This window comes from Streptomyces sp. 549 (assembly GCF_030124175.1).
GTDB lineage: Bacteria > Actinomycetota > Actinomycetes > Streptomycetales > Streptomycetaceae > Streptomyces.
This window is the reverse complement of record NZ_JASKMT010000009.1, coordinates 1-113,408: the sequence shown is the minus strand read 5'-3', so window position 1 is coordinate 113,408 and position 113,408 is coordinate 1. Positions and strand designations below refer to the sequence as shown.

Here is a 113,408-nt window from a genome sequence, read left to right as displayed (position 1 = left end):
GAGTTCCGGGCGGAGGGGCGGGGCACGCCGGAGGACCGGTCCATGATCGGGCGCGACATCAGGGTGCACGGGAGTGACTGGCAGGACGCGGCGGTGTTCGCGCGCTACGTCGAGGAGACGCGGGCCGACGCGTGGGAGCACACGCCGCGGCCGGAGGGCTTTGTGCCCTGCACCACGCTCTGGTACGTCGACGGTGACCGCTTCCTCGGCCGGATCGCCGTCCGGCACCGGCTGAACCCGGTGCTGCTGGAGTGGGGCGGTCTGGTCGGTTACGACGTGCGGCCCACGGCCCGCCGGCGCGGGCACGCCACCGCCATGCTGCGGGCGGCCCTGCCGGTGGCCCGGGGCCTGGGCCTGGACGAGGTGCTGGTCACCTGCGACCACGACAACAGCGCGTCCCGCCGGGTCATCGAGTCCTGCGGCGGGGTTCTTGAGGACCGGCGCGAGGAGAAGCTGCGGTACTGGATCCGCACAGCGGACAGCGGCCCGGCGGGCGCCCCGGCCACCGCCGAGTAGGCTTGGGCCCGGCCGGTCCGGACCCGCCCCGTGCTCCGGGGCCGTCCCGCACCGGCCGGCCACGTCCGACCGAGGGTGGCGACGGCGTTCCGCGCCACCCCGTCAGCCAAGGAGAAGGACCCTGGGCAAGCGACAGCCCGAAGGCCCACCGCCCGCACCAGCGGTGCAGCGCATCCGACTGCGCTACACCAAGCGAGGCCGCCTCCGGTTCACCAGCCACCGCGACTTCCAGCGCGCCTTCGAGCGTGCGCTGCGCCGAGCCGCGGTCCCCATGGCGTACTCCGCCGGTTTCACCCCGCACCCGAAGGTCTCCTACGCCAACGCGGCGCCGACCGGCACCGCCAGCGAGGCCGAGTACCTGGAGATCGCGGTCACCGAGTACCGCGACCCCGCGGTGCTGCTCAAGCTGCTCGACGAGTCGATGCCCGACGGACTGGACATCGTCGACGCGGTGGAGGCCCGTACGTCCGGCTTCGCCGAACGGCTGGAGGCCTCCCACTGGGAGCTGCGCCTGGACGGTGTCGAGCCGCAGGAGGCCGAGCGCGCAGCCGCCGCCTTCCTGGCAGCCGACAGCGTCGAGGTGCAGCGGCAGACCAAGAAGGGCCTGCGCACCTTCGACGCCCGTGCGGCCGTCGCCCGCCTGGAAGCCGGCCCCGCCAGGCAGGGCGAATCGGCGGAACCGGCCCCGGCCCGTGTCGGGCACGATAGGCCCGGCCCGGGTCCCTGTGCGATACTGCGGCTGGTGGTACGGCACCTGACACCTGCCGTGCGACCCGACGACGTCCTGTCCGGTCTCCGCGCTACGGCCGACCTGGCGCCGCCGGTCCCCGTAGCGGTGACCAGGCTGGCGCAGGGGCCGCTCGATGAGGAGACCGGCACGGTGACCGACCCGCTGGCGCCCGACCGCGACGCAACCCCCGTCGCGACGGCGCCCGGGTCCACCGCGTAGGGCCGGCGTCGCAGCGCCGCCGACGAGCCACGCACCCAGGGAGCCACCCGGGTACCGCCGGACGGCAGGCGCACTGACCAGGAGACTTTCGCCGTAGCCGGGCCGGATGGCACGGAACCGGCGAGTGAGACAACAGCTCCCGTGCGGCGACAGCGCCCCCGGACTGCCGTTCCGCCACACACGTGGGACGTGCCGAACTGAGGACAGAGCGCCGCGCCTGGGAGCGTGACGGGAGAACCGCCCGCATGCCCGAGCAGACAGAATCCGCTTCCGCGGAGAACAACGACAACAACAGCAGCAGTCCCAGTGACAGCCTGCCGCCGCGCAGGCGCCGCCGGGTGGCGTCCCGCCCGGCCGGACCGCCGACCGTAGCGTCGGCGGGCACTGCTGGGGACGGCCCGGACCCGGTGAGCACCGGGGACGCAGCGGACACCACCGGCACTGCCGGCACGGCGGCCGCCGCCCCTGAGGCCGCCCCCGCCCCCGCCCCTGACGCCGCCCCTGACGCCGCCCCCGCCCCTGACGCCGCTGCCGAGCAGCCCCAGGCGGCGGCCGCCGAGCCCGTCGCGGCTGATGCCGCCGAGGCCGCACCGGCGAAGCCGGCGCGGACCCGCCGCCGGGCCACCCGCAAGGCGACCGCGGCAGCCCCCGAGGCCGCCCCCGCCGTACAGCCCGCGCCCACCGCCGAGCCCGAGGCCCCGGCCGTGGTGCCGCCCGCCGAGCCGGCCGCCGCGCAGGCGCCGGAACCGGCCGCCGAGCCCGCAGCCGAGGCGCCCGTCGAGGAGTCCGCCGCCGAGCCGTCGAAGCCGGTCAGGGCACGTCGCCGCGCCGGCCGCAGGAGCGGTTCCGCTGCGGACACCGCGCAGCCGGTGGTCCCTGCGGTCTTCCAGGCGCCGGTCTTCACCGAGCCGATGTTCCAGACGCCGGAGTCGGCCGCCGCCCGTGTCGCCGCCTCCGCGCAGGCCGGCAGCGCCGACGACGACCTCGACGACGCCGAGTACGACGAGGACGCGACGGAGCTCGAAGCCGACGAGTCGGGTTCCGCCGACGCGCGCACCGCCGAGGACGAGCAGGGCCAGGGCCGTCCGGCCCGTCGCCGTCGTCGTCGCCGGGCCGCCGAGGCGCCCGCGGCCGGCTTCGTCGCCGCGGAGCCCGAGGCCGGGTCCCGCGACGGCGGCTCCGAGGCCGACGCCGAGAGCGACGACACCGCGGACGCCGACGCCGGACCCGACGACCGGGACGACAGCGAGGACGGCGACGGCCGCCCGTCGCGCCGCCGCCGCCGGGGCGGTCGTCGCCGTCGCCGCGGTGACGCAGCGGAGGACGGCGAGGGCCAGGCGGACGACGGCTCAGCCGACGACTCCGACGGTCCCGACGACTCCTACGACTCCTACGCCTCCGACAAGGAGGCGTCCGGCACGGACCGCCGGACCGACGAGGCGGCGGACGACGAGTCGTCCCAGGACGGCGACCGGGACTCCGACGACCGCGGCCACTCCTCCAGCAGCTCGCGTCGCCGTCGCCGCCGTCGGCGCCGCAGTGGCGACAGCGACGCGCCGCCCGTCGAGCAGGGCGGGGACGACCCCGAGCGCACCGTGGTGAAGATCCGCGAACCGCGCCGGAAGAAGGACGAGCAGCCTTCCGACGAGGTGCAGTCCATCAAGGGCTCCACCCGCCTGGAGGCGAAGAAGCAGCGCCGCCGGGAAGGCCGCGAGCAGGGCCGCCGACGGGTGCCGATCATCACCGAGGCCGAGTTCCTGGCCCGGCGTGAGGCGGTCAAGCGGGAGATGATCGTTCGCCAGAGCGGCGAGCGGACCCAGATCGGTGTGCTGGAGGACGACGTCCTCGTTGAGCACTTCGTGAACAAGGAGCAGTCGACCAGCTACGTCGGCAACGTCTACCTGGGCAAGGTCCAGAACGTGCTGCCGTCGATGGAGGCCGCGTTCGTCGACATCGGCAAGGGCCGCAACGCGGTGCTGTACGCCGGCGAGGTCAACTTCGAGGCGCTCGGCCACTCCGGAGGCCCCCGCCGCATCGAGGCCGCGCTGAAGTCCGGGCAGTCGGTGCTGGTGCAGGTCACCAAGGACCCGATCGGCCACAAGGGCGCGCGCCTGACCAGCCAGGTGTCCCTGCCCGGCCGGTACCTGGTGTACGTGCCCGAGGGTTCGATGACCGGCATCAGCCGCAAGCTGCCCGACACCGAGCGGGCGCGGCTGAAGCAGATCCTGAAGAAGGTCGTGCCCGAGGACGCCGGTGTCATCGTGCGCACCGCGGCCGAGGGTGCCAGCGAGGACGAGCTGGCGCGTGACGTGCAGCGGCTGCAGGCGCAGTGGGAGGACATCAAGAAGAAGGCGCAGAAGGGCAACGCGCCGACGCTGCTCTACGGCGAGCCGGACATGACGGTCCGTGTGGTGCGCGACATCTTCAACGAGGACTTCACCAAGGTCGTCGTCAGCGGTGACGAGGCGTGGGAGACCATCCACAGCTACGTGTCGCACGTGGCGCCCGACCTCGCCGACCGGCTCACCAAGTGGACGTCCGACGTGGACGTCTTCGCCTCCTACCGGATCGACGAGCAGCTGCTGAAGGCGCTCGACCGCAAGGTCTGGCTGCCCAGCGGCGGTTCGCTGGTGATCGACCGGACCGAGGCGATGATCGTCGTCGACGTCAACACCGGCAAGTTCACCGGCCAGGGCGGCAACCTGGAGGAGACGGTCACCAGGAACAACCTGGAGGCGGCCGAGGAGATCGTGCGCCAGCTGCGGCTGCGCGACCTCGGCGGCATCATCGTGGTCGACTTCATCGACATGGTCCTGGAGTCCAACCGCGACCTGGTGCTGCGGCGTCTGCTGGAGTGCCTGGGCCGGGACCGGACCAAGCACCAGGTGGCCGAGGTCACCTCGCTGGGTCTGGTGCAGATGACCCGCAAGCGGGTCGGCCAGGGCCTGCTGGAGTCCTTCTCCGAGCCGTGTGTGCACTGCAACGGCCGCGGTCTGCTCGTCCACATGGAGCAGGCGCAGGTGTCCGGTGGCGGTGGCGGCGGCAAGCGCGCCAAGAAGAAGGGCAAGGGCGGCCAGGAGGCCGGGCACGCCGACGGCAACGGTGCCGCGGCTGCCTCCGTGAGCGAGGACCCGTCGGCCGACGAGTCGGCCGCCGAGGATGTCGAGGAGCTGGCGGCCGAGGTCGCCGCGCCGGTGGCGCTGCCCGAGCCTGAGTTCGTGCCGGACGAGGACCTGTACAGCAGCGTGCACGAGGCCGAGGAGGCCGCCCGTCGCGGTCGGGGCCGCCGCCGCAGCCGCAAGTCCGCCGCTGCTGCCGGTCCGCCGCGGTCCGCCGAGCAGCCGGCCCCGGCCGGGTCGGTGGCCGAGCCCGCCGCGCAGTCGGCCCCCGCGGCGCCGGAGCCCGCGCCTGTCGCGGCTGCTGAGCCGGCCGTTGCTGAGCCGGTGGCGGAGGCCGCTGAGCCTGTGGTGGAGGCCCCGCCGGTGCGTGGGCGTCGTCGGGCGAGCCGTAAGGCGTCTGCGCCTGCCGGTTCGCCGAAGGCGGCAGAGGAGGCAGCCGTCACCGTGGTGGCGCCCGCCGAGCCGGTGACGGCCGAGCCGGTGGCCGAGTCGCCGCAGGCGGCGGAGCCCGCGGAGACGGTCACCACCGCCTCCGACGCCGCCCCTGACGCCGCTCCGGCCCGTCCGCGTCGCCGCGCCACCCGCCGGGTCTCCGCACCCGCCGGTTCGGCCGGTGGCGACGAGGCCGCTGCGATCGTGCTGCCGGCCGCCGACACCCCCGCTGCGGCCCCGGCCGACGCGGTCGCCGAGGCGCCGGAGCAGGGCGCCGGCGAGTCGGAAGCCCCGGTCAGGAAGACCACCGCCCGCAAGGCGGCGGCGAAGAAGGCACCTGCCAAGAAGGCGGCGGCGAAGAAGACCGCCGCTGCCGACAAGAAGGCGCCGGCGAAGAAGACCGCAGCCAAGAAGGCGACGGTCAAGAAGACGACGGCGAAGAAGGCGGTCAAGCGGACCGCCGCGGCGGAGCAGGCCTCCGCCTCGGTCACCGCGCCCGCCGACGAGTGATGCGGGAGGGGGTCCCGGTGGCTGCGGCTGCCGGGACCCCCGACCCGGTTTGACCCCCCGGTCGAGGTTCCGTAATCTTGACCGTCGGCGTGTCACTGGACACGCCGCGCTCCTGAGCACATCCCTCCTGGACGTCTCCGCCCCCTCACGGGTTCGGCGGTCGCAACCGGGAGAGGCCGCTCGTCCCCTTCGGAACGTCACGCACGGTGTCCGCACCGGTTCGTGCCGGGCGGCTGGCATCGGGAGCTCCGGCTACGAGCGAGAGAGAGTTCCGCGTGTACGCAATCGTGCGCACCGGCGGGCGCCAGCAGAAGGTTGCTGTCGGCGACGTCATCGAGGTTGACCGTATTTCCACCAGCAAGGTCGGCGACACCGTCGAGCTCTCCACCGTGCTGGTCGTCGACGGCGAGGCCGTTACCAGCGACCCCTGGGTGCTGGCCGGTGTGAAGGTCCAGACCGAGGTCGTGGACCACCACAAGGGTGTCAAGATCGACATCCAGAAGTTCAAGAACAAGACCGGCTACAAGAAGCGGATCGGTCACCGTCAGCTGCACACCGCGCTGAAGGTCACCGACATCCCCGCCCCGGCGAAGTAAGGGACTGAGGAGAGATGGCACACAAGAAGGGCGCATCGTCCACTCGGAACGGTCGTGACTCCAACGCTCAGCGCCTCGGCGTCAAGCGCTTCGGTGGTCAGGTCGTGAACGCCGGCGAGATCATCGTCCGGCAGCGTGGCACCCACTTCCACCCGGGCACGGGCGTCGGCCGCGGCGGCGACGACACCCTGTTCGCGCTGGACGCCGGTGCCGTGCAGTTCGGCACCCACCGCGGCCGCAAGGTCGTGAACATCGTCCCGGTCGCTGTGTAACCAGCCTCTGGCACGATCCGGCAGCTTTCCGAGGGCGGACCGTCTCCCCAGCAGGGGGAAGCGGTACCGCCCTCGGTGTGTTACTACGAGAAACACCCACAGAACAGCCAGGAGGCATCCGTCATGACCACCTTCGTGGACCGCGTCGAGCTGCACATCGCCGCGGGTAGCGGTGGCCACGGCTGCGCCTCCGTGCACCGGGAGAAGTTCAAACCGCTCGGCGGCCCCGACGGCGGCAACGGCGGCCGGGGCGGTGACGTGATCCTGGTCGTCGACCAGGACGTCACGACGCTGCTGGACTACCACCACAGCCCGCACCGCAAGGCCACCAGCGGCAAGCCCGGCGAGGGCGGCAACCGCATGGGCGCCAGCGGCGAGGACCTCGTCCTGCCGGTGCCCGACGGCACCGTCGTGCTCGACCGGGACGGCAACGTGCTGGCCGACCTGGTCGGCCAGGGCACCACCTTCGTCGCAGGCCAGGGTGGTCGCGGCGGCCTGGGCAACGCGGCGCTGGCCTCCGCCCGCCGCAAGGCCCCCGGCTTCGCCCTGCTCGGTGAGCCCGGCGAGACGCGCGACGTGAGCCTGGAACTCAAGACGGTCGCCGACGTCGCCCTGGTCGGCTACCCCTCGGCAGGCAAGTCCTCGCTGATCTCGGTGCTGTCCGCGGCCAAGCCGAAGATCGCCGACTACCCCTTCACCACGCTCGTGCCGAACCTGGGCGTCGTCACCGCCGGCTCGACGGTCTACACCGTCGCCGACGTGCCCGGTCTCATCCCGGGCGCCAGTGAGGGCCGCGGCCTGGGCCTGGAGTTCCTGCGGCACGTCGAGCGCTGCTCGGTGCTGGTGCACGTGCTGGACTGCGCGACGCTGGAGTCCGACCGGGACCCGGTCTCCGACCTGGACGTCATCGAGGCCGAACTCGCCCAGTACGGCGGGCTCGGCGACCGGCCGCGAGTCGTCGCCCTGAACAAGGTGGACGTGCCCGACGGGCAGGACCTCGCCGACATGATCCGCCCCGACCTGGAGCGCCGCGGCTACCGCGTGTTCGAGGTGTCCGCGGTGTCCCGCCACGGGCTGAAGGAGCTGTCCTTCGCACTCGCCGGCATCGTGGACGAGGCGCGGGCGGCCAAGCCCAAGGACGAGTCGACCCGGGTGGTCATCCGTCCGAAGGCCGTCGACGACACCGGCTTCACCGTCTCCCGCGAGGACGACGGCCTGTTCCGGGTGCGCGGCGAGAAGCCCGAGCGCTGGGTGCGGCAGACCGACTTCCAGAACGACGAGGCCGTCGGCTACCTCGCCGACCGGCTCAACCGCCTCGGCGTGGAGGACGCGCTGGTCAAGGCCGGCGCCCGGGAGGGGGACGGCGTGGCCATCGGCAGCGACGACAACGCGGTCGTCTTCGACTGGGAGCCGACCATGTCCGCCGGCGCCGAGATGCTCGGCCGACGCGGCGAGGACCACCGCATGGAGGCCCCGCGGCCCGCGGCGCAGCGCCGCCGGGACCGTGACGCGGAGCTGACCGACAGCGAGCAGGAGTACCGGGACTTCGACCCCTTCGCGTGAGGGCGGCCGGTATCGGAAAGGCCGGTGGGCCCGGAGGCGACTCGCCTCCGGGCCCACCGGCCTTTGTGCAGGCGGGTCCTGTGCCGCCGTCGTGCCCAGACGCCCAGCCACCCAGAGCGTGCGGGCCTAGGCGATGATCGAGTCCTCGGACAGCTCGGTGCCGTCGCTGTCGTTCTCCGAGGCGGCGGCGAAGGTGTCCATGCCGTCCAGCTCGCGCTGCCCGGGGATCTCGGTGAGCCGCTCGGCGATCCGCCGGCGCCGCTCGTCCGCCTTGCCGCGCAGGTCGGCCACGGCCTGGTTGAAGCGCTCGATGGACGGCGGGTCGGCGGGCCCGAGCAGGTGCACCTTCAGCGCGGCCCGCTCGGCCGCGAAGGTGTCCTGCTCCGGGTCGCGGACCGCGGCCAGCAGCGCGGGGACGGCGTCCGCCGCGGGGCTGAGCACGGTCGCCGCGCGGACCGTCGGGAAACCGGCCCGGAACTCCTCCTCCGACAGGCCGCTGGTGTTGGCCACCGCGTAGGGCTTCTCGCTGCTCAGGTAGTCGGAGACGACGCTGGAGACGTCGCTGACCAGCAGGTCGGCCTGGTTGAAGCAGGCGTAGATGCCGGGCCGGACGTCGGTGATGACCTGGTGCTCCCACTCCGGCAGCGAGGCCCAGTACGCGGCCTCCCACTCGGCGGTCGCCTCGGTGACGGCCTTCGCCCGGTCGGCCCCGGGCGTGGCCTGGATCATCATGCGCTCCACGTCGTCGGCGCTCTCGCGGAACGTGGCCGTGGCGATCCGCTCCAGCTCCCGGGTGCTGCGGTCCAGCTCGGCGAGCGCCGCGGCGCCGGGGCGCGAGCGGCCGGGCTCAGCGGCGCGGCGCGCGTTGGCCTCGTGGATGAGGGCCTGGATGCGGGCGTTCGCCGCGCCCGCACGCGGGTCGACGGAACCGGTCATCGGGTGCGGCTTGTACAGCAGCCGGACGGCCGGGTCGGCGAGCAGCGCGCGCACGATGTTCTCGCCGGCCAGGATGACGGAGGTGTTGCCCGGGTCGTCCGTCCAGCCCTCCCACGTGGGGGCGTAGAGCACCGTGGTGAACGCGCCGGTGGGCGCGCCCGCGTACGGCTTGATCGGTGCCAGCTGCGGCCGTCCCACCTCGACCACGTCGTGGTCGTCCACCCCGATCTCGGCGAGCTGGTACCGGGCGCGGGCGGCGGGGCCGGCGACCCACACCTCGTCGTAGGCCTTGGCGTAGGGGTTGCAGCTGGAGAGCTTGTCGCTCTCGCCGTGGTTGATGAAGGCGTGCTTGATCGAGGGGATGCGCAGCACCTGCGAGGTCTTGCCGGAGTTCGCCGGGTGCAGCATCGTCTTCAGCGACGAGTGCTCCAGCGACATCAGGTTGGCCACCTTGGGGATGCACACGACGGGCACGTCCGTCGCCTCGATCTTCTGCATCATGAAGCGTTCACGCAGCACGATCAGCGGCTTGGCGTCCAGCTCGGCGAGCGTGGAGAGCCACATGTTCGCCTGGTAGGCCGACGTGGGTCCGCCGGAGAAGTACATGGCGACCGTCGGCTTGTACGACGCCAGCCACTTGTCCAGCCAGGCCAGCGCCTCCCGCTCGGTCGGGGTGCGCTTGCCGGGCAGCATCCAGGTGCCCAGCAGCACGGTACCGGCGACGAACAGCGTGAGGCTGGACGCGACGCCGACCGCGCCCCACAGCACCTCCTGGGTGGCCGCGGTGCCCAGCAGGCCGGCGGTGGCGGGGGCCATGAAGTGCAGCAGCCGCCGGCTGGGCTGCCTGGCGAGGATCCGCGGGGGAGCGGCCGACAGCCGCATGGCGGTGGTGTCGATGTTGCGGGTGAGGATCGGCAGCGTGCGGTTGCGCCGCACCAGCAGGGCCACCGCCTGGCAGGCGAAGTGGGCCGCGTAGGCGCCCATCAGCATCAGGACGAGCGGGGCCTCGGCCAGCGGGTCGATGCCCGGCGCCTGGACCAGTCCGATCACCAGCAGCATGTCGCGCAGCAACTGCCGGGTCGGCACGTCGAAGCGGACTCTGCCCAGCAGCGCCAGCAGGCCGGGCTGCCTGTGGTGGAGGTACAGGTCGAGGGTGAAGCCCGCCGCGGAGGCGGCGATGAACAGGGGGACGTTGGGCAGCAGGGCCCCGGCGAGCTGGGCGGAGAAGAACACCAGCATCGCGAGGAGGGCGGAGAGCTGTCCTACGCGGCGGGAAACGAGTCCGGCGAACGGCACGGGCTGGGCTCCTGGCAGGAGGCGATCGGATGGGGCGGTCGGACGTGGGGTCGACCGGAGTGACCCCCGACCGTATGCGGAAGCGCTGCGCGTGACAATTCCCGGTGATCAAGCACACGGTGTGACGAACGTGCGGAGCGAGCGACAACGGCCCTGATTCTACGGGAGGTCACCCCTCCTCCCTTGCGCCCGGCCTGCCCACTCCGGGCGCTGGGCGCGTCCGGCGGCTGGACCGGCCGCGCGTCGCCGGGCCGCCTCGCGTTACATTGCGCCCGACGACCAGAATCAGCCGACGGCCGGACGACGGCACGCACGGCGGCACGAACGACAACACGACACAGTGCAGGGGTACCGGTGGCAGCGGCGGGTGCGGAGCAGGCGGACGGGACGCGGGCCGAGGTGCTGGCGGCGCGCAGAGTCGTCGTGAAGGTGGGCTCGTCGTCGCTGACCACCGCGTCGGGCGGCCTCGACGCTGACCGGGTGGACGCTCTCGTGGACGTGCTCGCCGCCTACGGCGCCCGCGGGTCCGAGGAAGCGGAAGGGGCCGAGGGCGCCAAGGAGATCGTGCTGGTGTCCTCCGGGGCCATCGCCGCCGGCCTCTCCCCGCTGGGGCTCGACCGCCGCCCCCGCGACCTCGCTCGCCAGCAGGCCGCCGCCAGCGTCGGCCAGGGCCTGCTCGTGGCCCGGTACACGGCCTCCTTCGCCCGCTACGGCCGCCGGGTCGGGCAGGTGCTGCTCACCTCCGACGACACCAGCCGCCGCGGCCACTACCGCAACGCCTTCCGCACCCTTGAGCAGCTGCTGGTGATGGGGGCCGTGCCGGTCGTCAACGAGAACGACACGGTGGCCACGGACGAGATCCGGTTCGGCGACAACGACCGGCTGGCCGCCCTCGTCGCCCACCTGGTCCGCGCCGACCTGCTCGTCCTGCTCTCCGACGTGGACGGCCTCTACGACGGGGACCCCAGCACGCCGGGCACCAGCCGTCTCGCCGAGGTGCGCGGTCCCGCCGACCTGGCGGGGGTCTCGCTGGGCAGCGTGGGACAGGCCGGGGTCGGTACCGGCGGCATGGTGACCAAGGTGGACGCCGCCAGGATCGCCACCGGAGCAGGGGTGCCCGTGGTGCTCACCTCCGCCAGCCGTGCCGCCGACGCCCTGGCCGGCCGGCCCACCGGCACCTTCTTCCACCGCACCGGGCGCCGCTCGACGGACCGGCTGCTGTGGCTGGCCCACGCCTCCACCCCGCGCGGCGCGCTGGTCCTGGACGACGGCGCCGTGGCTGCCGTGGTGCAGCGCCGCACCTCGCTGCTGCCCGCTGGCGTGGAGCGGGTCGAGGGCGACTTCTCCGCCGGGGACCCGGTGGAGCTGCGCGACGGGCGCGGACTCGCCGTCGCCCGCGGCCTGGTCAACTTCGACGCCAGGGAGATCCCCCAGCTGCTCGGCCGCTCGACGCGCGACCTGGCCCGGGAACTCGGCCCCGCGTACGAACGGGAGATCGTCCACCGCGACGACCTGGTCGTGCTGTCGTCCTGACGTCCGACGCATCACCGTCACAGGTGTGCGGGTCCGGTAAAAGTGCAGCCTTTCCACGGACACCTTCCGGAAAACGGCCACAAAGCCGCCTCTGGACTGGTCAACTTTGTTCCGTCGGAAACGACGTGAGCACCCGACCCGCACCAGACCAGGAGGCCGCCGGTGAGACGACTGGCCAGCGTCGGCACGGGCCCCCACCGGGGGGCCGCGGTCCGGCCGACCCAGCCGGACGGGGAGCTGCTGGCGGACCCCCGCGAGGTGTCGCGGCTGTGGCACGTGACGCTCAGTGTGTCCGGTGCGGAGGCGCCGCTCGCCGAGGTGCGGCGCGCCCTGGAGCAGCTCGCCCACGACCACCCCTTCCTGCTGACCAGCCGCTACGCCAACGACCACGCCGAGATCCGCTACTGGGAGGAGGCGCGGGACCTGCACGACGCGGCGGCCGTCGCGCTGCGGCTGTGGGGTGAGCACCGGGCCTCGGCCAAGCTGCCGCCGTGGGAGATCGTCGGGCTGGAGGTCATCGACCGGCCCACGTACCACCAGCGGATCGCGGAGGGCTACGGCCCGCCGCCGGCCACCGCGCTCGGCGTGCACCCGTTCTGACGCGCACCTGTCCGGCCCGCACCCGTCCGGCCCGCACCCGTTACGGCCCGTCCGCGCTGCCGGCGCCCGCCGGCCGGGCGCCGCCCTCCCGTCTCGACCGGTGGACCCTGTTCTGGACGCGCCGGGCGGCTGGCTACGCTTCCGTCATGAGCAGCGCACCGCAGACCTCGCCCGTACTGGACACCGCCCGCCGCGCCCGGACGGCCGCCGCCGCCCTGGCCCCGCTGCCGCGCACCGCCCGGGACGCCGCGCTGCTGGCCGTCGCCGACGCCCTGGTCACCCGGACGGACGAGATCACCGAGGCGAACCGGCGCGACGTCGAGCGGGCCCGCGCGGCCGGCACCGCGGAGGGCATCGTCGACCGCCTCACCCTCACGCCCGAGCGGGTCGCCGCCATCGCCTCCGACGTGCGCGACGTGGTGGCGCTGCCCGACCCGGTCGGCGAGGTGGTTCGCGGCTCGACGCTGCCCAACGGGCTGGAGCTGCGCCAGGTCCGCGTCCCGCTCGGAGTGGTCGGCATCATCTACGAGGCGCGTCCCAACGTGACCGTGGACGCCGCGGCGCTCTGCCTGAAGTCCGGCAACGCGGTCCTGCTGCGCGGCTCCTCCTCGGCGTACGCGTCGAACACCGCCCTGGTGGAGGTGGTGCGGGACGCGGTCGCCGGAGCCGGGCTGCCGGCCGACGCGGTGCAGCTGGTGCCGGGCGAGTCCCGGGACAGCGTCACCGAGCTGATGACGGCCCGCGGCCTGGTGGACGTGCTCATCCCGCGCGGCGGTGCCTCGCTCATCAAGGCCGTCGTGGAGGGCTCCACCGTCCCGGTCATCGAGACGGGTGTCGGAAACTGCCACGTCTACGTCGACGAGCGTGCGGACCTGGACATGGCCGTCGACATCCTGGTCAACTCCAAGGCCCAGCGGCCCAGCGTGTGCAACGCCGCCGAGACCGTGCTGGTGCACCAGGGCATCGCCGACGCGTTCCTCCCCCGCGCGCTGGCGGCTCTCGCCGAGGCCGGCGTCACCGTGCACGGTGACGCGCACTGGCAGAAGGCCGGTGACGCGGTGGTCGCCGCCACCGAGGAGGACTGGGCCACCGAGTACCTGTCCCACGACATCGCCGCCGCCGTGGTGCCCGACCTGGACGCCGCGGTCGAGCACATCCGGCGCTGGACGTCCGGGCACACCGAGGCCATCGTCACCGGCGACACCGCCGCCGCCCGGCGCTTCGTCGCACTGGTCGACTCCACCGCCGTCATGGTCAACGCCTCCACCCGGTTCACCGACGGCAGCCAGTTCGGGTTCGGCGCCGAGATCGGCATCTCCACCCAGAAGCTGCACGCCCGCGGCCCGATGGGCCTGCCGGAGCTGACCTCCACCAAGTACGTCGTCACCGGCGACGGCCACACCCGCCACTGACCCGCCCCCCGGGGACGGGCCGCGCCCGTCCCCGGGCAGTGGGTGAATTCGGCTTCCCCCTGCCCTCACCGCCCGGACCGGTCTACGCTGGACAATATGCCGGACGAGGTGGGAGGCCAGCCGTTCCCGGACGGCGAGGAGCCCGATGACCGCGACGACAGGGCGGCGGACGACGCGTTCGCCTCCCTGGTGCTCGACGAGGAGTTCGTGCGGACCGCGTCGGTCCACGAGCCCAGCGCCGAGGAACGCATGCTGGCCGCCGCCCGGGCCCGGGCCGAGGCGGAGGCTCAGCAACTCTTCGAAGAGGGCCTGGCCCAGCGGCATCCGGACGAGTACGACCGAGGCCCGGTGGGCGGCTACGTCTACGGGGACCCGGACGACGCGCGCCGCTTCGCCCGCGAGGACCCCGAGTACGCGGAGTACGCGTGGGAGCGCGAGAACCGCGCCCCGTTCGCCCGCGAACCGATCCGCTGGCAGCGGCCGGTCGCCTGGGTGCTCGCCGTGGTGATGGGCGTCGGCATGGTCGCCATGGCGTTCGCCGCCGTCTACCGGGGTTCCGGCGGCGAGCCCGACGAGTCGGTGCCGCCGCCCGCCACCACGGAGGTCGACGTGACGGTGAACGCCCCGCCCGGCGCGCTGCCCTCGGTGTCCGCGGACACCGGCACACCCACCATCTCCTCCGCCGCCGCCGAACCCGACAACGGCTGAACGGCGGCTGACCGGGCGCGCCGCCGCCTGGCGCGAAGTCGCCCGGTCCTGGGGCGTTTACGATCCGCCGCAGGTGCCTACCCTGTTCGTATGACCGGGCGTGGAAACCCACCTGAGGGCTCGCCTTCCGGAGCAAGCGACGACGACGAACTGCGTGCCACCGTCTTCGACGAGACCTTCGTGCGGGATGCGCGCCTCCAGGAGTTCTCCGCAAGGGAACGGCTGGAGGACCACCGCGAGACCCCGGTGCGCCCGCTGCCCGAGTCGGCCGTGCGCAGGCTGCCCACCACCCGCAGGCCCACCGGTCAGGGCCTGCTGCTGATGCTGCTCATCGTGCTGGCCTTCGGCGCGGCGATCTGGATGGGAGTGAGCACGCCCTACCAGGAACCCGTCGTCCGCCCCGCGGAGCCGCTGCGTGCCGCCGTCGTCCCGCTCGCGCCGCGCGGCGCGGTACCGGGCTCCGATCCGGCGGACCTGTTCGAGAACAGTCCGGCGGCGCGCTTCGACATCGGCGCCGAGGGCATCGTGCTGCCGGCCGCGGAGCGGACCACCCGGTTCTCACCGGAGCAGGTGCTCGCAGCCCTCACCATGGCGAAGACCTACGTGGTGGAGTCCTCGCTGTCGCCGCAGGTGCTCACCGGCGGCGCGGAGGAGCCCGTGCGTGCCCTGCTCACCCCGGCGCAGCACCAGCAGTTCGACCGGAGCATGCGCAGCCCCGCGGCGGACGGCCGGCACCTGGCGACGGGCTGGCTGGTGCGGTTCGACGCGGCACGGGTCGAGCTGGCCGACCCGGGGGTACGGGTGCGCGGCACGCTGCACGTCGTCCAGTCCGGTGAGGACGCGCTGGAGGTCACCGCCGACCACGTGCTGGTCTACGCGCTCCGACCGGCGGACGCCCCGCCCGGCCAGGAGGCTTCGCTGTTCACCGTCCGCCGTGAGCTGCGCATGCACTTCGACCGGGCCGACCTGCGCGAACGCCGCCTGTCCGTCGAGCACAGCCTCACCCAGGCCGGACCGCTGCCGTGCGGGGGAGCGGTCCACGACCGGCTGCGTCCGCTGCTGGCCGGTGAGGACGCCGACCGGGCGAGCGAGACCGACCCCTACGCACAGGGCCGGGGCAGCGCCGCCCTGTGCGGCGTGCTGGCGCCGTCCGCCCAGCCCGTCCTGCCGGGCTGATCCGACCCCGCCCCGGCGGAGGGCCCCGCCCTGCGCGCCCCGCCTCCGCCCCGGCGGGCCGGGGCGGAGGCGGGGCGGAGGTCGCTCACGCAGGTGCGGGTCAGGCGCCGGGGGCGCTCCCGCCGCTCTCCGTGCTGCTGCCGCTGCCGCTGTCGGGGCGCCGGGCGCCGCCGGTGGCGAAGTCCCGGAGCTTGCCGCCGAACTCGCCGGCCCCGCCGGCCAGGTCGCGGACCAGGCCCATCAGCGGGTCCTTGCTGTTGCGTACCGACTCGGCGTAGTGGTTCGCCGAGTCGCGGATGGAGTCGCTGACGGACGCCTCCTGGTCCTCGCCGCGCCGCGGGTAGTGGCCGTCCATGAGCCGCTGGAAGTCCCGGCTCTCCGACCACTTCTTCAGCTCGGCGGCCCGGACGGTGGTGAACGGGTGGCTGCGCGGCAGGATGCTGAGGATCTTCAGCACCGAGTCGCGCATGTCGCCGCCGGCCTCGTACTCCTCCGCCTGGGCGAGGAACGCGTCGACGTTCATCTCGTGCAGGTGGTTGCCGCCGGCGAGCTTCATCAGGCCGCGCATCGACGCCTGGAGGTCCTGCCCGACGAGCAGCCCGGCCCGGTCCGCGGACAGCTCCGACTTGCGGAACCACTCCCGCAGGGCCGTCACCAGGGCCATGATCGCCACGTTGCCCAGCGGGATCCAGGCGACCTTCAGCGCGATCGTGGTGAGGAAGAGCAGGATCGTCCGGTAGACCGAGTGGCCGGACAGCGCGTGGCCCACCTCGTGACCGACGACGGCCCGCATCTCCTCCTCGTCGAGCAGTTCGACGAGGCCGGTGGTGACCACGATGATCGGCTTGTCCATGCCGATGCACATCGCGTTCGGCAGCGGGTCCTGCGTCACGTACATCGGCGGGACCGCCGGCAGGTCCAGGATCTCGCAGGCGTCCTTCAGCATCAGGTGCAGGTGGACGAACTGCTGGTCGCTGACGCGGACCGAGTCGGACAGGAACAGCAGCCGCAGGCTGCGCTCGGGCAGCAGCCCGCTGAGAGTCTTGAAGACGGTGTCGAAACCGGTCAGTTTCCGCAACGCCACCAGTGCGGAACGGTCCGCGGGATGCTCGTACGCCCTGGACGAGATGTCGGGGAAGCGCCTGCGCTCACGTCCCGGCAGATGCTCGGTGTTGCCCTTGCTGTCGCTCATGTGGCCCCCTTACGGGTCTTCATCGTGGCCCGTCCCCCTTGGCTGTGCGACCAGCCTACGGGGTGGGTGTGCCGAGCCGCACAAACCCGCTCCGCTTACGATGTGGGCAACTCACCGCCCGCTTATCTCCTGGACAGGTACGCAAACGATGACTTTCCCCAGCTCCGTGCACGCTCTCGGCCTGCTCGCCCAGGGCGGTGAGCACGGCGGTCAGCACGACAGCCTGAACCCCTACTTCATCGGCGGTTTCGGGCTGTTCATCCTGCTCCTCCTCCTGTGGATCACCACCCGCTTCAACCGGGACCGCTGAGGCAGGGGTCGGCGCCCGCCCGAGCGGTTAGGGTCTGCACGCATGGAAGAGCACATAGTGCCCCGGGCCGGCAAACGGCGGCTGGGCGTCATGGGTGGGACGTTCGACCCGATCCACCACGGCCACCTGGTCGCCGCCAGCGAGGTGGCCGTGCGGTTCCACCTGGACGAGGTCATCTTCGTCCCGACCGGGCAGCCGTGGCAGAAGAGCCACCAGAAGGTCTCGGCCGCCGAGGACCGCTACCTCATGACGGTGATCGCGACCGCGTCCAACCCGCAGTTCTCGGTCAGCCGGATCGACATCGACCGGGCCGGCCGGACGTACACCATCGACACGCTGCGGGACCTGCACGCGGAGCACCCGGACGCCGACCTGTTCTTCATCACCGGCGCCGACGCCCTCGCGCAGATCCTCACCTGGCGGAACGCGGAGGAGCTGTTCTCCCTCGCGCACTTCATCGGGGTCACCCGGCCGGGCCACCCCCTGGCCGACCCCGGGCTGCCGGACGGCGGGGTGTCCCTGGTGGAGGTGCCGGCTCTGGCGATCTCTTCCACGGACTGCCGTGCGCGGGTGGCGCAGGGCGATCCGGTCTGGTATCTCGTGCCGGACGGTGTGGTGCGCTACATCAACAAGCGCCGCCTGTACCGGGACGCTTCTGCACAGAGGGGCTAGAGGGGCGGCAGGCGTGAACGATCGACAGGATCCGTACGGGGAGCAGCAGTTCATCGGCTACGACGAGTACGGGCGGCCGATCTACCACGACCCGTACGCCCCGTACGACCCCTACGCCGCGCCCGCCCCGCCCGCCCCCGCGTCCGGCGGCCAGCCGGACGGGCGCGGCGGTGCCGGGGCACAGGGCTACGGCTACGACGGCTACCCCGCCCCCGGCGGGCCCGCCGCCTCCTACGGCACGCCCGATCCCTACGCCGTCCCCGGCCCGTCCGACGGCTACGGCTACGCGCCGGACGACGGGTACACCTCGCAGGCCGGGGCGTACCCGACGGCGGACCGAAGCGCGCCCTACGACCAGGGCGCGCCCTACGACCCGTACACGCCCCAGGACCCCTACCCGTCCCCGTCCCCGGACCCCTACTCGTCCCAGGACCCGTACCCGTCGCAGGACCCTTACGCCTCCGGCCGGCCGGCAGGCGGCTACGACCCCTACGCGCAGCCGGCGCAGGGCTACGGCGCCCAGCAGGCAGCCCAGCAGGCCGCTCCGCCGCAGCAGGCGCGCACCGGGACCGAGCAGCAGCAGTGGCTCCCCCAGCAGCCGCAGTACGACGACCGGCCCCGTCCGGCCGACCCGCCGCGTGACGCCGGCACGTCCGACGGCGACGCGCGCCGGGCAGCGACCGACGAGCCGGTGGTCCCCGCCCAGCGGCCGCCCGGCCGCGGCCGGGCGGCCGCGCCCGCGAAGACCGGCGGCGAGGAGTACCGGACGGAGGAGTTCTCCTTCATCGAGGAGGAGGACGAGGAGTCCGAGGACGTCATCGACTGGCTGAAGTTCTCCGAGAGCCGCACCGAGCGGCGCGAGGAGGCCAAGCGCAAGGGCCGCAACCGGGTCGTGGTGCTGGTGGTGGCGCTGGCGGTCGCGCTGGCCGGTGGCGTGGGCTACCTCTGGTACGCCGGCAAGCTGCCAGGACTGCCGCGCGGTGAGCAGGTCGCGTCCGGCAGCGGTGCCGCGGAGAAGCGCGACGTGATCGTGGTGCACCTCCGGGACATCGACTCCGGCGACATCAGCACCGCGCTGCTGGTCAACAACGAGGGCGCCGGGCGCGGCACCACGGTGCTGCTGCCGAACGCGCTCGCGCTCGCCACCGAGGACGGCACCACCACCACACTCGGCAAGTCCTTCAGCTCCGAGGGCGCCGGAGCCACCCGCAGTGCGCTGGACACCCTCTTCGGCTCGCAGATCAAGGGCACCTGGCGGCTGGACACGCCCTACCTGGAGAACCTGGTCGAGTCGGTCGGCGGCATCACCATGGACGCCGACGCCACCGTGCCGGGCCCCAAGAAGGGCGACAAGCCGCTGGTCCACGAGGGCTCCGCCCGCGACCTCGACGGCCGGACCGCGGTGGCGTACGCCACCCACCAGGCCGACGGTGAGCAGCAGACCGCGCAGCTGGCCCGCTTCGGGCAGGTGATGCAGGCGGTGCTCAAGAAGCTCTCCAGCGACAGCGAGGCGGCGACCAGCACCGTGGAGTCGCTGGGTCAGATCCCGGACCCTTCCTTGTCCGACGCCGAGTTGGGCACCGCACTGGCACTGCTCGCCGAGCACGCCAAGAACGGCGACTACGACACGGAGACGCTGCCGGTGGAGTCCAACGGCACGATCAGCGACGCCGCCGCGGAGGGTCTGGTCAAGAAGGTGCTCGGCGGCACGGTGACCAACTCCGACCCGGATGCCGCGCTGCGGGTGAGCCTGCGCAACGCCAGCGGCGACGCGGACGCCGGCACCGCCGCGCAGGCGGCCCTGGCCAACGGCGGCTACACGGTCGCCCAGTCCGGCGAGGCCGACACAGCGGTCGCGACCAGCAAGGTCACCTACACCGACGAGGCGGACCGGGCCCAGGCGGAGGAGGTCGCCAAGACGTTGGGGCTGCCCGCGAAGGCGGCCACCAAGGGCAAGGCGGCGGCGAACGCCGACGTCACGGTGGTGCTGGGCCAGGACTACGAAGGCTGACGGGAGGCGTGGCGGGGGCGTGAGATCCTGGGTGCGTACCCGCCCGCCGACCGAAAGCCTCTCCTGTGACCGTCACGGACCGCTCCAACGAGCTCATCAGGGCCGCCGCCCAGGCTGCCGCCGACAAGCTCGCGCACGACATCGTCGCCTATGACGTCAGCGACGTGCTCGCCATCACCGACGCCTTCCTGCTGGCCTCGGCACCCAACGACCGCCAGGTGAAGGCGATCGTCGACGGGGTCGAGGAGCACCTGCTGAAGGAACTGGGCGTCAAGCCGGTCCGCCGGGAGGGCGAGCGGGACGGCCGCTGGGTCCTGCTGGACTACATCGACATCGTGGTCCACGTCCAGCACAGCGAGGAGCGGGTCTTCTACGCGCTGGAGCGCCTGTGGAAGGACTGCCCGCGCCTGGACCTGCCCGAGGACGCCGAGGCCACCCGTGGCCGGTCCGCCACGGAGGCCGGTGACGGCGGGCTCCCCGAGGAGCAGGAGCGGTGAGCCGCGGGCGGAAGATCGTCCTGTGGCGCCACGGCCAGACCTCGTGGAACCTCGAGCGCCGCTTCCAGGGCTCCACGGACATCCCGCTGACCGCCGAGGGCCTGAACCAGGCGCGCCGGGCGGCTCGCCTCCTGGCCGGGCTGAAGCCGGATGCGATCGTCTCCTCCGACCTTGTGCGGACCCGGGCCACCGCAGCGGAGCTGTCGGCCGTCACCGGCCTGGAGGTGCGCCATGACGAGGCGCTGCGGGAGACCTACGCCGGTGACTGGCAGGGCCTGACGCACGAAGAGATCCTGGAGAGCCACGGCGAGCAGTACCGCGCCTGGAAGCGTGGTGAGCCGGTGCGGCGCGGCGGCGGGGAGCTGGAGACGGAGGTCGCCGATCGGGCCGCGCCCGTGGTGGAGCGGCATGCGGACAAGCTGCCGGACGGCGGCACCCTGGTCGTCGTCAGCCACGGCGGCACCATCCGCACCACCATCGGGCGGCTGCTGGGGCTGCAACCCAACGCCTGGGAGGCGCTGGGCGGCCTGTCCAACTGCTGCTGGTCGGTCCTGGGCGAGGGCGCCCGCGGCTGGCGGCTGCTGGAGCACAACGCGGGCAGCCTGCCGGAGCCGGTGCTCGGCGACGACGCCTGAGCCCGTGTCGACCGGGGCCGGGTGGATTTCTCATCCGGCCAGGTCACCGGGTAGAGTTCTACTCGTTCGCAGCGCCGGGCAGGAACCGGGGCAGCGCAACGCGGGGCTATAGCTCAGTTGGTAGAGCGCTTGCATGGCATGCAAGAGGTCAGGAGTTCAATTCTCCTTAGCTCCACTCCGCAAACGGCACGAAGATCCCGTCTCCTCATCGGAGGCGGGATTTTTTGCTTCCCGGCCGGGCTCCTGAACACTGCGGGATCGTGGCAGAATCGTCAGCACCGGAATGCCGGGAGGGGGGACAGGGCCGAAGGGGAGGGACGTTGCGGTGCCCAGGTGCATCCGCGGGAAGACCAACGGCCGGTTCCGTGCCGGTCGGACCTGTGTCCCGGACCCCATTCGATGCCTTGCCTCGGAAACTGCGTATGCCGTCCGCCGTGCGGGCGGCAGCGAAGAGGTGAGCCACGTGTGCACGGCCTACGGCCTTAGCTGGAGCTGATACGGACTGATGGGTGCACACAGCAGGAAGTGCGACTGGTGCGGCAGCGGCACCCCGATCGTCCGTGACATGGAACCGGTCAACTCGGGGTTCCAGTACTGGTGTGTGGAGTGCGCGCGGGCGCTGATCATAAAAGGCGACCCGATCGAGACGTACCGGGAGCTGGAGGGCGAGCCCATCTACGGCCGGCTGCTCGACGAGCACTGCACGCTGAAGCGCTTCTACTCCTTCGTCACGGCGTGATCGCAGGCGCCGCCGACCGGGCGCGATGGGCGCCGGAACCGATTTGGCAAAGCCGCCCGGAGCCGGTGTAGAGTGGGCGTCGCCGCCGCGGGGAAGCCCGCGGAGGACCAGACTCGGGGCTATAGCTCAGTTGGTAGAGCGCTTGCATGGCATGCAAGAGGTCAGGAGTTCAATTCTCCTTAGCTCCACAGCAGTTCGAAGGGCCATCCACTGCGGATGGCCCTTCGTCGTATGCACGCCACACCCGGCCGCCCCGCCCCCGCCGCCCCGCAACGTACCGGCGAGCGGCCCGGCCGTTGCGGTACCCTGACCGCATGCGTGCTGTACGCCTTCTGCTTAGCGGGCCGCGCTGATCAGTCCCGGTTCCCTCCGACGGAGCCGGCATCGGCGCGGCGTCCCCTCCTGTGCGAGGGGATTTTTCGTTTCCGCAGGCAGAGACGACTCGATGGAGCTTTGAGGACATGAGCGAAACCCCCACCGCAGCGGAGATCGCGGCCCCGCACCGCTACACGGCGGTGCTGGCCGCCGACATCGAGGCACGCTGGCAGGACTTCTGGGACAAGGAGGGCACCTACGAGGCGCCCAACCCCACCGGGGAGCTGAGCGGCGACCCGGCAGCGGTCGAGCGGCCGCACAAGTTCATCATGGACATGTTCCCCTACCCGTCGGGCGCCGGACTGCACGTCGGCCACCCGCTGGGGTACATCGCCACCGACGTCTCCGCCCGCTACCTGCGCATGACGGGCCACAACGTCCTGCACACCCTGGGCTTCGACGCGTTCGGCCTGCCCGCCGAGCAGTACGCCGTCCAGACCGGCACCCACCCGCGGGCCTCCACCGAGGCCAACATGGTCAACATGAAGGCGCAGCTGCGCCGGCTGGGCCTGGGCCACGACAAGCGCCGGTCCTTCGCGACCATCGACCCGGACTACTACCGGTGGACGCAGTGGATCTTCCTGCAGATCTTCAACTCCTGGTACGACACCGAGGCGCAGCGCGCCCGGCCGATCGACGAACTGGTCGCGCTCTTCGCCTCCGGTGAGCGGCCCACCCCCGCCGACCTGGGTCCCTGGGACGAACTGACCGCGGCCGAGCGTGCCGACCTGCTGGGCCGCCACCGCCTGGCGTACGCCTCGGACGCGCCCGTCAACTGGTGCCCCGGACTGGGCACGGTGCTGGCCAACGAGGAGGTCACCGCCGAGGGCCGATCCGAGCGCGGCAACTTCCCCGTCTTCAAGTCGAAGCTGCGCCAGTGGAACATGCGCATCACCGCCTACGCCGAGCGGCTGCTGGACGACCTGGACGGCCTGGACTGGCCGGAGGCGATCAAGCTGCAGCAGCGGAACTGGATCGGCCGCTCCGAGGGCGCGCGTATCGACTTCCCCGCGGGCGAGGAGCGCATCACCGTCTTCACCACCCGCCAGGACACCCTGTTCGGCGCCACCTACATGGTGCTGGCCCCGGAGCACCCGCTCGTCGACCGGCTGGTGCCGCAGGCCTGGCCGGCCGGGACCCGCGAGGCGTGGACGGGCGGCCACGCCACTCCGGCCGACGCGGTCGGGGCCTACCGGGCCCAGGCCGCCGCGAAGTCCGAGGTGGAGCGGCAGGCCGACGCCAAGGTCAAGACCGGCGTCTTCACCGGCGCGTACGCCGTCAACCCGGCCAGCGGCGACCAGGTCCCGGTCTTCGTCGCCGACTACGTGCTGATGGGCTACGGCACCGGCGCGATCATGGCGGTGCCCGCGCACGACAGCCGCGACTTCGCCTTCGCCCGTGCCTTCGAGCTGCCGATGCGCTGCGTGGTGGAGCCGTCCGACGACCGCGGCACCGACCCCGCCACCTGGGAGGAGTCCTTCGACTCCTACGACGCGCGCATCGTGCACTCCACCGGCGAGTCCCTGTCGCTGGACGGCCTGACGGTGACCGAGGCCAAGGCCGAGGCCGCCCGCTGGCTGGCGGACCGCGGCATCGGCGAGGGCACCGTCAACTACCGTCTGCGCGACTGGCTGTTCAGCCGCCAGCGGTACTGGGGCGAGCCGTTCCCGATCGTCTACGACGAGGACGGCATCGCGCACCCGCTGCCCGAGTCGATGCTGCCGCTGAAGCTGCCCGAGGTCGAGGACTACTCGCCGCGGACCTTCGACCCCGACGACGCCGACACCTCACCCGAGACGCCGCTCTCCCGCAACGAGGACTGGGTCAACGTCACCCTGGACCTGGGCGGCGACTCCGGCGGGCCAAGGCAGTACCGCCGCGAGACCAACACCATGCCCAACTGGGCCGGTTCGTGCTGGTACGAGCTGCGCTACCTGGACCCGCACAACAGCGAGCGCCTGGTCGACCCGGACATCGAGCGCTACTGGATGGGCCCTCGTGAGGGCGCCCCGCACGGCGGCGTCGACCTGTACGTCGGCGGTTCCGAGCACGCGGTGCTGCACCTGCTGTACGCCCGGTTCTGGACCAAGGTGCTGCACGACCTGGGCCACGTCTCCTCGGTCGAGCCGTTCCACAAGCTCTACAACCAGGGCATGATCCAGGCCTTCGTCTACCGGGACAGCCGCGGCTTCCCCGTGCCGGCCGCCGACGTCGAGGAGCGCGACGGCGCGTACTTCCACGGCGGCGAGCAGGTGACACGCGAGCTGGGCAAGATGGGCAAGTCCCTGAAGAACGCCGTCACCCCGGACGAGATCAGCGCCGAGTACGGCGCGGACACCCTGCGGCTGTACGAGATGGCGATGGGCCCGCTGGACGTCTCCCGCCCGTGGGACACCCGGGCGGTCGTCGGCCAGTACCGCCTGCTGCAGCGGTTGTGGCGCAACGTCGTCGACGAGACGACCGGGCGGCTGGCCGTCGTCGAGAACGCCCCCGACGAGGCCACCCTGCGCGCCCTGCACAAGGCCGTCGACGGGGTCCGGCAGGACATGGCGGGCCTGCGGTTCAACACCGCCATCGCCAAGATCACCGAACTGAACAACCACGTCACGAAGCTGTCCGAGGTGCCCCGGGCCGCAGCGGAGGGCCTGGTGCTGCTCATCGCGCCGCTGGCGCCGCACATCGCCGAGGAGCTGTGGCGCGTCCTGGGCCACACCGACTCGGTCGTGCACCACGACTTCCCCGTGGCCGACCCGGCGTACCTGGTGGACGAGACGGTCACCTGCGTCGTGCAGGTCAAGGGCAAGGTGCGCGCCCGGCTGGAGGTCCCCCCGACGGTCTCCGACGCGGACCTGGAGGCCCAGGCCCTGGCCGCTCCCGCCGTGGTGGCGGCGCTGGGCGGCGCCGGGGTCCGCAAGGTGATCGTGCGGGCACCCGGACTGGTGAACATCGTTCCGGCCTGATCCGACCCCTACGGGGTCGCTGAGGGGGCGGTCCGGGTCCGGGAGGGCTCGGACCGCCCCGCTTGCGTCTACGCTGGAACGACGGACCCCGACGGACGAAAGGCACGCGGCATGGAGATTGTGGGCGCGCTCATCGGCCTGATGTTCCTGTGCGCGGTCGTGGTCGGCGTGCTGGCGGTGGTGAAGGTGGTGCGAGCCGTCGGGCGCGGCGTGGATCGGGCCGGCACCGAGGTCCGCAGGGGCGTCGAGGAGACCGCGCTGCGGGTGAAGTCCGCGCAGCCCGGCCCGATCGGGCAGGCCGCCCGTGCCCGCCTGGAGCTGCGCTCCTCCATCGACGGAACCCGCCGTGCGCTGACCGCGGCGTCGGCGCACGACCCCTCGCTCAGCGAGGCCATGGGGCTGCTCGACCGCCTCCACGACCACGCCCGCATCCTGGACCGCGAGCTGGGCTCGCTGATGGAACAGGAACCGGACCGGTCCCGTCTGGCCGAACTGCTGCCCGACGCCCGCCGCCGGGTGGCCTCCATCAAGGAGTCCGCCGACTCCCTGCGCTTCGCCGCGCAGGACCGCGTGCGCCGGTACGACGCGGAGGGCCTTGACGCGGTGCGCTCCCAGATCGAGATCGAGTCCGGCGCGCTGCGCCACTGGGACGACCCGCCGCAGACGCCTGACAGCGCGCCTCGCTCGGAGGTGCCCGGTGACCGGCCTCGCCCGGAGGTGCCCGGAGACCGGCCCCAGGGCAGCCTGCCGCGCTTTCGCAAGGAGTCGTTCCGTCCGGAGCCGCACACCGAGCCGTCCCGCTCGGAGTCGTCCCGTACCGAGCCGTCCCGTGCTGAGTCGTCCCGCACGGAGTCCGTCCGCAGGGAGCAGCCGGGCAGCGCCGCCTCCTAGCGCGGTCTGCGGCCCGCCGGGCCCGCCGGACCGCGCCGCACGTCCTGGTCCGGCCTCAGGGCCCGGTGAGCACGGCAAGGTGACCCGTCGCCCGGGTCATCGCCACATACCGGTCGACCGCCCCCTCGACGCCCTGCCCGAACTGCTCCGGGGCGACGAGCACGACCAGGTCGAACTCGAGTCCCTTCGACAGCTCCGGGGTCAGCGAGCGGACGCGCGGCGTCTCCCGGAAGGAGGGAGCGCCGATCACGCAGGCGACGCCGTCGGCGTGCTCGGCGAGCCAGGCGTCGACCACCTTCTCCAGGTCGGCGACGCGTCCGTGCTCGACGGGAACGCCGCTGCTGCGGACCGAGACCGGGACGTTGGCGTCGGGCAGCGCGGCCCGGATGACCGGCTCGGCCTCCGCCATGACCTCCTCCGGCGTCCGGTAGTTGATGCTCAGGCGGGCCAACTCGACGCGGTCCAGCCCGATCCGGCGCAGCCGCTCCGTCCACGACTCGGTGAATCCGCGCCGTGCCTGGGCGCGGTCCCCGACGATGGTGAAACTCCTGGACGGGCAGCGCGTCAGCAGCATCTGCCACTCCGCGTCGGTCAGTTCCTGAGCCTCGTCCACGACCACGTGTGCGAACGGACCGGCCAGCAGGTCGGGGTCGGCGTCGGGCGGCGCCGCGCCCGCCGCCAGGCTGTCCTGCAGGTCCTGGCCGAGCAGCATGGTCACCGCGCCCTCACCGTCGGGATCGGCCTCGACCAGGCGGTCGATGACGTCGGCCATGCGGGCACGTTCCCCGGCGACGGCGGCGCTGTGCCTGCGCCCTCGCCGTGCCGCCTCCGGGTCGCCGAGCCGCTGTCGGGCCGCGTCCAGCAGCGGCAGGTCGGAGACCGTCCACGCCTGCGGATTCGCGCGCTGCAGCCTGCGCACCTCGTCGCGGCTGAGCCAGGGGGCGCACACCCGCAGGTAGGCCGGTACCGACCACAGGTCCCCGACAAGCTCCGCCGGGTCGAGCAGCGGCCACGCGCGGTGCAGTGCGGTGACCAGCTCCCGGTCCTCACGCAGTGACCTTGCCAGCAGGTCGGTCGGGACGTCGTCGCTCTTGTCCCGCAGGATCGCGACCAGTTCCGCCCAGATCTGCTCCCGCGCCTCGTTGTGCGGAGTCCCCGGATCCGGTGCTTCGAACGCCTCGGCCCAGTCCTCGGGACTCAGCCACAGGTCGTCCCAGTCGGTCGACACCGTCATGCCCTCGGCGGGCGGCTCCTCGTAGAGCCCCACGGCCTTCTCGATCGCCCGCACCAGGTCAGCGGAGGACTTCAGCGCGGCGACGTCAGGGTCGGCCTCCGGCACTGCGGCGGCTCCCTCCGCCACCAGGTCGCGCAGCAGGCAGGTCCGCACGCCGTCCTCCCCGAGGCTGGGCAGCACGTCGGCCACGTAGTCCAGGTAGGGCCGGTGCGGACCGACGAACAGCACGCCGCCCCGGCGGTGGCCGAGCCGCGGGTCGGAGTAGAGCAGGTGCGCGGAGCGGTGCAGGGCGACGACGGTCTTGCCCGTGCCCGGCCCGCCGTCCACGACCAGCGCGCCCCGGGAGCCGGCCCGGATGACGGCGTCCTGGTCGGCCTGGATGGTGCCGAGCACGTCCCGCATCCGAGGCGACCGGCTGCCGCCCAGGCTGGCGACGAAGGCGGACTGGTCGTCGAGCGCGGCATGCCCTTCGAACCCCTCCGCGGTGAACACCTCGTCCCAGTAGTCGGTGATCCGGCCGCCGGTCCAGCGGTACCTGCGGCGGCTCGCCAGCCCCTTCGGGTCGGCGTGGGTCGCGGCGAAGAACGGCTCGGCGGCGGGGGAGCGCCAGTCGATCAGCAGCCGTCGGCCCGTGCCGTCGGTGAGGCCCAGCCGGCCGACGTACACCGGCTCGGCGTCGTCCGCGGGAACCATGCGCCCCAGGCACAGGTCCAGCCCGAAGCGGCGCAGGGCTCGCAGGCGGGCCGTCAGCCGGTGGATCTCCACATCGCGGTCCATCGCCGCCCGTCCCGCGCCGCCCGGCGCCCTGCGCAGGCGTGCGAGGGCGTCGGACAGCTCGGCGACCGTCTGCTCCAGACTCTCCGCGACGGCTGCGAAATGCCGCTCGTCGGCGGCGATCAGCGCCGGGTCTGCCTTTGCGGACAGGCGGTCGGGCAGGGCGAACGCCCCGCACGTCAGCGGGTTCATACCGGCGGCTCCGTTCCGGGCACAATCCCGCGACGCGCGGCCCCTCCCACCGGTCCGGCGCCGGGGCGCGCCTCCTCGGCGGACATCAGTACACGCATGTGGTCGATCTCCTATTTCCGCAGGTCACAGGGGTGAGATGAGTGATTCTGCGGCATGAAGGGGGCCTTGCCGCAAGCCCCCGGGTGCGCTATACCTTGAGAGTGGCAAGGAGTGGGTGGCCCCCTTGCCCCTTGTTTTGCCCTTCGTCTCGCCCGCAGGTCCCAGGGCCTTCGTTCCGGTGGGCGGGGCCCTTCCGACGGGGTGATCCCCGTCGGTGCTGGCGGGGGTTCCGGCTTCGGGAGCATCGAGTTCGGGGGCAGACTGCCGAGCGGGCCCGGAACGCAGTAATGTCCGACACATGTCCCGTCACGTCGCGATCGTCACCGACTCCACGGCGTATCTGCCACCGGCGGCGCTGCGGGAGCATCGCATCACGGCGGTGCCGCTGACCGTGGTGCTCGACGGCCGGGCCTTCGCCGAAGGCACCGAGATCTCGGCGCGCTCCCTCGCCGACGCCCTGCGCAGGCACCGCCCGGTGACCACCTCCCGCCCCAGCCCGGAGACCTTCGCCGACGCGTACCGCGAGGTCGCCCGGGCCGGGGCCGACGGCATCGTCTCGCTGCACCTGTCCGCCGAGTTCTCCGGCACCTACGACGCGGCGGTGCTCGCCGCACGCGAGGCCCCGGTACCGGTGCGGGTGGTGGACACCGGCATGGTGGCGATGGCCCTCGGTTTCTGCGCCCTGTCGGCCGCCGAAACCGCCGCGGCGGGCGGGTCCGTCGACGAGGCCGTCGCAGCGGCGGAGAAGCGGGCGGAGAACACCTCGGCCTTCTTCTACGTGGACACGCTCGACCACCTCCGCCGAGGCGGCCGGATCGGTGCCGCACAGGCACTGCTCGGATCGGCGCTGGCCGTGAAGCCGCTGCTCGAACTGGCCGACGGGGCCATCGGCATGCTGGAGAAGGTGCGCACCGCGTCGCGGGCCATCGCCCGGCTGGAAGAGCTCGCCGTGAACCGCGCGGGCAGCGCGCCGGTGGACGTGGCGGTCCACCACCTGGCGGCCGCCGAACGGGCGGAGCAGCTGGCCGCCCGCTTGCGCGAGCGCGTTCCGGGGCTGGCCGAGCTGCACGTCAGCGAGGTGGGCGCGGTGATCGGCGCGCACACCGGCCCGGGCCTGCTCGGTGCTGTGGTCTCGCCGCGCTGATCACCTGCCGAATCACCCGTGAGGGTGGCCGAGTTGTCCACAAGCGGGCTGTTGTCCACAGAAAAGAACCAAGATCACCACGGATGCGGGGACCTTCCTAGAGTCCCGGCATGACCCCACGATCACGCAGGGACTCCGTCGGTCCAGCCTCCCGCACACCGCACCCGTCGCACCCGCCCGGCAGCCGCTCCTCCCGCACCTACCGCCTCCAACGCCCCCACCGACCGTCGCCCATTGCTCGCACGGCTGCGGACACGGTGCGCCCTGCCTCGTCCGACGTCGCCTTCTCCGACGCTGCTTTCTCCGACCCTGCTTTGTCCGACGCCGTCTCGATCACCGCCGATGCCGCAGCCGGTGCCGCCTTCACCGGGACGCCGCCAGATCCACTCCCTCCGGGCTGGATCGGCCACGGCGGTGGAGGGCACGCCGGAAAGGGCGCTGACGCAGCGGCAGGTGCTGGCGGCGGCACCCGCGCCAAGCCGCCGTACCCGCCGCGGTTCCCGACCTCCCCGGCAGACCGTGCCGCCGCACTGCTCCGCCCGCTGCCGCGGGGTCTGCCCCGGCAGACGCCCGAGGCCGGCACCCCCGGAGGCTCACTCACGGCCCCGGGCCGTAGGCGCCGCCCGCAGGCTGACGGCCAACTGGCCCTGGACTGGCCGGGCCTGAGCCCGTCGTCCACGCCACCCGCAGGCCCGGGCGGGCCCTCAGGGCCGCCCGACGGCGTGAGTCGAGGGGCGGCGTCCGCACCCACCGAAGGCAGGGTCGGCGCACCTGCGGGGATGCCCGATCCGGCACCTGTGGTGATGCCCGATCCGGCACCTGTGGTGATGCCCGACGCCGCACCTGCTGCGGTGCCCGACGCCGTACCTGCTGGCATGTCCGGTCCCGCACGCGCTGAGGCGCCGGTACCGGCGGAGGGCGAGGCGGTGTCGTCTCCGGCTGAGCAGCCAACACTGAGCCGCCGAGCGGCCATTGCCGCCACTCGCGCGGCAGTCCGCTCGGGCCGACGCACCTCACCGACCCGGCGGCCCCGCCCCGCGCGCCCCGCCGCGTCGCCCTCGCCCGCCGCTTCGGGTCCGGCGTTCCGGCCCCGGACCTCAGGCGCCCGCGCGTGCCGCGTGACCGACGCCGTTCCCGGCACCGTCGACACGGACACGGACACGGACACGGACACGGACACGGACACCGGCACCGGCACCGGCGCGACACCTTCTCCCGCCGAGGCGTCCACGGTCGTTTCCGGTACGGCGGCCCGGGTCTCTGCCCCGGCCGGGGGACGGCTTGCCCCCTCCGGCCCCGATGCCGGGCAGGCCTTGGTGGAACGGGCGTTGATCCGCCCCACGTCCCGTCCCGAAACGCCGAAGGCCGCTCCTCGGACTCTCCGAGAGGGATTCGCACCCGGACACGGGGGCGCCGAAGGGGGCGAGCCCCCGCCGCCACCGCCACGCGCCCCGACGGGGCTCGGGGGCGGCACCGCACCGGCCCACGAGCCGGAACCGCCCGCGCCGCCGGAGGGAGGCTTCGCCGGCGGGACGCTCGCCGGTTGGCGTCCGGCGGCCGCCGTCCGGGAACGGCTGCCGCTGTGGGTGCAGACACGCTGTGCGGTGGCACCGCGCACCCTGGCGGTCCTGGCCGTGGTGCTGCTGCTGGGCCTGGGGCTGGGCGTGCACCACCTGTGGCAGAGCCGCCCGCAACCGGTGGCGGCGCCCGACACCGTCGGCGTGCCGCAGCCTGCCCCCGGCCCGCTGCCGCCGGTCGCGGACCGGGACGTCCCGCCGGGCCCGGCTGCGGCTGGCGCAGGGCCCCAGCCGTCGTCCGGCCCGCCTCCGGTCACCGGCGATCCGGCCCGGCGGCTGGTGGTGGACGTCGCGGGCAAGGTGCGGAAACCGGGCGTGTTCCGCCTGCCGCCCGGGGCCCGGGTCGGTGACGCCCTCGACGCTGCGGGCGGGGCCGCTCCCGGCACGGACACCGACGGCCTGAACCGGGCCCGGCTCCTGGTCGACGGCGAGCAGATCGTCGTCGGCGCGCCGCAGGAAGCCGCGGCAGGACCGGGAGCAGCCGGAGCACCGCCGCCGGTTGCGCCGGTGCCGGGAGCCGCGGCGTCAGGTACCTCGCCCGGGGCCGCCGCGCCGATCGCGCTGAACTCCGCGTCGGTGGAGGAACTGCAGACGCTGCCGGGCATCGGGCCGGTACTCGCCCAGCAGATCGTCGACTTCCGCACCCGCAACGGCGGCTTCGCCTCCGTCGAGCAACTGCGGGAGGTCCGCGGCATCGGTGAGCGCCGTTTCGCCGACATCCAACCCCGCGTCGGCCTGTGAACCCGCACCGCCACGCAGCGCATCGCCGCCGCCCGCGCATCGCCGGGCCGCTCCCACTGGCCCCACCGCTCCCACCCGACGACACCTCCGCCGCCACGGCACGGGGCAGCGCAGTTCCGGCCGCCTCGGCACCGGAGGGCGCGGTCCGCGGCCGGACGTCGCGTGCGGCGGTGCACGCCGCGTCCGGGAAGCGGCTCGGCGTGTCCCACCCCCGCCAGGAAGCCCCGCCGGACCTGCGGTTGGTGCCGCCCGCCGTCGCCACCTGGGGTGCGGCGGCCGTCGCCCTCGGTACGAACCCCGGCACCGTCGCAGCAGTCGCCGTGCCGCTCGCCCTGCTCGCCGTCCTGCTGCTCGCCGTGGCCGTCAGCCGACGACCCGGCCCGCGTACCCGGCCCGGCGCGACGGCAGCACCTGCCGCCTTCGGCCTGGTCACGCTGTCGCTGGTGCTGCTCAGCGTCGCAGCCGGCGCTGGGGTGGCCGCACTGCACACCGCGTCCGTCCAGGCCGGGCCGCTCGCCGCGCTGGCCGACCGGCAGGCCCGGCTCACCGCCGACGTCACCCTCACCAAGGACCCCCGCCTCGCCGCGCCACGCGTCGGCGGCGGCCCCCGCCCCGTCATGCTCACCGGGCTCGCCACGCGGGTCGTCACCACCGCCGGGCAGGAGACCCGGGTGCGCAGTCCCGTGCTCGTCATCGTGCCCGCCCGCCGCGCCGACCCCTGGCTGGCCCTGCTGCCCTCCTCGACGGTCCGCGTCAAGGCGCGCGCGGTAGCGCCCATGGACGACAGCAGCGGCACCCTGACCGCCGTGCTGCGCGCGGACTCAGCCGCGCCGCCGCACCTGGTCGGCGGCCCCGACACCGCACAGCGCCTCGCCGGGCACCTGCGCGCCTCGCTGCGCGAGGCCACCGACGGACTGCCGGCCGATCCCCGGGCGATGCTCCCGGCTCTCGTCGTCGGCGACACCTCCCGCATCACCCCGGAGCTGCGCGCCGCCGTGCAGGCGGTGGACATGACGCACATGACGGTCGTCAGCGGCGCCCATCTGTCGATCGTGCTGATGGTGCTCATCGGCACCCCGCACACCGCCTCCCGGGCCGAACGCGGTGGTCTCGCCGCCCGCCTGGGGCTGCCGCTGCGCACCACCGCGGTCCTGGGAGCCGGGCTGGTCCTCGCCTTCGTGACCCTGTGCCGCCCGGGGCCGAGCGTGCTGCGGGCCGCCGTGTGCGGCGGCATCGCCCTGCTGGCCATCGCCACCGGCCGCCGCCGCTCCCTGCTGCCGACGCTTGCCGCCGCGGCGCTGCTCCTCATCCTGTTCGACCCGGCGCTCGCCCGTTCCTTCGGCTTCCTGCTGTCGGTGCTGGCCACCGGCGCGCTGCTCACCCTCGCTCCCCGCTGGAGCCGCGCCCTGCAACGCCGGCGGGTTCCGCTGCGCCTCGCCGAGGCACTGTCGGCCGCGGCAGCGGCCCAGGTGGTGTGCGCCCCCGTGGTGACCGTGTTCGCCGCCCGGGTCAGCCTGGTCGCGATTCCGGCGAACCTGCTCGCCCAGCTCGCCTTCGCCCCTGCCACGTTGCTCGGCTGGGCCGCCCTGGTCTGCGCACCGATCGCCATACCGGTTGCCGTGGCCCTGTCCTGGTTGGCCGGTTGGCCCGCCAGATGGATCGCCGGTATCGCCCGCGCGGGAGCCGCGCTGCCCGGCGCCGAACTGACCTGGCCCGGCGGCTGGGCGGGCGCGGCCCTGCTGGCGGGGGTCACCCTCGTCGGCGCACTGCTGCTGCGCCGGGCGGCACACCACCCGTGGCTGATCGCCTGCTGCGTACTGCTGTTGCTGGTGGCGGTGCTGCGCCCGGCCCCGCTCGGCCGGGTCCTCACCGGTTGGCCGCCGCCGGGATGGCGGGTGGTCGCGTGCGACGTGGGGCAGGGCGACGGCATGGTGCTGGCCGCAGGGCCTGACACGGCCCTGGTGGTCGATGCCGGGCCCGACCCGGCGGCCGTCGACGGCTGCCTGCGCCGGCTGGGTGTGCGCCGGATTCCGATGGTCGTGATCAGCCACTTCCACGCCGACCACGTCGCCGGGCTGCCCGGTGTGCTGAAGGGGCGCTCGGTGGGCGCCATCCAGACCTCACCGGTCAGGGAGACACCGGGCCAGGCCGAGTTCGTCGACCGGGTGGCCCGGGAGGCGGGTGTGCCCGTGGTCACCGCACGCGCGGGTGAGAGGCGCCACCTCGGCCCCGACCTGAGCTGGGAGGTGCTGTGGCCGCCGGAGAGGGCGACCGGATTCGGCTCCAACGACTCCAGCGTGACCCTGCTGCTGCGCACCGCGGGCCTCACCGTCTTCCTGCCCGGCGACCTCGAACCGCCCGCCCAGCAGCGGCTGCTGGCCGAGCATCCAGGGCTGCCGCAGGTCGACGTCCTGAAAGTCGCCCACCACGGCTCCGCCTATCAGCACCCCGCGCTGCTGGACCGGCTGCGCCCGCGCCTTGCGCTGGTGTCCAGCGGAGCCGGCAACTCCTACGGCCACCCGGCCCCCTCGACGCTGGAGGCGCTGCACCTCTCCGGTTCCGCGGTGCTGCGCACGGACACCGACGGTGATCTCGCCGTGGTCAGTTCCGAGGGCCGCGCCCGCGGAGTGCGTGCCGGGCGCCGACGCACGGCACGCGGCGGCACGGTGGGACGGTTCCCAGCAGTGGATCGCACGCGGGGGAGTCGACCGCACCCGGCGGCGGTATCTTCCCTGTATGTCCATACCGGGGGATCCACAGCACAATCCGTACGCCCAGCCGTCGGGCCAGCCCAATCCGTACGCGCAGCCCGTCGGCGGCTATGCGACACCCGGCCCGTCAGGCCCCGGCATGCCGCCGGGCCCGCTCGGGCCACCGCAACCGGCGCCGCGCAGGCCGGTGCCCGGCTGGCTCTGGGGGCTCAGCGGCGCGCTGCTGGCCTCGGCCGTGTGGGCCGCGGCCGTCATCGTGTCCGGTGGACTGCACAGCGAGCCCGAGGCCGACCTGGCCGGGTACCACTACCACGAGGACATGTGCGAGGCGCTGGACACCTCGGCCCTGCGCGACTACTACACCGAGGACACCAGGCGCGAGCCCACGGGGTACCACTCCCGGCACGAGGCGCTGGACGCCAGCCAGTGCGGTGTCCGGCTCAAGGCGCCCAACGCCCGCACCTACGACACGACCTACGTCAACTTCCAGGTGGCGTGGCACAAGAAGACCGACCCGGCGGGGGAGTTCGCCGCCCGGATGCAGGCGTACGAGAGCCGGTCCTCCGACCTCGCCTCCTACAGCGTCGAGGAGGTCGAGGGGCTCGGCGACGAGGCGTTCCTCATCACGGACCGCGGCAGGAGGGACGACCGGCTGCGGTGGGCCATGCTCGCGGTCCGGGACGGCTGGGTGGAGACCACGATGGACTGGAGTGAGATCAGCGTCGCCTCCTCCGCTGAGCGGATGACGAAGGAGAGGCTGGAGAAGATGCTCACCTCCGACACCCGGGCCACGCTGGAGGCGCTGAGGAAGCCCGGCGAGGAGGGCTCCGGGAACGACAGCCGCGGCGAGGGCGACATCTGAGGCGACGTCGGCGGCCGGGTGAAGGCGGGAGGCAGAGCGGCAAGCGGGGAGGGTGACGCCGGGGGCGGAAGGGGGCTCAGCGTGAGCGGGCAGCGCGTGAGATGGTCACGACGGCCTTCTCCAGCGCGTAGGCGGGGTCGTAGCCGCCGCCCTTGACGGCCGCGTCCGCGTCGGCCACGGCCTGCACCGCCACCGCCACCCCGTCCGCCGACCAGCCCCGCATCTGCTGGCGGACCCGGTCGATCTTCCACGGCGGCATGCCCAGCTCCCGGGCCAGATCACCGGGCCGCATGCCGCCGGGGGCCGAGGCCAGCTTGCCGATGGCCCGCACGCCCTGCGCCAGCGCGCTGGTCACCAGCACCGGGGCCACACCGGTGGCGAGCGCCCACCGCAGGGTCTCCAGCGCCTCCGCCGCCCGGCCCTCCACGGCCCGGTCGGCCACCGCGAAGCTGGACGCCTCCGCGCGGCCTGTGTAGTAGCGGGCGACCACCGCCTCGTCGATCGCTCCCTCGATGTCCGCGGTCAGCTGGGCGCACGCGGAGGCCAGCTCCCGCAGGTCACCGCCGATCGCGTCGACCAGCGCCTGTGTGGCCTCCGGTGTCGCGGACCGGCCGGCAGCCCGGAACTCGCCGCGCACGAACGCCAGCCGGTCGGCCGGCTTGGTCAGCTTCGCGCAGGCCACCTCGCGGGCCCCGGCCTTGCGTGCCGCGTCGAGCAGCCCCTTGCCCTTGGGGCCGCCCGCGTGCGCGAGGACCAGCGTGATCTCCTCCGCAGGCGAGGTGAGGTAGGCCTTGACGTCCTTGACGGTGTCCGCGCCGAGGTCCTGCGACTGGCGCACGATCACCACCTTGCGCTCGGCGAACAGCGACGGGCTCGTCAGCTCGGCGAGAGCGCCGGGCTGGAGCTCGCCGGGGGCGAGGTCACGCACGTCGGTGTCGGGGTCGGCGGCACGGGCGGCGTCCGTCACCTCGCGCACGGCACGGTCGATCAGCAGTTCCTCCTGGCCGACGGCGAGCGTCAGCGGGGCCAGGGGATCGTCCGAGCGCGGGTTCTTGGCTTTCTGGGGCATCGCAGCACAGCATGCCACGCGTCGCCGACACCCGGTCGCGGTCCGCCGACCGTTCACTGGGCCCCCGGCCCCGGACCCGGGTGTGCCAGGGAGGTTCCGGCACAATGGCGCGGTGAGCGACGCACGTCATGTACTCGTCCTGCCCGACCGGGACGCGGCGGAGCAGGTGGCCGAGGAACTGGCCGACACCTTCGCCCTCCCGCAGGAACCACAGCTCGTACGGGACGCCCTCGCAGGCGAGGACGACGCAGAGGACGCCCAGTGGCTGGTGGTGGTCGAGGACACCGAGGGCCTTCTCGACGAGACCCGGCTGGAGGCGCTGGCCACCGGCCACGAGGGCTGGCTCGAGAGGCCGTAGTGCTGCCCCGGCGTTCCCGCGGCACTGCCCCGGCCTCCCCGTCGCACTGCCGCGACCATCCCGTTTCGCTGCCCTGACATTCCCGGGAGACGGCTCCGGTGGCCGGCCGCCCCGTACGCCTGGGGGCGGAGTAGGGTCCCCGGATGAGCGATGGAGAAGCGCGCGGGGACCTGCGCCCACCGAGCCTGAACGCCGACGAGAAGACGACCCTGGTCGTGTTCCTCGACTACCTGCGGCAGTCGGTCGCGTCGAAGGCCGCCGGCGTGTCCGACGAGGAAGGCCACGCTCCCCGGGTGCCCTCCGGCACCAGCGTGCTCGGTCTGGTGAAGCATCTGACCGCCGTGGAACTCAACTGGTTCGTCTGGGCCTACACCGGTGCCGACGTGCCCCCTTGGGACGACGAGTCGGCCCCCGCCCCGGCTGAGACGGCGGAGAGCCTGCTCGCCGCCTACCGGGACGCCGTGGAGCGGTGCAACCGGATCGTGCGGGACTGCGCCGACCTGGACGTGCCGGGGGCGCGGTCGATGAGGGAGACGCCGCCCCCGTCCATGCGCTGGATCCTCGTCCACATGATCGAGGAGACCGCACGGCACGCGGGCCATGCCGACATCCTCCGCGAGCAGATCGACGGCTCGACCGGCCGCTAGGACCAGCCGCTCCACAGCCGGGCCCCCGCAGCGATACGCCCGCAGCGATGCCCCCACGGCCGTGCCCCCGCAGCTCAGTGCCCACAGCCGGGCGGCACGGCCGGGCTGGGGGCCTCGGTCCGCAGGCGCAGTACTTTCGGACCTACGGCCTGCGACGAAGGTCCGATGCGGCCGCCCCCCGGAGGCGGCTAGCGTTCCGGCATGACCGACAGCAGGACGGACAGTGAGACCGCGCCCCCGCGCAGCGCCCAGCAGCGCGAGGCCGACGTGCGGCACCGGCTGGAGACCGATCTGGACGTGTGGGTGGCGACGGCCTCCCCGGACGGGCAGCCCTGCATGGTGCCGCTGTCCTTCGTGTACGTAGGCGGGAACCTGCTCATGTGCACGCGCGGCAGCAATCCCACCGCCCGCAACGTGGCTGCGGGCAGCCGGGCGGTGCTGGGCGTCGGCCTGACCCGGGACGTCGTCCTGATCGAGGCGGACGCCGAGCAGGTGGGCCCGCAGGGGCCGACCGAGGAGGAGGGGGCGGTCTTCGTGGCGAAGACCGCCTGGGACCCGCGCGGTCGGCCGGACTGGGTCTTCCTGCGCTTCCGTCCGGTGACGCTGCGGGCTTGGCGAGAGGAGAACGAGCTGGCGGGCAGACTGCTGATGCGCGACGGGGCTTGGCGTACCCGGCCCGGCGGTAGGGCCGTGACGGATGTGGAGGCCGCCGTGGACCGATGAGTTCCGTGCCGCTGCCCGGTCGGTACCTGTGGCGCCGGCCTCGGCGCCCCCGGGGGCGCGCCGCTTTCGGGGCACCTCCGAACGGTAGGAGGAACGCACGTGATCATCGTTTCCGGCAGCCTGCACGTCGAGCCTGCGGCCCGGGACGCCTATGTGGACGGCTGCCGCGGCATCGTGGAACAGGCCAGGGCAGCGCCGGGCTGTCTGGACTTCGTACTGGCCGCCGACCCGCTCGATCCGGGCCGCGTCAACGTCTACGAGAAGTGGGAGTCGGACGAGGCCCTCGCCCGGTTCCGCAGCAGTGACCCCGAAGGCGGGGACCGCGAGGGCGGGGACCCCGACGGCTCCGAACCCGAGGGCAGCGATCCCGAGGGCAGCGATCCCGAGCCGGACCGGGCCGCGGCAGTGCTCGACGCGCAGGTGTGGAAGCACCGAGTCTCGGCTGTCGAGCCCCCGTGACGCATTTGTGCGCCGGTCGTCCAGCACCGGGTGCACCCGGACTAGCCGCCTGCGCCGCCGCCCGTGCGCCGCGCACATGCCGAGGGGCGGGCCCGGAGGGGATTCCTCCGGGCCCGCCCCTCGGTCGGGCGGTTGTCAGCGGCTGTCAGTGGCCGTTGCGCGGTGGCAGCGGCGTCACTGCTCGCGTGAGCCGGCGTACATCTCGTCCAGCAGGTGGCCGAACTCGCGCTCCACCACGGGCCGCTTGAGCTTCAGGCTCGGTGTCAGCTCGCCGTGCTCGATGTCCAGGTCCCGCGGCAGGACCCGGAACTGCTTGATGGTCTGCCAGCGCTGGAGCCCCCCGTTGAGGCGCTCCACGAAACCGCCGATCAGCTCGTGGACCTCCGAGGAGGCGACCACCTCCGTATAGCTCTTGCCCGCCAACCCGTGCTCCGCGGCCCAGCCCATGATGGCGGCCTCGTCCAGCGCGATCAGCGCGGTGCAGAAGTTCCGGTCCGCGCCGTGCACCAGGATGCTGGAGACGTACGGGCAGACGGCCTTGAACCGGCCCTCGACCTCCGCCGGGGCGACGTACTTGCCACCGGAGGTCTTGAAGATGTCCTTCTTGCGGTCGGTGATGCGCAGGTAGCCGTCGTCCGACAGCTCGCCGATGTCGCCGGTGTGCAGCCAGCCGTCCGATTCCAGCACCTCGGCGGTCTTCTCCGGCAGGTTGTGGTAGCCCTGCATGATGCCGGGACCGCGCAGCAGCACCTCGCCGTCGTCGGCGATGCGCACCTCGCAGCCGGGCACGGGCTTGCCGACCGTGCCCGTCCGGTACGCCTCGCCGGGGTTCACGAAGCTGGCGGCGCTGGACTCGGTGAGTCCGTAACCCTCCAGGATGTGGATGCCGGCGCCGGCGAAGAAGAAGCCGATGTCCGGGGCGAGCGCGGCCGACCCGGACACGCAGGCGCGCAGGCGCCCGCCGAAGGCGGCGCGCAGCTTGCTGTAGACCAGCTTGTCGGCGACCGCGTGCTTGGCCTTCAGCCCGGCGGGCGCGGAGGCGGTACCGGTCCGGCGGAAGTTGTCCTGCGTGACCCGTGCGTACTCCCGCGCGACCCCGGCGGCCCAGCGGAAGATCTTGTACTTGGCCCCGCCCGCGGCCCTGGCCTTGGCGGCGACGCCGTTGTAGACCTTCTCGAAGATGCGCGGCACCGCGGCCATGTAGGTCGGCTGCACCACCGGCAGGTTCTCGATGATCTTGTCGATGCGGCCGTCGACGGCCGTCACGTGGCCGACCTCGATCTGACCCGCGGTGAGCACCTTGCCGAACACGTGCGCCAGCGGCAGCCACAGGTACTGCACGTCGTCGCTGTGGACCAGCCCCGTGGTGGCGATGGCCTTGGCCATGTACGACCAGCAGTCGTGCGGCAGGCGCACGCCCTTGGGCTTGCCGGTGGTGCCCGAGGTGTAGATGAGCGTCGCCAGCTGGTCCGCGCGCAGTGCCGCGACGGTCTCCTTGACGGCTTCCGGGTGCTTCTCCAGGTACGTCTTGCCGCGCTGGATCAGCTCGTCGAGGGTCAGCACCCAGCCGTCCGGGTCGGACGCGTCGCCGGCGCCCTCGCCGGACGGGTCGAACAGCACGACGTGCCGGAGCTGGGGAAGCTCCGCGCGGCGCTCCCGGACCTTCGCCAGCTGACCGGTGTCCTCGGCGAAGAGCACCCGGCTGTCGGAGTCGGCCAGGATGTAGGCCGTCTCCTCCGCGTTGGTGCTGGGGTAGACGGTGGTGGTGGCCCCGCCGGCGCAGAGAATGCCGAGGTCGGCCAGGATCCAGTCGACCCGGGTGTTGGAGGCGACGGCGACGCGCTGCTCCGACTCGATTCCCAGATCGATCAGTCCGGCGGCGATGGCGAAGACACGTTCGGCGGCCTCCGCCCAGCTGTATGATTTCCATTCGTCGGGACCGGCGCCACTTGCCGCCGGGACCGGGTACCGATACGCCTCACCCTCCGGGGTGGCTGCGATGCGCTCAAGGAAGAGCGTCGCCACCGAGGGCGGGCGGTTATCGATCTGGGACAGTGTGTCGCTCACGACATCCTCCGGGGCCCGCTGCGTTGCTGGGGGGTGACTCACGAGTAACTCTCAAGCGGTGATCAGAGTAAAGGCCACAGCCTCGGTATGTAAGGGTCCGCGAGCCCGTCATTTCCCGGCGCCCTCCGTATGGCCCATGGTCACCGCGTCGTGACTCACCCCAGTGGCAGACCGCCCAGGACCGGCACCTCACCGGCCGTGCGGCCCTGTCCGGTGAACGGTTCGACGGTCCCCGCCGTTCCGCAGACCTCGCGCAGCGCGCCCCCCACACCGATGTCGTATGCGGGCTGGTCCTCCCCCAGGTTGACGTGGGCCGCGTCGGTCGGCGCCTTCACCGAGCCCAGCGCCCCGCACACCGGTCCGTCGTGCGTCACAGCCTCGCCCAGGCCCAGCCCGCCGTCCCCGGCGGCTGCGGAGGACGCGCCCGCGGCCACGGCGAACAACGATCCGGCAACAGCCGCAACGACTTGTCCGTACCTCATCAGATCTGTCCCCTTTCGTGGTGACGTCCTGTCCGCCTAACGGCACGGGACGGCCGGGGAAACGCCGCCCCGGCGATTTCCACCCACCGGGGGAACTTCGGGACGCGCCGGAACGCCGGGCGGCTCCGGAGACGACGGCACCCGCGACCGGACGCGGGTCCGGTGCGGGTGCGGCCACCCGGCGGGGCGGCAGACGCGGGGCGGCAGGTGCGGAGGGCGGGCCGCACCCGTGCGGCCCGTGCATCCGTCGGGGCGGCGGGCGGTTACTTCTTGCCCTTCGGCTCCGCGTTGTCGTCGCTGGAGAGCGCGGCGATGAACGCCTCCTGCGGGACCTCGACCCGTCCCACGACCTTCATGCGCTTCTTGCCCTCCTTCTGCTTCTCCAGCAGCTTGCGCTTCCGCGAGATGTCGCCGCCGTAGCACTTGGCGAGCACGTCCTTGCGGATGGCGCGGACCGTCTCACGGGCGATGACGCGGGCACCGACGGCCGCCTGGATGGGCACCTCGAACTGCTGCCGGGGGATCAGCTCGCGCAGCTTGCCGGCCATCCGCACGCCGTAGGCGTACGCCTTGTCCTTGTGCACGATGGCGGAGAAGGCGTCCACCTTGTCGCCGTGCAGCAGGATGTCCACCTTGACCAGGTCGCTGATCTGCTCGCCGGTGGGCTCGTAGTCCAGCGACGCGTAGCCGCGGGTCTTGGACTTCAGCGCGTCGAAGAAGTCGAAGATGATCTCGGCCATCGGCAGCGTGTAGCGCAGTTCAACCCGGTCCTCGGACAGGTAGTCCATGCCCTGCAGCGTGCCGCGCCTGGCCTGGCACAGCTCCATGATGGCGCCGACGAACTCGCTGGGCGCGAGCAGCGTCGAACGCACCATCGGCTCGTGCACCTCGGCGATCTTGCCGGTCGGGAACTCGCTGGGGTTGGTGACGACGTGCTCGCCGCCGTCCTCCATGATCACGCGGTAGACGACGTTGGGCGCGGTCGCGATGAGGTCGAGGCCGAACTCGCGCTCCAGCCGCTCGCGCACCACCTCCAGGTGCAGCAGGCCCAGGAAGCCCACCCGGAAGCCGAAACCGAGCGCGACCGACGTCTCCGGCTCGTAGACCAGCGCCGCGTCGTTGAGCTGGAGCTTGTCCAGCGCGTCACGCAGCTCCGGATAGTCCGAGCCGTCCAGCGGGTAGAGCCCGGAGAACACCATCGGCTTGGGGTCCTTGTAGCCGGCCAGCGCCTCGGTGGCCCCGTGGTGCAGAAGCGTGATGGTGTCGCCGACCTTGGACTGCCGGACGTCCTTCACGCCGGTGATCAGGTAGCCGACCTCACCCACGGACAGGCCGTCGGCGGCGGTCATCTCCGGCGAGTTGGTGCCGATCTCCAGCAGCTCGTGCGTGGCGCCCGTGGACATCATGCGGATGCGCTCGCGCTTGCCGAGCTTGCCGTCGACGACCTTCACATAGGTGACCACGCCGCGGTAGGAGTCGTACACCGAGTCGAAGATCATCGCGCGGGCCGGGGCGTCCCTGGTGCCCACGGGGGGCGGGACGAGCTTGACGACCTCGTCCAGCAGCGCCCCGACGCCCTCGCCCGTCTTCGCGGAGACCTTCAGGACCTCCTCCGGCTCGCACCCGATGAGGTGCGCCAGCTCCGCGGCGAACTTCTCCGGCTGCGCGGCGGGCAGGTCGATCTTGTTGAGGACCGGGATGATGGTGAGCTCGTTCTCCATCGCCAGGTACAGGTTGGCGAGGGTCTGGGCCTCGATGCCCTGCGCCGCGTCCACCAGCAGGATGCAGCCCTCGCAGGCGGCCAGCGAGCGGGACACCTCGTAGGTGAAGTCCACGTGCCCCGGGGTGTCGATCATGTTGAGGATGTGCGGCGTGCCGGTGTCCGCCCCCACCTCGGGGGACCACGGCATGCGGACGGCCTGGGACTTGATCGTGATACCGCGCTCACGTTCGATGTCCATGCGGTCGAGGTACTGGGCACGCATCTGTCGCTGCTCCACGACTCCCGTGAGCTGGAGCATCCGGTCGGCGAGTGTCGACTTGCCGTGGTCGATGTGCGCGATGATGCAGAAGTTGCGAATCAGTGCCGGGTCCGTGTGACTCGGCTGCGGCACGTTCGAGGGGGTCGCGGGCACGCGGGGTCCTGTCGGGGTCATGGCTGCGGAACATGGGTAGCCTCCATCGTCCCATGGCGGGCGGTCCGCTCCCGATTGGGAGGCTCGCGGCCCTGCTGGTACCCTGAGCGACTGTGCCTGGCCCGCCTCTTTTGCGGCGGTGCGGCGCGGAACACCATCTCCGAACCTGAAAAGGCTCCTTCGTGGCGAACATCAAGTCCCAGCTCAAGCGGATCAAGACCAACGAGAAGGCCCGCCAGCGCAACAAGGCGGTCAAGTCCGAGCTCAAGACCGCGGTCCGCCGCGTCCGTGAGGCCGTCGCCGCCGGTGACGCCGAGAAGGCCACCGTCGCTGCCGGTGTCGCCTCCCGCAAGCTCGACAAGGCCGTCAGCAAGGGCGTGCTGCACAAGAACAACGCCGCCAACAAGAAGTCGGCGCTTGCGAAGTCGGTCACCGCTCTCCAGAAGTGATCCTGCGGGGACGTCCGCGTCCCCGCAACCGGTACGGCCCGCGGCTCCCTCTCACCAGCCGCCCCGACCGGACGAGACACCCCAGCGCCGCACGCGGCCTGCGTTCGCCACGCGGGTGCGGCGCACCGCAGGACACACCGGGAGCCCCTCTCTCCTTTCCCCGGGAGAGCGGGGCTCCCGTCGTTCTCCCCGAACGCCTGAACCACCGGCGGCGAAACCACCGGCGGCGAAACCCGGGTAGCGCGGCCCGGTCAGTCCACCAGGTCGCGGACGACGGCGTCGGCCAGCAGACGGCCGCGCAGTGTGAGTGCGGCGCGGCCCTGCTCGTAGGCGTCAGGCCGCAGCAGGCCGTCGGCGACGGCCTGCAGGGCGGCCTTGGCCCCGGCGGGCGCCAGTAGGTCCAGCGGGCAGCCCTCGGCGAGGCGCAGCTCCAGCAGCACCCGCTCGACCCGGCGGTCCTCGGTGGCCAGCACCTCACGTCCCGCGCCGGGCGACCGGCCCTCGGCGAGGGCCTGAGCGTAGGCGCCGGGGTGCTTCACGTTCCACCAGCGCACGCCGCCCACGTGGCTGTGCGCGCCGGGGCCCGCGCCCCACCAGTCCGCGCCGGTCCAGTACAGCTCGTTGTGACGGCAGCGGCCGGGTGCGGAGGTGGCCCAGTTGGACACCTCGTACCAGTCGAAGCCGGCGGCCGACAGCGTCTCCTCGGTCATCAGGTAGCGGTCGGCGTGCACGTCGTCGTCCGTCATCGGGACCTCGCCACGGCGGATTCGCCGGGCCAGCTGCGTGCCTTCCTCGACGATCAGCGCGTACGCCGACAGGTGGTCGGGCCCGGCGCCCACGGCGGCGTCGAGCGTCGCCTGCCAGTCCTCGTCGCTCTCCCCGGGGGTGCCGTAGATCAGGTCCAGATTGACGTGCTCGAAGCCCGCAGCCCGCGCCTCGGCCACGCACGCCTCGGGCCGGCCAGGGGTGTGGGTGCGGTCCAGCACCCGAAGCACGTGCTGCCGGGCGCTCTGCATGCCGAACGACACCCGGTTGAAACCCGCCTCCCGCAGCTCCGCCAGGTAGCGCGCGTCGACGGACTCGGGGTTGGCCTCGGTGGTGACCTCCGCGCCGTCCGCCAGGCCGAACTCGTCACGGATCGCGGCCAGCATCCGGCCCAGGTCCGCGGCGGGCAGCAGGGTCGGCGTGCCGCCACCGACGAAGACGGTCTCCACCGGCCGCCGGTCGTCCGCCATGACCGAACGGGCGAGGCGGATCTCACCGCGGACCGTCTCCGCGTAGTTGTCGCGGGAGGCGAGCGCGCCGCCGGTGCCGCGCAGCTCGGACGCCGTGTAGGTGTTGAAGTCGCAGTAGCCGCAGCGGGTCGCGCAGTACGGGACGTGCAGGTAGAAGCCGAGCGGGCGTGCGGCGGCACCGGTCAGGGCGGAGACGGGCAGGGAGCCGTCCCGGGGCACGGGCTCGCCGTCGGGCGGTGCGGAGGGCATGCCGTCCATTGTCCGCCATCACGACCGGCCCGCCGCCACCCGGCAGCCCGTCACCCCCGGCAGCCCGTCACCCCCGGCCGCGCGGGCCGGGCCGGGGGCTCAGCCGACCGGCCCGCCGACCGTCACGTGGTCGATCAGCTGCTCGACCGGCCCCAGCAGGTCCGGCTGCAGGTCGCGGTAGGAGTGCACGGACCGCAGGATGCGCTGCCAGGCCGCGCCGGTGTTCTCCGGCCAGCCCAGGCGCCGGCACACGCCGGTCTTCCAGTCCTCGCCGCGCGGCACCCGCGGCCAGGCGGGAATGCCGACCGAGGCGGGCTTCACCGCCTCCCAGACGTCGATGTACGGGTGGCCGACGATCAGGACGTGCGGGTCGCCGACCGAGGCGGCGACCCGGGACTCCTTGGAACCGGGCACCAGGTGGTCGACGAGCACGCCCAACCGGGCGTCCGCGGTGGGCCCGAACTCCTCGACGACGGCGGGCAGGTCGTCGATGCCCGCCAGGTACTCCACGACGACGCCCTCGATCCGCAGGTCGTCGCCCCACACCTTCTCGACCAGCTCGGCGTCGTGCCGCCCCTCCACGTAGATCCGGCCGGCGCGCGCCACCCGGGCGCGGGCGCCGGGCACCGCCACCGATCCGGAGGCGGTCAGCCGCGGCCCGCCCGCCCGGGAGGCGGCGGCGGACGGACGGACCAGGGTGACGGTGCGGCCCTCCAGCAGGAACCCGCGCGGCGCCATCGGGAAGACGCGCAGCTTGCCGTGGCGGTCCTCCAGCGTCACCGTCGGCCCCTCGGCCGTCTTCTCGCACCGCGTCACCGCCCCGCAGAAGCCGGTGGTGACCTCCTCCACGACCGTGCCGGGGTCGGCCGGCACCTCGGGGGCGGGCTTGCTCTTCTTCCACGGCGGTGTCAGATCCGGGCCGTAACTCCTGCTGCGCATGACGCCATTGTGCTACCCCTCACCGAAGCGACGGGCGAGCGCCGCGCGTTGGGTGTGCACGAACGCGGCGTCGACCACCGCGCCGTGCCCTGGCACGTACACCGCGTCCGGGCCGCCCAGTGCCACCAGCCGGTCCAGCGCCTCCGGCCAGCGCGCGGGCTGCGCGTCCGGCCCGGCCTGCGGCTCACCCGACTCCTCCACCAGGTCGCCGCAGAACACCACGTCCGGGCTGCCCGGTACCAGCACGGCCAGGTCGTGCCCGGTGTGCCCGGGTCCGATGTTGGCCAGCAGCACCCGGCGGTCGCCGAGCGACAGCGACATCTCCCCTGACACCTCGTGGTGCGGGGAGACCAGCACGTCCGCCGCCTCGGCCGCGGTGTCCGCGGGCACGCCGTGGCGGACCGCGTCCAGGCGCAGCGCGTCGGCCGAGCGGCGCAGCAGTTCCGCCGTGCCGACCGCGCCGTACACCTCGACGCCCGCGAAGGCGGCGGTGCCCAGTACGTGGTCGAAGTGCGGATGGGTCAGCACCACGTGGGTCACCGGCTGCCCGAACCGCTCACACACCTCCCGGCGCACCGCCGCCCCGTCGCGAAGCGTCGCGCCGGTGTCGACGACCAGCACGCCGCGGCTGCCCGCGACCGCCCCCACCGTCTCGTCCCAGCCCGGCATCCGGCGTCGCACGACACCCGGCGCCAGCTCCTCCCACACGCTGTCCATGCGGCCGACGCTAGCCGCCCGCCGGGCCGCGCGCCCACCGTGCCGCGGCGGCGCGCGGTACGGTTCGGTCCGGCCGTGCTTGCCGACCCCGTTGCGGCCGGTCGTACACTGGCACGGGGACGCTGGCACTCCCCGCCTCGGAGTGCCAGGGCGGCGGACCGCCCGACCCCCGGGGGCGGCCGGTCGATCTGGATCAGCGCGGCCACCGAGGACCCATGCAGGTACATCCGGACGGAGGTGCGCGAGATGCTCAGTGAACGCAGGCTCGAGGTGCTGCGCGCCATCGTGCAGGACTACGTGGGCACGGAGGAGCCGGTCGGTTCCAAGGCGCTCACCGAGCGGCACAACCTCAAGGTGTCGCCGGCGACGGTCCGCAACGACATGGCCGCGCTGGAGGAGGAGGGCTTCATCGCCCAGCCCCACACCAGCGCGGGCCGCATCCCCACGGACAAGGGCTACCGGCTGTTCGTCGACAGGCTCGCCGGCGTCAAGCCGCTGTCCTCGCCGGAGCGCCGGGCGATCCAGAACTTCCTCGACGGCGCCGTCGACCTCGACGACGTCGTGGGGCGCACGGTGCGGCTGCTGGCGCAGCTCACCCGGCAGGTCGCCGTGGTGCAGTACCCCTCGCTCACCCGGTCCACGGTGCGCCACGTCGAGCTGCTGGCGCTGGCGCCGGCCCGGCTCATGCTGGTGCTGATCACCGACACCGGCCGGGTCGAGCAGCGGCTGGTGGACTGCCCGCAGCCGCTGGGCGAGCCCTCCGTCGCCGACTTGCGGGCCCGGCTCAACAGCCGGGTCGTGGGGCAGCGCTTCACGGAGGTCCCGCGGCTGGTGCAGGACCTGCCGGAGTCGTTCGACGCGGAGGACCGCGGCACGGTCTCGGTGGTGCTGTCCACGCTGCTGGAGACGCTGGTGGAGGAGACCGAGGAGCGGTTGATGATCGGCGGCACCGCCAACATCACCCGCTTCGGACCGGACTTCCCGCTGACCATCCGGCCGGTGCTGGAGGCCCTGGAGGAGCAGGTCGTCCTGCTGAAGCTGCTGGGCGAGGCGAAGGACTCGGGCATGACCGTGCGCATCGGTCACGAGAACGCCCATGAAGGACTGAATTCCACTTCGGTGGTCTCCGTCGGCTACGGTTCCGGCGGCGAGGCGGTCGCCAAGCTCGGCGTGGTCGGACCGACCCGCATGGACTACCCCGGAACGATGGGAGCGGTACGCGCAGTGGCACGTTACGTCGGACAGATCCTCGCGGAGTCATAGTGGCGACGGACTACTACGCGATCCTCGGCGTGCAGCGGGACGCCTCGCAGGACGAGATCAAGAAGGCCTTCCGCCGACTCGCCCGCGAACTGCACCCGGACGTCAATCCGGACCCGAAGACGCAGGAGCGCTTCAAGGAGATCAACAGCGCCTACGAGGTGCTGTCGGACCCGCAGAAGAAGCAGGTCTACGACCTCGGCGGCGATCCCGGTGGCGCGGGCGGAGCGGGCTTCGGGGCGGGTGGCTTCGGCAACTTCTCCGACATCATGGACGCCTTCTTCGGCACCGCGTCGCAGCGCGGCCCGCGGTCGCGGACCCGCCGCGGCCAGGACGCCATGATCCGGCTGGACATCGACCTGGAGGAGGCCGCGTTCGGCACCACCAAGGAGATCCAGGTGGACACCGCGACGGTCTGCTCCGGGTGCAGCGGCGAAGGCGCCGCGCCGGGGACGTCCGCGCAGACCTGCGACATGTGCCGCGGTCGCGGCGAGGTCTCGCAGGTCACCCGGTCCTTCCTGGGCCAGGTCATGACCTCGCGGCCCTGCCCGCAGTGCCAGGGCTTCGGCACGGTCGTGCCCACGCCCTGCCCGGAGTGCGCCGGTGACGGCCGGGTCCGGTCGCGGCGCAGCCTGACGGTGAAGATCCCCGCCGGTGTCGACAACGGCACCCGCATCCAGTTGGCCGGGGAGGGTGAGGTCGGCCCCGGCGGCGGCCCGCCCGGCGACCTGTACGTGGAGATCCACGAGAACCCGCACGGCGTCTTCCAGCGCCGCGGCGACGACCTGCACTGCACGGTCACCATCCCGATGACGGCCGCGGCCCTGGGCACCCAGTGCCCGCTGGAGACCCTGGACGGCGTCGAGGAGATCGACATCCGGCCCGGCACCCAGTCCGGGCAGTCGATCCCGCTGCACGGCCGGGGCGTCACCCACCTGCGCGGCGGCGGTCGCGGCGACCTCATCGTGCACGTCGAGGTGATGACGCCGTCGAAGCTGGAGCCCGAGCAGGAGGAGCTGCTGCGGCGGCTGGCCAAGCTGCGCGGCGAGGAGCGGCCCCTGGGCCAGTTCCAGCCCGGGCAGCAGGGCCTGTTCTCCCGCCTCAAGGACGCCTTCAACGGCCGCTGACGCGGCCGTGCCCCGGCGTCACGCACCCGCTTCGGCGGCCCCCGGGCGGTCCGCGGCTCCGCGCTGCGGACCGCCCGGGGCGGGCCCGGGGGTGCGTGGCAGGATGAGTGCATGTCCTCCGCCCTGACCACGCTCTCCGCTCTGTCCGAGCATCCCGTCGTGCAGGCGCCCATGGCGGGCGGTGCCTCCTGCCCGGAACTGGCCGCAGCCGTGTCCGAGGCGGGCGGCCTGGGATTCCTCGCCGCCGGCTACAAGACGCCGGAGGCGATGTACGAGGAGATGAAACAGCTGCGGAGCCTCACCTCGCGGCCGTTCGGGGTGAACCTCTTCATGCCGCAGCCGTCGACGGGCCCCGGCAGCGACACCACGGCGGCCGTGGAGGTCTACCGCGACCAGCTCGCCGGCGAAGCCACCTGGTACGACACCTCGCTGGGCGACACCGAGCAGGGCAGCGACGACGCCTACGAGGGCAAGCTCGCCATCCTCTACGACGACCCGGTGCCGGTTGTCTCGTTCACCTTCGGCTGCCCGTCCCGCCGGGTGCTGGAGAACTTCGCGAAGGCCGGCACGTTCACCGTGGTGACGGTGACCTCCGTGGCCGAGGCGCAGGCCGCCGAGTGGTCGGGCGCCGACGCCGTGTGCGTGCAGGGCGTCGAGGCGGGCGGCCACCAGGGCACGCACCGCGACGACGCGCAGAGCGACGGGCTCGGCTCGGCCCTCGGCCTGCTGTCGCTGGTGACGCAGGTCGGCGAGGCGGTACGGCTGCCGATGATCGCCGCGGGCGGGCTGATGCGCGGCGGGCAGATCGCCGCGGTGCTCGCCGCCGGGGCCTCCGCCGCCCAGCTGGGCACCGCCTTCCTGGTCTGCCCCGAGTCCGGCGCCCACCCCCTGCACAAGCAGGCGATGACCAGCCCGCTGTTCACCCGCACCGAACTCACCCGCGCGTTCTCCGGCCGCCCGGCGCGCGGCCTGGTCAACCGCTTCATGCGCGAGCACGGCCCGTACGCGCCCGCCGCCTACCCGCAGGTCCACCACCTCACCGCGCCGCTGCGCAAGGCCGCCGCGAAGACCGGCGACCCGCAGGGCATGGCGCTGTGGGCGGGCCAGGGCCACCGCCTGGTGCGGGACCTGCCCGCCGGCCGGCTGGTGTCGGCGCTCGTCGCCGAACTGACCGTGGCCCGGGACGACCTGGCCGGGCAGGACACCCCGTGACGGCGGCCGTCTTCGTGGTGCCGCCGGAGAGGCTGCCGGCCGGTAAAGCTGGCACGGTCGGCACGGTCGGCACGGTCGTCGTGGACGGCCCCGAGGGCCGGCACGCGGTGTCGGTGCGCAGGCTGCGAGTGGGCGAACCGGTGGTGCTCACCGACGGGTCGGGCACCGGCGGGTACGGCACGGTGAGCGCCGTAGAGGGCAAGGACCGGATGGAGGTCGCCGTCACCGAGGTCCGCACCGAGCCGGCGCCGCGCCCGCGGATCACCGTGGTGCAGGCGCTGCCCAAGGGCGACCGCGGCGAACTCGCCGTGGAGATGATGACGGAGACCGGTGTGGACGCCGTCGTGCCGTGGGCCGCCTCGCGCTGCGTCACCCAGTGGCGGGGCGAGCGCGGCCTGAAGTCGCTGGCCAAGTGGCGCAGTACCGCCCGCGAGGCCGGCAAGCAGTCCCGCCGGCTGCGCTTCCCCGAGGTCGGCGAGCTGGCGGACACCCGTGCGGTGGCCGCGCTGCTGGCCGCCGCGGACTTCGCCGCGGTGCTGCACGAGGAGGGCAGTCGACCGCTGGCCGCCGCCGAACTGCCCGCGTCGGGTGAGGTGGTGCTCGTGGTGGGTCCGGAGGGCGGCGTGTCCCAGGAGGAGCTGGCGGCCTTCGCGACGGCGGGCGCGCACCCGTACCGGCTCGGCCCGAGCGTGCTGCGCACCTCCACCGCGGGCACCGCGGCCGCGGCACTGCTGCTGGGCCGCACCGGCCGTTGGGGTTGAGAGCCGCCCATGGCGACGGCTTCCGGCGCCTTGGGCGCGCACGGGCTCCGGGCCTGGTGACGGCGAAGCCCTGTTCGTCCCTGACCACCCGCCCGTCGAACGCGGGTTCGCGGACCGGCCGCCCGGCGGTCGGGCCGGTCCCGGGGGTTCGGGGCCGGCGCCCGCGGAACGGCGGTTCTGGTCAGCTGAGGTTCAGTGGCCGGGCGCCGGTCAGGCGCGCTTGCGGTGGCGGGCGAGGAACAGGATGCCGCCGCCGAGCGCGAGCACGGGCACGCTCGGGGCCCGTGCGAGCCCGGCCGTGGACCCGCACCTGGCGGGCCGGACGGGCGGACCCTAGTACCATCCGCGGCATGGCTGGAGAACCCCAGGCGGACTGCCTGTTCTGCAAGATCGTCGCCGGTGACGTCCCCGCGACGCTGGTGCACGAGACGGCCACCACCGTGGCCTTCCGGGACATCAACCCGCAGGCGCCCACACATGTGCTCGTCATCCCCCGGGCCCACCACCGCGACGCCGCCTCGCTGGCCGCCGCCGATCCGCAGGCCGCCGCCGACGTGCTGCGCGCCGCGGGTGAGGTCGCCGCCGCGGAGGGCGCCGAGGCGTACCGGCTGGTGTTCAACACCGGGGCCGGGGCCGGCCAGACCGTCTTCCACGCCCACGTCCACGTGCTGGCGGGCCGCGGCCTGGAGTGGCCGCCCGGCTGACCGCCGACTCGCCACCCGCCCGGGGCCGACCCCCGGGACCCGGGCCTGGGACCCCGGACCGCAGCCCGTCACGCGCACTCCTGTGCCCTGCACACCACCCTCAGCCCGTATCCAGAGCGGAGACGCAACGCCGCCATGTCCGCCCGTGAACTCGTCGTGCTCGGCACCGCCGGCCAGGTCCCCACCCGGCACCGCAACCACAACGGCTACTTCCTGCGCTGGGACGGCGAGGGGCTGCTGCTGGACCCGGGCGAGGGCACCCAGCGGCAGATGCTGCACGCGGGGGTGGCCGCGCACGACCTGACGCGGCTGTGCGTCACCCACTTCCACGGGGACCACTCGCTGGGCCTGGCCGGGGTGATCCAGCGCATCAACCTGGACCGGGTGCCGCACCCGGTCACCGCCCACTTCCCCGCGAGCGGCCGGCACTTCTTCGACAGGCTGCGGTACTCGACCGCGTACCGCGAGACGGTGCAGCTGGTGGTGGAGCCGGTGCACGAGGACGGGGTGCTGGCCCGGACGCCCGCCTTCACGCTGTCCGCCCGTCGGCTGTCGCACCCCGTCGAGTCGTTCGGCTACCGGCTGGAGGAACCGGACGGCCGCCGCATGCTCCCGGAGCTGCTGGCCGAGCACGGCATCCGGGGCCCGGACGTCGGACTGCTCCAGCGCGACGGCGAACTGCGCGGGGTGCGGCTGGAGGATGTCAGCGAGCACCGGCCAGGCCAGCGGTTCGCCTTCGTCATGGACACCCGGCTGTGCGACGCCGTGCATCAGCTCGCCGCGGACTGCGACCTGCTGGTGATCGAGTCGACGTTCACCGACGAGGACGCGCAGCTCGCCGCCGACCACGGTCACCTCACCGCCGGCCAGGCCGGCCGCGTCGCCGCGGAGGCGGGCGTGCGGCACCTGGTGCTCACGCACTTCTCGCAGCGCTACGGCGACCCGGCCGTCTTCGCCGAGCAGGCCCGCCGGGCCGGCTTCACCGGCGAGCTGACCGTCGCCCACGACCTGGCGCGCGTCCCCGTTCCGCCCCGGACCGGCAGCCGCTGATCGGGTGCCGGTGCCGGAGACGCTCCCGCGAAGGCCCGGTTCCGGCCGGTCAGAAGCCGGCGCGGGTGAGGACGCGGTCGGCGACCGCGGGGGAGTCGACCAGCGGGTGCAGGGCCAGCGCCCGCAGCGCCGCCCGGCGGCACCCGGTGAGCGCCGCCTCGATCGTGGCCCGCTCCACCGCCTTCACCTGGAGCACCAGGCCCAGCTCGGCAGCGTCCAGACCGGCGCTCGGCAGCGGGCGGGCGCCCCTGGCGTCGACCTCGCAGACCGTCTCGATCACCGCCTCGTCGTCCAGCGCGGGCAGCGTGCCGCGGTTGCGCACGTTCAGGATCAGCCTGGCCGGCTCGTCGCGCGCGAGGGAGCGCATCAGCGCCAGCGCCACACCCTCGTAGCCGCCGCCCTCCAGGTCGCAGGTGTCGCGCTGCCAGCCGCCGCTCGCCGCCCGCGCCTCGGCCATGTACGTCTCCTCCCGCTCCAGGCGGGCGCGGCGCCACAGCTCCAGCGCCCGGTCCGGCTGCTCGGCGGCGCGGGCGAAGAACGCGGACTGCTGCCGGTCGAGGAACTCGCCGCGGGTCTCCTCCGCGTCCCGCACCGCCGCCAGCGTCTCCCGGCGGAAGTAGTAGTAGTGCAGGTACTCGTTGGGCAGCGCGCCGAGCGCGGACAGCCAGCGGGCGCCGAACAGGCGGCCCTCCTCGAAGCCCGCCAGCGCCTCCTCGTCCGCGAGCAGGCCGGGCAGCAGGTCCCGTCCCGGCCCGCCGGCCCCGCCGGGGGCGGTCAGCGTGCGCAGCCAGCCCAGGTGGTTCAGGCCCGTGTAGTCGTAGCCGACGGCGTCCGGGTCGGCGCCCGCCGCCCGCGCCGCCCGGCGGACCAGCCCCACGGGCGAGTCGCAGATGCCGATGACCCGCCCGCCCAGCACGGCGGACATGGCCTCGGTGACCATGCCGGCCGGGTTGGTGAAGTTGATGACCCACGCGTCCGGCGCGACCGCCCGCACCCGTTCGGCCACCCGCACGGCGACCGGCACGCTGCGGAGGGCGTAGAGCACGCCGCCGGCGCCCACCGTCTCCTGGCCGAGCACGCCCTCCGCCAGCGGCGTCCGCTCGTCGCCGACCCGTCCCGCGGTACCGCCGACGCGGACCGCGGAGAACACGAAGTCGGTGCCGCGCAGTGCGTCGTCCAGGCCGTCGGCGACGCGGACCCGCGGACCGCCGGGCAGCTGCCGCAGCACCGAGCGGACGACGTCCACGCGGACCGGGTCGGTGTCGTACAGGGCCACCTCGCTGACCAGCCCGGGATCACCGGCCAGCGCGGCATGGACCAGGGGGGTGCGGAATCCGCCGCCGCCGAGAAAGGTAAGTCGCATGCCCCGGACGGTACTGCGCTTCCGGCAGACTGAGAGGCATGCTCGACCCGCTCGCCGCCGTGCGCACCCCGCAGGACCCGCCCTGGGACGTGTACCTGACCGGGACCGTGTTCCTGGACATCATCTTCACCGGGCTCGACTCCGCACCCGTGCGGGGCACCGAGTCCTGGGCGCGCGGCATGGGCTCCAGTCCCGGCGGCGTCGCCAACATGGCGACCGCGCTGGCCCGGCTCGGGCTGCGCACCTCGCTGGCCGCCGCCTTCGGCGACGACATGTACGGCTCCTACTGCTGGGACGCACTCGCCGAGGGGGAGGGCATCGACCTGACGCTGTCCCGGACGGTGCCCGGCTGGCACTCGCCGGTCACGGTGTCCATGGCGTACGAGGGCGAGCGGACCATGGTCTCCCACGGCCATGAGGCACCGCCACCTGAGGAGCCGGTGGTGGACGACCCGCCGCCGTCGCGGGCGGCGGTGGCCTCGCTGGTACCGGGGGAGCCGCAGGAGTGGATCGCCACGGCCGCCGGCCGGGGCTGCCGCGTCTTCGCGGACGTGGGCTGGGACGACACCGGCCGCTGGGACCTGGCCGCGCTCACCGACCTGCGGCACTGCGAGGCGTTCCTGCCCAACGCGGACGAGGCGATGCGGTACACCCGCACCGGCGATCCGCGGGCCGCGGCGCGAGCGCTGGCCGAGCACGTGCCGCTGGCCGTGGTGACCATGGGCCGGGAGGGAGTCTGCGCCGCCGACGGGCGCACCGGGGAGTTCGTGGAGGTGCCCGCCGTGGTGGTGGAGGCGCTGGACCCCACCGGCGCCGGCGACGTCTTCACGGCTGGCTTCCTCACCGGCTCGCTCGCGGGCTGGCCGCTCGCCGACCGCCTCGCGTTCGCCGGGGTGGCCGCCGGGCTGTCGGTGCGGGAGTTCGGCGGCTCGCTGTCGGCGCCCGACTGGTCGGAGATCGCCGCCTGGTGCCACCGGGTCCACAACTGCCCGGCGCAGGACCCGGCCACCCTGTGCCGCTTCGGCTTCCTGCGGGCCCTGCTCACCGACAGCGACCGGACCTGGCCGCGGCGCCGGGCAGTGCCGACCATCGGCTTCCGCACCGGCTGACGCGGCGGGTCGGCCCGGATGGCGTCGTTCGTCCTCACAGGTGCCGCAGCCACTCGGTTCACCAGGTGCGGAAACCGGGACTCGCCGGAACGAAACCGCCCCACTCCGGATCGAGCTGCCAGACTTCGCCCGCTCGCGGTGCCCGCCCGTCCGCTCGGCCCTGGTGTGCCCGAACCGGGCCGCAATTGCCTCAGGACGGACGGAAACATAGGTTGGGCGCCTGTTCGACCACGGTGGAGGGGTCGGCGTGGCGAGTAGGCGAAAGGTGCTGTCCGGTGGGACGTCGCGAGAAGCCGGTTGATCCGGACGCCGGTCCTGTACAGCGTCTCGCGCACGAGTTGCGTCTGCTGCGCGAGGAGGCCGGCAAACCGCCGTACCGCGAGATGGCCAAGCGGGCCGGATACTCGACGACCGCGCTGTCCCAGGCGGCGGCCGGTGAGCAACTGCCCACCCGGGCCGTGGTGCGCGCCTACGCCGAGGCGCTGGACGCCGACCCCGGCGAGTGGGAGGAGCGCTGGCGGCAGGCGGACGACGCGGTCCGGTCATCCGCGGCGGACGAGCGGGCGCCGTACCGGGGGCTGGCCCGGTTCGAGCCGGACGACAGCGAAATCTTCTTCGGCCGGGAGGCGCTGGTCGGCGAGTCGCTGGACATGGTGCGCGAGCACCGGTTCGCCGCGGTCTTCGGACCGTCCGGCAGTGGCAAGTCCTCGCTGCTCAGGGCCGGGCTGATCCCGGCCTTGCGCCGGGCGCCGGGCGCCGGCGCCCCGGCCGTGATCCGGGTGCTCACCCCGGGCGAGCGGCCCGCCCGCACCCACGAGAAGGCTCTCCGCGCGCTGGACGGCGAACGGGACACCTGGGTGGTCGTCGACCAGTTCGAGGAGCTGTTCACGCTCTGCCACGACCGTTCGGAACGCGACCGGTTCCTGGACGGGCTGCTCGCGGCCCGGCGCCCGGACAGCCGGCTGCGGGTGGTGGTCGCCGTACGCGGTGACTTCTACGGTCACTGCGCCGAGCACCGGGAGCTCGCCGAGGCGGTCAGCAAGGCGAACCTGCTGGTCGGACCGATGGGCCGGGCGGAGCTGCGGGAGGTGGTCACCGGCCCCGCCACCGCGGTGGGACTGAACGTGGAGCGGGCCCTGACCGCTCGGATCATCGACGAGGCCACCGGGAGGCCGGGCGCGCTGCCGATGCTCTCGCACGCTCTGCTGGAGACGTGGCGCCGCCGCCGCGGACGCACCCTGACGCTGGCCGCGTACGAGGAGGCCGGCGGCGTACGCGGGGCGGTCGCCGCCACCGCCGAGCAGGTCTACGGCGACCTGGACGAGCACCAGAGCCGCTCGGCCCGTCGCATCCTGCTGCGGCTGATCGCCCCGGGGGACCGCACGGCCGACACCCGCCGCCCGGCGTCCAGGTCCGAGCTGGTGCCTGCCGCGTCGGAGGTCCTGGAACGCCTGGTCGCGGCCCGTCTGGTGACCCTGAACGGCGACACGGTCGAACTCGCCCACGAGGCGCTGATCACCGGCTGGCCGCGTCTGGCCCGCTGGATCGGGGAGAGCCGGGACCGGTTGCGCGCCCAGCGGGCACTGGGGGAGGCCGCCCTTGCCTGGGACGAGCTGGACCGTGATCCCGGCGCGCTCTACCGGGGGACCCGCCTCGACCGCGCCGAGGAGCTGTTCGGCAGGCAGCCGGAAAGGCCGGACAAGCCGGAGGTGGAAGCGAACGACGACCTCACCCCGTCGGAGCGGGACTTCCTGACCGCTTCGGCCGCGGCCCGTGACGGCGAGCGGAAGGCCGGGACGCGCGCCGCCCGCCGCACGCGTGCCCTCACCGTCGGTCTCTCGGTCGTCCTCGTACTCGCGCTGGTGGCGGGACTTGCCGCCTGGCAGCGCAACCGGGTGAGCGAGGAGGAGGCCGCCAAGGCCGCGGCCCGCCGCCTGGCCTCCGTCGCCGACAGCCTTCGCTCCACCGACCCCCGCACCGCATCGCTGCTCGGTGCCGCCGCCTGGAGGATAGCCCCGCTCACCGAGTCCCGCTCGGCCCTGCTGGGCGCGCTCGCGCAGCCGGAACGGGACGCCTTCACCGCCCAGCAGACCGGAAGGGACACCAGGCGCTTCCTCACCGACTCCGGCCGCACCCTGCTCAGCGTGGACGGCAGCCGGGTCACCGCGTGGAACGTGGCCGAGCACCGCCGCACCGGCGCGTACCGTCTGCCGGACGACGCGGAGGCGTTCGAGGCCGGCCCCGACGCGCGGTCCCTCGTCCTGACTGCGGCGGGCAGCGACACCCTGTGGAACCTTGCCGAGGGGAAATCCGCCGCCGATCTGGGGGATGCGGCGCTCGGAGCGACCGCACCCGACGGGCAGGCGTATCTCACCAGGCCACTCAACGGCCCGGGTCAGGTTCGGGTCCGGCGGACGAACGACGGCAAGGTCCTCCTCACCACCGGCGTCTCCCGGGACGTCACCACCGCGGCTCTCAGCGACGGCGGGCGCGTGGCCGCGCTCTGCCCGGCCGGCGGCTCTCCCCAGGTGTGGGACACCGCCCACGGCAGACGCCTGACCGGCGCCTGGGACAGAGCAGGCCGGGCGGTCTGCGGCACCGGCTCGGGAGCGGACGGCGGGGACCGCCTGCTGGACTTCAGCGCCGACGGCAGGCAGCTGGCCGCGGCCCACGGGAATGCCGCCACCGTGTGGGACGTCCGCAGCGGGCGTGTCGCCGCCGACTTCGCCAGCGGCGGCACCACCGGCTTCACCCGGGCCGGTCTCTCGCCCGACGGGAGGTTCCTCGCCACGGTCGACGACCAGGAGATCACCGTGTGGCGCCTCGCGGCAGGCGGTGTTCGGGTCTTTCACCGGCCCCTGGCGGGCGCGGAGGTCCGCGCCCTGACGTGGACGCAGGACGACGGCCGCCGGGTCCTGCGCTACCTGGACCGCGCCACCGTCCGCACCCTGGACCTGACCGACCGCCTCGCGCCGCGCTGGCGGAGCACCCCGGCCGACACCACGGTTCTCAGCCCGGACGGCACCGCCCTCGCCACCGCCACGCGTTCCGGGGACGGGTACCGATTCGAGTTGCGCTCCACCGGCACCGGCACGGTCCTCGCCCGCACCATGCTCGGCCGCCTGCCGGGCGACGCCGACGACGAGGCGCCGCGGCTGGCCTTCGGTCCGGACAGCCGCACGCTCGCCGTCGCGGACACGGCCTCCCCGGGCGGTTCCCCGCAGCTGCGCTTCACCGTCTGGGACGTGCCTGCCCGCAAGGTCCGGACGTCGTTCACCACGTCCGGACCGGCCGACCGGCCGGTGTCCGCGATCGCGCTGGGCTCCGGCGGGCGCACTCTGTCGGTCGTGCGCTCCTGGGGCGACGGCGAGGTGGCGGAGGTCTGGGACACCCGCACCCGCCGCCGCTCGCGAACCATGCCCGGCTTCTTCGGGCAGGTCGTGGCCGTGCGGCCGGACGGACGGCTGCTGGTGGGCTCCGCCGACCAGCACGCCGACATCCCCGCGGACAAGGTCACCGGCTGGGCGCTCGCCGACGGTCGCCAGGTCACAGCCCTGGCCTTCAGCCCCGACGGCAGCCGGCTCGCCGTCGGCGACGACACCGGGCACGTGACCCTCTGGGACGGTGGCCTGCGTCACGCCGCGGGTGTGTTGACCGGCACCGCCGACACCAACTCGCAGGGCCAGTCCGAGGCCGTGGACGCACTCGCCTTCTCCTCCGACGGCCGCACCCTCGCCGTGGGAGGAACCGGCGGCACCCTCCGCCTGTGGGACACCGACGGACAGCAGATTCTCGGCGGTGACCTGCCCACGCTCGGAGTCGAGATCCGCTCCCTCGCCTTCGGCCGGGCCGACGGCACGCTCTATGCCACCGGTCCGAACGTCGTGCTGCAGCGCTTTCCGATCGCCTCCGACACGGCCGTCCGCGCCATCTGCGACCGGGCGGGCGGCGGGCTGACCCGGGCGCAGTGGGAGACGCACGTCCCCGACGCCCCGTACCGGCAGGTCTGCCCGGCAGCCTCCGGACACACGCGCGAAGGCGGGCAGAAGGTCATCGAAGACGGCCGCTGAATTTGTTCACAGTGAGCCCGGGGCTCGCTGAAAAACGCTCCTGAGCAGAAGGATCTGCATCAGAACGGCCGCCGCGTCCTTGTGCACGGCGGCCGGCCGGCGTCCGTTCCGCGACGTCCGGAAGGTCCACTCACTCCTCAGGTTCTGGTCCCATGCACTCTCGCCCCCTGATCTCCTCTCTCCTGCTGCTCGGCACACTCTCCTTCGCGGCAGCCTGTTCGCCCGGGCCGTCCGAGCCCCCGGGTTCGGTGGGCGCCGACGCGCGGCCCGGCTCGCCCTCCACGGTGCGGGCAGTCGACCCATCGACGATCAAAGGCCTGAAGATCGTCAATGACAACAGCGAGCACGCCTCCTGCCGCTTCGCGACCAGTTACCCGGTCGTGCCCGGTGCGGAGGCGATGACGGCCGCAATGAAGAAGGACGTCGAACAGCGCCTGTCCAGCTTCCGTACCGGGGCCTGCAATGACGGCCCGGGCGACGCGGAAGTCCCCGACTTCAACATCAGCCACCAGTTCCTGACCGCCTCCGGCGATGTCCTCGGCGTCCGGCTCAGCACGCGGGACCCCCATGCGGCGGGGTCCGGGCTGTCGAGCAGGACGTACTGGTACGACGGCAGGGCCGCCGCGTACCGCACGGCTCTAGGACTTGTCGCCGACGGTTCCACGGACAGCTTCCTCGCCGCTGTGAAGGACCAGCTCCAGGGGCGCAAGGGCGTGGACACCGCCGTCCTGGACGACGCCTTCGCCTCGCCGAACCGCACCGCCGTCCTGGACGACATGGCCTTCACCGCCGACGGCGGACTGCGGGTGGAGTTCGACCGCGGCGACGTGGCCGTCCCCGCCGCCGGTTCCCCCACGGTGACCCTCTCCAAGGAGACGACCACCCCGTGGCTGTCCGACTTCGGGAAGCGTGCCCAGCGGGAGACCGTCAGCCCCGGCGGTTCGCTCGACCTGGGCGCGGGCCACATCCCCGCCCAGGCCCTCCCCACCGCCACCGCCTCCGGTGACGACAGCACCGACTGCAAGAAGGTCAAGTGCGTCGCGCTGACCTTCGACGACGGGCCGGCGATGCCGGAGACCGCGACCCTGTTGAACAGCCTCGCCCAGTACGAGGCACGCGCCACCTTCTTCGTCGTCGGCCAGAACGTCGCCGCCCACCCCGAACTCCTCCGCGCCGAGGCGAAAGCCGGCCACGAGATCGGCAACCACACCTGGGACCACCCCGCCCTCACCCGGCTCACCCCGCAGCAGATCGCCTCCCAGCTCGACCGCACCAGCGCAGCCGTCAAGGCCACCACCGGCAAGGCCCCCACGACGCTCCGTCCGCCCTACGGCGCCATCAACCAGACCGTCAGGGACGCCACCAGTCTCTCGCCGGTGCTGTGGGACGTGGACCCCGAGGACTGGAAGTACCGTGATTCCGCCAAGGTCGCGCAGACCGTCATCAGCAGGACCCGGCGCAACGACGTCGTCCTGATGCACGACATCCACGCCACCTCGGTCGCCGCCGTCCCGCAGATCCTGCGCACCCTCACCGCCCGCGGTTACCACTTCGTCACCGTCAGCCACCTGCGCGCCTCGCTCTGACCCTCCTACGCCATGGCGTCGCGGACGAGGGCGGTGTCGACGAACTGCTCGAAGCGGACGATCAGGCCGCCGCGGACCACGAAGTGGTGGGCGACGCGCACGTCGAGCGGCTTGCCGGTGGCCTTGTTGGCCGCGGTGTAGCGGGCGAGGACGACGACGTTCTCACCCTCGGCGGCGTAGGTGTCGTCGTGGGCGGTCCAGTCGTCCCACTCCTCGCCCAGCTGCCGCATCACGTTCGAGGTGACGCCGTCGGGGGTGCGGTAGGTGTCGGCCAGGGGGAAGCCGGCCATCTCGGTCCACTCCACGTCGGGGGCGAGGGTGGCGCGCAGGGCCTCCAGGTCGCCGGCAGCGGAGGCCAGGTACTGGCGGCGGACCACGTCGGCCGGGGCCGTGGAGGTCGCGAAGGTCGCGAAGTCGGTGTGCTCGCAGGTCATGGCACTCAGCCCCACTTCATCTCACCCATGGCGACCTTCGCCCCGATCTGGGCGGCGATCAGCATGCCGTTGTCCGGGTAGCGCCTGACGAGTGCCTCGGTCAGCGCGGCGCCGTCGGCCGCCTTGCCGAGCTCCTCCTCGAAGGCGACGAGGTAGTCGCGGGTGGCGGTGACGGCCGAGGCGTCGGCCGCTGTGCCGGGCAGGCGGTGGCCGGGCACGACCAGCTCCGGTTGGAGGGCGGCCATCTCGTCCAGCAGCTCGATCCAGGTGGAACGGTGCTCGGAGGTGGGGGTGTCGGCGACCCAGACGTGCTCCTGCTGGAAGAGCAGGACGCCTCCGAGGAGGGCGCGGTGCTCGGCCTGCCACAGGTAGTGGCGGTCGGGCAGGCCGGCCGGGCCGCCCTTGAGCTCGAAGCGGTGGCCTTCGAGGGTGAGGTCGCCGGTCAGCGGAGTGAGGTCGACCAGGCGGGTGGGCAGGTTCGGGCCGGCGGCCTCCCACGCCTTGAGCTTGCCCTCGTAGGAGTGCTGGATGTGCTCGATGACGATCGGGGTGGCGACAAAAGCGGCGTCGGGGAAGGCGTCGGCGAGGACCTCGGCTCCGAAGTAGAAGTCGGGGTCGCCGTGGCTGACGAAGACGGTGGTCAGCTTCTTGCCCGAGTCGAGGAGTTCGGCGGCGAGGCGGTGGCCGTCGGCGCGGGTGAAGCCGGCGTCGACCAGCAGCGCCTCCTGCTCACCGGTGACGATTGTGGCGGTCTTGTTCTTGCTGCCGATGGGGAAGTCGAGGTCGAGGATCTTGAAGGAGAGGGTGCTCATGCGGGGCCTCCTGAGGGGCGGACTTCAGTGGGTGGGGGAGGTGGCGGTCAGGGCGGCCAGCCGCCGGTCGACCTCGTCGGCGGTGGCGTGGCCGCGGGCCAGGGTGGCGACTTGCTCGCCGTCGACGGCGAGCAGCGTGGGGAAGCCGGTGACACCCAGTTCGGCGGAGCGGTGGAAGTCGGCTGCCGCCGCGGTGTGCGCTTCGGGCGCGTGGATGTCGGCGACGACGGTTTCGGCGTCCATTCCTGCCTCTTCGGCGACCTTGCGGTAGGTCGCGGGGGCGGAGAGGCTGAGGCCGTCGAGGTAGAAGGCCCGCTGGAGGGCGGCGACCAGTTCCGCCGCGAGGTCGGGGGCCGCTCGGCGCAGGGCGGCGACGCCGCGGGCGGCGGCCTCGGAGTCCATCACGAACGACCCGTCGGCGATCAGCCGCTCGTAGCCCTCGCCGAACTCGGCGCCGGTCAGCTCGGCGATCCGGGCGTTGGCGCCCTGGACGTGGCCGAACTCGCGGACCGGCACCCGGCGCGGCCCGGTGAACAGACCGCCGGAGACCACCTCGACCGGCAACTCGGGATGACGGGAGGCAACCTCGCGCAGAGTTCCGGAGAACCCGTGCGACCAGCCGCAGTAGGCGTCGAAGACGTAGACGAGCCTCATTCAAGGTTTCAACGAAGGTGCGGCGCTTGCTGAACGCGAGCGATTACCTGAGAGAACAGTAACTGACTCCTCAGGTATTCCGTCGTTCGTGTGGCGCCCGCCACGCTGCGCTTCTTCGGCTCTGGGCTCTGCGGCTCCGCGGCTCTTCGGTTCAGGGCACTGCCGGCGCATGGGTGAGGCGGCACGTGCCAACCCGGCGGAGGCTGTTCAGGGCAGGCGGGGCAGCTCGTCCCGTGCGGAGTGGCTCAGAATCCGCAGGTCCTCGGCGAACCGCTCCCGATCCTCGGGCGGCAGGGGCGCCAGGAAGTAACGCCGGACGTTCGCCACGTGCACCCGGGACGCCCGCACGGTGGTCTCCTCCCCCAACCGGGTCAGCCGTACCAGGCGCCCGCGCCGGTCACCGGGGTCCTCGGCGCGCTCCACCAGGCCGGCCGCCTCCATCCGGTCCACCAGGCGCGTCGCCCCGCCCGTGGTGAGCACCTGCTCCTGGGCGATGGCCCGCATCGACAGCCCCGGGTCGCCCGCCCGCCCGAGAATGAGCAGCACCTCGAACATCAGATGGCTGATGCCGCACTCCAGCTCCAGCGACCTCCCGAGGATGTACTCCAGCCGGTTCGCCGCCCCCTGCAACCGCCCGAACGCCAGCACCAGCGCATTGTCCGCGGCCTCCTTCGGCGACGCGATCTCCGTCGGTTCCTCCACGTTCCCCCCACCTGCCTGATCCTCCACGCCATGCATCCACCGATCATGCCTCGTGCGGCCTTGGGAGCTCACCTTGCGGGAGCACGCAGTCCCCGCCCCCGGGGCCTGTTGCTGATGCGTCCTGCGGGGTCTGTGAGGTCGAGGTGGTAAATCGCTCGGGCCTGCCCGTGGCCCGGCGTACTCTGAGAGGCACGCATCCGACGCAGTCAGAGAGAGGGTTGAGCAGGCCACAGAGCCGGCCCATGACGAACACATCGACAGAACAGGCACATGCGCGTTTCGCTGTACCGGCCAAGCATCCGATGGTCACGGTGCTCGGCTCCGGCGACGCCCTGCTGCGTGTGATCGAGCAGGCGTTCCCGGCCACGGACATCCACGTCCGGGGCAACGAGATCACCGCCTCCGGAGACGCCGCCGAGGTGGCCCTCGTCCAGCGCCTCTTCGAGGAGATGATGCTGGTGCTGCGTACCGGCCAGCCGATGACGGAGGACGCCGTCGAGCGGTCGATCGCGATGCTCCGCAGCGCGGGCAACGGCGCCGACAGCGAGACCCCGGCCGAGGTCCTCACCCAGAACATCCTGTCCAACCGGGGCCGCACCATCCGCCCCAAGACGCTCAACCAGAAGCGCTACGTGGACGCCATCGACCAGCACACCGTGGTCTTCGGCATCGGTCCCGCCGGCACCGGCAAGACGTACCTGGCGATGGCCAAGGCCGTGCAGGCGCTCCAGGCCAAGCAGGTCAACCGCATCATCCTGACCCGCCCCGCGGTGGAGGCCGGCGAGCGGCTGGGCTTCCTGCCCGGCACGCTGTACGAGAAGATCGACCCGTACCTGCGGCCGCTCTACGACGCGCTGCACGACATGCTCGACCCTGACTCCATCCCGCGCCTGATGGCCGCGGGCACCATCGAGGTCGCCCCGCTGGCCTACATGCGGGGCCGCACACTCAACGACGCCTTCATCATCCTCGACGAGGCCCAGAACACCAGCCCCGAGCAGATGAAGATGTTCCTGACCCGCCTGGGGTTCGAGTCGAAGATCGTCATCACCGGCGACGTCACCCAGGTCGACCTGCCCAACGGCTCCAAGAGCGGCCTGCGGCAGGTGCAGGAGATCCTGGAGGACGTCGACGACGTGCACTTCGCCCGGTTGACCAGCACCGACGTCGTCCGGCACCGGCTGGTGGGGCGTATCGTCGACGCCTACGAACGCTACGACGACCGCAACGGAAAGTAGCCGACCCGCACCATGTCGATCGACGTCAACAACGAGTCCGGCCAGGAGGTGGACGAGCAGGCGATCCTCGACGTCGCCCGCTACGCCCTGGCCCGGATGCGCATTCACCCCCTGTCCGAACTGTCGGTCATCGTCGTGGACGCCGAGGCGATGGAGCAGCTCCACCGCCAGTGGATGGACCTCCCCGGCCCGACCGACGTGATGTCCTTCCCGATGGACGAGCTGCGTCCGCCGGCCAAGGACGACGAGGAGCCGCCGCAGGGGCTGCTCGGGGACATCGTGCTGTGCCCGGAGGTCGCGCGGAAGCAGGGCGAGGAGGCCCCCACCGGGCACTCCATGGACGAGGAGCTGCAACTGCTCACCGTGCACGGTGTGCTGCACCTCCTCGGTTACGACCACGAGGAGCCCGCCGAGAAGGCCGAGATGTTCGGCCTGCAGAAGGCCATCGTCGACGGCTGGCGCGAGGAGCGGGGCCTTACCGGCCCGTCTCCCGCGCCGACCACCACATGAGCGCTCAGCTGCTCGCCGCCGCGGTACTGCTCACGGTGCTGGCCTGGCTGTCGGCGTGCGCCGAGGCCGGGCTCGCCCGCACCACCGGGTTCCGGGCCGAGGAGGCGGTGCGCGCCGGCCGGCGCGGCAGCGCGAAGCTCGCCGCGGTGGCGGCCGACCCGGTCCGCTACCTCAACCTGGCGCTGCTGATCCGGATCGCCAGCGAGACCGCCGCGGCCGTCCTGGTCACCTTCGGCTGCCTGCGTGCCTTCGACCAGACGTGGCAGGCGCTGGCCGCGGCCGTGGCCGTCATGGTGCTGGTGTCGTTCGTCGCGGTCGGGGTCTCCCCGCGGACCATCGGCATCCAGCACTCACTGAACACCGCGACCGCGGCGGCCTACGTGCTGCTGCCGCTGGCCCGCGTCATGGGGCCGGTGCCGCAGCTGCTGATCCTGCTCGGCAACGCACTGACCCCCGGCAAGGGCTTCCGCAAGGGCCCCTTCGCCTCCGAGGCGGAGCTGCGGGCGATGGTCGACTTCGCCGGCGCCGAGTCCCTCATCGAGGACGACGAGCGCCGCATGGTCCACTCCGTCTTCGAACTGGGCGACACCCTCGTCCGCGAGGTGATGGTGCCGCGCACGGACCTGGTGACCGTGGAGCGGTACAAGACCATCCACCAGGTGCTCACGCTCGCCCTGCGGTCCGGCTTCTCGCGCATCCCCGTCACCGGTGAGAACGAGGACGACGTGGTGGGTGTCGCCTACCTCAAGGACCTCGCCCGCACCGTCCACATCAACCGGGACCGCGAGTCCGAGCGGGTCTCCACCGTGATGCGCCCGGCGGTCTTCGTGCCGGACACCAAGAACGCGGGCGACCTGCTGAAGGAGATGCAGCGCGACCGCAACCACGTCGCGGTGGTGATCGACGAGTACGGCAGCACCGCGGGCATCGTCACCATCGAGGACATCCTGGAGGAGATCGTCGGGGAGATCGCCGACGAGTACGACCGTGAGCTGCCGCCCGTGGAGGAGCTGGGCGAGGGCCGCTTCCGGGTGACGGCCCGCCTCGACATCGGGGACCTGGGCGAGCTGTACGGTCTCGACGACTTCGACGACGAGGACGTGGAGACCGTCGGCGGTCTGCTCGCCAAGCTGCTCGGCCGGGTGCCGCTGGCCGGCGCCTCCGCCGTCGTGGACCTCTCCGAGGACCGGGCGGACCCGGACCTGGCCGGGCTGCGGCTCACCGCCGAGTCCACCGCCGGCCGCCGCAACCGCGTGGAGCGGGTGCTGGTCGAGCGGGTGCAGATCTCCGAGGACACCGCCGCGTCCGACTGACGCCCGCCGCGTCCGACTGACGCCCGCCGCGTCCGACTGACGCCCGCCGCGTCCGACTGACGCCCACAGCCCACCGGTGGCGCTGGAGGTGGCGGTGGAGGTGGCGGTGGAGGTGGCGGTGGGGACATCGATCCCAACGCCTGCACAGAGCTGTTTCACGTCACCCGAACGGGTGTACGGCGGTGGCCGCGGGGACGGCCCGGTGGCCCCATGGAGGGATGGACGCGCACCTCCGCACCACCCTCGCCGCCGCCGGTGCCGCGCTCGCCCTGCTGTCGGGCGGGTGCGCCGGCGGACAGCAGCACGACGGCCCCGGCACTGCCGCGGCCACCGGCCCCCACCCGGCCGACCTGGACGAGGACCGGCTCCGGCTGGCCCTGCTCGACCTCGGTGACCTGCCGCCGGGCTGGGTGCCCGACACCGAGGGCGCCGCCGAGGACCGCGGCATAGGAGTCCCGCAGCCCGACGACGGCCCCTGCCGCACGCTGTTCCAGGACCCGGCCGAGACCGCGGCCGACACCCGCTTCGCCCGCTCCCCGGTCGGGCCGTTCGTCACCACCCGCACCGGCGCGCACGGCAGCGCCGACGGGGCCGAGGAGGCGCTGAGCGCCTTCGAGCGGGCTGCCGAGCAGTGCTCGCGCTTCCAGGTCACCGAGGGCACCGGCGTGGACAGCGGCACCGTCGCCTACGAGGCGCGCCGCCTCCGCCTTCCGGAGCTGGGCGACGACAGCGCCGCCCTGCGGTTCGTGCGCAGGGGCCCCGGTGACGACCGGCTGACGGTCGTCGCCGACGTCGTCTACGCCCGGGTCGGGGCCGGCACCGTGCACCTGGCGCAGGCGGGGCCCGAGGAGGTGGACGGCGAGGGCGTCGAGCCCCTGGCGCGGCGGGCCGTGGAGAAGCTGGGCGAGGTCACCGCTGAGCAGGAGCCGGACCACGAGCAGGTCGAGCCCGACGGCGTCCCGGACGTCACCCAGTTGAGGGCCGCCGCGTATGCTCGCCCACATGAGTGACGCGCCCGACGTGGACCCCGAGGACCGCAAGATCATCACGCTGGCGCGCAGCGCCCGTGCCCGCAACGGGGTGCCCGAGGGCGCCGCCGTCCGCGACGAGACGGGACGCACCTACGTCGCCGGCACTGTCGCACTCGCCTCGCTGCGGCTGAGCGCCCTGCAGACCGCCGTCGCGATGGCGGTCGCCTCCGGCGCCACCTCGCTGGAGGCCGCCGCCGTCGTCTCCGGCAGCGCCGAACTCCCCGCGGACGACCTGGCGGCCGTGCGCGACCTGGGCGGCCCCGGCACACCGGTGCTGCTCGCCGCACCCGACGGCTCCCTGCGCACGGCGGACGTGGTCTGACCTGTGCCGGACTTCCTGACGGACCGCCGGCAGGCGTGGGTCATCACCGTCATCGGCACCGCGCTGCTGGCCGGCGTCGTCATCGAGCTGGTCATCGGCGAGTGCCTCGACGTCCTGCTGCTGGCCCTCGGCCTGCTCCTGCTGCCGCAGGGGCTCAGCCAGCTGGCCCGCTCCCACCAACGGCCCGACCTGCTCCGCAAAGCGCGGATACTGAGCGCGGTCGGGGCGGTCGCCGCCGGGCTCACGGTGTGGACCTGGCTGGTGCTCGGCTGGGTCAACGGCGACGGCACCGACTGGTGGGTGTTCGCCGCGGCGCTGCTGCTGCTGGCAGCCGGTGTGCTCGCCCTCGCCGGTGTGGTCGCCTCCCGGCGGTCGGAGGGCCCGGGAGGATCAGGGAGAATGGGCGCATGAGCGAATCCTCCCCCGCGTCCCCGCACCGCGCCGGCTTCGCGTGCTTCGTCGGCCGCCCCAACGCGGGCAAGTCGACGCTGACCAACGCGCTCGTCGGCACGAAGGTCGCGATCACCTCGAACCGGCCGCAGACCACCCGGCACACGGTGCGCGGCATCGTGCACCGCCCCGAGGCGCAGCTCGTCCTGGTGGACACGCCCGGGCTGCACAAGCCCCGCACGCTGCTGGGGGAGCGCCTCAACGACGTGGTGCGGACCACCTGGGCCGAGGTCGACGTCATCGGCCTGTGCATCCCCGCCGACCAGAAGCTCGGCCCCGGTGACCGGTTCATCGCGGCGGAGCTGGCGGGGCTGAAGAAGACACCCAAGGTCGCCGTCATCACCAAGACCGACCTCGTCGACTCGCAGAAGCTCGCCGAGCAGCTGATCGCGGTGGACCGCCTCGGCCGTGAACTCGGCCTGGAGTGGGCGGAGATCGTGCCGGTCTCGGCGGTCGGCTCCAGCCAGGTCGGTCTGCTCGCCGACCTGCTCGTCCCGATGCTGCCGGAGAGCCCGCCGCTGTACCCGGACGGCGACCTCACCGACGAGCCGGAGCAGGTCATGGTCGCCGAGCTGATCCGCGAGGCGGCGCTGGAGGGCGTGCGGGACGAACTGCCGCACTCCATCGCGGTCGTGGTGGAGGAGATGATCCCGCGCGAGGACCGGCCCGCGGACCGCCCGCTGCTGGACGTGCACGCCAACGTCTACATCGAGCGCCCGAGCCAGAAGGGCATCATCATCGGCCCCAAGGGCAGTCGGCTCAAGGACGTCGGCACCAAGTCCCGCAAGCACATCGAGGCGCTGCTCGGCACGCCCGTCTACCTGGACCTGCACGTGAAGGTCGCCAAGGACTGGCAGCGCGACCCCAAGCAGCTGCGCAAGCTCGGCTTCTGACCCGATCGCCCCGCTAGCGGCTCGGCCGCCCCGCTCCCGACCCGGCGGCTCCGCCGGTTCGGGAGCCGTCGGCGTGCGGTGTGCGGCTCAGCGGCGCTCGGGGGCGCCGGCGAGCAGCCGCTCGACCTCTGCGGCCCGCAGCCGCAGCGCGGTGCCCAGCGAGGCCAGCGCGGCCTGCTCGGCCACCTGGTAGGGCCCGTCGGCGAGCGCGATGCGGGCGCCGAGCAGCAGCAGGCTCTCCCGCCCGGCGGGGGCCAGGTGGGGCACAAGCGGGGTGAGCACCTCGTGCAGCGCCACCTCCACGCTCACACTGTCCGCGCCCAACGCGGCCAGTAAGGCGAGCAGTTGCTCCTCCCGGGCGTCCGGGTAGCCGGCCTCCCGCAGGGCGCCGACAGCCGTGTCCCGGGCCGCCCGCGAGTCGGTGCCGCCGGCTGCCAGCATGCTGAGCGCGACGCTGTGCACCGCGTCGCGAAGCATCGCCGACAGGCGGGTGGTGGTGGGCTGGTCGGCAGCCGTGGCGGGGAAGGCGGTGCGGCAGGACATGCAGGCCACCACCGGTTCGGCGGAGCCGCGAGCCAGGACGGGCAGGCCGAGCACCACAAGCCGGCGACGGCCGGTGCGCCGCTCGTAGTTGCGGTCACCGCCGCAGCCGGGGCAGAAGAACTCGCCGTCACCCACCGTGGTCCACGCCGTACGCATGCTCGCCAAGCGCAGTCCGCCCACGCCGCACCTCCGTAACACCTCGGCTCCGTTGCCGCGTCGAGTGATGTTAGCCACAGGAGGCCGGTGCCGTCAGCATCCGAACCGGACAAGCTTGCGGGCCCGGTCCGGAACCTGACGTTCCGACCGGGCCCGCACGGCCCCCGGCCGCTCGGCGCGGCCGGGGGGAAGGCGTGCGCGGGGAGTGGTCAGCGGGTCGCGCGGTTGACGGCCGAGACGACCGCCTTGATGGACGCGCGGGTGGTGTTGGCGTCGATGCCGACACCCCACAGCACCTTGCCCTCGATGGCGCACTCGATGTAGGAGGCGGCCTGGGCGGTGGCGCCCTCGCTCATGGTGTGCTCGACGTAGTCCAGCAGGCGCACGTCGATGCCCGCGGTGGCCAGGGCGTCGAAGAAGGCCGAGATCGGGCCGTTGCCGGTACCGGTCAGCGTGGTGTCGGTGCCGTCGACGACCGCGTCCACGGTCAGCGTGTCGGTGCCGTCACCGGCCGTCTCGGTCTGCGCGGCGGTGCGCAGCGCGACCCGGCCCCAGGGTGCGTCCGGGGTGGGCAGGTACTCGTGCCGGAAGACGTCCCAGATCTGTGCGGGGGTGATCTCGCCGCCGGTGGTGTCGGTGCGGTCCTGGATGATCCGCGAGAACTCGATCTGCATGCGCCGCGGCAGGTCCAGCTTGTGGTCGTTCTTCAGCACGTAGGCGATGCCGCCCTTGCCGGACTGCGAGTTGACCCGGATGACGGCCTCGTAGGAGCGGCCCACGTCCTTGGGGTCGATAGGCAGGTACGGCACCTCCCACGGCAGTTCGCCGACGTCGGCGCCGCTCTCGGCCGCGGCGGCGTCCATCGCCTCGAAGCCCTTCTTGATGGCGTCCTGGTGGGAGCCGGAGAAGGAGGTGTACACCAGGTCACCCGCGTAGGGGTGCCGGGAGTGGACCTCCATCTGGTTGCAGTACTCGGCGGTGCGGCGGATGTCGTCGATGCGGGAGAAGTCGATCTGCGGGTCCACGCCCTGGGAGAACAGGTTCATGCCCAGCGTCACCAGGTCGACGTTGCCGGTCCGCTCGCCCTGGCCGAACAGGCAGCCCTCGATGCGGTCGGCGCCGGCCATCAGCGCCAGCTCGGCGGCGGCCACCGCGGTGCCGCGGTCGTTGTGCGGGTGCACCGACAGGCAGACGTGCTCGCGGCGGGACAGGTTGCGCGACATCCACTCGAAGCGGTCGGCGTGTGTGGAGGGCGTGGAGCGCTCGACCGTGGCGGGCAGGTTCAGGATGATCTCGCGGCCCTCCTCGGGCTGCCAGACGTCCATCACCGCCTCGCAGACCTCCAGGGCGAAGTCCAGCTCGGTGTCGGTGAAGATCTCCGGGCTGTACTGGTAGCCGAAGACCGTGCGGTCGTCGAGCAGCTTCTCCGCGTAGTCCATGACCAGCCGGGTGCCGTCGACCGCGATCTGCTTGACCTGGTCGCGGGTGCCGCGGAAGACGACCCGGCGGAACACCGGCGCGGTCGCGTTGTACAGGTGCACCGTGGCCCGCCTGGCACCCACCAGGGACTCCACGGTGCGGCCGATCAGCTCCTCGCGGGCCTGGGTCAGGACGGAGATCGTCACGTCCTCGGGGATGGCGTCCTCTTCGATGATGGACCGTACGAAGTCGAAGTCGGTCTGCCCCGACGAGGGGAAGCCGACCTCGATCTCCTTGTAGCCCATGGACACCAGCAGGTTGAACATCTCCCGCTTGCGGGCCGGCGACATCGGGTCGATCAGCGCCTGGTTGCCGTCCCGCAGGTCGGTCGACAGCCAGCGGGGCGCCTGGGTGATCCGCTTCTCGGGCCATGTCCGGCCGGGCAGCTCGACGGCCTCGTAGGGCGCGTACCTGCCGATCGGCATGCCGGAGGGGCGCTGGGAGACGGTGGCCGCGGTCACCGGGGTCTGCCGGCCGATCGGCTTGCGGGAGGATGCGGAGGACATGGGCGGGGCTCCTGTCGCGGAGGGGGCTTCGAGGGCCGACGGTGGCAGCACCGAACTCCGCGGGGAGGGGGTCGGCCTTGTCTACAGGCCCTCGCCGCGGCAGCTAAGGAGAAGCAGCCCGTATCGCATGATGCCGAGCAGCCTATCCGAGCGGTCCGACCGCGGCGGGTCCGTCCCATTATGCGAGATCCGCGCCCGCCACGCGGTCCGCCCCGCGGCGTGCGTGCGGGGGGCGGACCGTGGGGACGCCCGGGCTCACAGGCGCAGGGCGCGGATCTCGCGTCCGCCGCGGCAGGTGGGGCGAGCGCTTGTTGCCGTGCGCCGGCGTTCTCCTGCGGTGCCGGACCGGGAGGAGCCGCGGCGGGTGCGGTGAAGGACGGCCGAAAGCCGACGGCCGGGCGTAGCCTGTGCGGCTGGTGAGTCACGCGGAGCCCAGCACGGGGCCCTCCCCGCGCAGGGGCCGCAGACGCCCCGGGGTCAGCCGGGGGACCAGAGGGAGATCGCCCTGCTCGACGCGGCCGAGGGCATCCTCAGAAGCCGCTCGCCCGCCCTTCGGCCGGTGGACGTCCGTCCGCCGGCCCCGCCGACGAGAGGACAGCAGATGCACGTCGTCGTGTCCCGTACCGGAGGTCTCGCCGGCCTGACCCGCCGGGCCGAGCTGACCACCGACGACCCCGATGTCGAGCGGCTGGCCGCGCGGGCGGTCGCGGACGGGTCCGCAGACCCGCCGTCCGGGGTGCCGGACGGCTTCCACTACACGATCACCGCCGACGGCCGTACCGCCCGCTGCGCCGACCCGCACCTCACCGACGCCCAGCGCGCCCTGGTCTCCCTCGTGCTCGGAGAGGGAGCCTGACGGCGGCCACCGCCCGGCGGACGCGGGGGAGGGGAACCGCCGGGGGCGGGCGGTGGGCGAGAATGAGGGCATGAGCCTGTTCCGCGACGACGGCATCGTGCTGCGCACCCAGAAGCTGGGTGAGGCGGACCGCATCATCACCCTGCTCACCCGCGGCCACGGCAGGGTGCGCGCGGTCGCCCGCGGCGTGCGCCGCACCAAGTCGAAGTTCGGGGCCCGGCTCGAACCGTTCTCCCACGTCGACGTGCAGTTCTTCGCCCGCGGCAGCGAACTGGTCGGCCGCGGCCTGCCGCTGTGCACCCAGACCGAGACGATCGCGCCCTACGGCAGCGGCGTGGTCAGCGACTACGGGCGCTACACGGCCGGCACCGCGATGCTGGAGACGGCGGAACGGTTCACCGACCACGAGGGTGAGCCCAACGTGCAGCAGTACCTGCTGCTGGTCGGCGGGCTGCGCTCGCTGGCCGGCGGCGAGCACGCGCCGGGCCTGATCCTGGACGCCTACCTGCTGCGCTCGCTCGCCGTCGGCGGCTACGCGCCCAGCTTCGACGCCTGCGCCAAGTGCGGCCTGCCCGGGCCCAACCGGTTCTTCTCCGTCGGCGCGGGCGGCTCGGTGTGCGGCGACTGCCGGGTGCCCGGCAGCGTGCTGCCGTCGCCGGAGGCGCTGCGGCTGCTCGGTGCGCTGCTGACGGGCGACTGGGAGACCGCCGAGGCGACGGAGCCGCGACACACCCGTGAGGGCAGCGGGCTGGTCTCCGCCTACCTGCACTGGCACCTGGAACGCGGGCTGCGGTCCCTGCGGTATGTCGACAAGTCCTGACCCGTTAGTCTCGGCTGTCGTCCGCCGCACCCCGGGCGGGAGCGCCCCGCAGCACACCCTGGAGATGAACCACATGGCAGGTCGCGGAATGCTGTCCCGGCAGCGTCGCGGGTCCGGCAGTTACCAGGCACCCGAGCCGCACCCCTCCGGTGCCCGCCCGCCCCGGCTCCAGCCCGAACTGGTCCCCAGGCACGTGGCCGTGGTGATGGACGGCAACGGCCGCTGGGCGAAGGAACGCGGCCTGCCGCGCACCGAGGGCCACAAGATGGGCGAGGCCGTCGTCCTTGACGTGCTGAGGGGCTGCCTGGAACTGGGCGTCAAGAACCTCTCGCTGTACGCGTTCTCCACCGAGAACTGGAAGCGCTCGCCGGAGGAGGTGCGCTTCCTGATGAACTTCAACCGGGACGTCATCCGCCGCCGCCGCGACGAGATGGACGCCATGGGCATCCGCATCCGCTGGGTGGGCCGGATGCCGAAGCTCTGGAAGTCGGTGGTGCAGGAACTGCAGATCGCGCAGGAGCAGACCAAGGACAACACCGCCATGACGCTGTACTTCTGCGTCAACTACGGCGGCCGGGCCGAGATCGCGGACGCCGCCGCGGCCATCGCCGCCGACGTCCGCGCCGGGCGGCTCGACCCGGCGAAGGTCAACGAGAAGACGTTCGCCAGGTACCTCTACCACCCGGACATGCCGGACGTGGACCTGTTCGTGCGCCCCTCCGGTGAGCAGCGCACCTCCAACTACCTGATCTGGCAGAGCGCCTACGCCGAGATGGTGTTCCAGGACGTGCTGTGGCCGGACTTCGACCGCCGCGACCTGTGGCGGGCGTGCGTGGAGTACGCCTCCCGCGACCGCCGGTTCGGCGGCGCGATCCCCAACGAGGCCGCCGGACAGGCGGGGGACAGCGGGAACGCCGGGCAGGCGGGGCAGGCTGGGAGCGCAGCCGGTGCGCCCGCCGAGGGCGCCTGACGGCACCCGCCCGGGTTGTCACGAGGCCCCCTGCCGCCAGCAGCGGCAGGGGGCCTCGTCACGTGGCGCGGGGGCGTCAGCAGCCGATCAGGCGGCCACCGAGGTAGGACTCGATCTGGTCGAGCGAGACCCGCTCCTGCTTCATGGTGTCGCGCTCACGCACGGTCACGGCGTTGTCGTCCAGGGTGTCGAAGTCGACCGTGACGCAGAACGGGGTGCCGATCTCGTCCTGGCGGCGGTAGCGGCGGCCGATGGCGCCGGCGTCGTCGAACTCGATGTTCCAGTGCCTGCGCAGCGCCTCGGCGAGGCCGCGGGCCTTCGGTGACAGCTTCTCGTTGCGCGACAGCGGCAGCACCGCGACCTTGACCGGGGCCAGCCGCGGGTCGAGGCGCATCACGGTGCGCTTCTCCAGCTTGCCCTTGGCGTTGGGCGCCTCGTCCTCGACGTAGGCGTCCAGCATGAATGCGAGCATCGCCCGGCCGACACCGGCCGCCGGCTCGATGACGTACGGGGTCCAGCGCTCGCCCGCCTCCTGGTCGAAGTAGGAGAGGTCGTGGCCGGACGCCTTGGAGTGCGAGCTGAGGTCGTAGTCGGTGCGGTTGGCTACGCCCTCCAGCTCACCCCACTCGCTGCCGCCGAAGCTGAAGCGGTACTCGATGTCCGCGGTGCGCTTGGAGTAGTGGGACAGCTTCTCCTTCGGGTGGTCGTACCAGCGGATGTTGGACTCCTGGATGCCGAGGTCCCGGTACCAGTTCCAGCGCTGCTCCATCCAGTACTCGTGCCACTGCTCGTCCTCGCCGGGCTTGACGAAGAACTCCATCTCCATCTGCTCGAACTCGCGGGTGCGGAAGATGAAGTTGCCCGGCGTGATCTCGTTGCGGAAGGACTTGCCCATCTGGGCGATGCCGAACGGCGGCTTCTTGCGCGAGGTCTGCTGGACGGAGCTGAAGTTGGTGAAGATGCCCTGGGCGGTCTCCGGGCGCAGGTACGCGACGGCGCCGGAGTCCTGGGTGGGGCCCAGGTGGGTCGAGAGCAGCCCGGAGAACTGCTTGGGCTCGGTGAACGCGCCCTTGTTGCCGCAGTGCGGGCAGTTGATGTCGGCCATGCCGTTCTCCGGCAGACGGCCGTGCTTGGCCTCGTACGCCTCTTCCAGGTGGTCCGCCCGGAACCGCTTGTGGCAGGAGGTGCACTCGGTCAGCGGGTCCGTGAACGTGGCGACGTGCCCGGACGCCTGCCAGACCTCGGACGCCAGGATCACGGAGGAGTCGATGCCGACCACGTCCTCGCGCGAGGTGACCATCGCGCGCCACCACTGGCGCTTGATGTTCTCCTTCAGCTCCACGCCCAGCGGCCCGTAGTCCCACGCGGCCCGCTGGCCGCCGTAGATCTCGCTGCAGGGATAGACGAAGCCACGGCGCTTGCTGAGGCTGACGATGGTCTCGATCTTGTCGGCGGCCACGGTGCTCTCTTCATTACGACGACGGAATACCTCAGATTACCGGCGAGTGAGGGGGCGGGATCAAATCGGTTGGCCCCGGAGCCACTTCAGCCCGTGAGTTGACAATCGTTTCCATTTGGCCTGAAAATGACTGTCATGAACGCTCGACGCCGTCCTCTCATAGCCAGCACCGCCCTCGCCGGGGCCACCGCCCTCGGCATGCTCACGCTTTCCGCGTGCGGTGAGGGCGGTTCGAGCGCCGCCGACGACGGCCGGCTGGACGTCGTCGCCTCCTTCTACCCCATGGAGTTCCTCGCCGAGGAGATAGGTGGCGAGCGCGTCTCGGTCACCACGCTCACCGAGCCCGGCGTGGAGCCGCACGACCTGGAGCTGAGCCCCAAGCAGTCGGCCCGGCTCGGCCAGGCCGACATGATCGTCTACCTCAAGGGCCTCCAGCCCGCGGTGGACGAGGCGATCGAGCAGACGGACGTCGAGCACGTCGCCGAGGCGGGCTCCTACACCGAGCTGTCCCACGACGGCACCGAGACGCAGACCCTGCGCGACCACCCCGACGACGAGCACGCGGACGACCACGGCGACGAGCACGGCCACGAGGACGAGCACGGCCACGGCGACGAGCACACCGACGAGCACACCGACGGGCCCGCCGAGGAGGAGCCCGCGGAGGACGGCCACGACCACGGCGACGGGCACGACCACGGCGCCGAGGACCCGCACGTCTGGCTGGACCCGGTGAAGTACGCGGAGATCGCCAAGGGCGTCGGCAAGGCCCTGGAGAAGGCCGACCCCGACAACGCCGCCGACTACCGCAAGAACACCGACGACCTCGTCGACCGGCTCGGCACGCTCGACAAGGAGTTCTCCGACGGGCTGAAGAAGACGGACACCCGCACCTTCATCACCACCCACGCGGCCTTCGGCCACCTCGCGGAGCGGTACGACCTCGACCAGGAGGGCATCGCCGGCCTCGACCCGGAGTCGGAGCCCAGCGCGGCCCGCATGAAGCAGTTGCACACCGTCGCCGAGAAGGAGAAGGTGAACACGGTCTTCTTCGAGACGATCGCGAGTGACAAGACGGCCAAGACCCTCGCCGGCGACCTCAACCTGAAGACGGACGTGCTCGACCCCCTGGAGGGCGTCACCGACAAGTCCCGGGGCGAGGACTACTTCGAGGTCATGCGCGCCAACCTCACGGCGCTGAAGAAGGCACTCGGATCCGCGTGACGCGGCCCGCGCGGCCCGTGCCGCCCCCGATCCCGCCGCAGAGGCGCCGGCCCGGCGCCAGTGGAGGAGGCCCCATGAGCACTCCGGAGCCCGTCATAGCCCTGCGGGGCGCCACCGCCGAACTCGGCTCCCGGTCCGTGCTGCGCGGCATCGACCTCACCGTGGGACACGGTGAGGTGGTCGCGCTGCTGGGCTCCAACGGCTCGGGCAAGTCCACGGCCGTGCGTGCCGTGATCGGGCAGGTGCCGCTCAGCGGCGGTGAGCTGGAACTCTTCGGCGCACCGCTGCGCCGCTTCCGCGACTGGCGGCGGGTCGGCTACGTGCCGCAGCGCTCCACCGCCGCCGCCGGGGTGCCCGCCACCGTGCGGGAGGTCGTCTCCACCGGCCGCCTGGCCCGCACCCGGCTGCGGCTGCCCGGCCGCGGCGACCGGGCAGCCGTCCACCGCGCGCTGGAGCTGGTCGGCATGGCGGACCGCGCGAAGGACTCGGTCAACGCGCTCTCCGGCGGGCAGCACCAGCGGGTGCTCATCGCCAGGGCGCTGGCCGGCGAACCCGAGCTGCTGATCATGGACGAGCCGCTGGCCGGGGTCGACCTCGCCAGCCAGCAGGTGCTCGCCGACGCGCTGCGCGAGCAGGTGGCGCGCGGGGTCACCGTGCTGCTCGTCCTGCACGAGCTGGGCCCGCTCGCCCCGCTCATCGACCGCACCGTGCAACTCCGCGACGGGCGGGTCGAACGCGTCGAGCACCCCGAGCAGCTGCACGACCTCGCCTGCCACCCGCAGCACGCCGACACCGAACCGCCCTCGGCCACGCCCGAGGCGCCGAAGATCGAGACCGGGCTCCTGTCATGACCGAGATGCTGCAGTTCGCCGTCATGCAGCGGGCCCTGCTCGCCGCCCTGCTGGTGGGCATCGCCGCCCCCGCGGTGGGCATCTACCTGGTGCAGCGGCGGCAGGCCATCATGGGCGACGGCATCGGGCACGTCGCACTGACCGGTGTCGCACTGGGCTTCCTGCTCAGCACCAACCCGGTCTGGACGGCCGTGCTCGTCTCCTCGCTGGGCGCCATCGGCATGGAACTCGTGCGCTGGTACGGCAAGGCCCGCGGCGACATCGCGCTGGCGCTGCTCTTCTACGGCGGCATGGCCGGCGGCGTCATGATCATCAACCTGGCGCCGGGCGGCTCGACGGCCAAGCTGACCACGTTCCTCTTCGGCTCGATCACCACCGTCTCCACGGAGGACGTCACCGCGATCGTGCTGCTGTCGGCGTTCGTGCTCGCCGTCTGCCTGGGGCTGCGCCGCCAGCTGTTCGCCGTCTGCCAGGACGAGGAGTTCGCCCGCGTCACCGGTCTGCCGGTTCGCCTGCTCAACCTGCTGCTCGCGGTGACCGCCGCGGTCACCGTCACGGTCGCGATGCGTGTCGTCGGCCTGCTGCTGGTGAGCGCGCTCATGGTCATCCCGGTGGCCGCCGCGCAGCAGGTGACGCGCAGCTTCGCCGTCACACTGGCCTTCGCGGTGGCGGTCGGCGTGCTCGTCTCGCTGTCCGGAACCGTGCTGTCGTACTACGCCGACGTACCGCCCGGGGCGAGCATCGTGCTGCTGGCCATCGCCCTGTTCGCCCTGGTCACGCTGCTCGCCGCGCCACTGACCCGCAGACGCGGGCGCGCCGCGGCCCGGGCCGCGGCGCTGGAGGAATCCGGGCAGGCCGTACCGGCCGCGGGCTGACCCCGAGGCGGTGCGGGCGAGCGGCACCGGCAGCCGCGCCCGCGACACCTGGCACAATGGGGGCGACCGAGGCGAGCCGAGCACCTGCCGGTGCCGGTGTAAGGAGGAAAAGGTGGCGACTGCAGGTCCCCCCGTCCGTGGCCGGTCGACACGGCAGCGCGCCGCGGTCGCGGCGGCGCTCAGTGAGGTCGACGAGTTCCGCAGTGCCCAGGACCTGCACGACATGCTCAAGCACCGGGGCGACTCGGTCGGCCTGACCACCGTCTACCGCACCCTCCAGTCGCTCGCCGACGCCGGCGAGGTCGACGTGCTGCGCACCGACGAGGGCGAGTCCGTCTACCGCCGGTGCAGCACCGACGACCACCACCACCACCTGGTCTGCCGGCACTGCGGCAAGGCCGTCGAGGTGGAGGGCCCGGCCGTGGAGAAGTGGGCCGACGCCATCGCCACCGAGCACGGCTTCGTCGACGTCGCGCACACCATCGAGATCTTCGGCACCTGCGGGGAATGCGCCGCCAAGCGGTGACGCAGCCCCGCGGCGACCGCAGCCCCCTTCCCAGGACCCGCCCATGACCCCGTCGCAGCTCAGCATCGGCCCGCACACCGTCCAGCCCCCCGTGGTGCTGGCGCCGATGGCGGGCATCACCAACGCGCCGTTCCGGTCGTTGTGCCGGGGCTTCAGTGGCGGGCGCGGGCTCTTCGTCAGCGAGATGATCACCAGCCGGGCCCTGGTGGAGCGCAACGAGAAGACCATGCAGCTGGTCCACTTCGACGCGGACGAGACGCCGCGCTCACTCCAGCTGTACGGCGTCGACCCGGCCACCGTCGGCAAGGCGGTCCGCATGATCGCCGACGAGGGCCTCGCCGACCACATCGACCTCAACTTCGGCTGCCCGGTCCCGAAGGTGACCCGCCGGGGCGGCGGCTCTGCGCTGCCGTACAAGCGCAACCTGCTGCGCGACATCCTGCGGGAGGCCGTCGGCGGCGCCGGGGACCTGCCGGTGACGATGAAGATGCGCAAGGGCATCGACGACGACCACCTCACCTACCTCGACGCCGGGCGGATCGCCGCCGAGGAGGGCGTCGCGGCGATCGCGCTGCACGGCCGCACCGCTGCCCAGCACTACGGCGGCACCGCCGACTGGTCGGCCATCGCGCGCCTCAAGGAGGCCGTGCCCGAGGTGCCGGTGCTCGGCAACGGCGACATCTGGTCGGCCGACGACGCGGTGCGCATGATGCGCGAGACCGGCTGCGACGGCGTGGTCGTCGGACGCGGCTGCCTGGGCCGCCCCTGGCTGTTCGGCGACCTGGTGGCGGCCTTCGACGGCCGCGGCCCGGCGGCCTACGCCCGGCCCACGCTGCGTGAGGTCGGCGACGTCATGGTGCGCCACGCGCGGCTGCTGGGGGAGTGGCTGGGCGACGAGGCGCGCGGCGTCATCGACTTCCGCAAGCACGTCGCCTGGTACACGAAGGGCTTCTCGGTCGGCTCCGACATGCGGCGGCAGCTTGCCGTCGCGTCCTCGCTGGAGCGCCTGCGGGAGCTGCTCGACGAGCTGGACCTCGACCAGCCCTGGCCGGCCGGCGCGGACGGGCCGCGCGGCCGGACCTCGGGCCGCAACCGGGTCGTGCTGCCTGACGGCTGGCTGGACGACCCCTACGCCTGCACGGCCGTCGGCGCCGACGCCGAGCTGGACACCTCCGGCGGCTGACCGGGCACCTCCGGCGCCCGCGCGCCGCCCCTGCCCGCCGGCGGCCCGCTCCCGTCCACCGGCCTGGGGTCCACCTGCCCGGCGTCCACCTGCCCGGCGCCGACCGCGGTGAGCAGTGCCAGCGGGGCGGCGGCGGCCCAGGACTGCGGGGAGCAGGCGTGTGGGTACGGCACGGGTGCGGGATGGTCCGCGCGGCCGTAGCCGGCGATCACCTCCGGTAGCCGGTGCCCGTTGCGGCCGGCCATCGCCACCAGGCCCCGGGCGACCTCCGCGGCCTCCTCGTGCAGTCCGTAGCGGGCCAGCCCCAGCGCGGTCAGGGCGGTGTCGTGCGGCCACACCCCGCCCCGGTGGTACGACAGCGGATGGTAGGCGTCCTGCCCGGCGGCCAGGGTGCGGATGCCCCAGCCGGAGTGGAAGTCCGGGCGCAGCAGCCTGCGGCCCACCTGCTCGCCCAGCTCCTGGCCGAGCAGGCCCGACCACAGCAGGTGCCCCGCGTCGGAGGCGAGCGCGGTGACCCGCCGGCCGTCGCCGTCCAGCGCCAGCGCCGGAAAGCCGTGCTCGGGCATGAGGAAGTCCTCAATGAAGCGGGCCCGCAGGTCGTCGGCTGCCGCGGTCAGCCGGGCCGCGGTGGCCTCGTCGCCCCAGAGCGTCGCGGCCAGCCGGGCGGTGTGCCGCAGCGCGTCCCAGGCGTAGCCCTGGGGAGCGGCGGCGGCGATGACGCCGTCGGCCCGCCGGCCGTCCGCGAAGCACATCGCGCCGGGCGAGTCCTTCCAGCTCTGGTGGGCGAGGCCGCCCCGGTCCGGGCGGTAGAGCAGGTAGCCGCGCTCGTCGAGGCCGCCGTCCCGGAACATCCACTCCACGGCGGCGCGGGCGTGCCGCTCCAGCCGCCGGGCGGGCCCGGTGTCGCCGGTGTGCTCGGTGTACTCGCCGAGCAGGACCAGGAACAGCGGGGTGCTGTCCACCGAGCCGTAGTACCGCCCGTAGGGAACCTGCCGGAAGTGGGCAAGCTCGCCGTGCCGGACCTCGTGCACGATCTTCCCCGGCTCCGCGATCCGGGACGGGTCGGCCTCGGTGGCCTGGGTCGCCGCGAGCGCGGGCAGGGTGGCGGCGGCCAGGGACGGGCGGTAGGGCAGTGCGAACAGCGAGGTGAGCAGGGCGTGCCGCCCGATCAGCGCCAGGAACCAGGGCACGCCGGCGGCGGGCACCCGCAGCTCCTCGCCGTCGGGCCCCGTCGCGGGTACGAGCAGCCCGGCCAGGTCGGACAGGCCCTGCTCGGCGGCGCGCACCAACTCCGGCCAGCGCCCGCCGGCCGCCGCCGGGCCGAGCGGGGCGGCAGCGTGCCCGACGGGCTCGGTGTGCTGTGCGGCGACGGGGTCGGCGGGATCGGCGGGCGGGGCGGCGGTGCGTTCCGGCAGGCCGTGCGGGTGCGCGGTGACGGTGAGCGTCAGCTCGGCCGTGCCGTGCGGCGGCAGCTCCACCTCCCACACCAGACGCCGGGCCCCGCTGCCGGTCTCCTCCACCGCGTCCGGAACGGGGTCGGCGGTGACCGTCGTGCGCGAGTGCCACTCGGCGCGCCGGTAGCCGAACTCCAGGCCGTCCGGGTGGACCTGGCGGGTGCGGACGGCGTGCGGCTTGTCGTACCAGCGGTGGTCCGAGCGCAGCTCGAACTGGTCGGCGAAGTCCACGTCCACGGTCAGCGCGACCCTGGCGGTCTCGGGTGCGGACCGGTTGCTGGTCAGCCGGATGCGGTCGGTGAACGTGCCGTCGGTGACCGACTGCTCGCGGAAGACGGTGTGCGCGGGCGGTTCGGCGCGGCTGCCGCGCGGGGTGAGCACGCTCGCCGCGACCGGTCCCTCGGAGGCGGGGACGAGGACGGTCGGCACGGTGCCGTCCACCGTCAGCTGCCAGCGGCTAAGGTGGCGGGCGTCGCGCTGGAACAAGCCGTCGGGGCTCGGACCGCGTGCGCCGGTGATGTCGCCGGAAGGGCCCACCGCGGCGAACGTGCCGCGGTGGAACAGGAGCAGGTGCTCCGCGCTGGTCATCGGATGCCTCCTTGAGGATCGGAGAGCAGGTCGAGGGTGAGCGCAGCCGTCCAGCTGAAGTCACCGCTCCCGCGGGCCTGCCCGGTGTCGGGGTCGATGTACTCGGCGAAGCCTGTGGCGGACGCGGCGGCGGGCAGCGCGCGGCGCAGCACGTCGGCGTCCGCGTTCCGGCCGTACTGCCGGAACCCGCGTTCCAGCAGCCAGTTGACGTTGAACCAGGCGGGGCCGCGCCAGTACCGGTGGCGGTCGAAGGCGGCCCCGAGCCGGTCGTAGCCGGGCACCAGGCGGTCGGGGCCGAAGCCGAAGCGGCTGCCGCGGGCGGTGCGCAGCAGTGCGGTGACCACGTCGTCGGGCAGACCGGGCGCGACCACCGGCAGCAGGCCCGCGGCGCTGCGTTCCGGCAGCAGCGCGTCGGCGCGGATGTCGCGGCACAGGAACTGCCCGGCGTCGGCCTGCCACAGGCGTCGGACCAGGGACTCGGTGACGTGGCGCGCACTGTCCCGGTGGGTGTCCGCGTCCGCGCCGAGGGTGTGCGCGATGCGGGCCAGGGCGTGTTCGGACGCGGCCAGCAGCGCGTTGACGCCCGGGTCCTCGACGGCGAAGGCGTGCGCGGTGCCGCGGTCGGTGTAGCCGTGGTCGCGGTAGGCGCGGGCGAGCGCGACGTAGCGGCCGTAGTCCAGGTCGGTGGGCCGGTCGTCGGCGGCGCCGTGCGCCAGGTCGGCACGGCGGAACGAGCCGGCCGGAGCGGGGGCGACCCTGGCCAGCGGCCGGTCCCAGCACGGGCTGTTGTCCATGCCCGTCTCCCACGGGTGCACGACCGCCACCAGCCCCGCCCCGGCCAGGTCGCGTTGGCCGAGCAGGTAGCGGTGCCAGGCGACCAGCCGCGGGTGCACACGCCGCAGGAATCCGCGTCTGCGGGACGCGGCCGGGTCGGCGCGGTGCACCAGCCAGGCGGCGAGTGCGTGCACCGGGGGCTGCACGATGCCGGAGGTCTGCACGTCGGCGGGCGCGCCCGCGCCGCGGCCTGCCCGGGAGGAGCGCCAGAAGTCCGGGCCGGGGAAGTACGCGGCGGGCGGCACCCGCGGGTTGAAGACGATGTGCGGCACGCGCCCGTCACCCCACTGGGCGTCCAGCAGGGTCTCCAGTTCCCGTTGCGCGCGCTCGGGCGAGACGTGGCGCAGGCCGATGGCGACGAACGCCGAGTCCCAGCTCCACTGGTGCGGGTAGAGGCTGCGGGACGGCACGGTGGAGCCGCCGGTCCAGTTCTCCGCCAGGACCCGGCGGGCCCGGTGCGCGAGTGACGGGTCGGCGACCTCCTCCGCGCAGGGAGCGGCGGAACGGGTTCCGGTGGGCTGTACCGCACGTTTCAAGGCTGCTCCGAGAGGTCGGCGGGTGCGGCGGTCCGGACCGCCGCACCCGCAGCGGCGCGTTGACGCAGGCGCTGACGGGGCGCTGACGTGGGTGTGGGCGGGCTGGGAGACGGGCTGCGGCGGGCTCACCCGGCGGACACCGGGGAGTTACGTCGCATCAACAAGCAAAACTAGCGCTGTGTTGTGCCCGAGACAAGCAGAACCCCGCCATAGTGGCGGTAAGTTGGCAGGGACACTGAAGGCAGCGTGCGCAGCTTCCGGTGATGCGGCGTTACCCGACGCGCCCCGCGCACCATCCACCCATCAGCACAACCTCCACCCCCAGCGCCACCCCCCACCAGCACCCCCACCAGCACCGCCCCCGAGGTGGTCGAGACACGAGAGGCGGGAAGCCCGGTATGCCACCCACCCGGACGAACCAGGCGAGCGCCGGCCACCTGCTGCAGCTGATCCGCAGCGGCGGGGCGACCACCCGCGGCGAACTCCAGCGGGTCACCGGCCTGTCCCGCTCCACCGTCGGCCACCGCCTCGACCGGCTGTTCGAAGCCGGCTGGGTCAGGGAGGGCGTCGCCGCACCGGCCGGCACCCCGCACGGCGGACGCCCCTCGACGCGGCTGGAGTTCGACGACCGGCACGCCGCGGTGCTCGCCGCCGACCTCGACACCCGGCACGCCCGTGCCGCCGTGCTGGACCTCGGCGGCCGGGTCCTGGCCGAGCACGTCGGCCCGCTGCTGGTGGAGGACGGCCCGGAGAAGGTCCTCGACCGGCTGGGGCAGTGGTTCGCGCCGCTGCTGCGCACCGCCGGGGTGGACGCGGAGCGGCTGTGCGGCGTGGGCCTGGCGGTGCCCGGCCCGGTCGACTGGTCGACCGGTCGCGTGGTGCAGCCGCCGATCATGCCGGGCTGGGACGGGCACCCGGTGCCGGACGGCCTGCGCCGGGCGCTCGCCGAGCACGTCGGCCGGACCCCCGAGCCGCTGCCGGTGCTCGTCGACAACGACGCCAACCTGATGGCCTACGCAGAGCAGCGCGCCGCGCACCCCGGTTGCGCGGCGTTCCTCCTGGTGAAGGCGTCCACCGGAATCGGCGCCGGCATGGTGGTGGACGGCGGTGTCTACCGCGGCATCGACGGGGGAGCGGGCGACATCGGCCACATCCGGCTGAGTGACGGGGCGGCGGCGCTGTGCCGGTGCGGCTCGCAGGGCTGCCTGGCGGCGGTGGCCAGCGGCCGGGCGCTCGCCCGGCAGCTCACCGCCTCGGGAGTGCCCGCGGCGTCGGGCTCGGACGTGCGTCGGCTGCTGGCGGAGGGGCGGCCGGAGGCGGTCCGCCTCGCCACGCAGGCCGGGAGGCGGGTGGGCGAGGTGCTCGGCACGGTCGTCACCCTGCTCAACCCGGGCGTGCTGATGCTCGCCGGCGACCTTGCCGGCCCGGCGTTCCTCGGCGGAGTGCGCGAGGCGCTGTACCAGCGGGCCATGCCGCGCACCACGGCCCGCCTGGAGGTGGTGACGTCCACACTCGGCGAGCGGGCGGGGCTGCTGGGCGCGGCGGCCATGGTCGTGGAGCACCTCTACGGGCCGGACCTGGCCGACGCCCGGCTCGACGACCGGCTCGCGGAGCCGGTCCGGCCGGGCGCTGGATGCACGGGCGGTGAACGGGCGTCAAAAAGGGAGCAACGGCGTCCGGATGCTGGAACGCGGGCCGTCCGCAGTGCGTGATTCTCGCCACGCCTGATAGGGGTGGCGCTCACATGAGCGCTCGGTCGAGTTCTGCACCTCTCCAACGAGCGGCACTGAGTGCCACCCTCCGCGACTTCACGGCATCAACCCATCATGTACGCAGAGTCAGCGGATCTCGCTCCATCTTGACGCTGCGTGATTGAAGTGTTCGGGGTTCAAAAACTCTGGGCGCCCTCTCTTGGTCGAGCCTTTACTTTCGATCTCCTGGCGGATGGGTGGTAGCAGCCGTGTGACGTGCTGCTACCCGTGCCCTGGCGCCTTCGATCTGGGTACGCTCCCCGCCGTCAGGGCAGCCGTCCGCGAGGAGTCGTCCCGTGTCGGAAAACAAAGAGCCACACGTATCCACGAACGCACCGAAGTTCGTGTACGCCTTCAGCGAGGGCAACAAGGAACTCAAGGACCTCCTCGGTGGGAAGGGGGCCAACCTGGCCGAGATGACCAATCTCGGCCTGCCCGTGCCGCCCGGATTCACCATCACCACCGAGGCGTGCAAGGTCTACCTGGAGTCCAAGGCCGAACCGCCCGCGCTCCGCGACGAGGTCAGTGCGCACCTCGACGCGCTGGAGCAGCAGATGGGTAAGCGGCTCGGCCAGTCCGACGACCCGCTGCTGGTGTCGGTGCGCTCCGGCGCGAAGTTCTCCATGCCCGGCATGATGGACACCGTGCTCAACATCGGGCTCTCCGACGAGTCCGTCGAGGGCCTGGCCGCGCAGGCCGGCGACGAGCGGTTCGCCTGGGACTCCTACCGCCGCCTGATCCAGATGTTCGGCAAGACCGTGCTCGGTGTCGACGGCGAGCTGTTCGAGGAGGCGCTGGAGCAGGCCAAGCACCGCCGCGGCGCCGCCTCCGACGTGGACCTGGACGCCGGCGGCCTGCGTGAACTCGTCGCCGAGTTCAAGGACATCGTCGTCAAGCAGACCGGCCGGGACTTCCCGCAGGAGCCCCGCGAGCAGATGGACCTCGCCATCCGCGCGGTCTTCGACTCGTGGAACACCGACCGGGCCAAGCTGTACCGCCGTCAGGAGCGCATCCCCGGCGACCTGGGCACGGCCGTCAACGTCTGCTCGATGGTCTTCGGCAACCTCGGCCCGGACTCCGGCACCGGCGTCGCCTTCACCCGCGACCCGGCCAGCGGCCAGCAGGGCGTCTACGGCGACTACCTGCAGAACGCGCAGGGTGAGGACGTGGTCGCCGGCATCCGCAACACGGTCGCGCTCGCCGAGCTGGAGTCCCTGGACAAGGCCTCCTACGACCAGCTCATGCAGATCATGGAGACCCTGGAGACGCACTACCGGGACCTGTGCGACATCGAGTTCACCATCGAGCGCGGCAAGCTGTGGATGCTCCAGACCCGCGTGGGCAAGCGCACCGCGGCGGCGGCGTTCCGCATCGCCACCCAGCTCGTCGACCAGGGCCTCATCGACGAGGCGGAGGCGCTCCAGCGGGTCAACGGCGCCCAGCTCGCGCAGCTGATGTTCCCCCGCTTCGAGGAGTCCGCCGCGGGCAAGGACGGGCCCCGGCGCATCGGCCGCGGCATCGCCGCCTCACCGGGCGCGGCCGTCGGCAAGGCGGTCTTCGACTCCTACACCGCCATCAAGTGGTCCCGCTCGGGTGAGAGGGTCATCCTGATCCGCCGGGAGACCAACCCCGACGACCTCGACGGCATGATCGCCGCCGAGGGCATCCTCACCTCGCGCGGCGGCAAGACCTCGCACGCGGCGGTCGTGGCCCGCGGCATGGGCAAGACCTGCGTCTGCGGCGCGGAGGAGCTGGAGGTCGACACCAAGCGCCGCCGCCTGACCGCGCCGCACCCCGACGGCAAGGGCACCCTGGTCATCGAGGAGGGCGACACGGTCTCCATCGACGGCTCCACCGGCAAGGTCTACCTGGGCGAGGTGCCCGTGGTGCCGTCCCCGGTCGTGGAGTACTTCGAGGGCCGCACGCACGCCGGCGCGGACGACGCCGGCGAGCTGGTGCAGGCCGTGCACCGGATGATGGCCTACGCCGACCGGATGCGCCGGCTGCGGGTCCGCGCCAACGCCGACAACGCCGAGGACGCGGCCCGCGCCCGCCGCTTCGGCGCACAGGGCATCGGGCTGTGCCGCACCGAGCACATGTTCCTCGGAGAGCGGCGCCAACTCGTCGAGCACCTGATCCTCGCCGACACCGACACCGAGCGGGACAACGCCCTCGCCGAGCTGCTGCCGCTCCAGAAGGGCGACTTCAAGGAGCTCTTCGAGGCGATGGACGGCCTGCCCGTCACCGTGCGGCTGCTCGACCCGCCGCTGCACGAGTTCCTGCCCGACATCACCGAGCTGTCGGTGCGGGTGGCACTCGCGGAGTCCCGGCGCGACGCCAACGAGAACGACCTGCGCCTGCTCCAGGCCGTGCACCGGCTGCACGAGCAGAACCCGATGCTGGGCCTGCGCGGCGTGCGCCTGGGCCTGGTCATCCCCGGCCTGTTCACCATGCAGGTGCGGGCCATCGCGGAGGCCGCCGCCGAGCGCAAGGCCGCCAAGGGCGACCCGCGGCCGGAGATCATGATCCCGCTGGTCGGCACGGTCCAGGAGCTGGAGATCGTCCGCGAGGACGCCGAACGGGTCATCGCGGAGGTGGAGCAGGCCTACGACGTGGACCTGCGCCTGACGCTGGGCACCATGATCGAGCTGCCGCGGGCGGCCCTGACCGCCGGTCAGATCGCGGAGTCGGCCGACTTCTTCTCGTTCGGCACCAACGACCTCACACAGACCGTGTGGGGCTTCAGCCGGGACGACGTGGAGGCCAGCTTCTTCACCGCCTACCTGGAGAAGGGCATCTTCGGCGTCTCCCCGTTCGAGACGATCGACAAGGACGGCGTCGGCAAGCTCGTGCGGGACGCCGTCGCCGACGGCCGGGCCACCCGCCCCGACCTCAAGCTCGGGGTGTGCGGCGAGCACGGCGGCGACCCCGAGTCGGTGCACTTCTTCCACGAGGTCGGCCTCGACTACGTCTCCTGCTCGCCGTTCCGCATCCCGGTGGCGCGCCTGGAGGCGGGCCGCGCCGCCGCGCAGAGCACGGGCAGCGACAGCCGCTGACCGCGCCGCAGCGCTTCCGGGACCGCCGCCGCACCGCGACCCTCACCGCGGCGGCGGTCCCGGGCCCCGGAGGGGGACGGCCGGCACCTGTGCGGAGGTGCCACGGCCGTCCCCCTCCTCCTTGCGCCGGGAGGCGCAGGAGGCGCCCCCGGGCTCTCACGGGCCCAGCCGGGCCGGTCAGGTGCGGAACGGGCCGGTGACCTCGTAGGTGATGCCGCCCGAGGAACTGCCGGTGGTGCCGCGCTGGCTGGAGAAGTACAGGCGCCGCCCGTCCGGGGAGAACGCCGGGCCGCAGATCTCCGACGAGGACTGGCCCTGAACGCGCAGGAACGGCGACACCACCTCCTGCGGCGTGATCACGCAGATCTCCATGTTGCCGCCGTCCTCCGCGACGTAGAGGTCGCCGGAGGAGGTGCCGGTGATGTTGTCCACGCCGGTCAGCGGCGCTGACCCGCCGGTCACCAGGTTGTCGTCGTAGGTGAGTTCGTAGGTGTTGCTCACCACGTCGAGCCGCCACACCCGGTTGTCGCCCTTGGTGGTGAACCAGACCTTGCCGCCCGCGTAGTGGCAGCCCTCACCGCCGTTGAACCGCTTGGCGCCGGAGACCTGGTCGCGGGTGGGCGTCGCGCCGGTCGGGTCCGGCACGTCCGCCCAGGTGAACGAGCCCGAGGTGGCGGTGCCCGCCCGCAGTACCTGGAGCCGGCCCGAGGACAGGTTGCCCCAGGTGGCCGGCACGAAGCGGTAGAGGCAGCCGTTGGAGACGTCCTCGGTCAGGTAGAACACCCGGCGCACCGGGTCGGCCGCCGCCGCCTCGTGCTTGAACCGGCCCATCGCGTCGCGCCGCACCGCCGCGCTGCCGCCGAAGGGGTCCGTCTCGTAGACGTAGCCGCGGTCCACCTCCTCGCAGGACAGCCAGGTGTTCCACGGGGTCGCGCCGCCGGCGCAGTTCTGCCGGGTGCCGGACAGGATGCGGTAGGCGGACGTGACGGCCCCGGAGGAGTTGAAGCGCACCGCGCTCGCCCCGCCGCCGGGGTTGATCTCGGAGTTGGAGACGTAGATCCACCCGCTGCCGTCGGCGAAGCAGGCGCCTCCGTCGGGCGCGTTGTGCCAGGTGTAGGAGGTGCCGGGCACCTGCTGGCCCGACCGCGCGATGATCCGGCTGCTGAACCCGGCCGGCAGCTGGATGCCGTTGCTGTTCGCCGTGCCGAGCGGACCGTAGGGGCCCGCGCCCGGCTGGGCCGGGGCGGCGTAGGCGGCGCCGCGCATCAGGGTGCCGCCGAAGGCCGCGGCCGAGCCGCCGGCCACCGCTCCGCGCAGGAAGGTACGACGTTCCACGGTTACCTCACCGAAGTCGTCCGTCCTCCGCGGCCGGCCGGCCGCGGAGGTGCGCCGCCGAAGATAGGAGCGGCACGTGGACGGGCCGGCAACGCATGATGAACCGGCCGTGCCCATCGCGGGCACGGCCGGTTCATCGTGGGGGATCCCGTGGGGGAGCCGGTGCGCGGAGGTTCCGGGTACCGGATCAGCCTCCGCTGAGGGTGTCTCAGACGGAGACGCCGTTGGAGCGCAGGTACGCCAGCGGGTCGATGTCGGAACCGTAGGACGGACCGGTGCGGACCTCGAAGTGCAGGTGCGGACCGGTGCTGTTGCCGGTCGAGCCGGCCAGGCCGATCTGCTGGCCGCCGCCGACGCTCTGGCCCGCGCTGACGGACAGCGAGGAGAGGTGGGCGTACTGGCTGTAGCGGCCGTCGGAGTGCTTGATGACGACCTCGTTGCCGTACGCGCCGCCCCAGCCGGCGGAGACCACGGTGCCGGTGGTGACGGCGTTGATCGGGGTGCCGGTGGAGACGGAGAAGTCCACACCGGTGTGGTAGCCGCTGGACCAGGCGCCACCGGAGGCCCGGTAGGCGGTGCTGGGCGAGGCGGCGACCGGCTTGGAGTAGCCGCTGCTGGTGGCGGGGCGGGCCTGCTGCGGCGCGGTCTGCGCCTTCTGCTCCACCTTGGGGGCGGGCTTGGGCTGCTCGGCCTTGGGCTGCGCCGGCTTCGGCGCCGCCTTGGGCTGCTCCGCCTTGGGCGCGGAGGCCTTCGGGGCGGAGGCCTTCGGCTGCTGCTGGGCCTGGCCTCCGACGGCCAGACGCTGACCGGGGAAGATCAGGTTCGGGTTGCCGCCGACGGTCTCACGGTTCTGCTCGTAGACGGTCTGCCAGCCGCCGTCGACGTTCCGCGCGGTGGCGATCTTGTGCAGGGTGTCACCGCTGACCACGGTGTAGGACGCCTTGCCGCTCTGCGGCTTCGGGGCGGCCTTCGGCGCGGGCGCCGACTGCTGCTTGGGCTGCTCCGCCTTGGGCTGGGCGGCCTTGGGCTGCTGGGTCTGCGGCGCGGTCTCGGCCTTCTTGGCAGGCGCTGCCTGGCCGTCGGGGCTGATGTCGGGGGTGCCGCTGTCCTTGCTCAGACCGGCGCGGGGGCCGCACACCGGCCAGGCGCCCGGACCCTGCATGTCGAGCAGCTTCTCGGCTGCCGCTATCTGCTGGTCCTTGGTGGCGAGGTCGGCACGGGCGGCGTACCGGGTGCCGCCGGCGGCTGCCCAGCTGGACTGCTGGAACTGCAGACCGCCGTAGAAGCCGTTGCCGGTGTTGATGGACCAGTTGCCGTTGCTCTCGCACTCGGCGACCTTGTCCCACACGGAGACGGGGGCGGCGTTCGCGGTGCCGGCGCCGACGAGCGGCACGGCGATCCCGGCGCCACCGGCTGTGAGGGCGAGCGAGACGCGGGTGACCTGACGGGAAATCAGCGGGTTGCGCGGACGACGGTGGCGACCACGAGACATAGGTGTGTCCTCTCCTACGCCTACGAGGTGAGCTGTCGGATTCGGGCAGGAGATGCCCGGCCATTCCCCACTGCACACGGTGCGATCGCACCGGGCGGTGAGGCGTGGCTTCACCCCAAGCCGGCCGCATGCTCTGCGGCTCGGCGCTTACCTGGTTCCCCCGCTCCTGCCTCATGGAACTTGGGTTTCCCCCGGCCGGTGGCAGGATTCGGCGTTGCCGGCTGAGGGACCTCCGCATGAGATGCGGTGGCGGAGGAACCGTAGACACAACGATTTGACCGGCACAAGCGGCGTGCGGCGGGCCGGCCTGCGCTCCCGGCGCGACCACCGCCGATTCACCACGTTATGCGGTGGATCTTTTTCTCACAGTGAGAGCAAAGACCTAGCATGTTCACTTAAAAAACCTGCTCAGCGCGGCAATTGACGGAATGGCGGAATAAACCTTCCGCGGTGCAATTGCACCGGACGGGCATGCTGTGAGTCCGGTCACCCGGATCGGGTGACACGCCTTTATATCGGCCTATTCGGGATTTCCCGTCCCTGACGGGATGTCACCTCACGGCTGCTGTTGCGCCTTGGCGGGCGCGAAGGATGTCCGCTTTGGTATTCGGAGTCCGTAGTGTCGGTCACCTGGTGTGCCCGGTTCGTCCGATTCCGCCGTCGTGTGCGCCCTCCACTCAAGAAGTGGAACGCATGAATCCGTGAGTGGAGGGCGCCGCTGAGCGGCGCCGCCCGGTCGCCCGGCGGGGCGAGCCGCCCGAGAGGCGAGACGCACGGGTCGCAGGGGGGTGCCGAGGGCGGCGGGGCGGGCGGGGTGCTGCCCCGCCGGGCGCCGGACGCCCCCGGGGTGTGCTCCCGGGCTCCGGCCCGTGCTCCTGCCGCCCCGGGTCGTGACCGTGGTGCGGCGGCCCCGGCCGGGTTCGGAGGTGGCGCGGGGCCGTCCGGCCGGGGGCCGGTCTCAGAGCTTCGGGTCCACCCCGGTCAGATCCGCCGAGGCCTGCCACAGCAGCGCGCCCGCGGTGTCGTTCCGCGTCCAGGACGCGCGCACCGACGGGCCCGGGGCGCCTCGGACGCCCATGACGCGCGGACCTGTGAAGGAGTCGGGCTGTACCCCGGGTGCGGTCGCCGCCCACAGCGTGGGTGCGGCACCCAGCTCCGGCGTGGACGTGACCAGCCGGTTGCCCAGTGACCACAGCCGCTCAGCGCCCCGGCGGCCGTCCAGCCTGGGGCCCTTGGTCTGCAGCTCGGTCGCCGAGTAGCCGGGGTGTGCGGCGGCGGCGACCAGGTCCAGCCCGGCGGTGCGGCGGGCCAGCTCGTGCACGAACAGCAGGTTCGCCGACTTGGACCGGCAGTACGCCTGCCAACGCCGGTACTCGTGCGCGCTGTTCAGGTCGTGGAGGTCGATGTTGGCGAACAGGTGCATCAGGCTGGAGACGGTCACCACCCGGGCGCCGGGCGTGCCGGTGAGCCGGTCGAGGAGCAGGCCGGTCAGTGCGAAGTGGCCCAGGTGGTTCACGCCGAACTGCATCTCGAAGCCGTCCGCGGTCAGCGCGAAGGGCACCGCCATCAGTCCGGCGTTGTTGATCAGCAGGTCCAGCCGGTCACCGGGCAGCGAGTCGGTGAACGTCCGGACCGAGGACAGGTCGGCCAGATCCAGCGCGCGGTACTCGGCGTCGGCCTCCGGGACCTCGTGCCGCAGCCTCTCCAGCGCGGCCGTGCCGCGTTCGGAGCTGCGGCAGGCGAGGACCACTCGCGCCCCGTGGCGTGCCAGCTCCCTGGCGGTGACGTAACCGAGGCCGCTGTTGGCGCCGGTGACCACCGCGAGGCGGCCGCCCTGATGTGGGATCTCTCGTGACGTCCAGACCATGACCGCACAGTAGGCCCGGCGCCACCGGAGCGGAAGCACCGGGTCCGCAACCGGCCGCCCCCGCCCCGGCCTTCACCGGCCGGGGCGGGGGCGGCCGGGGCGGCACCGGGACCTTCGGCTTCAATCCGTGGGTCAGCCGCCCAACCGGGCGGCGTGCACGACCACCGACACCGCGTCGTCGTCCAGGCAGAGTCCGGAGAGCAGGTCGAAGCGCTGCTTGAGCAGCGGCGACGCCACGAAGGGGCGGCCCTGGGCGCTGCCGAGCAGCCCGCGCGACAGCACGTAGGCGCCGGTGAACGGGTCGCGGTTGTCGAGTGCGTGCGGCCGGCCGTTCCGGTCGACGAAGACGGCGACCTGCCGCCCGTCCGGCAGCAGCGCGGCCACTCCGCGGCCCGGCACCAGCGCGGCGCTGTCGCACACCGGCACCCACTCCTCACCCCAGCGCACCTCCACCCGGGCGGTGGTGGTCGGACGGGGGGCGGTCTGCGGGTCGGGCACGGTGGTCGTCCCGGGCACGGTCGTCGTCATCGGGCCTGGCTCCCTTCAAGAGTGCGGACGGGGATGTCGGGGCCGGACAGCAGCGTCAGGTCCGGCTTGATCTGGCCGCGCTCACCGACGAACCGCACCGACGGGTCGGGCGTGCCGGGAGCGTTGACGAACGAGACGAAGCGGCTGAGCTTCTCCGGGTCGGCGAGCGCGGCGGCCCACTCGTCGCGGTACCCGGCCACGTGCCCGGCCATCAGCTCCTCCAGCTCGCCGCAGATGCCCAGCGAGTCGTGCACCACGACGTCCCGCACGTGGTCGAGGCCGCCCTCGATCCGGTCCAGCCACACCGAGGTGCGCTCCAGCCGGTCGGCGGTGCGGATGTAGAACATCAGGAACCGGTCGATGAGCCGGACCAGCTCGGCGTCGGAGAGGTCCTGCGCCAGCAGGTCGGCGTGCCGGGGCGTGGCGCCGCCGTTGCCGCCGACGTACAGGTTCCAGCCGCCGGCGGTGGCGATCACCCCGAAGTCCTTGCTCTGCGCCTCCGCGCACTCCCGCTGGCAGCCGGAGACGGCGGACTTCAGCTTGTGCGGCGAGCGCAGCCCCCGGTAGCGCAGCTCCAGGTCGATCGCCATCCGCACCGAGTCCTGGACGCCGTAGCGGCACCAGGTCTGCCCCACGCAGGACTTCACCGTGCGCAGCGACTTGCCGTAGGCGTGGCCGGACTCGAACCCGGCGTCGACCAGCCGGGTCCAGATGGCCGGCAGCTGGTCGACGCGGGCCCCGAACAGGTCGATGCGCTGACCGCCGGTGATCTTCGTGTAGAGGCCGAAGTCCCGGGCGATCTCCCCGATGACGATCAGTCCCTCCGGGGTGATCTCCCCGCCCGGCACCCGCGGCACCACCGAGTAGGACCCGTTGCGCTGGAGGTTCGCCAGGAAGTGGTCGTTGGTGTCCTGGAGCGCGGCCTGCTCGCCGTCGAGCACGTGCCCGTCGGCGCCGATGGCCGGGGCGAGTGAGGCGATGAGCGAGGCGACGGTCGGCTTGCACACCTCGCAGCCCTCACCGCCGCGGGCCGCCTCCCGGCCGTGCTCGTCCAGCAGCTGGCGGAAGGAGGTGATCCGCAGGGTGTGCACGATCTCGTACAGCTCCTGGCGGGTCCGCTCGAAGCAGCCGCACAGGCCCTTGTCGACGGTGACGCCGCGGGCCTCCAGCTCGTCGTCGATGATCCGGCCGAGCACCTTGACGCAGCTACCGCACCCGGTGCCAGCCCTGGTGCACTTCTTCACCTCCGGCACCGACGTGCAGTCGTGCTCGGTGACCGCGTTGCGCACGGCGCCCTTGGTGACGTTGTGGCAGCTGCAGATGACGGCCTCGTCGGGCAGCGAGCCCGGTCCCAGCGCGGCCGGTGCGCCCGCGCCCGCGGGCAGCACCAGCGTCTCGGCGGACACCGGCGGCACCGAACCGGTCAGGGGCCGCAGCATGCCGTAGGCGTCGGCCTCACCGACCAGCACCCCGCCCAGCAGGCGGCCGTCCGCCGACATCACCAGCTTCTTGTAGACGCCGCTGCGCGAGTCGGAGTAGACCACGTCCAGGCAGTCCCCGCTCCGGCCGTGCGCGTCCCCGAAGGACGCCACGTCCACCCCGAGCAGCTTCAGCTTCGTCGAGGTGTCCGCGCCGGTGAACCGGGCCTGCCCGGCGGAGGCCGAGTCCCGGCCGTCCTCACCGGGGAGGGCCGCGTCGATCGCGTCGGCGGCGGCCTCGGCCATCTCGTAGCCGGGCGCCACCAGGCCGTACACCGTGCCGTCGGCGGCGCGGGCGCACTCGCCGACGGCGTACACCGCCGGGTCCTCGGTGCGGCACTGCTCGTCGACGACGATGCCGCCGCGCTCGCCGACCTCCAGGCCGCAGTCCCGGCCCAGCTGGTCGCGGGCCCGCACCCCGGCGGAGAACACCACCAGGTCGGTGTCGACCACCGAGCCGTCGGACAGCCGCATGCCGCTGACCCGGCCGTCGTCGCCGGTCAGGATCTCCTGCCCGCCGACGGAGGTCCGCACGTTCAACCCCATCGCCTCGACCGTGCGGCGCAGCGCGGCGCCGCCGCCGTCGTCGACCTGGAGCGCCATCAGCCGGTCGTTGAACTCCACCACGTGCGTCTGAAGGCCCAGGCCCTTCAGCGCGCCTGCCGCCTCCAGGCCCAGCAGGCCGCCGCCGACGACCACACCGCTGCGCGATCCGGCCGCGTACGACTCGATGGCCAGCAGGTCCTCGATGGTGCGGTAGACGAAGCAGCCCTCGCTGTCGGCGCCGGGCACCGGCGGGACGAACGGGTAGGAGCCGGTGGCCAGCACCAGCGTGTCGTAGCGCACGGCCAGCCCGGAGCGGGTGGTGACGGTGCGGGTCGCGCGGTCCACCGAGGCGGCCGGGTCGTCCAGGCGCAGCTCGATGCCGTGCCGCTCCAGGAAGCCGTCCTCGACCATGCCCAGCTGCTCGGGTGTGGTGCCGGAGAAGTAGGAGGTGAGGCGCACCCGGTCGTAGGCCGGGCGCGGCTCCTCGGCAAGCACGACGACGCGGGCCCGCCCGGTCACGCCGCGGGCGGCAAGAGCCTCCAGCAGGCGGTGCCCGACCATGCCGTGGCCGATCAGCACGATCACCGGGGAGCCGGGTGCGCCTGCGGCGTCCAGGGCTGCGGATGTCTCAGCGGCGGTCGTCAAGGGGTGCCTCCGTCATGGGTGAGCAGGTGCAGCAGGGGTGCGTCGGGGAGCGGTTCGCGGTGCTCCCAGGTGCGGGCGAGGGCGCCGACCGTGTCGAGGTCGCCGAGCAGGATGCCGCCGACCAGCTCGTCACCGGAGACGACCACCTTGCGGTAGGCGCCCCGGGTGGCGTCGGCGAGCCGCACGGTGTCGTCGTCGGGCCGGGGGCGGGTGCGCCCGAACGCGGCCAGGTCGAAGGGGCCGGGCCCGGCGAGGGTGAGCCGGGTCATGGCGCGGGTGCCCCGGTAGCGGTGGCCGCCGCCGGGGTCGGTGAGCACCCCGGCCAGCACGTCGGCCTGCTCGCGGGCGGCGCCCGCCAGGCCGTACACGACGCCGGCGTGCTCGGCGCAGTCACCGACGGCGTGCACGTGCGGGTCGTCGGTGCGCAGCTCGTCGTCGACGACGACGCCCAACGCGGTGGCCAGCCCGGCCGCCCGCGCCAGCCCCGTCCTGGGACGCACGCCGCAGGCCAGCACCAGCACGTCGGTGCCCAGCGCGTAGCCGTCGGCCATCACCACCGCGCGCACCGCGCGGCGGCCGGTGGCGGGGTCCGTCCCCGTCTCCACGCCGCGGGCCCGGCAGGCGGTGTGCACCTCGACGCCCAGGCCGGTCAGGTGCCGGTGCAGCAGCCCGGCCGACTCGGCGTCGAGCTGCCGCTCCATCAGGTGCTCGCCCTGGTGCACCAGCACCGTCCGCACGCCGCGCGTGGCCAGCGCCCGCGCGGCGGAGACGCCCAGCAGCCCGCCGCCGACGATCACCGCGCGGGTGCCGTCCCCGGTCAGCGAGGACAGCGCCCGGCAGTCGTCCAGGGTGCGGAACGGGTGCACCCCGTCGGGCAGCTCACGGCCCGCCTCCGGAGCGGCCGTCGCGTCCTCCGCGAAGAGGCCGCGGATCGGTGGCAGCACCGGGTTGGAGCCGGTGGCGAGCACCAGCGCGTCGTATCCGATCGCGCTGCCGTCGTCGCACTGGACCCGGCGCGCGGCCCGGTCCAGCCGGACCGCCCGCACGCCCGCCCGGTACGTCACCGCGGGCGGGGCGGCGGGCAGGGAGATCACGTCGGCCGGGTAGGACCCGGCCAGCACGTCGGCGAGCAGCAGCCGGTTGTAGGGCGCGTGCGGCTCCTCGCCGATGACGGTGACCGCGCTCCCGCGGTCACCGAGCTGCTGCGCGAGCCGGGCACCGGCCATGCCGCCGCCGACCACCACCACACGCCTGTCCGTTGTCATACCGCTCAGCGTGCGGCGTCGCTGTTACCCGGCGGCATCGCGGTTGTTTCCCGCGCGGAACGCTGCCCTCAGCCGGCGTCGGCCACCGCTGTGAGCCTGACCGGCAGCCGGCTCACGCTGTTGCCGACGAAGCTGGCGTGCCGCCGCAGCTCCTGCTCGGGAACGGCGAGGTCCAGGTCGGGGTAGCGGGTGAACAGCCGCTCCAGGGCGACGGTGGCCTCCATCCTGGCCAGCGGCGCGCCCAGGCAGAAGTGCGGGCCGTGGCCGAGCGACAGGTGCCGGGCGGCGGCCCGGGCCACGTCGAAGCGGTCGGCGTGCTCACCGTGCGCCCGCGGGTCGCGGCCGGCCGCCGAGTAGCCGGCGAGCACCGGCGTGCCCCGGGGGATGACGGTCCCGTCGACGGTCAGGTCCCGGGTGGGGTAGCGGAACGGGAAGAAGCTGACGGGACTGTCCCAGCGCAGCGTCTCCTCCACCACGTCCGACCAGCCGGCCTTCCCGGCGCGCACCAGGTCGAGCTGGTCGCGGTGCGCGCACAGCGCCCGCACCGCGTTGGTGATGAGGTTGAGCGTCGTCTCGTGCCCGGCGACGATCATGAGCAGCAGCGTGCCGAGCAGCTCCTGCGGGCTGAGCCGGTCGCCGTCCTCCTCGCGGGCGGCGATCAGGGCGCTGGTCAGGTCCCCGCCCGGCGAGCCGGTGCGGGCGGAGACCACCGCGCCGAGCACCGCCACCAGTTCCTGGTTGGCCGCGACCGCCTCCTTCGGCCCGATGTCGGTGCTCACCACCTGGTTGGACAGGTGGTGCAGCCGGTCGTGGTGCTCGGCGTCCACACCGAGCAGTTCGCAGATCACACCCATCGGCAGCGGCAGCGCGAAGTGCCGCCGCAGGTCCGTGGTGCCGTCCTCGCCGACGGTGTGCGCGAGCCCGTCGAGCAGGTCACCGGTCAGCTCCTCCACCCGCGGGCGCAGCGCCTCCACCCGGCGGGCGGTGAACGCCTTGCTGACGAGTGAACGCAGCCTGCGGTGGTCGGCGTCGTCGGCGGTGGTCATGCCCTGCACGGTGGCGAAGGTGCGCAGCGGCCAGCCGTCCGGTATGCCGCCCTCCTGGAGGGCGGTGAAGTGGCGGGCGTTCTTCGCCACGTCCGGGTGGGCGAGGAACTCCCGCAGCGCGTCGTGGCCCAGGACCGCCATGCCCGGCACGTCCCCGGGCAGCACCACCTCGGCGACGGAGCCCTCCTGGAGCAGGCGGGCGTTGGCGGCGTGCGGGCAGCCTCCGGCGGCGTCCATCCGGTGCGGGGTGCGGGGTGAAGTGGAAGTGGAAGTGGTCAACGCGGCTCTCCTGGTGACGGTTCGGGCGGGAGTTGCGGATCGGTGAAGCGGACCGGGAGGGCGGCCAGGCCCTTGCTCCACGGCGACTTGACCCAGGCCAGCTCGCTCTCCGGCACGGCCAGTTCCAGGTCGGGCAGGCGGTGCCGCAGGGTGTCCACGGCGGTGCGGGTGATGAGCCGGGCCGGGTCCTGCGCCGGGCAGGTGTGGGGTCCCGCGCCGAACGCCAGGTGCGAGCGGTTGCCGACCACCGGGTTGCCGTCCGGCGGCAGCACCTGCGGGTCGGCGTTGGCGCCCGCCAGCCCCAGCACCAGCATGTCGCCGGCCCGGATGTCCTGGCCGCCGAAGCGCAGGTCGCGGGTGGCGTAGCGGGCGGGGAAGTTCTGCGTCGGCGGGAACCGCCACAGCACCAGGTCGAGGGCGTCGTCGACGCTCAGGTGCCCACCGGACAGCGAGGAGCGGAAGTTGGGGTCGGTCAGCAGGACCCGCAGCGTGGTGGCGATCCAGTTCACCGTGGTCTGGTTGCCGGCGACGAACATCACCACCAGGTTGTGCAGCACCTCCTCGTCGGTGAGCGCGGCCGGGTGGCGCAGCAGCGCCGTCGTGACGTCGTTGCCGGGCCGCTGCCGCTTCTCCTCGATCAGCGCCAGCAGGATCGCGCCCATGCGCCTGCTGGCGTTGGCGGAGTCCGCGGTGGCACCGGCCGTGCCGGCGATGGCCTGTACGAACTGCTGACCGGTCCGCTCGTCCAGGCCCAGCAGCCCGGTGATGACCTGCATCGGCAGCTTGCGCGCGTAGTGCGGCACCAGGTCGGCCTCGCGGCGGTCGGCGAACGAGGCGATGAGCCGCTCGGCGGCGGCCCGGACGCTGCGGCGCAGCTCGTGGCCGTTGATGCGGCCCAGCGCGTCGGAGACCGCCGCCCGCATCCGGCGGTGCTGCTGCCCGTCCGCGAACAGCAGCGCCGGCCGCCACCCGACCATGGGCAGGATCGGAGAGTCCGCCGGCACCCGCCCCTCGCGCAGCAGCAGCCAGTGGCGCGGGTCGTGGGAGAAGTCCTGCTCCTCGCGGGTGAGCCGCAGCAGCTCGCCGTGCCCGATCACCAGCCACGCCCGCACCCCGGGCGCCAGCATGACGGGCGCCACCGGCCCGTGCTCCTGCCGCAGGTCCTCGTACAGTTTCGGCAGTCCGTCGCCGTCGAGCTGCGGGCCGTACAGCTGCGCGGGGGCGGGGCACCTGCCGCCGCCGGTGTGTCCGGCGGCGGCCCAGGACGGGGGAGAGGCGGTCATGGCTGCTCCGTCGCGGTGTGGATGAGGTGGGCGACCAGGGCGATGAGGGCGCGGACCGAGGAGGGGTGGTCGCGGGCGTCGCACCGGACCACCGGGGTGCCCGGCAGCAGGTCGAGCGCGTCGCGCAGCTCCGCCTCGCCGTGCTGCGGACTGCCGGGGAAGGCGTTGACGGCGACGGCGAACGGCAGCCCCAGGTCCTCCAGGTGGCCCAGCGCGTCGAACGACGCCGCCAGGTCGCGGGTGTCGACGAGTGCCAGCGCGCCGAGCGCGCCGCGGGCCAGTTCCTTCCAGGCGGGCAGGAAGCGCGGCTGACCGGGTGTGCCGAACAGGTAGAGCACCAGCTCGCCGTCGATCGTCATGCGCCCGAAGTCCAGCGCGACGGTGGTGGTGGTCTTCGTCCCCGCCCCGACGGCGTCGACGCGTTCGCCCGCCCGGGTCATGACGGCCTCGGTGGACAGCGGCCTTATCTCCGAGACCGTGCCGATCAGCGTGGTCTTGCCCACCCCGAGCGGGCCGACGACCAGGATCTTGGCCGCCCCGGCCACGCTGGACGGCACGTACCTGCCCTCCGCACCGCCCGGTGCGGAGGGCCCCGGCGGTCCCGCCGGGGGCCGCGCCACTGCCTCGCGGGCGGGTGCGGGCCGCTCGGGAGCGGCGGCGCCGGCCGCCCGCGATGCCGGGCCCGGGGTGTCAGAGGCGGCTCTCGAGCCCATGGAGGACCTTTCTCAGCATGGTCAGATCGGTGCGTTCGGCCGGTGGCACGGGCGGGCGGGTGACGATCAGGCCCCAGTCGGCCAGGTCCGCGAGCAGCACCTGCACCACCGGGGGCGGCTGGCCGAGGTGGGCCGCCACCTCGGCCACCGACAGCAGCCCCTGGCACTGCGTGAGGATCACGCGGTGCTCCGGCTGGAGCGTCTCCGGAGCGGGCATCTCCACGGCCATCACCAACGTCTCCCAGGGGAGGGCCGCGGCACCGGCGTCCGCCCGTCCACCGGTGATCACATAGGGGCGTACCGCGGAGGTGGTCCGTTCCTCCCAGCGGTCCGTCATGAGGCGGGGGTCACCGGGTCCCGGGGCCGGCTGCTCAGGTGCGCGCCGATCTTCGCGACCAGCAGCTGCATCTGCTGGGCCACCAGGCCGACGTCGGCCCCGGTGTCGGTGGCGACGCCCAGGTGCGCGCCGGTCCCGGCGGCGGTGAACAGCACGAAGCCGTGCTCGGACTCCAGCATCAGCTGCCGCACCCCGGCGCCGTCACCGAACAGCAGGGCGGCGGTGGAGCGCCCGGTCATCGTCATCGCCGCGCAGGCGGCGGACAGCGACTCCGCCTCGGCGAGGCTGAGTTCGGCGACCGCGCCGGACAGCCCCTCGGCGGACGCGTGCCCCAGCCGCAGGCCGTCCTCGGAGACGACCACCGCGTGACGCACTCCCGGTATCTCGATCAGCGGCCGGAGCATCCAGCCGAGGTCGGGCAGTCTGGTGATGGTCCCGGTCATGGCCGGCCTCCGTCGTGTCGGTCGGGGACGTCGTGGGGGCCCGGAACGCCGTGCGGGTCGGGAACGCCGGGCCGGTCGGGTACGTCGTGCGGCTCTGTGACGTCGTGCGGCTCCGTGACGTCGTCGAGATGCTGGGCGGCTGCTCTGCCGCGCCGCGAACCGGACAGCACGCTGGCGATCGACGCCCGTGCCTCCTCGGGGGTCCACTCCTGTGCCGCGGGGGCCGTGGCGGCGCCGGCCCGGGGCGCGGGCTCGGGACGGCCGGAGCCGCGGCGGCGGTTGCGCCGGCGCGGCAGTCCGCTGTCACCGGCGGGTCCCGCTCCGGCGGGCTCGGCACCGGTGGGACGGCCGGCCCGCTGGTGCGCGGGGTGGTGGTCGGCTCCCGGGTCACCGGGGCGCTGGGCGCCGGGCTGCCGCCCGTGGTCGGCGGCGGGGTCGGCCAGGTGGGACAGCGGCTCGGTCAGCAGGCGGTGCGGCACGAACGCCACCGCCCGGGTGCCGCCGTAGGCCGACGCCCCGGTCAGCTCCACCCGGAAGCCCAGCTCGCGGGCCCAACGGCCCACGCAGGCAAGGCCCAGGCGCGGCACCGCGCCCAGCCGGGCCAGGTCGAGGTCGTCGCGCAACTGGGCCGTCGCCTGGTGCAGCACGTCCGGCGGCATGCCCAGGCCGGCGTCGTCGATCTCTATCACCGCGCCCGCGCCCACCTCCCGCACGGTCACGACGACCTGGGTGCGGGACGGCGAGAACACCGTCGCGTTCTCCAGCAGTTCGGCCACCGCGTGCATCAGGCCCTCGACGGCGGGCGCCACCATGTACAGGCTCTGCCCGCCGTGCACCTCGACGCGGCCGAACTCCACGATGCGGGACTGCGCGCCGCGCACGCAGTCGTACAGCGACACCGGCCGGGTCTCCCGCCGCGCGGGCCAGATCCCGCACATCACCAGCAGCGTCTGCGCCTTGCGGGTCATCTGGGCGGCGGCGTGGTCGGCCTTCATCACCCCGGCCATCAGCGCCGGGTCCTCCAGCGACTGCTCGACCTGGTCGAGCACCTGCTGCTGCACGGTCGCCATGGCGTGCATGGTGCGGGCCACCGACTCGAACGCCGCCTGCACCGAGTCGCGCAGGGCCCGCTCCCGCCGGACCGCCTCGTCCGACCCGAGCGCGTCGACGACGGCTGCGAGCGCCCGGGCGAACTCCTCACCGGTCTGCGACGCGGGGGCCAGCGGCCCCGGCGCCCCGTCGAGCCGCTGCCCGGCGCGCACCCGCTCGGCCACCGCGGGCAGCCGGACCCGCGCCAGGTGGACGACCTCCGCCGCCCGGGCGTCGGCGACGGCCTGCTGCCGAACCCGCCCGGCCCGCTCGCCCGCCGCCGCGCGGTGCGCCCGCACGGCCCACGCAAGGCTCAGCACCGCCAGCGCCGCGCACGCCCCGCCCAGCACCGGTAACCGCCCGGCGGCAGGTAACCAGGCCACCGCCGTGCCGGTGCCGGCCGCCAGCGCCACGGCGGGCAGCCACCATCCGGCTGCTTCCCCCACTGACCGTCTCCGCACGCGTGCGTGGCCCCTTCCGCTGGTCGCCCCGAAGCCCGCACTGATCCGCAGGCATTCAGATCCTACGAGCAACGGGCCATTTCCCAGCGCGGGTTGGTCAACTCCTGTCACCCGCAGAAGGTGCCGGACCGACCGAGTGCGCCCGCCGGCACACCGGCGGGCGTCGCAGGTCGCCGATGGCGTCGCAGGTCAGGCGGTCCACACCCCGGTCGCGGCGACGGCCGCCGCGTAGTCGGCGAAACTGCGCGGCTCGCGCCCCAGGACCTCCCGCACCCCGCCGGCCAGCCGGGCCAGGCCGCCGTCCCGCACCTGGCCGAGCAGGTCCCCCAGCAGCGCCGTCAACTCCTCCGGCAGCCCCAGTCCGGCCATCATCGCGGCGAACTCCTCCTGCCCCAGCGGCACATAGCGGACCTCGCGCCCTGACGCCGACGCGATCGCGGCGACCGCGCCACCGAACGACAGCAACTCCGGTCCGGTCAACTCCAGATGACGGCCCGCCCACCCTTCGTCGAGCAGGGCGGCCACCGCCACGTCCGCGATGTCCCCGGCGTCGATGAAGCCCTCCAGGCCCTCACCCGCGGGCAGCGCCAACTCGCCGGCCCGCACGGCCTCCAGGAAGAACGCCTCGTCGAAGTTCTGGAAGAACCAGCCCGGCCGCAGCACCGTCCAGGACGGCGCCCGGCCGGTCACCGCCTGCTCCGCCTCCCGCACCCACTTCTCGGCCGGGCTGAGCCCCGCCTCCGCAGTCCGGGCGGACAGCATCACCACATGCCGCACGCCCGCCGACACGGCCCGGTCGGTGAACGCGCCCAGGTCGTCCACCGACCGGCTCGTGCCCAGGTCGGGGGCGTAGGCGACGTACGCCCGGTGCACCCCCTCCAGCGCGCCCTCCCACGTCGAGCGGTCCGCCCAGTCGAACGGCCGAGCCGCCGACCGCGACACCGCCCGTACCGGCACGCCCCGCTGCTCAAGCCTCTCGGCCACCCTGCGCCCGGTCTTGCCCGTGGCGCCCGTCACCAGTGTCAGTTCGTTTGTCATGCCGTCAGTCAACCGCCGCCGGGTGAGACGATCCATGGCTGATCGGCTCGATCCCATACGCGGGCGTCTACGCTGTGGGGGTGGACGTACTCTCAGAGCTTCTCGACGGCACCCGGGCCCGCGGCGGCATGTTCCACCAGGTCGTGATGGACCCGCCCTGGTCGCTGCACATCAAGGACGAGGCGCCGCTCGGGCTGCTGACGATGGCACGCGGCACGGCCTGGCTCACCCCGGACGGCGCCGACCCCGTCCGCCTCCGGCCCGGCGACATCGCCGTGCTCCGTGGACCCGACCCCTACACGGTCTCCGACGTGCCCGGCAGAGCCCCGGACATGGTCGTGCATCCCGGTGACCGCTGCACCACACCCGAGGGTGAGGAACTGTGCGAGGCACTGGCGCTGGGCGTGCGGACCTGGGGCCGCAACCGCGACGGCGCCGACCTGCTGGTCAACGGCACCTACCAGGTGCAGGGCGGTATCAGCCGGCGGCTGCTGGCCGCCCTGCCGCAGTTCCTCGTCCTGCCCCAGGAGAGCTGCGGCTGCCCGCTGCTGCCGCTGTTCGCCGACGAACTCGCCCGTGACGCACCGGGCCAGCAGGCCGTCCTGGACCGCCTGCTGGACCTGACGCTGATCGCCACCCTGCGGGCCTGGTTCGACCGGCCCGACGGTGACGCGCCCCGCTGGTACCGGGCGCAGGGCGACCCGGTGGTCGGCCCGGCACTGAACCTGCTGCACCTGCACCCCGCGCGGCCGTGGACGGTCGCGTCGCTGGCCGCCGCCGTGGGCGTCTCGCGGGCCGCGCTGGCCCGCCGGTTCACCGACCTGGTGGGGGAACCGCCGATGTCGTACCTCACCGGCTGGCGCATCGACCTGGCCGGCGACCTGCTGCGCGAACCCGGGGTGACCGTCGCGTCGGTGGCCCGACAGGTCGGCTACGCCAACGCCTTCGCGCTCAGCGCGGCGTTCAAGCGCCTGCGCGGCCTCAGCCCGAGCGAGTTCCGGGCCGGCCCGACGGCCACCGGCGGCGCGGCCGAGGGCGGCCAGCCGGAACGCGCCCTCGTGCGCGCCCCGGCGCGCGTTACGGCACCTGAGCCGGGGCTGCGGGCGGTGGTGCGCTGAGGCTGAGCGCGGTGGTGCGCTGAGCAGCCGTCCGGCCGCGACCGGCCGGGTCCGGTCCGGGGTGGCAGCCGCCGGTGACGGGCCGTCACGCGTGGCGGGCCTACTCGCACTGGTAGCGGAACGCGGCGGAACCGCTGCGCTGCCCCGGCGAGACAAGCTCCAGGGTCGCCACGGCCTGCTGGGTGCCCTGCCCGCGGAACGTCCACAGCAGCCGCAGCCGTGCCTCGTCCTGCCCGCGGGCCACCCGCTCCTCCTGCACCGGCGACGCCGTGCCGTCGCTGCGTACCCATCGGTAACGCAGCGTGCCCGCAGCGCCGTTGGTCGTCACCGTGCCCACCACCTCGGCGGTGCCGCCGCACCCGGGACCCGGGCCGGAGGTGCGCACCGACAGGTCCCGCACGTCCAGCGGCGGCCCGACCCACCGCCAGCCGAACCAGCCCGCGGCGAGTGCCACCACCACCGCGACCGCCAGCAGCGACCGACGCTGCCGCCGCCTGCGGCGCACCCCCGGCGGCACGACGGCGGGTGGCAACCGGTCCGGCACGCCCGGCCCGAACCGCAGCACCGCCCCCTCCGTCGCCTGGGCGACGCCAGGAGGGGCAGTGGGGGACAGGGCGGTGGGGGACGCGCCCGGTTGCGGCAGCGTCGCGTGCGGTGCCGCGCCGGGCGCCGAACCTGGCTCCGCGCCGGGCAGCTGGCCGGTCTCCGGGCGCGTGCGCACGGCGGTGTTGGCGGTGTCCGTCACCAGGGTGCTGACCAGGGTGGGCAACTCGGCGGGTGCGTCTGTGGCCGGACCGGTGGGAGCGTCTGTGGCCGGACCCGCGGCCGGACCCGCGGCCGGACCCGCGGCCGGACCGGCGGGCGGCCCGGGCGCCGGGTCGCCGGGCGTGGCCGGCTCCGCCACCACCGTGGCCCGCTCGCCGTCCGCCGCCCCCGCGGGGACGGCGTCACGCGGGTCGGACGCCGGCTTCTCGAACCAGTGGTCACCCAGCTCGGTCGCCCGGTAGCCGTCGTCCCCGCTCACGAGAGGCATCCTCTGGTCGTGACGCGTTGCGAGGAGCCGCCGTTGGCCGCCGCCGGGCTCGTCGAGGCCCGCACCTCCCAGAAGCAGGCGGTCCGGGTGGCGAAGGTGTGCGCCACCTGCACGGTGTAGGACGTGTCGCCGCTCAGGTCGAGGGTCTGCGTCGCGCCGTCCTGCTGTCCGCCCTGCCCGAACTCGTCCGCATACCAGGCGAGGGTCAGCACCACCGGCCCGGTGCTGCGGGCGCGCACCGTCACCGAGGCGCTGGCGGTCTGCGGCCCGGTCTGCACCAGGGAGCCGACCTCCACCGCGTCCACTCCGGCGGGAGGTGGCGTCGACGGGCCTGCGGGCGGTGCGACCGTCGGCGGGGGTGAGCTGCCCGGTGCGGGCGGCTCACCCGGCCCACCGCCCGGTGCTCCCGGTCCGCCGCCGGGCCCGCCCGGACCGCCGGGGCCGGGCGGCTCCCCGGGGCCGTCGCCGCCACCCGGTCCGCCGGGCTCGCCCGGCAGGTCCGGCGCGTCCGGCCCGTCGGCGTCGGCGTCCCCGTCCGCGCCCTCGGTGCCGTCAGCCTCCCCGTCGGTGCCGTCGGGGTCGCCGTCGAGGTCCGCCGGGTCGCCGGTGCCGGACGCGTCGGGAGTCGGGCCGCCGGTGGCGGGTCCGGCGGGTCCCGCGGTCGCGGGCCCGGCCGCGCTGGTCGCCTCCGTGGTCGCCACCGTCTGCGCCTGCGCGCGGTGCCCGCCGGTGCCGGCCGCCGCGGCGGCGCCGAACAGCAGCGCCGCGACCAGCCCGGCGGCCAGACCGGCCACCCATCCGTGGTGCCCGCGTGCGGACCGCAGCACGGTACGGGCGAACGTCGTCACGCCGCCCGGGTTCTGCCCGAGCGCGGACGGGAACAGCAGCGGCACCAGCGCCGCCAGGGCGGCCAGCCGCCGACGGCCGCGCGACTCCCACCGCGGCCCGTAGGCCCGCTCGGCGACCTCGTCCAGCTCGGCCACGAACGCGGCGGCGTCCGACGGCCGCTCGGCCGGATCCTTGGCCAGCCCGCGCCGGACCAGGTCCCGCACCGGCTCCGGTACCAGCTCGTCGGGCACCGGCGCCTCGATGTGCTGGACGGCCAGCTCGGCGAGGTTCTGGCCGGTGTACGCCTTGCGGCCGGTCAGGCACTCGAAGAAGCAGGCGGTGGCCGCGTACACGTCGGTGGCGGGGGTGGCCGGGCCGCCGTTCCACTGCTCGGGGGCCATGTAGACGGGCGTGCCCGACGCGCCGACCCGCTCGCCGGTCCGCGCCGAGATGCCGAAGTCGACCAGTTTGGACACGCCGTCCGCGGTGACCAGCACGTTCTCCGGCTTGTAGTCGCGGTGCACCACACCGGCCGCGTGGGCAGCCGCCAGGCCGAGCAGCGAGCCCTTCAGCACGGCGAGCGCGGCCTCCGGGCCGGTGGCGCCCTCCCGCTGGAGCAGGCGCCGCAGTGCCACGCCGTCGACCAGCTCCATCACGATGGCCGCGCCGGACGGGCCCTCCACGTACTCGTACAGACCGGTCACGAACGGGCTGGTCAGACCGGCCAGCAGCTCCGCCTCGGCGCGGAACGCCTCCCGGAAACCAGCGTCCCGCCGCAGCTTCTGCGACAGGTACTTCACCGCCACCGGCGTACCCGTCGCCTCGTGCACCGCGTGCACGACCCGTCCGCCGGCGCCCGCGCCCAGCTCCCGGGTCTCGCTGTACCCGGGGACGATCCAATCAGCCATGGCGTCCCCCCGCCATAGGTGGGCCGTCCGTACGGCCCGTCGCCGGACCAGACGCCACCGCCGGGCGGGCCGGTTCCGTCACCGGCCGGCGCCGCCGCTCCGGCACGCCGGGTCCGCCGCCAAGGTACCGGCGCGGAAGCGCCACGGGAATCAGTACGGCAAGCTGGTCGGCGTGTACCGGGAACGGAGGTCAGGGCTCGGCGACGGCACGGTGGTGTGGTCGCGAGCCGCGCTGCCCGCGGAAGGTCCCGCGGCAGCGCCGGCGGCGGGCAGCGTCCGGGTGCTGCCGGACGGCTGCATGGACCTCATCTGGCACGACGGCGCGCTGCTCGTCGCCGGTCCTGACACCCGGGCGCACGTCTCCGCCGGAGCGCCGGACGGCGCCTGGGCCGGGTTGCGCTTCCCGCCCGGCGTCGGTCCGGCGGTCTTCGGCGTGCCCGCCAGCGAACTGCGGGACCTGCGGGTCCCGCTGGACGCCGTGTGGCCCGCGGCCCGGGTGCGCCGCCTGACCGGGCAGGTCAACGGGTCGGCCGACCGGGGCGCCGCCCTGGAGGAGGTGGCGGCCGACGCCGGCGGCACACCCGACCCGCTGTGCCGGGCGGTGGCGGACGCGCTGGGCCGGGGCCGGCCGGTGTCCGAGGTCGCCAGGGACGTCGGACTGAGTGAACGGCAGCTGCACCGCAGGGCCCTGCGGTCCTTCGGATACGGCCCGAAGACCCTGGCCCGGGTGCTGCGGCTGGAACGCGCCCTGGCCCTGGCCCGCACGGGCCGCCCGCCCGCCGACGTCGCCGCGGCAACCGGCTTCGCCGACCAGGCACACCTGGCCAGGGACGTGAAGGCCCTCGCAGGAGTGCCCCTCGGCGAGCTGCTGGGGTAGCGGTGCCTGCCTGCTGCAACGGGGACCCCCAGGCCCGACGATCGCGTCATGATCCCCCGGACGGCGTCCCTGTCGGATGTGCTCCCGCGGCGATGAGGAGTTCGGCGGCCTCGGGACGGGAAGCGTGGTTCGCCCAGTCCAAGGGGGCCCAACCCGTTCCGCCGTCCTCACGAAGGTTCGGGTCAGCGCCGTGCGCCAACAGCACGCGCACCGTCTCGGTGTGGCCCCAGCACGCGGCTGCGCACAACGGCGTGCCCTCGGAGCCGACTCCTCCGCTCTCTGCGTCGGGGAAGACCCCGGCTTCCGTCAGCAGGCGGGCGATCTCGGCCTCCCCCTGCACGGACGCCAGGTACAGAGGCGTGGTGCCGTCCCTGTCCCCCAGCCCTGGGTCTGCCCCGGCCCCCAGGAGCGCCTTCACGCGGGCGGCGTCGGCCTCCAGGATGGCGTCGGCGAGATGGCGGGAGAGCTTCTTCCGCTGCCGCTGCTTCATGGTGATGCAGGCTAACAACCGTCAACCGCGAAGGCGGTGGAAGCACTCAACCCGCCACCGAGGGTCTCGCGACGCTCTGTGATCTGTCCCGCACTGACGAAGCTGACGGAGGCCCCGGGGGGACGCCGAAGGACCGCATGTCGCGATCCGTCTTCCCCCGGGTGCGGCCACCGGGCCGGTAGCGGTGTGGCTGTACCCGCCCCCGCCCCCGTCCGCCCCCGCACCCGCCTACCGGGCTCAGGGGGCGTCGGGCAGGGGTGCGAAGAGGTCGACGGTGTTGCCGTCCGGGTCCTCGACGACCGCGTAGCGCTGGCCCCAGAAGGCGTCCCAGGGGTCGCGCGCCCCGGGAACGCCGGCCGCCAGCAGTTCGGCGTAAAGGGTGTCCACGGCGGACGGGTTCTCGCAGCGGAACGCCAGCGACATCCGGCCCTCGCCGGTGGGCAGTTCCCAGCCCGGGTGCATGGAGCGGATGACGTCCACGGTGTCCCAGGCCAGGCGGACGCCGCCCGGTCCGGTCACCTCGGCGTGGGGGGCGGTGTCCGCCTCCGCGGGGATGTCCAGGCCCAGGCGCCGGTAGAACGCGAGAGTCGCGGGCATGTCCTTCGTGACCATGCCGACAAGGTCGAAACGGGGTGCTGTGGTTGCCATGCCCGCACCGTAGACCGCCGCGCCGCCGCAGGTCTTGAACGAATCGGACACCGCGCCGTCCGCAGGGGCCGTACCGGCCGCCTCCCGTGCGTCTGGTGTCAGGTGAGGCGGGTCAGCTCCACCAGCGGGATGCGCCGCCCGGCCTTGGCCTGGTGCTCGTCGAGGAACGGCCACTGCGCCAGGGCCTCGTCCCAGAGCGCCGGGTAGGCGTCCTCGGACGGTTCGGAGGCGGATGCGGTGAACGTCTCCGTGCCCAGCTCCACGGTGACCTCCGGGTGTGCCAGCACGTTGTGGTACCAGTCCGGGTTGCGGGGCGCGCCGAGGAAGGACGCCACCACGAAGAGCCGGCCCCCGGGCATCACCAGGAAGCCCAGCGGATTGGTGCGGCGTGTGCCCGTGCGCGCGCCCGTGTGGGTGAGCAGCAGCAGGCCGTCGGCGTTGAACGGCAGCCCTTCGCCGAGCGGCCCGGAGCCCTTCTGGGCCCGGAACCGCTCGGTCACGTGATGGTTGAACGCGTTCGCTTCATCCGGGTTCATGGCCCGAGCCTAGGACGGAAGGGCCGGATATCACCGGCAACTCACGGTCGAATTCCCCGAGTTCCCGGAGGCGCGGTTTCGCGGCGGGGGAGCGCCCCCGGGGTGCGGTCAGCGGTCCAGCGCGCGGGCGACGCCGGGTTCCTCCGGGCCGAGGAACCTCGGGTCGGGCCGGAAGGTCGCGTTCAGCCCGGCCTTGCCGGCGGCGGCCAGCTCCCGCAGTGTGCCGTGGTACCAGACGGCGTCCCTCGGCTCGTCCACCGCGACGCCGTGCACATCCAGTCCGGCGGCCTCGCACAGCGCCACCGTGCGTGGCACGTGGTAGCCCTGGCTGACCAGAAGAGCCCGCTCCACGCCGAAGATCCGGCGGGCGCGGACACAGGAGTTCCAGGTGTCGAAGCCCGCGTAGTCGGCCACGATGCGGTCCGCGGGCACCCCGCTGTCCTCCAGGTAGCGGCGCATCGCGGACGGCTCGTCGTAGTCCTGCCGGCTGTTGTCCCCGGTCACGAGCAGGGCCCGCACCGCGCCCCGCCGGTACAGCTCGGCGGCGGCGTCGAGCCGGTGGGCGAGGTAGGGCGTGGGGCGGTCGCCCCACAGCCCGGCCCCGAACACCACGGCGACCGGCGCGGAGGGCGCGTCGGCCGCGCTGCTGATCCGGTCCTCGGTTGACACCTTGATCCACACCGCGGGCAGCAGGGCCAGCACACACAGCAGCACGGTGATCTGCACGGCCTGGCGCTTGCGTCTGGTCGGTATGCCGTGCGCCAGTGCGCCGGTCGGTTCGCTCTTCACACGCGGGATGACGCAACCGGCGCGGCGGTGGTTGCCGCCGCAACTGCCCTACCCCGCAGCGCACATCCGCCCCGGGGCCGCGCGGCCGTTCACAGGCCGGGCAGGGTGTCCTGCTCGACGTCGAACGCGGGCGGTCGCGGGGCGGCGCGCAGGCGCAGCTTGCGCCGGCAGCCCTTGCCCATGCCCCAGCGTCTGGCGTCGTGCCCGTGCAGCGGGCGCCCGCACAGCCGGCATTGCACGCCGGGCGGTCCGTCGTCCTCGCCTGCGGTGTCGGGCGCGCTGTCGGGAAGGGGTTCGGGTTCCGGCCGCATGCCCCCAGGGTGGCACCCCGGTGCGACAGCGGCGGCCGGACGCGCGGGGGCGGCGCCCGGGTGGGGCCTCGCGCGTGAGGCGGACGGGATGCCACCGTGGACCCATGACCGACATCCTCACCGTGCTGACCACGACCGACACCGCCGAACGGGCCGCCGAACTGGCGCGGGGCGCGGTACGCGACCGGCTCGCCGCCTGCGCTCAGGTGAACGGACCCGTGACCTCCGTCTACCGCTGGCAGGGGGAGATCCACGCCGACCCGGAGTGGCAGGTGCTGCTGAAGACCACCACCAACCGGTACGAGGCCCTGGAGGCGTATCTGCGGCAGGCGCACACCTACGACGTGCCGGAGATCATCGCCGCGCCCGTCACCGGCGGCAGCGCCGACTACCTGGCATGGGTCGCGCGCGAGTGCGACGGTTGAGCGGCCGCCCGCCGAACGCCAGGACGCGGGGGAGCAGCGGGGACGCGGGGGAGGGCCGGGGACACTTGGGTACACCGCACCTGACGGACACCCGAGCAGCCCTCTCTCCCACCACGGAGGTCCCATGAACGCCCACCACTCCGCTTCCGCCGGCTCGCGCGGTCACCGGGTCCACGTCGAACCGTCCGCCGCCCGGGTCCGGGTGGTGATCGACGGGCGGACCGTCGCCAAGACCGAGCGCCCGGTGCTGCTCACCGAGACCGGTCTGCCGGACCGGTACTACGTCCCGGCCGCCGACGTGGACTTCACCCTGTTCCGGGCGTCCGGCACCCGCACCCGCTGCCCTTGGAAGGGTGAGGCCGGCTACTGGTCGTACACCGCGGGGCAGGACGAGGCCGTGCACCGGGACGCCGTGTGGGCCTACCCCGAGCCGCTGCCCGAGGTGGACCTGATCAGGGACTGCGTCTGCTTCGACGACTCCGCCGCCCAGGTCACCGTCACCACCACCTAATGGGAGCTACCGGGTGAGCCGCGCTGGCAGACTCGGTGCCTGGTAGCCGCCGGTGAGT

The 113,408-nt window shown here is 73.4% G+C and carries 98 protein-coding genes, 2 tRNA genes and 1 riboswitch (1 of these 101 running past the window's edge); of the genes, 60 read left to right on the top strand and 40 right to left on the bottom strand.

The window, feature by feature from the left end:
* The 6 genes from QNO07_RS13325 to obgE form a co-directional block, all read left to right on the top strand.
* Nucleotides 1-516: the 3' portion of a GNAT family N-acetyltransferase gene (locus QNO07_RS13325; protein WP_283992098.1), read on the top strand. The gene continues 60 nt to the left of window position 1, outside the view; only the last 516 of its 576 coding nucleotides appear in the window; the start codon falls outside the window, past its left edge; it ends in the stop codon at nucleotides 514-516.
* Between the two features lie 163 nt (nucleotides 517-679).
* Entirely contained in the window at nucleotides 680-1,465 is a 786-nt protein-coding gene (locus QNO07_RS13320) for a TIGR03936 family radical SAM-associated protein (protein ID WP_283992097.1), read from the top strand.
* Nucleotides 1,466-1,710: 245 nt separating this feature from the next.
* Nucleotides 1,711-5,526, top strand: a complete 3,816-nt coding sequence (locus QNO07_RS13315; RefSeq protein WP_283992096.1) for an Rne/Rng family ribonuclease — start codon at nucleotides 1,711-1,713, stop codon at nucleotides 5,524-5,526.
* Between the two features lie 275 nt (nucleotides 5,527-5,801).
* A complete protein-coding gene (gene rplU, locus QNO07_RS13310; RefSeq protein ID WP_283992095.1) occupies nucleotides 5,802-6,122 on the top strand; it encodes a 50S ribosomal protein L21 in 321 nt (106 codons plus the stop codon).
* Nucleotides 6,123-6,136: 14 nt separating this feature from the next.
* Nucleotides 6,137-6,394 carry a 50S ribosomal protein L27 gene (rpmA, locus tag QNO07_RS13305; protein WP_283992094.1) on the top strand — a complete coding sequence of 86 codons (258 nt, stop codon included), beginning with the start codon at nucleotides 6,137-6,139 and terminating at the stop codon, nucleotides 6,392-6,394.
* Between the two features lie 123 nt (nucleotides 6,395-6,517).
* Complete coding sequence (obgE, locus tag QNO07_RS13300; protein ID WP_283992093.1) at nucleotides 6,518-7,957, top strand: GTPase ObgE; 1,440 nt, start codon at nucleotides 6,518-6,520, stop codon at nucleotides 7,955-7,957.
* Nucleotides 7,958-8,083: 126 nt separating this feature from the next.
* Here the strand turns inward: obgE and QNO07_RS13295 are convergent, their stop codons facing one another.
* Complete coding sequence (locus tag QNO07_RS13295) at nucleotides 8,084-10,189, bottom strand: CDP-glycerol glycerophosphotransferase family protein (protein WP_283992091.1); 2,106 nt, start codon at nucleotides 10,187-10,189, stop codon at nucleotides 8,084-8,086.
* A 354-nt stretch (nucleotides 10,190-10,543) separates the two neighbouring features.
* Between QNO07_RS13295 and proB the strand changes: the two genes are divergently transcribed.
* From proB to QNO07_RS13270, 5 genes are all read left to right on the top strand, one after another.
* Nucleotides 10,544-11,722 carry a glutamate 5-kinase gene (gene proB / locus QNO07_RS13290; protein ID WP_502961833.1) on the top strand — a complete coding sequence of 393 codons (1,179 nt, stop codon included), beginning with the start codon at nucleotides 10,544-10,546 and terminating at the stop codon, nucleotides 11,720-11,722.
* A 162-nt stretch (nucleotides 11,723-11,884) separates the two neighbouring features.
* Complete coding sequence (locus QNO07_RS13285; protein WP_502961832.1) at nucleotides 11,885-12,322, top strand: DUF8830 family protein; 438 nt, start codon at nucleotides 11,885-11,887, stop codon at nucleotides 12,320-12,322.
* Nucleotides 12,323-12,468: 146 nt separating this feature from the next.
* Nucleotides 12,469-13,734 (top strand): glutamate-5-semialdehyde dehydrogenase, encoded by a 1,266-nt coding sequence (locus tag QNO07_RS13280; protein WP_283992090.1) that lies wholly within the window; start codon nucleotides 12,469-12,471, stop codon nucleotides 13,732-13,734.
* 96 nt (nucleotides 13,735-13,830) lie between these two features.
* Nucleotides 13,831-14,442, top strand: a complete 612-nt coding sequence (locus QNO07_RS13275; protein ID WP_283992089.1) for an SCO2584 family spore wall biosynthesis protein — start codon at nucleotides 13,831-13,833, stop codon at nucleotides 14,440-14,442.
* Nucleotides 14,443-14,532: 90 nt separating this feature from the next.
* A complete protein-coding gene (locus QNO07_RS13270) occupies nucleotides 14,533-15,618 on the top strand; it encodes an SCO2583 family membrane protein (RefSeq protein ID WP_283992087.1) in 1,086 nt (361 codons plus the stop codon).
* Between the two features lie 100 nt (nucleotides 15,619-15,718).
* Here the strand turns inward: QNO07_RS13270 and QNO07_RS13265 are convergent, their stop codons facing one another.
* A complete protein-coding gene (locus QNO07_RS13265; protein WP_283992086.1) occupies nucleotides 15,719-16,810 on the bottom strand; it encodes a M48 family metallopeptidase in 1,092 nt (363 codons plus the stop codon).
* Nucleotides 16,811-16,958: 148 nt separating this feature from the next.
* Here QNO07_RS13265 and QNO07_RS13260 point away from each other — a divergent pair, with 148 nt between their 5' ends.
* The 10 genes from QNO07_RS13260 (at nucleotide 16,959) to QNO07_RS13215 (ending at nucleotide 25,900) form a co-directional block, all read left to right on the top strand.
* The gene (locus QNO07_RS13260; RefSeq protein WP_283992085.1) at nucleotides 16,959-17,120 is read left to right on the top strand and encodes a hypothetical protein; all 162 of its coding nucleotides are present in this window, start codon (nucleotides 16,959-16,961) and stop codon (nucleotides 17,118-17,120) included.
* Between the two features lie 42 nt (nucleotides 17,121-17,162).
* Entirely contained in the window at nucleotides 17,163-17,792 is a 630-nt protein-coding gene (gene nadD, locus QNO07_RS13255; RefSeq protein ID WP_283992084.1) for a nicotinate-nucleotide adenylyltransferase, read from the top strand.
* 13 nt (nucleotides 17,793-17,805) lie between these two features.
* Nucleotides 17,806-19,803 (top strand): LCP family protein, encoded by a 1,998-nt coding sequence (locus tag QNO07_RS13250; RefSeq protein ID WP_283992083.1) that lies wholly within the window; start codon nucleotides 17,806-17,808, stop codon nucleotides 19,801-19,803.
* Between the two features lie 65 nt (nucleotides 19,804-19,868).
* Nucleotides 19,869-20,300: a ribosome silencing factor gene (gene rsfS / locus QNO07_RS13245; RefSeq protein WP_283992082.1), complete on the top strand. Its 432-nt coding sequence runs from the start codon at nucleotides 19,869-19,871 to the stop codon at nucleotides 20,298-20,300.
* On the top strand, nucleotides 20,297-20,935 hold the full coding sequence (locus tag QNO07_RS13240) for a histidine phosphatase family protein (RefSeq protein WP_283992080.1): 639 nt from the start codon (nucleotides 20,297-20,299) through the stop codon (nucleotides 20,933-20,935). The genes rsfS and QNO07_RS13240 overlap by 4 nt, the downstream gene beginning before the upstream one ends.
* Nucleotides 20,936-21,037: 102 nt before the next feature.
* Nucleotides 21,038-21,110, top strand: a tRNA-Ala gene (locus tag QNO07_RS13235).
* Between the two features lie 330 nt (nucleotides 21,111-21,440).
* Nucleotides 21,441-21,674 (top strand): hypothetical protein, encoded by a 234-nt coding sequence (locus QNO07_RS13230; RefSeq protein ID WP_283992079.1) that lies wholly within the window; start codon nucleotides 21,441-21,443, stop codon nucleotides 21,672-21,674.
* 115 nt (nucleotides 21,675-21,789) lie between these two features.
* Nucleotides 21,790-21,862, top strand: a tRNA-Ala gene (locus QNO07_RS13225).
* Nucleotides 21,863-22,135: 273 nt separating this feature from the next.
* Nucleotides 22,136-25,009: a leucine--tRNA ligase gene (gene leuS, locus QNO07_RS13220; RefSeq protein ID WP_283992078.1), complete on the top strand. Its 2,874-nt coding sequence runs from the start codon at nucleotides 22,136-22,138 to the stop codon at nucleotides 25,007-25,009.
* Nucleotides 25,010-25,120: 111 nt separating this feature from the next.
* Nucleotides 25,121-25,900: a hypothetical protein gene (locus tag QNO07_RS13215; protein ID WP_283992076.1), complete on the top strand. Its 780-nt coding sequence runs from the start codon at nucleotides 25,121-25,123 to the stop codon at nucleotides 25,898-25,900.
* A gap of 55 nt (nucleotides 25,901-25,955) precedes the next feature.
* On the opposite strand, the gene helR is transcribed toward QNO07_RS13215, so the two are convergent.
* Nucleotides 25,956-28,100: an RNA polymerase recycling motor ATPase HelR gene (gene helR, locus QNO07_RS13210; protein WP_283992075.1), complete on the bottom strand. Its 2,145-nt coding sequence runs from the start codon at nucleotides 28,098-28,100 to the stop codon at nucleotides 25,956-25,958.
* 397 nt (nucleotides 28,101-28,497) lie between these two features.
* On the opposite strand from helR, the gene QNO07_RS13205 reads away from it, so the two are divergent.
* The 4 genes from QNO07_RS13205 to QNO07_RS13190 all read left to right on the top strand — a co-directional run bounded on the left by QNO07_RS13205 (nucleotide 28,498) and on the right by QNO07_RS13190 (nucleotide 35,234).
* The gene (locus QNO07_RS13205; RefSeq protein WP_283992074.1) at nucleotides 28,498-29,343 is read left to right on the top strand and encodes a DegV family protein; all 846 of its coding nucleotides are present in this window, start codon (nucleotides 28,498-28,500) and stop codon (nucleotides 29,341-29,343) included.
* Nucleotides 29,344-30,947: 1,604 nt separating this feature from the next.
* The gene (locus tag QNO07_RS13200; protein ID WP_283992073.1) at nucleotides 30,948-31,661 is read left to right on the top strand and encodes a ComEA family DNA-binding protein; all 714 of its coding nucleotides are present in this window, start codon (nucleotides 30,948-30,950) and stop codon (nucleotides 31,659-31,661) included.
* Between the two features lie 200 nt (nucleotides 31,662-31,861).
* Nucleotides 31,862-35,086 (top strand): ComEC/Rec2 family competence protein, encoded by a 3,225-nt coding sequence (locus QNO07_RS13195; RefSeq protein ID WP_502961831.1) that lies wholly within the window; start codon nucleotides 31,862-31,864, stop codon nucleotides 35,084-35,086.
* Entirely contained in the window at nucleotides 35,073-35,234 is a 162-nt protein-coding gene (locus tag QNO07_RS13190) for a hypothetical protein (RefSeq protein ID WP_283992072.1), read from the top strand. Before QNO07_RS13195 ends, QNO07_RS13190 begins: the two co-directional genes overlap by 14 nt.
* 76 nt (nucleotides 35,235-35,310) lie before the next feature.
* On the opposite strand, the gene holA is transcribed toward QNO07_RS13190, so the two are convergent.
* A complete protein-coding gene (holA, locus tag QNO07_RS13185; protein ID WP_283992071.1) occupies nucleotides 35,311-36,303 on the bottom strand; it encodes a DNA polymerase III subunit delta in 993 nt (330 codons plus the stop codon).
* Between the two features lie 112 nt (nucleotides 36,304-36,415).
* Here holA and QNO07_RS13180 point away from each other — a divergent pair, with 112 nt between their 5' ends.
* From QNO07_RS13180 to QNO07_RS13165, 4 genes are all read left to right on the top strand, one after another.
* Complete coding sequence (locus QNO07_RS13180) at nucleotides 36,416-36,661, top strand: hypothetical protein (RefSeq protein ID WP_283992070.1); 246 nt, start codon at nucleotides 36,416-36,418, stop codon at nucleotides 36,659-36,661.
* Nucleotides 36,662-36,804: 143 nt separating this feature from the next.
* Nucleotides 36,805-37,308, top strand: a complete 504-nt coding sequence (locus tag QNO07_RS13175; RefSeq protein WP_283992069.1) for a DinB family protein — start codon at nucleotides 36,805-36,807, stop codon at nucleotides 37,306-37,308.
* 201 nt (nucleotides 37,309-37,509) lie between these two features.
* The gene (locus tag QNO07_RS13170) at nucleotides 37,510-38,031 is read left to right on the top strand and encodes a pyridoxamine 5'-phosphate oxidase family protein (protein WP_283992068.1); all 522 of its coding nucleotides are present in this window, start codon (nucleotides 37,510-37,512) and stop codon (nucleotides 38,029-38,031) included.
* Between the two features lie 99 nt (nucleotides 38,032-38,130).
* Nucleotides 38,131-38,490 carry a putative quinol monooxygenase gene (locus QNO07_RS13165; protein WP_283992067.1) on the top strand — a complete coding sequence of 120 codons (360 nt, stop codon included), beginning with the start codon at nucleotides 38,131-38,133 and terminating at the stop codon, nucleotides 38,488-38,490.
* A gap of 174 nt (nucleotides 38,491-38,664) precedes the next feature.
* On the opposite strand, the gene QNO07_RS13160 is transcribed toward QNO07_RS13165, so the two are convergent.
* From QNO07_RS13160 to lepA, 3 genes are all read right to left on the bottom strand, one after another.
* A complete protein-coding gene (locus QNO07_RS13160) occupies nucleotides 38,665-40,557 on the bottom strand; it encodes an AMP-dependent synthetase/ligase (protein WP_283992066.1) in 1,893 nt (630 codons plus the stop codon).
* A gap of 155 nt (nucleotides 40,558-40,712) precedes the next feature.
* Nucleotides 40,713-41,039 carry a hypothetical protein gene (locus QNO07_RS13155; RefSeq protein ID WP_283992065.1) on the bottom strand — a complete coding sequence of 109 codons (327 nt, stop codon included), beginning with the start codon at nucleotides 41,037-41,039 and terminating at the stop codon, nucleotides 40,713-40,715.
* A 263-nt stretch (nucleotides 41,040-41,302) separates the two neighbouring features.
* Complete coding sequence (lepA, locus tag QNO07_RS13150; RefSeq protein WP_283992063.1) at nucleotides 41,303-43,174, bottom strand: translation elongation factor 4; 1,872 nt, start codon at nucleotides 43,172-43,174, stop codon at nucleotides 41,303-41,305.
* 182 nt (nucleotides 43,175-43,356) lie between these two features.
* On the opposite strand from lepA, the gene rpsT reads away from it, so the two are divergent.
* Nucleotides 43,357-43,623, top strand: coding sequence for a 30S ribosomal protein S20 (rpsT, locus tag QNO07_RS13145; protein WP_283992062.1), 267 nt, complete (start codon nucleotides 43,357-43,359; stop codon nucleotides 43,621-43,623).
* 251 nt (nucleotides 43,624-43,874) lie between these two features.
* Here the strand turns inward: rpsT and hemW are convergent, their stop codons facing one another.
* The 3 genes from hemW to QNO07_RS13130 all read right to left on the bottom strand — a co-directional run bounded on the left by hemW (nucleotide 43,875) and on the right by QNO07_RS13130 (nucleotide 46,763).
* A complete protein-coding gene (gene hemW, locus QNO07_RS13140) occupies nucleotides 43,875-45,107 on the bottom strand; it encodes a radical SAM family heme chaperone HemW (RefSeq protein ID WP_283992061.1) in 1,233 nt (410 codons plus the stop codon).
* Between the two features lie 99 nt (nucleotides 45,108-45,206).
* Nucleotides 45,207-46,046, bottom strand: a complete 840-nt coding sequence (locus QNO07_RS13135; protein WP_283992060.1) for a DUF3097 domain-containing protein — start codon at nucleotides 46,044-46,046, stop codon at nucleotides 45,207-45,209.
* Between the two features lie 12 nt (nucleotides 46,047-46,058).
* Nucleotides 46,059-46,763: an MBL fold metallo-hydrolase gene (locus QNO07_RS13130; RefSeq protein ID WP_283992059.1), complete on the bottom strand. Its 705-nt coding sequence runs from the start codon at nucleotides 46,761-46,763 to the stop codon at nucleotides 46,059-46,061.
* 246 nt (nucleotides 46,764-47,009) lie between these two features.
* Between QNO07_RS13130 and hrcA the strand changes: the two genes are divergently transcribed.
* The 6 genes from hrcA (at nucleotide 47,010) to QNO07_RS13100 (ending at nucleotide 52,877) form a co-directional block, all read left to right on the top strand.
* Complete coding sequence (hrcA, locus tag QNO07_RS13125; protein WP_283992058.1) at nucleotides 47,010-48,026, top strand: heat-inducible transcriptional repressor HrcA; 1,017 nt, start codon at nucleotides 47,010-47,012, stop codon at nucleotides 48,024-48,026.
* Nucleotides 48,026-49,150 carry a molecular chaperone DnaJ gene (gene dnaJ, locus QNO07_RS13120; RefSeq protein ID WP_283992057.1) on the top strand — a complete coding sequence of 375 codons (1,125 nt, stop codon included), beginning with the start codon at nucleotides 48,026-48,028 and terminating at the stop codon, nucleotides 49,148-49,150. Before hrcA ends, dnaJ begins: the two co-directional genes overlap by 1 nt.
* A gap of 111 nt (nucleotides 49,151-49,261) precedes the next feature.
* Nucleotides 49,262-50,362 (top strand): nitronate monooxygenase, encoded by a 1,101-nt coding sequence (locus tag QNO07_RS13115; RefSeq protein ID WP_283992056.1) that lies wholly within the window; start codon nucleotides 49,262-49,264, stop codon nucleotides 50,360-50,362.
* Nucleotides 50,359-51,123: a 16S rRNA (uracil(1498)-N(3))-methyltransferase gene (locus QNO07_RS13110; RefSeq protein WP_502961830.1), complete on the top strand. Its 765-nt coding sequence runs from the start codon at nucleotides 50,359-50,361 to the stop codon at nucleotides 51,121-51,123. Before QNO07_RS13115 ends, QNO07_RS13110 begins: the two co-directional genes overlap by 4 nt.
* A 350-nt stretch (nucleotides 51,124-51,473) precedes the next feature.
* Entirely contained in the window at nucleotides 51,474-51,827 is a 354-nt protein-coding gene (locus QNO07_RS13105; RefSeq protein ID WP_283992055.1) for an HIT domain-containing protein, read from the top strand.
* Nucleotides 51,828-51,962: 135 nt separating this feature from the next.
* Entirely contained in the window at nucleotides 51,963-52,877 is a 915-nt protein-coding gene (locus tag QNO07_RS13100) for a ribonuclease Z (protein WP_283992052.1), read from the top strand.
* Nucleotides 52,878-52,926: 49 nt separating this feature from the next.
* Here QNO07_RS13100 and QNO07_RS13095 read toward each other — a convergent pair whose 3' ends face one another.
* Complete coding sequence (locus tag QNO07_RS13095; RefSeq protein WP_283992050.1) at nucleotides 52,927-54,240, bottom strand: family 4 glycosyl hydrolase; 1,314 nt, start codon at nucleotides 54,238-54,240, stop codon at nucleotides 52,927-52,929.
* A 38-nt stretch (nucleotides 54,241-54,278) separates the two neighbouring features.
* On the opposite strand from QNO07_RS13095, the gene QNO07_RS13090 reads away from it, so the two are divergent.
* The 3 genes from QNO07_RS13090 (at nucleotide 54,279) to QNO07_RS13080 (ending at nucleotide 61,005) form a co-directional block, all read left to right on the top strand.
* A complete protein-coding gene (locus tag QNO07_RS13090; RefSeq protein ID WP_283992049.1) occupies nucleotides 54,279-55,349 on the top strand; it encodes a PfkB family carbohydrate kinase in 1,071 nt (356 codons plus the stop codon).
* A gap of 275 nt (nucleotides 55,350-55,624) precedes the next feature.
* Nucleotides 55,625-59,419 (top strand): nSTAND1 domain-containing NTPase, encoded by a 3,795-nt coding sequence (locus tag QNO07_RS13085; protein ID WP_283992047.1) that lies wholly within the window; start codon nucleotides 55,625-55,627, stop codon nucleotides 59,417-59,419.
* A 152-nt stretch (nucleotides 59,420-59,571) separates the two neighbouring features.
* Nucleotides 59,572-61,005: a polysaccharide deacetylase family protein gene (locus QNO07_RS13080; protein WP_283992045.1), complete on the top strand. Its 1,434-nt coding sequence runs from the start codon at nucleotides 59,572-59,574 to the stop codon at nucleotides 61,003-61,005.
* Nucleotides 61,006-61,010: 5 nt separating this feature from the next.
* On the opposite strand, the gene QNO07_RS13075 is transcribed toward QNO07_RS13080, so the two are convergent.
* The 4 genes from QNO07_RS13075 to QNO07_RS13060 form a co-directional block, all read right to left on the bottom strand.
* A complete protein-coding gene (locus QNO07_RS13075) occupies nucleotides 61,011-61,439 on the bottom strand; it encodes a nuclear transport factor 2 family protein (RefSeq protein WP_283992044.1) in 429 nt (142 codons plus the stop codon).
* A 5-nt stretch (nucleotides 61,440-61,444) separates the two neighbouring features.
* Entirely contained in the window at nucleotides 61,445-62,251 is an 807-nt protein-coding gene (locus QNO07_RS13070) for an MBL fold metallo-hydrolase (RefSeq protein WP_283992043.1), read from the bottom strand.
* Between the two features lie 24 nt (nucleotides 62,252-62,275).
* Nucleotides 62,276-62,905, bottom strand: a complete 630-nt coding sequence (locus QNO07_RS13065; protein WP_283992042.1) for a DsbA family protein — start codon at nucleotides 62,903-62,905, stop codon at nucleotides 62,276-62,278.
* Between the two features lie 207 nt (nucleotides 62,906-63,112).
* Nucleotides 63,113-63,643, bottom strand: coding sequence for a MarR family winged helix-turn-helix transcriptional regulator (locus QNO07_RS13060; protein WP_283992041.1), 531 nt, complete (start codon nucleotides 63,641-63,643; stop codon nucleotides 63,113-63,115).
* Nucleotides 63,644-63,849: 206 nt separating this feature from the next.
* Between QNO07_RS13060 and QNO07_RS13055 the strand changes: the two genes are divergently transcribed.
* The 7 genes from QNO07_RS13055 to era all read left to right on the top strand — a co-directional run bounded on the left by QNO07_RS13055 (nucleotide 63,850) and on the right by era (nucleotide 69,364).
* The gene (locus QNO07_RS13055; protein ID WP_283992040.1) at nucleotides 63,850-64,845 is read left to right on the top strand and encodes a PhoH family protein; all 996 of its coding nucleotides are present in this window, start codon (nucleotides 63,850-63,852) and stop codon (nucleotides 64,843-64,845) included.
* Nucleotides 64,846-64,857: 12 nt separating this feature from the next.
* A complete protein-coding gene (gene ybeY, locus QNO07_RS13050; RefSeq protein ID WP_283992039.1) occupies nucleotides 64,858-65,355 on the top strand; it encodes an rRNA maturation RNase YbeY in 498 nt (165 codons plus the stop codon).
* A complete protein-coding gene (locus QNO07_RS13045; RefSeq protein ID WP_283992037.1) occupies nucleotides 65,352-66,668 on the top strand; it encodes a hemolysin family protein in 1,317 nt (438 codons plus the stop codon). Before ybeY ends, QNO07_RS13045 begins: the two co-directional genes overlap by 4 nt.
* A 218-nt stretch (nucleotides 66,669-66,886) precedes the next feature.
* On the top strand, nucleotides 66,887-67,678 hold the full coding sequence (locus tag QNO07_RS13040) for a hypothetical protein (RefSeq protein WP_283992036.1): 792 nt from the start codon (nucleotides 66,887-66,889) through the stop codon (nucleotides 67,676-67,678).
* Nucleotides 67,659-68,021, top strand: coding sequence for a cytidine deaminase-like protein (locus QNO07_RS13035; RefSeq protein WP_283992035.1), 363 nt, complete (start codon nucleotides 67,659-67,661; stop codon nucleotides 68,019-68,021). The genes QNO07_RS13040 and QNO07_RS13035 overlap by 20 nt, the downstream gene beginning before the upstream one ends.
* Before the next feature lie 3 nt (nucleotides 68,022-68,024).
* On the top strand, nucleotides 68,025-68,432 hold the full coding sequence (locus QNO07_RS13030; protein ID WP_283992033.1) for a hypothetical protein: 408 nt from the start codon (nucleotides 68,025-68,027) through the stop codon (nucleotides 68,430-68,432).
* Entirely contained in the window at nucleotides 68,429-69,364 is a 936-nt protein-coding gene (gene era, locus QNO07_RS13025; RefSeq protein WP_283992032.1) for a GTPase Era, read from the top strand. The genes QNO07_RS13030 and era overlap by 4 nt, the downstream gene beginning before the upstream one ends.
* Before the next feature lie 87 nt (nucleotides 69,365-69,451).
* Here era and QNO07_RS13020 read toward each other — a convergent pair whose 3' ends face one another.
* Complete coding sequence (locus tag QNO07_RS13020) at nucleotides 69,452-70,063, bottom strand: TerB family tellurite resistance protein (protein WP_283992031.1); 612 nt, start codon at nucleotides 70,061-70,063, stop codon at nucleotides 69,452-69,454.
* Between the two features lie 209 nt (nucleotides 70,064-70,272).
* Nucleotides 70,273-72,048, bottom strand: a complete 1,776-nt coding sequence (gene leuA, locus QNO07_RS13015) for a 2-isopropylmalate synthase (RefSeq protein ID WP_283992030.1) — start codon at nucleotides 72,046-72,048, stop codon at nucleotides 70,273-70,275.
* A 601-nt stretch (nucleotides 72,049-72,649) separates the two neighbouring features.
* On the opposite strand from leuA, the gene QNO07_RS13010 reads away from it, so the two are divergent.
* The 3 genes from QNO07_RS13010 to QNO07_RS13000 all read left to right on the top strand — a co-directional run bounded on the left by QNO07_RS13010 (nucleotide 72,650) and on the right by QNO07_RS13000 (nucleotide 74,694).
* The gene (locus QNO07_RS13010; RefSeq protein ID WP_283992029.1) at nucleotides 72,650-72,904 is read left to right on the top strand and encodes a protealysin inhibitor emfourin; all 255 of its coding nucleotides are present in this window, start codon (nucleotides 72,650-72,652) and stop codon (nucleotides 72,902-72,904) included.
* A gap of 70 nt (nucleotides 72,905-72,974) precedes the next feature.
* A complete protein-coding gene (gene recO / locus QNO07_RS13005; protein WP_283992028.1) occupies nucleotides 72,975-73,724 on the top strand; it encodes a DNA repair protein RecO in 750 nt (249 codons plus the stop codon).
* A gap of 73 nt (nucleotides 73,725-73,797) precedes the next feature.
* Nucleotides 73,798-74,694, top strand: a complete 897-nt coding sequence (locus QNO07_RS13000; protein ID WP_283992026.1) for an isoprenyl transferase — start codon at nucleotides 73,798-73,800, stop codon at nucleotides 74,692-74,694.
* 76 nt (nucleotides 74,695-74,770) lie between these two features.
* Here QNO07_RS13000 and QNO07_RS12995 read toward each other — a convergent pair whose 3' ends face one another.
* Nucleotides 74,771-76,153, bottom strand: a complete 1,383-nt coding sequence (locus QNO07_RS12995; RefSeq protein ID WP_283992025.1) for a glycine--tRNA ligase — start codon at nucleotides 76,151-76,153, stop codon at nucleotides 74,771-74,773.
* A gap of 135 nt (nucleotides 76,154-76,288) precedes the next feature.
* Between QNO07_RS12995 and QNO07_RS12990 the strand changes: the two genes are divergently transcribed.
* From QNO07_RS12990 to dusB, 5 genes are all read left to right on the top strand, one after another.
* Nucleotides 76,289-77,377, top strand: coding sequence for a metal ABC transporter substrate-binding protein (locus tag QNO07_RS12990; protein WP_283992024.1), 1,089 nt, complete (start codon nucleotides 76,289-76,291; stop codon nucleotides 77,375-77,377).
* A 74-nt stretch (nucleotides 77,378-77,451) separates the two neighbouring features.
* Nucleotides 77,452-78,228, top strand: a complete 777-nt coding sequence (locus QNO07_RS12985) for a metal ABC transporter ATP-binding protein (RefSeq protein ID WP_283992023.1) — start codon at nucleotides 77,452-77,454, stop codon at nucleotides 78,226-78,228.
* Nucleotides 78,225-79,103 carry a metal ABC transporter permease gene (locus QNO07_RS12980; RefSeq protein WP_283992021.1) on the top strand — a complete coding sequence of 293 codons (879 nt, stop codon included), beginning with the start codon at nucleotides 78,225-78,227 and terminating at the stop codon, nucleotides 79,101-79,103. The genes QNO07_RS12985 and QNO07_RS12980 overlap by 4 nt, the downstream gene beginning before the upstream one ends.
* A gap of 112 nt (nucleotides 79,104-79,215) precedes the next feature.
* A complete protein-coding gene (locus QNO07_RS12975) occupies nucleotides 79,216-79,629 on the top strand; it encodes a Fur family transcriptional regulator (RefSeq protein ID WP_283992019.1) in 414 nt (137 codons plus the stop codon).
* A 43-nt stretch (nucleotides 79,630-79,672) separates the two neighbouring features.
* Nucleotides 79,673-80,812, top strand: coding sequence for a tRNA dihydrouridine synthase DusB (dusB, locus tag QNO07_RS12970; RefSeq protein ID WP_283992017.1), 1,140 nt, complete (start codon nucleotides 79,673-79,675; stop codon nucleotides 80,810-80,812).
* Here the strand turns inward: dusB and QNO07_RS12965 are convergent.
* Nucleotides 80,758-82,854, bottom strand: a complete 2,097-nt coding sequence (locus QNO07_RS12965; RefSeq protein ID WP_283992016.1) for an amylo-alpha-1,6-glucosidase — start codon at nucleotides 82,852-82,854, stop codon at nucleotides 80,758-80,760. The two genes, dusB and QNO07_RS12965, sit on opposite strands and share 55 nt — an antisense overlap.
* Nucleotides 82,851-84,224 (bottom strand): MGH1-like glycoside hydrolase domain-containing protein, encoded by a 1,374-nt coding sequence (locus tag QNO07_RS12960; protein WP_502961829.1) that lies wholly within the window; start codon nucleotides 84,222-84,224, stop codon nucleotides 82,851-82,853. The genes QNO07_RS12965 and QNO07_RS12960 overlap by 4 nt, the downstream gene beginning before the upstream one ends.
* Nucleotides 84,225-84,622: 398 nt before the next feature.
* Here QNO07_RS12960 and QNO07_RS12955 point away from each other — a divergent pair, with 398 nt between their 5' ends.
* Both QNO07_RS12955 and ppdK read left to right on the top strand, forming a co-directional pair.
* Nucleotides 84,623-85,936 carry an ROK family transcriptional regulator gene (locus QNO07_RS12955; protein WP_283992014.1) on the top strand — a complete coding sequence of 438 codons (1,314 nt, stop codon included), beginning with the start codon at nucleotides 84,623-84,625 and terminating at the stop codon, nucleotides 85,934-85,936.
* A gap of 335 nt (nucleotides 85,937-86,271) precedes the next feature.
* The gene (gene ppdK, locus QNO07_RS12950) at nucleotides 86,272-89,031 is read left to right on the top strand and encodes a pyruvate, phosphate dikinase (protein ID WP_283992012.1); all 2,760 of its coding nucleotides are present in this window, start codon (nucleotides 86,272-86,274) and stop codon (nucleotides 89,029-89,031) included.
* A 177-nt stretch (nucleotides 89,032-89,208) separates the two neighbouring features.
* Here the strand turns inward: ppdK and QNO07_RS12945 are convergent, their stop codons facing one another.
* The 13 genes from QNO07_RS12945 to QNO07_RS12885 all read right to left on the bottom strand — a co-directional run bounded on the left by QNO07_RS12945 (nucleotide 89,209) and on the right by QNO07_RS12885 (nucleotide 104,876).
* On the bottom strand, nucleotides 89,209-90,366 hold the full coding sequence (locus tag QNO07_RS12945) for an alkaline phosphatase PhoX (protein ID WP_283992011.1): 1,158 nt from the start codon (nucleotides 90,364-90,366) through the stop codon (nucleotides 89,209-89,211).
* A 208-nt stretch (nucleotides 90,367-90,574) separates the two neighbouring features.
* The gene (locus QNO07_RS12940; protein ID WP_283992009.1) at nucleotides 90,575-91,858 is read right to left on the bottom strand and encodes a transglycosylase family protein; all 1,284 of its coding nucleotides are present in this window, start codon (nucleotides 91,856-91,858) and stop codon (nucleotides 90,575-90,577) included.
* A gap of 2 nt (nucleotides 91,859-91,860) precedes the next feature.
* A riboswitch (cyclic di-AMP (ydaO/yuaA leader) is annotated at nucleotides 91,861-92,082 on the bottom strand.
* A 734-nt stretch (nucleotides 92,083-92,816) separates the two neighbouring features.
* Nucleotides 92,817-93,725: an oxidoreductase gene (locus QNO07_RS12935; RefSeq protein WP_283992008.1), complete on the bottom strand. Its 909-nt coding sequence runs from the start codon at nucleotides 93,723-93,725 to the stop codon at nucleotides 92,817-92,819.
* Between the two features lie 132 nt (nucleotides 93,726-93,857).
* Nucleotides 93,858-94,253 (bottom strand): nitrite reductase small subunit NirD, encoded by a 396-nt coding sequence (nirD, locus tag QNO07_RS12930; protein WP_283992007.1) that lies wholly within the window; start codon nucleotides 94,251-94,253, stop codon nucleotides 93,858-93,860.
* Nucleotides 94,250-96,838 (bottom strand): nitrite reductase large subunit NirB, encoded by a 2,589-nt coding sequence (gene nirB, locus QNO07_RS12925; protein ID WP_283992179.1) that lies wholly within the window; start codon nucleotides 96,836-96,838, stop codon nucleotides 94,250-94,252. The genes nirD and nirB overlap by 4 nt, the downstream gene beginning before the upstream one ends.
* Nucleotides 96,839-96,918: 80 nt before the next feature.
* Entirely contained in the window at nucleotides 96,919-98,187 is a 1,269-nt protein-coding gene (locus tag QNO07_RS12920; protein WP_283992006.1) for an NAD(P)/FAD-dependent oxidoreductase, read from the bottom strand.
* A gap of 68 nt (nucleotides 98,188-98,255) precedes the next feature.
* A complete protein-coding gene (locus tag QNO07_RS12915; RefSeq protein ID WP_283992177.1) occupies nucleotides 98,256-99,470 on the bottom strand; it encodes a cytochrome P450 family protein in 1,215 nt (404 codons plus the stop codon).
* Nucleotides 99,471-99,508: 38 nt separating this feature from the next.
* Complete coding sequence (locus QNO07_RS12910; protein WP_283992005.1) at nucleotides 99,509-100,795, bottom strand: cytochrome P450; 1,287 nt, start codon at nucleotides 100,793-100,795, stop codon at nucleotides 99,509-99,511.
* On the bottom strand, nucleotides 100,792-101,340 hold the full coding sequence (locus QNO07_RS12905; protein WP_283992176.1) for a GTP-binding protein: 549 nt from the start codon (nucleotides 101,338-101,340) through the stop codon (nucleotides 100,792-100,794). The genes QNO07_RS12910 and QNO07_RS12905 overlap by 4 nt, the downstream gene beginning before the upstream one ends.
* Nucleotides 101,341-101,485: 145 nt before the next feature.
* Nucleotides 101,486-101,845: a DUF742 domain-containing protein gene (locus QNO07_RS12900; RefSeq protein ID WP_283992004.1), complete on the bottom strand. Its 360-nt coding sequence runs from the start codon at nucleotides 101,843-101,845 to the stop codon at nucleotides 101,486-101,488.
* Nucleotides 101,842-102,288: a roadblock/LC7 domain-containing protein gene (locus QNO07_RS12895; RefSeq protein WP_283992003.1), complete on the bottom strand. Its 447-nt coding sequence runs from the start codon at nucleotides 102,286-102,288 to the stop codon at nucleotides 101,842-101,844. The genes QNO07_RS12900 and QNO07_RS12895 overlap by 4 nt, the downstream gene beginning before the upstream one ends.
* A complete protein-coding gene (locus tag QNO07_RS12890) occupies nucleotides 102,285-103,823 on the bottom strand; it encodes an ATP-binding protein (protein WP_283992001.1) in 1,539 nt (512 codons plus the stop codon). The genes QNO07_RS12895 and QNO07_RS12890 overlap by 4 nt, the downstream gene beginning before the upstream one ends.
* 204 nt (nucleotides 103,824-104,027) lie before the next feature.
* The gene (locus QNO07_RS12885; RefSeq protein ID WP_283991999.1) at nucleotides 104,028-104,876 is read right to left on the bottom strand and encodes an NAD(P)H-binding protein; all 849 of its coding nucleotides are present in this window, start codon (nucleotides 104,874-104,876) and stop codon (nucleotides 104,028-104,030) included.
* 80 nt (nucleotides 104,877-104,956) lie between these two features.
* Here QNO07_RS12885 and QNO07_RS12880 point away from each other — a divergent pair, with 80 nt between their 5' ends.
* Nucleotides 104,957-105,994 carry an AraC family transcriptional regulator gene (locus QNO07_RS12880; protein ID WP_283991998.1) on the top strand — a complete coding sequence of 346 codons (1,038 nt, stop codon included), beginning with the start codon at nucleotides 104,957-104,959 and terminating at the stop codon, nucleotides 105,992-105,994.
* A gap of 100 nt (nucleotides 105,995-106,094) precedes the next feature.
* On the opposite strand, the gene QNO07_RS12875 is transcribed toward QNO07_RS12880, so the two are convergent.
* Together QNO07_RS12875 and QNO07_RS12870 are read right to left on the bottom strand one after the other, a co-directional pair.
* Nucleotides 106,095-107,018: a hypothetical protein gene (locus QNO07_RS12875; RefSeq protein ID WP_283991997.1), complete on the bottom strand. Its 924-nt coding sequence runs from the start codon at nucleotides 107,016-107,018 to the stop codon at nucleotides 106,095-106,097.
* Complete coding sequence (locus QNO07_RS12870; protein WP_283991996.1) at nucleotides 107,015-108,763, bottom strand: serine/threonine-protein kinase; 1,749 nt, start codon at nucleotides 108,761-108,763, stop codon at nucleotides 107,015-107,017. Before QNO07_RS12870 ends, QNO07_RS12875 begins: the two co-directional genes overlap by 4 nt.
* 172 nt (nucleotides 108,764-108,935) lie before the next feature.
* On the opposite strand from QNO07_RS12870, the gene QNO07_RS12865 reads away from it, so the two are divergent.
* Nucleotides 108,936-109,640 (top strand): helix-turn-helix transcriptional regulator, encoded by a 705-nt coding sequence (locus QNO07_RS12865; protein ID WP_283991995.1) that lies wholly within the window; start codon nucleotides 108,936-108,938, stop codon nucleotides 109,638-109,640.
* Nucleotides 109,641-109,686: 46 nt separating this feature from the next.
* On the opposite strand, the gene QNO07_RS12860 is transcribed toward QNO07_RS12865, so the two are convergent.
* From QNO07_RS12860 to QNO07_RS12840, 5 genes are all read right to left on the bottom strand, one after another.
* Nucleotides 109,687-110,130: an ankyrin repeat domain-containing protein gene (locus QNO07_RS12860; protein ID WP_283991994.1), complete on the bottom strand. Its 444-nt coding sequence runs from the start codon at nucleotides 110,128-110,130 to the stop codon at nucleotides 109,687-109,689.
* Nucleotides 110,131-110,367: 237 nt separating this feature from the next.
* Nucleotides 110,368-110,778 (bottom strand): VOC family protein, encoded by a 411-nt coding sequence (locus tag QNO07_RS12855; protein WP_283991993.1) that lies wholly within the window; start codon nucleotides 110,776-110,778, stop codon nucleotides 110,368-110,370.
* A gap of 98 nt (nucleotides 110,779-110,876) precedes the next feature.
* Nucleotides 110,877-111,314, bottom strand: coding sequence for a nitroreductase/quinone reductase family protein (locus QNO07_RS12850; protein ID WP_283991992.1), 438 nt, complete (start codon nucleotides 111,312-111,314; stop codon nucleotides 110,877-110,879).
* A 108-nt stretch (nucleotides 111,315-111,422) separates the two neighbouring features.
* On the bottom strand, nucleotides 111,423-112,103 hold the full coding sequence (locus QNO07_RS12845) for a SanA/YdcF family protein (RefSeq protein ID WP_283991991.1): 681 nt from the start codon (nucleotides 112,101-112,103) through the stop codon (nucleotides 111,423-111,425).
* An 89-nt stretch (nucleotides 112,104-112,192) separates the two neighbouring features.
* Nucleotides 112,193-112,414 (bottom strand): DUF6011 domain-containing protein, encoded by a 222-nt coding sequence (locus QNO07_RS12840; protein WP_283991990.1) that lies wholly within the window; start codon nucleotides 112,412-112,414, stop codon nucleotides 112,193-112,195.
* Between the two features lie 104 nt (nucleotides 112,415-112,518).
* Here QNO07_RS12840 and cutA point away from each other — a divergent pair, with 104 nt between their 5' ends.
* A complete protein-coding gene (gene cutA / locus QNO07_RS12835; protein WP_283991989.1) occupies nucleotides 112,519-112,839 on the top strand; it encodes a divalent-cation tolerance protein CutA in 321 nt (106 codons plus the stop codon).
* 124 nt (nucleotides 112,840-112,963) lie between these two features.
* A complete protein-coding gene (locus QNO07_RS12830; protein ID WP_283991988.1) occupies nucleotides 112,964-113,350 on the top strand; it encodes a DUF427 domain-containing protein in 387 nt (128 codons plus the stop codon).
* Nucleotides 113,351-113,408: the final 58 nt, after the last annotated feature.

What these genes read in the sequence shown, in the direction of transcription:
- QNO07_RS12990 (WP_283992024.1), top strand. Translation starts at nt 76,289, where the DNA reads ATGAACGCTCGACGCCGTCCTCTCATAGCCAGCACCGCCCTCGCCGGG.
- QNO07_RS13190 (WP_283992072.1), top strand. Translation starts at nt 35,073, where the DNA reads ATGGACTGGAGTGAGATCAGCGTCGCCTCCTCCGCTGAGCGGATGACG.
- QNO07_RS12860 (WP_283991994.1), bottom strand. Translation starts at nt 110,130, where the DNA reads ATGAAGCAGCGGCAGCGGAAGAAGCTCTCCCGCCATCTCGCCGACGCC.
- QNO07_RS13045 (WP_283992037.1), top strand. Translation starts at nt 65,352, where the DNA reads ATGAGCGCTCAGCTGCTCGCCGCCGCGGTACTGCTCACGGTGCTGGCC.
- hemW (WP_283992061.1), bottom strand. Translation starts at nt 45,107, where the DNA reads ATGCCCTCCGCACCGCCCGACGGCGAGCCCGTGCCCCGGGACGGCTCC.
- QNO07_RS12900 (WP_283992004.1), bottom strand. Translation starts at nt 101,845, where the DNA reads ATGACGGACCGCTGGGAGGAACGGACCACCTCCGCGGTACGCCCCTAT.
- QNO07_RS13060 (WP_283992041.1), bottom strand. Translation starts at nt 63,643, where the DNA reads ATGCATGGCGTGGAGGATCAGGCAGGTGGGGGGAACGTGGAGGAACCG.
- QNO07_RS13155 (WP_283992065.1), bottom strand. Translation starts at nt 41,039, where the DNA reads ATGAGGTACGGACAAGTCGTTGCGGCTGTTGCCGGATCGTTGTTCGCC.
- QNO07_RS13095 (WP_283992050.1), bottom strand. Translation starts at nt 54,240, where the DNA reads ATGCGACTTACCTTTCTCGGCGGCGGCGGATTCCGCACCCCCCTGGTC.
- QNO07_RS13170 (WP_283992068.1), top strand. Translation starts at nt 37,510, where the DNA reads ATGACCGACAGCAGGACGGACAGTGAGACCGCGCCCCCGCGCAGCGCC.
- QNO07_RS12910 (WP_283992005.1), bottom strand. Translation starts at nt 100,795, where the DNA reads ATGACCGCCTCTCCCCCGTCCTGGGCCGCCGCCGGACACACCGGCGGC.
- QNO07_RS13315 (WP_283992096.1), top strand. Translation starts at nt 1,711, where the DNA reads ATGCCCGAGCAGACAGAATCCGCTTCCGCGGAGAACAACGACAACAAC.
- QNO07_RS12985 (WP_283992023.1), top strand. Translation starts at nt 77,452, where the DNA reads ATGAGCACTCCGGAGCCCGTCATAGCCCTGCGGGGCGCCACCGCCGAA.
- QNO07_RS13010 (WP_283992029.1), top strand. Translation starts at nt 72,650, where the DNA reads ATGCACGTCGTCGTGTCCCGTACCGGAGGTCTCGCCGGCCTGACCCGC.
- era (WP_283992032.1), top strand. Translation starts at nt 68,429, where the DNA reads ATGAGCGAATCCTCCCCCGCGTCCCCGCACCGCGCCGGCTTCGCGTGC.
- QNO07_RS13080 (WP_283992045.1), top strand. Translation starts at nt 59,572, where the DNA reads ATGCACTCTCGCCCCCTGATCTCCTCTCTCCTGCTGCTCGGCACACTC.
- QNO07_RS13040 (WP_283992036.1), top strand. Translation starts at nt 66,887, where the DNA reads ATGGACGCGCACCTCCGCACCACCCTCGCCGCCGCCGGTGCCGCGCTC.
- obgE (WP_283992093.1), top strand. Translation starts at nt 6,518, where the DNA reads ATGACCACCTTCGTGGACCGCGTCGAGCTGCACATCGCCGCGGGTAGC.
- QNO07_RS12850 (WP_283991992.1), bottom strand. Translation starts at nt 111,314, where the DNA reads ATGAACCCGGATGAAGCGAACGCGTTCAACCATCACGTGACCGAGCGG.
- QNO07_RS13065 (WP_283992042.1), bottom strand. Translation starts at nt 62,905, where the DNA reads ATGAGGCTCGTCTACGTCTTCGACGCCTACTGCGGCTGGTCGCACGGG.
- rpmA (WP_283992094.1), top strand. Translation starts at nt 6,137, where the DNA reads ATGGCACACAAGAAGGGCGCATCGTCCACTCGGAACGGTCGTGACTCC.
- QNO07_RS12935 (WP_283992008.1), bottom strand. Translation starts at nt 93,725, where the DNA reads ATGGTCTGGACGTCACGAGAGATCCCACATCAGGGCGGCCGCCTCGCG.
- QNO07_RS13260 (WP_283992085.1), top strand. Translation starts at nt 16,959, where the DNA reads ATGACTTTCCCCAGCTCCGTGCACGCTCTCGGCCTGCTCGCCCAGGGC.
- QNO07_RS12895 (WP_283992003.1), bottom strand. Translation starts at nt 102,288, where the DNA reads ATGACCGGGACCATCACCAGACTGCCCGACCTCGGCTGGATGCTCCGG.
- QNO07_RS12980 (WP_283992021.1), top strand. Translation starts at nt 78,225, where the DNA reads ATGACCGAGATGCTGCAGTTCGCCGTCATGCAGCGGGCCCTGCTCGCC.
- QNO07_RS13055 (WP_283992040.1), top strand. Translation starts at nt 63,850, where the DNA reads ATGACGAACACATCGACAGAACAGGCACATGCGCGTTTCGCTGTACCG.
- QNO07_RS13135 (WP_283992060.1), bottom strand. Translation starts at nt 46,046, where the DNA reads ATGCGCAGCAGGAGTTACGGCCCGGATCTGACACCGCCGTGGAAGAAG.
- QNO07_RS13000 (WP_283992026.1), top strand. Translation starts at nt 73,798, where the DNA reads ATGGCAGGTCGCGGAATGCTGTCCCGGCAGCGTCGCGGGTCCGGCAGT.
- nirD (WP_283992007.1), bottom strand. Translation starts at nt 94,253, where the DNA reads ATGACGACGACCGTGCCCGGGACGACCACCGTGCCCGACCCGCAGACC.
- QNO07_RS13090 (WP_283992049.1), top strand. Translation starts at nt 54,279, where the DNA reads ATGCTCGACCCGCTCGCCGCCGTGCGCACCCCGCAGGACCCGCCCTGG.
- leuA (WP_283992030.1), bottom strand. Translation starts at nt 72,048, where the DNA reads ATGTCCTCCGCATCCTCCCGCAAGCCGATCGGCCGGCAGACCCCGGTG.
- recO (WP_283992028.1), top strand. Translation starts at nt 72,975, where the DNA reads ATGAGCCTGTTCCGCGACGACGGCATCGTGCTGCGCACCCAGAAGCTG.
- QNO07_RS12870 (WP_283991996.1), bottom strand. Translation starts at nt 108,763, where the DNA reads ATGGCTGATTGGATCGTCCCCGGGTACAGCGAGACCCGGGAGCTGGGC.
- QNO07_RS12885 (WP_283991999.1), bottom strand. Translation starts at nt 104,876, where the DNA reads ATGACAAACGAACTGACACTGGTGACGGGCGCCACGGGCAAGACCGGG.
- QNO07_RS13035 (WP_283992035.1), top strand. Translation starts at nt 67,659, where the DNA reads ATGCTCGCCCACATGAGTGACGCGCCCGACGTGGACCCCGAGGACCGC.
- QNO07_RS12840 (WP_283991990.1), bottom strand. Translation starts at nt 112,414, where the DNA reads ATGCGGCCGGAACCCGAACCCCTTCCCGACAGCGCGCCCGACACCGCA.
- nadD (WP_283992084.1), top strand. Translation starts at nt 17,163, where the DNA reads ATGGAAGAGCACATAGTGCCCCGGGCCGGCAAACGGCGGCTGGGCGTC.
- dusB (WP_283992017.1), top strand. Translation starts at nt 79,673, where the DNA reads ATGACCCCGTCGCAGCTCAGCATCGGCCCGCACACCGTCCAGCCCCCC.
- QNO07_RS13105 (WP_283992055.1), top strand. Translation starts at nt 51,474, where the DNA reads ATGGCTGGAGAACCCCAGGCGGACTGCCTGTTCTGCAAGATCGTCGCC.
- QNO07_RS12920 (WP_283992006.1), bottom strand. Translation starts at nt 98,187, where the DNA reads ATGACAACGGACAGGCGTGTGGTGGTGGTCGGCGGCGGCATGGCCGGT.
- QNO07_RS13215 (WP_283992076.1), top strand. Translation starts at nt 25,121, where the DNA reads ATGGAGATTGTGGGCGCGCTCATCGGCCTGATGTTCCTGTGCGCGGTC.
- QNO07_RS12855 (WP_283991993.1), bottom strand. Translation starts at nt 110,778, where the DNA reads ATGGCAACCACAGCACCCCGTTTCGACCTTGTCGGCATGGTCACGAAG.
- QNO07_RS13020 (WP_283992031.1), bottom strand. Translation starts at nt 70,063, where the DNA reads ATGCGTACGGCGTGGACCACGGTGGGTGACGGCGAGTTCTTCTGCCCC.
- QNO07_RS13070 (WP_283992043.1), bottom strand. Translation starts at nt 62,251, where the DNA reads ATGAGCACCCTCTCCTTCAAGATCCTCGACCTCGACTTCCCCATCGGC.
- QNO07_RS13100 (WP_283992052.1), top strand. Translation starts at nt 51,963, where the DNA reads ATGTCCGCCCGTGAACTCGTCGTGCTCGGCACCGCCGGCCAGGTCCCC.
- QNO07_RS13275 (WP_283992089.1), top strand. Translation starts at nt 13,831, where the DNA reads ATGCCGGACGAGGTGGGAGGCCAGCCGTTCCCGGACGGCGAGGAGCCC.
- hrcA (WP_283992058.1), top strand. Translation starts at nt 47,010, where the DNA reads ATGCTCAGTGAACGCAGGCTCGAGGTGCTGCGCGCCATCGTGCAGGAC.
- QNO07_RS13130 (WP_283992059.1), bottom strand. Translation starts at nt 46,763, where the DNA reads ATGGACAGCGTGTGGGAGGAGCTGGCGCCGGGTGTCGTGCGACGCCGG.
- leuS (WP_283992078.1), top strand. Translation starts at nt 22,136, where the DNA reads ATGAGCGAAACCCCCACCGCAGCGGAGATCGCGGCCCCGCACCGCTAC.
- QNO07_RS13270 (WP_283992087.1), top strand. Translation starts at nt 14,533, where the DNA reads ATGACCGGGCGTGGAAACCCACCTGAGGGCTCGCCTTCCGGAGCAAGC.
- cutA (WP_283991989.1), top strand. Translation starts at nt 112,519, where the DNA reads ATGACCGACATCCTCACCGTGCTGACCACGACCGACACCGCCGAACGG.
- QNO07_RS13075 (WP_283992044.1), bottom strand. Translation starts at nt 61,439, where the DNA reads ATGACCTGCGAGCACACCGACTTCGCGACCTTCGCGACCTCCACGGCC.
- QNO07_RS13175 (WP_283992069.1), top strand. Translation starts at nt 36,805, where the DNA reads ATGAGCGATGGAGAAGCGCGCGGGGACCTGCGCCCACCGAGCCTGAAC.
- helR (WP_283992075.1), bottom strand. Translation starts at nt 28,100, where the DNA reads ATGAACCCGCTGACGTGCGGGGCGTTCGCCCTGCCCGACCGCCTGTCC.
- QNO07_RS13205 (WP_283992074.1), top strand. Translation starts at nt 28,498, where the DNA reads ATGTCCCGTCACGTCGCGATCGTCACCGACTCCACGGCGTATCTGCCA.
- QNO07_RS12940 (WP_283992009.1), bottom strand. Translation starts at nt 91,858, where the DNA reads ATGTCTCGTGGTCGCCACCGTCGTCCGCGCAACCCGCTGATTTCCCGT.
- QNO07_RS12955 (WP_283992014.1), top strand. Translation starts at nt 84,623, where the DNA reads ATGCCACCCACCCGGACGAACCAGGCGAGCGCCGGCCACCTGCTGCAG.
- QNO07_RS12830 (WP_283991988.1), top strand. Translation starts at nt 112,964, where the DNA reads ATGAACGCCCACCACTCCGCTTCCGCCGGCTCGCGCGGTCACCGGGTC.
- QNO07_RS13230 (WP_283992079.1), top strand. Translation starts at nt 21,441, where the DNA reads ATGGGTGCACACAGCAGGAAGTGCGACTGGTGCGGCAGCGGCACCCCG.
- QNO07_RS13265 (WP_283992086.1), bottom strand. Translation starts at nt 16,810, where the DNA reads ATGAGCGACAGCAAGGGCAACACCGAGCATCTGCCGGGACGTGAGCGC.
- QNO07_RS13115 (WP_283992056.1), top strand. Translation starts at nt 49,262, where the DNA reads ATGTCCTCCGCCCTGACCACGCTCTCCGCTCTGTCCGAGCATCCCGTC.
- QNO07_RS13280 (WP_283992090.1), top strand. Translation starts at nt 12,469, where the DNA reads ATGAGCAGCGCACCGCAGACCTCGCCCGTACTGGACACCGCCCGCCGC.
- QNO07_RS12915 (WP_283992177.1), bottom strand. Translation starts at nt 99,470, where the DNA reads ATGGACGCCGCCGGAGGCTGCCCGCACGCCGCCAACGCCCGCCTGCTC.
- ybeY (WP_283992039.1), top strand. Translation starts at nt 64,858, where the DNA reads ATGTCGATCGACGTCAACAACGAGTCCGGCCAGGAGGTGGACGAGCAG.
- QNO07_RS12965 (WP_283992016.1), bottom strand. Translation starts at nt 82,854, where the DNA reads ATGACCAGCGCGGAGCACCTGCTCCTGTTCCACCGCGGCACGTTCGCC.
- holA (WP_283992071.1), bottom strand. Translation starts at nt 36,303, where the DNA reads ATGCCCCAGAAAGCCAAGAACCCGCGCTCGGACGATCCCCTGGCCCCG.
- nirB (WP_283992179.1), bottom strand. Translation starts at nt 96,838, where the DNA reads ATGGTCGGGCACCGCCTGCTGGAGGCTCTTGCCGCCCGCGGCGTGACC.